The organism is Allorhizobium undicola ORS 992 = ATCC 700741, from assembly GCF_000621665.1.
In the GTDB taxonomy this organism is placed as follows: domain Bacteria; phylum Pseudomonadota; class Alphaproteobacteria; order Rhizobiales; family Rhizobiaceae; genus Allorhizobium; species Allorhizobium undicola.
Genome location: NZ_JHXQ01000002.1, coordinates 286,572 through 401,312 on the forward strand (window position 1 = coordinate 286,572; position 114,741 = coordinate 401,312).

Annotated in this window: 103 protein-coding genes, 1 tRNA gene and 1 pseudogene (1 of these 105 cut by a window edge); 39 read left to right on the forward strand and 66 right to left on the reverse strand. The window is 59.3% G+C overall.

What is annotated here, in order from left to right:
* Positions 1–117 precede the first annotated feature (117 nt).
* The gene (locus T424_RS0103440; RefSeq protein ID WP_027486481.1) at positions 118–1,038 is read left to right on the forward strand and encodes a LysR family transcriptional regulator; all 921 of its coding nucleotides are present in this window, start codon (positions 118–120) and stop codon (positions 1,036–1,038) included.
* Positions 1,039–1,124: 86 nt separating this feature from the next.
* Positions 1,125–2,525, forward strand: coding sequence for a cytochrome P450 (locus T424_RS0103445; protein WP_027486482.1), 1,401 nt, complete (start codon positions 1,125–1,127; stop codon positions 2,523–2,525).
* Between the two features lie 3 nt (positions 2,526–2,528).
* Here T424_RS0103445 and T424_RS0103450 read toward each other — a convergent pair whose 3' ends face one another.
* From T424_RS0103450 to T424_RS21680, 5 genes are all read right to left on the reverse strand, one after another.
* Complete coding sequence (locus T424_RS0103450) at positions 2,529–3,272, reverse strand: formyl transferase (RefSeq protein ID WP_037066569.1); 744 nt, start codon at positions 3,270–3,272, stop codon at positions 2,529–2,531.
* Between the two features lie 137 nt (positions 3,273–3,409).
* A complete protein-coding gene (locus tag T424_RS0103455; protein WP_027486484.1) occupies positions 3,410–3,841 on the reverse strand; it encodes an OsmC family protein in 432 nt (143 codons plus the stop codon).
* A gap of 94 nt (positions 3,842–3,935) precedes the next feature.
* The gene (gene mfd, locus T424_RS0103460) at positions 3,936–7,451 is read right to left on the reverse strand and encodes a transcription-repair coupling factor (RefSeq protein ID WP_027486485.1); all 3,516 of its coding nucleotides are present in this window, start codon (positions 7,449–7,451) and stop codon (positions 3,936–3,938) included.
* Between the two features lie 4 nt (positions 7,452–7,455).
* Entirely contained in the window at positions 7,456–7,749 is a 294-nt protein-coding gene (locus T424_RS0103465) for an FAD assembly factor SdhE (RefSeq protein ID WP_027486486.1), read from the reverse strand.
* A gap of 101 nt (positions 7,750–7,850) precedes the next feature.
* Complete coding sequence (locus T424_RS21680) at positions 7,851–8,324, reverse strand: ankyrin repeat domain-containing protein (RefSeq protein ID WP_027486487.1); 474 nt, start codon at positions 8,322–8,324, stop codon at positions 7,851–7,853.
* 109 nt (positions 8,325–8,433) lie between these two features.
* On the opposite strand from T424_RS21680, the gene recG reads away from it, so the two are divergent.
* Positions 8,434–10,539 (forward strand): ATP-dependent DNA helicase RecG, encoded by a 2,106-nt coding sequence (recG, locus tag T424_RS0103475; RefSeq protein ID WP_027486488.1) that lies wholly within the window; start codon positions 8,434–8,436, stop codon positions 10,537–10,539.
* 10 nt (positions 10,540–10,549) lie between these two features.
* On the opposite strand, the gene T424_RS20080 is transcribed toward recG, so the two are convergent.
* The 7 genes from T424_RS20080 to T424_RS0103510 all read right to left on the reverse strand — a co-directional run bounded on the left by T424_RS20080 (position 10,550) and on the right by T424_RS0103510 (position 19,700).
* Positions 10,550–12,058 (reverse strand): carboxylesterase/lipase family protein, encoded by a 1,509-nt coding sequence (locus T424_RS20080; protein ID WP_084268372.1) that lies wholly within the window; start codon positions 12,056–12,058, stop codon positions 10,550–10,552.
* A 103-nt stretch (positions 12,059–12,161) separates the two neighbouring features.
* Positions 12,162–13,592, reverse strand: coding sequence for an esterase-like activity of phytase family protein (locus tag T424_RS0103485; protein ID WP_245269405.1), 1,431 nt, complete (start codon positions 13,590–13,592; stop codon positions 12,162–12,164).
* A gap of 122 nt (positions 13,593–13,714) precedes the next feature.
* The gene (locus tag T424_RS0103490) at positions 13,715–14,395 is read right to left on the reverse strand and encodes a DUF502 domain-containing protein (protein ID WP_027486490.1); all 681 of its coding nucleotides are present in this window, start codon (positions 14,393–14,395) and stop codon (positions 13,715–13,717) included.
* Positions 14,396–14,529: 134 nt separating this feature from the next.
* Positions 14,530–16,356 carry a glutamine--fructose-6-phosphate transaminase (isomerizing) gene (gene glmS / locus T424_RS0103495; RefSeq protein WP_027486491.1) on the reverse strand — a complete coding sequence of 609 codons (1,827 nt, stop codon included), beginning with the start codon at positions 16,354–16,356 and terminating at the stop codon, positions 14,530–14,532.
* A 118-nt stretch (positions 16,357–16,474) separates the two neighbouring features.
* Positions 16,475–17,839, reverse strand: a complete 1,365-nt coding sequence (glmU, locus tag T424_RS0103500; RefSeq protein ID WP_027486492.1) for a bifunctional UDP-N-acetylglucosamine diphosphorylase/glucosamine-1-phosphate N-acetyltransferase GlmU — start codon at positions 17,837–17,839, stop codon at positions 16,475–16,477.
* A 67-nt stretch (positions 17,840–17,906) separates the two neighbouring features.
* Positions 17,907–18,833: a DMT family transporter gene (locus tag T424_RS0103505; RefSeq protein WP_027486493.1), complete on the reverse strand. Its 927-nt coding sequence runs from the start codon at positions 18,831–18,833 to the stop codon at positions 17,907–17,909.
* A 195-nt stretch (positions 18,834–19,028) separates the two neighbouring features.
* A complete protein-coding gene (locus tag T424_RS0103510) occupies positions 19,029–19,700 on the reverse strand; it encodes a DsbA family oxidoreductase (protein ID WP_027486494.1) in 672 nt (223 codons plus the stop codon).
* Positions 19,701–19,813: 113 nt separating this feature from the next.
* Here T424_RS0103510 and T424_RS20085 point away from each other — a divergent pair, with 113 nt between their 5' ends.
* On the forward strand, positions 19,814–21,556 hold the full coding sequence (locus T424_RS20085; RefSeq protein ID WP_051558758.1) for an O-linked N-acetylglucosamine transferase, SPINDLY family protein: 1,743 nt from the start codon (positions 19,814–19,816) through the stop codon (positions 21,554–21,556).
* A gap of 15 nt (positions 21,557–21,571) precedes the next feature.
* On the opposite strand, the gene T424_RS0103520 is transcribed toward T424_RS20085, so the two are convergent.
* Positions 21,572–23,380, reverse strand: a complete 1,809-nt coding sequence (locus T424_RS0103520; RefSeq protein WP_027486495.1) for an extracellular solute-binding protein — start codon at positions 23,378–23,380, stop codon at positions 21,572–21,574.
* A gap of 265 nt (positions 23,381–23,645) precedes the next feature.
* Here T424_RS0103520 and T424_RS0103525 point away from each other — a divergent pair, with 265 nt between their 5' ends.
* Positions 23,646–24,275 (forward strand): invasion associated locus B family protein, encoded by a 630-nt coding sequence (locus tag T424_RS0103525; RefSeq protein WP_027486496.1) that lies wholly within the window; start codon positions 23,646–23,648, stop codon positions 24,273–24,275.
* 108 nt (positions 24,276–24,383) lie between these two features.
* Here T424_RS0103525 and hspQ read toward each other — a convergent pair whose 3' ends face one another.
* Both hspQ and T424_RS0103535 read right to left on the reverse strand, forming a co-directional pair.
* Positions 24,384–24,713, reverse strand: coding sequence for a heat shock protein HspQ (gene hspQ / locus T424_RS0103530; RefSeq protein WP_027486497.1), 330 nt, complete (start codon positions 24,711–24,713; stop codon positions 24,384–24,386).
* Between the two features lie 61 nt (positions 24,714–24,774).
* A complete protein-coding gene (locus T424_RS0103535) occupies positions 24,775–25,548 on the reverse strand; it encodes a sulfite exporter TauE/SafE family protein (RefSeq protein WP_245269407.1) in 774 nt (257 codons plus the stop codon).
* A 448-nt stretch (positions 25,549–25,996) separates the two neighbouring features.
* Here T424_RS0103535 and metG point away from each other — a divergent pair, with 448 nt between their 5' ends.
* The 5 genes from metG to T424_RS20090 all read left to right on the forward strand — a co-directional run bounded on the left by metG (position 25,997) and on the right by T424_RS20090 (position 32,548).
* Complete coding sequence (gene metG / locus T424_RS0103540) at positions 25,997–27,550, forward strand: methionine--tRNA ligase (protein ID WP_027486499.1); 1,554 nt, start codon at positions 25,997–25,999, stop codon at positions 27,548–27,550.
* 4 nt (positions 27,551–27,554) lie between these two features.
* Positions 27,555–28,337 (forward strand): TatD family hydrolase, encoded by a 783-nt coding sequence (locus tag T424_RS0103545; protein ID WP_027486500.1) that lies wholly within the window; start codon positions 27,555–27,557, stop codon positions 28,335–28,337.
* Between the two features lie 3 nt (positions 28,338–28,340).
* Complete coding sequence (locus tag T424_RS0103550; protein WP_027486501.1) at positions 28,341–29,195, forward strand: MBL fold metallo-hydrolase; 855 nt, start codon at positions 28,341–28,343, stop codon at positions 29,193–29,195.
* A gap of 21 nt (positions 29,196–29,216) precedes the next feature.
* Positions 29,217–31,001: a chloride channel protein gene (locus tag T424_RS0103555; protein ID WP_027486502.1), complete on the forward strand. Its 1,785-nt coding sequence runs from the start codon at positions 29,217–29,219 to the stop codon at positions 30,999–31,001.
* Positions 31,002–31,189: 188 nt separating this feature from the next.
* Positions 31,190–32,548, forward strand: coding sequence for a tannase/feruloyl esterase family alpha/beta hydrolase (locus T424_RS20090; RefSeq protein ID WP_084268373.1), 1,359 nt, complete (start codon positions 31,190–31,192; stop codon positions 32,546–32,548).
* Between the two features lie 279 nt (positions 32,549–32,827).
* On the opposite strand, the gene hflX is transcribed toward T424_RS20090, so the two are convergent.
* From hflX to dusB, 7 genes and pseudogenes are all read right to left on the reverse strand, one after another.
* On the reverse strand, positions 32,828–34,168 hold the full coding sequence (gene hflX, locus T424_RS0103570) for a GTPase HflX (RefSeq protein WP_027486503.1): 1,341 nt from the start codon (positions 34,166–34,168) through the stop codon (positions 32,828–32,830).
* Between the two features lie 93 nt (positions 34,169–34,261).
* On the reverse strand, positions 34,262–34,504 hold the full coding sequence (hfq, locus tag T424_RS0103575) for an RNA chaperone Hfq (protein WP_018325164.1): 243 nt from the start codon (positions 34,502–34,504) through the stop codon (positions 34,262–34,264).
* A gap of 166 nt (positions 34,505–34,670) precedes the next feature.
* Entirely contained in the window at positions 34,671–36,035 is a 1,365-nt protein-coding gene (gene ntrX, locus T424_RS0103580; protein ID WP_027486504.1) for a nitrogen assimilation response regulator NtrX, read from the reverse strand.
* A complete protein-coding gene (locus tag T424_RS0103585) occupies positions 36,025–38,268 on the reverse strand; it encodes a sensor histidine kinase NtrY-like (protein WP_407921375.1) in 2,244 nt (747 codons plus the stop codon). Before T424_RS0103585 ends, ntrX begins: the two co-directional genes overlap by 11 nt.
* Before the next feature lie 256 nt (positions 38,269–38,524).
* Positions 38,525–39,976 carry a nitrogen regulation protein NR(I) gene (gene ntrC / locus T424_RS0103590; protein ID WP_027486506.1) on the reverse strand — a complete coding sequence of 484 codons (1,452 nt, stop codon included), beginning with the start codon at positions 39,974–39,976 and terminating at the stop codon, positions 38,525–38,527.
* Complete coding sequence (locus T424_RS0103595; RefSeq protein ID WP_027486507.1) at positions 39,973–41,121, reverse strand: two-component system sensor histidine kinase NtrB; 1,149 nt, start codon at positions 41,119–41,121, stop codon at positions 39,973–39,975. Before T424_RS0103595 ends, ntrC begins: the two co-directional genes overlap by 4 nt.
* A pseudogene (gene dusB / locus T424_RS0103600) lies at positions 41,118–42,105 on the reverse strand (tRNA dihydrouridine synthase DusB). Before dusB ends, T424_RS0103595 begins: the two are co-directional and overlap by 4 nt.
* Positions 42,106–42,284: 179 nt before the next feature.
* Between dusB and T424_RS0103605 the strand changes: the two are divergent.
* Both T424_RS0103605 and T424_RS0103610 read left to right on the forward strand, forming a co-directional pair.
* The gene (locus T424_RS0103605) at positions 42,285–43,502 is read left to right on the forward strand and encodes a bifunctional 2-C-methyl-D-erythritol 4-phosphate cytidylyltransferase/2-C-methyl-D-erythritol 2,4-cyclodiphosphate synthase (RefSeq protein ID WP_051558776.1); all 1,218 of its coding nucleotides are present in this window, start codon (positions 42,285–42,287) and stop codon (positions 43,500–43,502) included.
* Complete coding sequence (locus T424_RS0103610) at positions 43,499–43,996, forward strand: CinA family protein (protein ID WP_027486510.1); 498 nt, start codon at positions 43,499–43,501, stop codon at positions 43,994–43,996. Before T424_RS0103605 ends, T424_RS0103610 begins: the two co-directional genes overlap by 4 nt.
* A gap of 29 nt (positions 43,997–44,025) precedes the next feature.
* Here T424_RS0103610 and T424_RS0103615 read toward each other — a convergent pair whose 3' ends face one another.
* From T424_RS0103615 to T424_RS0103680, 14 genes are all read right to left on the reverse strand, one after another.
* Positions 44,026–44,481 carry a type II toxin-antitoxin system RatA family toxin gene (locus T424_RS0103615; protein ID WP_027486511.1) on the reverse strand — a complete coding sequence of 152 codons (456 nt, stop codon included), beginning with the start codon at positions 44,479–44,481 and terminating at the stop codon, positions 44,026–44,028.
* Positions 44,482–44,587: 106 nt separating this feature from the next.
* Positions 44,588–45,553: a lipoyl synthase gene (lipA, locus tag T424_RS0103620; protein WP_027486512.1), complete on the reverse strand. Its 966-nt coding sequence runs from the start codon at positions 45,551–45,553 to the stop codon at positions 44,588–44,590.
* Between the two features lie 38 nt (positions 45,554–45,591).
* A complete protein-coding gene (locus T424_RS0103625) occupies positions 45,592–45,840 on the reverse strand; it encodes a GlsB/YeaQ/YmgE family stress response membrane protein (protein WP_027486513.1) in 249 nt (82 codons plus the stop codon).
* 65 nt (positions 45,841–45,905) lie between these two features.
* Entirely contained in the window at positions 45,906–47,351 is a 1,446-nt protein-coding gene (gene lpdA / locus T424_RS0103630) for a dihydrolipoyl dehydrogenase (RefSeq protein ID WP_027486514.1), read from the reverse strand.
* A 76-nt stretch (positions 47,352–47,427) separates the two neighbouring features.
* Positions 47,428–47,694, reverse strand: a complete 267-nt coding sequence (locus T424_RS0103635) for a YdcH family protein (RefSeq protein WP_027486515.1) — start codon at positions 47,692–47,694, stop codon at positions 47,428–47,430.
* 88 nt (positions 47,695–47,782) lie between these two features.
* On the reverse strand, positions 47,783–48,421 hold the full coding sequence (locus T424_RS0103640; RefSeq protein ID WP_027486516.1) for an SGNH/GDSL hydrolase family protein: 639 nt from the start codon (positions 48,419–48,421) through the stop codon (positions 47,783–47,785).
* 60 nt (positions 48,422–48,481) lie between these two features.
* The gene (locus T424_RS0103645) at positions 48,482–49,810 is read right to left on the reverse strand and encodes a pyruvate dehydrogenase complex dihydrolipoamide acetyltransferase (protein ID WP_027486517.1); all 1,329 of its coding nucleotides are present in this window, start codon (positions 49,808–49,810) and stop codon (positions 48,482–48,484) included.
* A gap of 272 nt (positions 49,811–50,082) precedes the next feature.
* A complete protein-coding gene (locus T424_RS0103650) occupies positions 50,083–51,498 on the reverse strand; it encodes a pyruvate dehydrogenase complex E1 component subunit beta (RefSeq protein WP_027486518.1) in 1,416 nt (471 codons plus the stop codon).
* 21 nt (positions 51,499–51,519) lie between these two features.
* A complete protein-coding gene (gene pdhA / locus T424_RS0103655) occupies positions 51,520–52,560 on the reverse strand; it encodes a pyruvate dehydrogenase (acetyl-transferring) E1 component subunit alpha (RefSeq protein WP_027486519.1) in 1,041 nt (346 codons plus the stop codon).
* Positions 52,561–52,786: 226 nt separating this feature from the next.
* Entirely contained in the window at positions 52,787–53,098 is a 312-nt protein-coding gene (locus tag T424_RS0103660; RefSeq protein ID WP_027486520.1) for an FtsB family cell division protein, read from the reverse strand.
* A 308-nt stretch (positions 53,099–53,406) separates the two neighbouring features.
* Entirely contained in the window at positions 53,407–54,681 is a 1,275-nt protein-coding gene (gene eno / locus T424_RS0103665) for a phosphopyruvate hydratase (protein ID WP_027486521.1), read from the reverse strand.
* 181 nt (positions 54,682–54,862) lie between these two features.
* A complete protein-coding gene (kdsA, locus tag T424_RS0103670) occupies positions 54,863–55,708 on the reverse strand; it encodes a 3-deoxy-8-phosphooctulonate synthase (RefSeq protein ID WP_027486522.1) in 846 nt (281 codons plus the stop codon).
* Positions 55,705–56,553, reverse strand: a complete 849-nt coding sequence (locus T424_RS0103675; protein ID WP_027486523.1) for a VOC family protein — start codon at positions 56,551–56,553, stop codon at positions 55,705–55,707. Before T424_RS0103675 ends, kdsA begins: the two co-directional genes overlap by 4 nt.
* Positions 56,554–56,563: 10 nt before the next feature.
* Complete coding sequence (locus T424_RS0103680; protein ID WP_027486524.1) at positions 56,564–57,259, reverse strand: hypothetical protein; 696 nt, start codon at positions 57,257–57,259, stop codon at positions 56,564–56,566.
* Between the two features lie 383 nt (positions 57,260–57,642).
* Between T424_RS0103680 and T424_RS0103690 the strand changes: the two genes are divergently transcribed.
* Together T424_RS0103690 and T424_RS20095 are read left to right on the forward strand one after the other, a co-directional pair.
* On the forward strand, positions 57,643–58,890 hold the full coding sequence (locus T424_RS0103690; RefSeq protein ID WP_027486525.1) for a sugar MFS transporter: 1,248 nt from the start codon (positions 57,643–57,645) through the stop codon (positions 58,888–58,890).
* Between the two features lie 96 nt (positions 58,891–58,986).
* Positions 58,987–59,274 (forward strand): DUF2188 domain-containing protein, encoded by a 288-nt coding sequence (locus T424_RS20095; protein WP_051558760.1) that lies wholly within the window; start codon positions 58,987–58,989, stop codon positions 59,272–59,274.
* A 40-nt stretch (positions 59,275–59,314) separates the two neighbouring features.
* On the opposite strand, the gene T424_RS0103700 is transcribed toward T424_RS20095, so the two are convergent.
* A complete protein-coding gene (locus T424_RS0103700; RefSeq protein WP_027486526.1) occupies positions 59,315–59,578 on the reverse strand; it encodes a hypothetical protein in 264 nt (87 codons plus the stop codon).
* 254 nt (positions 59,579–59,832) lie between these two features.
* Between T424_RS0103700 and T424_RS0103705 the strand changes: the two genes are divergently transcribed.
* The 4 genes from T424_RS0103705 (at position 59,833) to T424_RS0103720 (ending at position 63,690) form a co-directional block, all read left to right on the forward strand.
* Positions 59,833–60,300 carry a MarR family winged helix-turn-helix transcriptional regulator gene (locus T424_RS0103705; protein WP_027486527.1) on the forward strand — a complete coding sequence of 156 codons (468 nt, stop codon included), beginning with the start codon at positions 59,833–59,835 and terminating at the stop codon, positions 60,298–60,300.
* Positions 60,300–62,489, forward strand: a complete 2,190-nt coding sequence (locus tag T424_RS0103710; RefSeq protein WP_084268374.1) for an FUSC family protein — start codon at positions 60,300–60,302, stop codon at positions 62,487–62,489. Before T424_RS0103705 ends, T424_RS0103710 begins: the two co-directional genes overlap by 1 nt.
* A gap of 4 nt (positions 62,490–62,493) precedes the next feature.
* Positions 62,494–62,697, forward strand: a complete 204-nt coding sequence (locus T424_RS0103715) for a DUF1656 domain-containing protein (protein ID WP_027486529.1) — start codon at positions 62,494–62,496, stop codon at positions 62,695–62,697.
* A gap of 105 nt (positions 62,698–62,802) precedes the next feature.
* On the forward strand, positions 62,803–63,690 hold the full coding sequence (locus T424_RS0103720; RefSeq protein ID WP_027486530.1) for an efflux RND transporter periplasmic adaptor subunit: 888 nt from the start codon (positions 62,803–62,805) through the stop codon (positions 63,688–63,690).
* A gap of 132 nt (positions 63,691–63,822) precedes the next feature.
* Here T424_RS0103720 and ccoP read toward each other — a convergent pair whose 3' ends face one another.
* The 4 genes from ccoP to ccoN are packed head-to-tail and all read right to left on the reverse strand — an operon-like array spanning position 63,823 to position 67,245.
* Positions 63,823–64,686: a cytochrome-c oxidase, cbb3-type subunit III gene (gene ccoP / locus T424_RS0103725; RefSeq protein WP_027486531.1), complete on the reverse strand. Its 864-nt coding sequence runs from the start codon at positions 64,684–64,686 to the stop codon at positions 63,823–63,825.
* A 2-nt stretch (positions 64,687–64,688) separates the two neighbouring features.
* Positions 64,689–64,850 carry a CcoQ/FixQ family Cbb3-type cytochrome c oxidase assembly chaperone gene (locus tag T424_RS20100; RefSeq protein WP_037066462.1) on the reverse strand — a complete coding sequence of 54 codons (162 nt, stop codon included), beginning with the start codon at positions 64,848–64,850 and terminating at the stop codon, positions 64,689–64,691.
* Between the two features lie 8 nt (positions 64,851–64,858).
* A complete protein-coding gene (gene ccoO, locus T424_RS0103735) occupies positions 64,859–65,590 on the reverse strand; it encodes a cytochrome-c oxidase, cbb3-type subunit II (protein WP_027486532.1) in 732 nt (243 codons plus the stop codon).
* Between the two features lie 11 nt (positions 65,591–65,601).
* On the reverse strand, positions 65,602–67,245 hold the full coding sequence (ccoN, locus tag T424_RS0103740) for a cytochrome-c oxidase, cbb3-type subunit I (protein WP_037066467.1): 1,644 nt from the start codon (positions 67,243–67,245) through the stop codon (positions 65,602–65,604).
* A 362-nt stretch (positions 67,246–67,607) separates the two neighbouring features.
* Here ccoN and T424_RS0103745 point away from each other — a divergent pair, with 362 nt between their 5' ends.
* Positions 67,608–68,087, forward strand: coding sequence for a hemerythrin domain-containing protein (locus tag T424_RS0103745; protein WP_027486534.1), 480 nt, complete (start codon positions 67,608–67,610; stop codon positions 68,085–68,087).
* 68 nt (positions 68,088–68,155) lie between these two features.
* Here the strand turns inward: T424_RS0103745 and T424_RS0103750 are convergent, their stop codons facing one another.
* The 4 genes from T424_RS0103750 to rpiA all read right to left on the reverse strand — a co-directional run bounded on the left by T424_RS0103750 (position 68,156) and on the right by rpiA (position 73,016).
* Positions 68,156–69,532, reverse strand: coding sequence for a class II 3-deoxy-7-phosphoheptulonate synthase (locus T424_RS0103750; protein ID WP_027486535.1), 1,377 nt, complete (start codon positions 69,530–69,532; stop codon positions 68,156–68,158).
* Positions 69,533–69,826: 294 nt separating this feature from the next.
* Positions 69,827–71,212 (reverse strand): glutathione-disulfide reductase, encoded by a 1,386-nt coding sequence (gor, locus tag T424_RS0103755; RefSeq protein ID WP_027486536.1) that lies wholly within the window; start codon positions 71,210–71,212, stop codon positions 69,827–69,829.
* Between the two features lie 178 nt (positions 71,213–71,390).
* Complete coding sequence (locus T424_RS0103760) at positions 71,391–72,026, reverse strand: DUF2059 domain-containing protein (RefSeq protein WP_027486537.1); 636 nt, start codon at positions 72,024–72,026, stop codon at positions 71,391–71,393.
* A gap of 282 nt (positions 72,027–72,308) precedes the next feature.
* Positions 72,309–73,016 carry a ribose-5-phosphate isomerase RpiA gene (gene rpiA, locus T424_RS0103765; RefSeq protein ID WP_027486538.1) on the reverse strand — a complete coding sequence of 236 codons (708 nt, stop codon included), beginning with the start codon at positions 73,014–73,016 and terminating at the stop codon, positions 72,309–72,311.
* 183 nt (positions 73,017–73,199) lie between these two features.
* Between rpiA and T424_RS0103770 the strand changes: the two genes are divergently transcribed.
* The 6 genes from T424_RS0103770 (at position 73,200) to T424_RS0103795 (ending at position 78,945) form a co-directional block, all read left to right on the forward strand.
* Entirely contained in the window at positions 73,200–73,904 is a 705-nt protein-coding gene (locus T424_RS0103770) for an HAD family hydrolase (protein ID WP_027486539.1), read from the forward strand.
* 435 nt (positions 73,905–74,339) lie between these two features.
* Positions 74,340–74,960, forward strand: a complete 621-nt coding sequence (locus tag T424_RS0103775) for a transglutaminase-like cysteine peptidase (RefSeq protein WP_027486540.1) — start codon at positions 74,340–74,342, stop codon at positions 74,958–74,960.
* Positions 74,961–75,359: 399 nt separating this feature from the next.
* The gene (locus T424_RS0103780) at positions 75,360–76,223 is read left to right on the forward strand and encodes a hypothetical protein (protein ID WP_154664788.1); all 864 of its coding nucleotides are present in this window, start codon (positions 75,360–75,362) and stop codon (positions 76,221–76,223) included.
* Between the two features lie 222 nt (positions 76,224–76,445).
* Positions 76,446–77,942: a D-alanyl-D-alanine carboxypeptidase gene (locus T424_RS0103785; RefSeq protein WP_456236334.1), complete on the forward strand. Its 1,497-nt coding sequence runs from the start codon at positions 76,446–76,448 to the stop codon at positions 77,940–77,942.
* A 65-nt stretch (positions 77,943–78,007) separates the two neighbouring features.
* Positions 78,008–78,277, forward strand: coding sequence for a hypothetical protein (locus T424_RS0103790; protein ID WP_027486543.1), 270 nt, complete (start codon positions 78,008–78,010; stop codon positions 78,275–78,277).
* Between the two features lie 131 nt (positions 78,278–78,408).
* Positions 78,409–78,945, forward strand: a complete 537-nt coding sequence (locus tag T424_RS0103795) for a gamma carbonic anhydrase family protein (protein ID WP_027486544.1) — start codon at positions 78,409–78,411, stop codon at positions 78,943–78,945.
* Between the two features lie 65 nt (positions 78,946–79,010).
* On the opposite strand, the gene T424_RS0103800 is transcribed toward T424_RS0103795, so the two are convergent.
* Positions 79,011–79,916 carry a LysR family transcriptional regulator gene (locus tag T424_RS0103800; protein WP_027486545.1) on the reverse strand — a complete coding sequence of 302 codons (906 nt, stop codon included), beginning with the start codon at positions 79,914–79,916 and terminating at the stop codon, positions 79,011–79,013.
* 107 nt (positions 79,917–80,023) lie between these two features.
* Here T424_RS0103800 and hglS point away from each other — a divergent pair, with 107 nt between their 5' ends.
* The 3 genes from hglS (at position 80,024) to T424_RS0103815 (ending at position 83,487) form a co-directional block, all read left to right on the forward strand.
* The gene (gene hglS / locus T424_RS0103805; RefSeq protein WP_037066588.1) at positions 80,024–81,415 is read left to right on the forward strand and encodes a 2-oxoadipate dioxygenase/decarboxylase HglS; all 1,392 of its coding nucleotides are present in this window, start codon (positions 80,024–80,026) and stop codon (positions 81,413–81,415) included.
* A gap of 27 nt (positions 81,416–81,442) precedes the next feature.
* Entirely contained in the window at positions 81,443–82,975 is a 1,533-nt protein-coding gene (gene amaB, locus T424_RS0103810) for an L-piperidine-6-carboxylate dehydrogenase (protein WP_027486547.1), read from the forward strand.
* A gap of 426 nt (positions 82,976–83,401) precedes the next feature.
* A tRNA-Leu gene (locus T424_RS0103815) sits at positions 83,402–83,487 on the forward strand.
* Between the two features lie 36 nt (positions 83,488–83,523).
* Here the strand turns inward: T424_RS0103815 and T424_RS21685 are convergent.
* The 3 genes from T424_RS21685 to T424_RS20110 form a co-directional block, all read right to left on the reverse strand.
* The gene (locus T424_RS21685; protein WP_161712518.1) at positions 83,524–84,426 is read right to left on the reverse strand and encodes a GTP pyrophosphokinase; all 903 of its coding nucleotides are present in this window, start codon (positions 84,424–84,426) and stop codon (positions 83,524–83,526) included.
* Positions 84,427–84,503: 77 nt separating this feature from the next.
* Positions 84,504–85,580, reverse strand: coding sequence for a nucleoid-associated protein (locus T424_RS0103825; RefSeq protein WP_037066474.1), 1,077 nt, complete (start codon positions 85,578–85,580; stop codon positions 84,504–84,506).
* A gap of 157 nt (positions 85,581–85,737) precedes the next feature.
* Complete coding sequence (locus T424_RS20110) at positions 85,738–86,181, reverse strand: very short patch repair endonuclease (RefSeq protein ID WP_051558762.1); 444 nt, start codon at positions 86,179–86,181, stop codon at positions 85,738–85,740.
* 56 nt (positions 86,182–86,237) lie between these two features.
* Between T424_RS20110 and T424_RS20115 the strand changes: the two genes are divergently transcribed.
* Positions 86,238–87,341: a DNA cytosine methyltransferase gene (locus tag T424_RS20115; RefSeq protein WP_037066480.1), complete on the forward strand. Its 1,104-nt coding sequence runs from the start codon at positions 86,238–86,240 to the stop codon at positions 87,339–87,341.
* On the opposite strand, the gene T424_RS20120 is transcribed toward T424_RS20115, so the two are convergent.
* Positions 87,338–88,102, reverse strand: coding sequence for a hypothetical protein (locus T424_RS20120; RefSeq protein WP_051558763.1), 765 nt, complete (start codon positions 88,100–88,102; stop codon positions 87,338–87,340). The genes T424_RS20115 and T424_RS20120 overlap by 4 nt on opposite strands.
* Positions 88,103–88,705: 603 nt before the next feature.
* Between T424_RS20120 and T424_RS0103855 the strand changes: the two genes are divergently transcribed.
* Positions 88,706–88,930 (forward strand): helix-turn-helix domain-containing protein, encoded by a 225-nt coding sequence (locus T424_RS0103855; RefSeq protein ID WP_330217723.1) that lies wholly within the window; start codon positions 88,706–88,708, stop codon positions 88,928–88,930.
* The gene (locus T424_RS0103860) at positions 88,920–89,411 is read left to right on the forward strand and encodes a hypothetical protein (protein WP_027486551.1); all 492 of its coding nucleotides are present in this window, start codon (positions 88,920–88,922) and stop codon (positions 89,409–89,411) included. Before T424_RS0103855 ends, T424_RS0103860 begins: the two co-directional genes overlap by 11 nt.
* 12 nt (positions 89,412–89,423) lie before the next feature.
* Here the strand turns inward: T424_RS0103860 and T424_RS0103865 are convergent, their stop codons facing one another.
* The 5 genes from T424_RS0103865 to T424_RS0103885 all read right to left on the reverse strand — a co-directional run bounded on the left by T424_RS0103865 (position 89,424) and on the right by T424_RS0103885 (position 91,870).
* Entirely contained in the window at positions 89,424–89,864 is a 441-nt protein-coding gene (locus T424_RS0103865) for an HK97 gp10 family phage protein (protein WP_027486552.1), read from the reverse strand.
* Between the two features lie 14 nt (positions 89,865–89,878).
* The gene (locus T424_RS0103870) at positions 89,879–90,259 is read right to left on the reverse strand and encodes a hypothetical protein (protein ID WP_027486553.1); all 381 of its coding nucleotides are present in this window, start codon (positions 90,257–90,259) and stop codon (positions 89,879–89,881) included.
* Between the two features lie 2 nt (positions 90,260–90,261).
* Positions 90,262–90,528: a hypothetical protein gene (locus tag T424_RS0103875; RefSeq protein ID WP_027486554.1), complete on the reverse strand. Its 267-nt coding sequence runs from the start codon at positions 90,526–90,528 to the stop codon at positions 90,262–90,264.
* Between the two features lie 4 nt (positions 90,529–90,532).
* The gene (locus T424_RS0103880) at positions 90,533–91,264 is read right to left on the reverse strand and encodes a hypothetical protein (protein ID WP_051558764.1); all 732 of its coding nucleotides are present in this window, start codon (positions 91,262–91,264) and stop codon (positions 90,533–90,535) included.
* 177 nt (positions 91,265–91,441) lie between these two features.
* Positions 91,442–91,870 (reverse strand): hypothetical protein, encoded by a 429-nt coding sequence (locus T424_RS0103885; RefSeq protein WP_027486556.1) that lies wholly within the window; start codon positions 91,868–91,870, stop codon positions 91,442–91,444.
* A 118-nt stretch (positions 91,871–91,988) separates the two neighbouring features.
* On the opposite strand from T424_RS0103885, the gene T424_RS0103890 reads away from it, so the two are divergent.
* Positions 91,989–92,378 (forward strand): hypothetical protein, encoded by a 390-nt coding sequence (locus T424_RS0103890; protein ID WP_027486557.1) that lies wholly within the window; start codon positions 91,989–91,991, stop codon positions 92,376–92,378.
* Here the strand turns inward: T424_RS0103890 and T424_RS0103895 are convergent.
* The 5 genes from T424_RS0103895 to T424_RS0103920 form a co-directional block, all read right to left on the reverse strand.
* Complete coding sequence (locus T424_RS0103895) at positions 92,375–92,620, reverse strand: hypothetical protein (protein WP_027486558.1); 246 nt, start codon at positions 92,618–92,620, stop codon at positions 92,375–92,377. The two genes, T424_RS0103890 and T424_RS0103895, sit on opposite strands and share 4 nt — an antisense overlap.
* Positions 92,598–93,119, reverse strand: a complete 522-nt coding sequence (locus T424_RS20125) for a hypothetical protein (protein ID WP_037066483.1) — start codon at positions 93,117–93,119, stop codon at positions 92,598–92,600. Before T424_RS20125 ends, T424_RS0103895 begins: the two co-directional genes overlap by 23 nt.
* Before the next feature lie 854 nt (positions 93,120–93,973).
* Positions 93,974–96,307 (reverse strand): bifunctional DNA primase/polymerase, encoded by a 2,334-nt coding sequence (locus T424_RS21690; protein ID WP_051558765.1) that lies wholly within the window; start codon positions 96,305–96,307, stop codon positions 93,974–93,976.
* Positions 96,304–96,552 carry a helix-turn-helix transcriptional regulator gene (locus tag T424_RS20135; protein ID WP_037066486.1) on the reverse strand — a complete coding sequence of 83 codons (249 nt, stop codon included), beginning with the start codon at positions 96,550–96,552 and terminating at the stop codon, positions 96,304–96,306. Before T424_RS20135 ends, T424_RS21690 begins: the two co-directional genes overlap by 4 nt.
* A 101-nt stretch (positions 96,553–96,653) precedes the next feature.
* Complete coding sequence (locus T424_RS0103920) at positions 96,654–97,796, reverse strand: tyrosine-type recombinase/integrase (protein ID WP_027486561.1); 1,143 nt, start codon at positions 97,794–97,796, stop codon at positions 96,654–96,656.
* Positions 97,797–98,114: 318 nt separating this feature from the next.
* Here T424_RS0103920 and lexA point away from each other — a divergent pair, with 318 nt between their 5' ends.
* On the forward strand, positions 98,115–98,825 hold the full coding sequence (gene lexA / locus T424_RS0103925; protein ID WP_027486562.1) for a transcriptional repressor LexA: 711 nt from the start codon (positions 98,115–98,117) through the stop codon (positions 98,823–98,825).
* A 720-nt stretch (positions 98,826–99,545) separates the two neighbouring features.
* Here the strand turns inward: lexA and T424_RS0103930 are convergent.
* Together T424_RS0103930 and T424_RS0103935 are read right to left on the reverse strand one after the other, a co-directional pair.
* Complete coding sequence (locus T424_RS0103930) at positions 99,546–101,000, reverse strand: cobyric acid synthase (RefSeq protein ID WP_027486563.1); 1,455 nt, start codon at positions 100,998–101,000, stop codon at positions 99,546–99,548.
* 88 nt (positions 101,001–101,088) lie between these two features.
* Positions 101,089–101,448 (reverse strand): hypothetical protein, encoded by a 360-nt coding sequence (locus T424_RS0103935; RefSeq protein WP_027486564.1) that lies wholly within the window; start codon positions 101,446–101,448, stop codon positions 101,089–101,091.
* Between the two features lie 162 nt (positions 101,449–101,610).
* Here T424_RS0103935 and T424_RS0103940 point away from each other — a divergent pair, with 162 nt between their 5' ends.
* The 5 genes from T424_RS0103940 (at position 101,611) to T424_RS20145 (ending at position 106,900) form a co-directional block, all read left to right on the forward strand.
* Positions 101,611–102,609 (forward strand): ABC transporter substrate-binding protein, encoded by a 999-nt coding sequence (locus T424_RS0103940; protein ID WP_027486565.1) that lies wholly within the window; start codon positions 101,611–101,613, stop codon positions 102,607–102,609.
* Positions 102,610–102,751: 142 nt separating this feature from the next.
* Entirely contained in the window at positions 102,752–103,666 is a 915-nt protein-coding gene (locus T424_RS0103950) for an ABC transporter permease (protein ID WP_037066489.1), read from the forward strand.
* Positions 103,659–104,717: a quaternary amine ABC transporter ATP-binding protein gene (locus tag T424_RS20140; protein ID WP_037066492.1), complete on the forward strand. Its 1,059-nt coding sequence runs from the start codon at positions 103,659–103,661 to the stop codon at positions 104,715–104,717. The genes T424_RS0103950 and T424_RS20140 overlap by 8 nt, the downstream gene beginning before the upstream one ends.
* Before the next feature lie 82 nt (positions 104,718–104,799).
* A complete protein-coding gene (locus T424_RS0103960; protein ID WP_027486567.1) occupies positions 104,800–105,141 on the forward strand; it encodes a hypothetical protein in 342 nt (113 codons plus the stop codon).
* A gap of 67 nt (positions 105,142–105,208) precedes the next feature.
* Positions 105,209–106,900: an O-linked N-acetylglucosamine transferase, SPINDLY family protein gene (locus tag T424_RS20145; RefSeq protein ID WP_051558766.1), complete on the forward strand. Its 1,692-nt coding sequence runs from the start codon at positions 105,209–105,211 to the stop codon at positions 106,898–106,900.
* Here T424_RS20145 and T424_RS20150 read toward each other — a convergent pair.
* The 4 genes from T424_RS20150 to T424_RS0103990 form a co-directional block, all read right to left on the reverse strand.
* Positions 106,881–107,654, reverse strand: a complete 774-nt coding sequence (locus T424_RS20150; protein ID WP_084268381.1) for a phosphodiester glycosidase family protein — start codon at positions 107,652–107,654, stop codon at positions 106,881–106,883. The two genes, T424_RS20145 and T424_RS20150, sit on opposite strands and share 20 nt — an antisense overlap.
* A gap of 57 nt (positions 107,655–107,711) precedes the next feature.
* Entirely contained in the window at positions 107,712–107,897 is a 186-nt protein-coding gene (locus tag T424_RS0103975; RefSeq protein ID WP_027486568.1) for a hypothetical protein, read from the reverse strand.
* Between the two features lie 204 nt (positions 107,898–108,101).
* On the reverse strand, positions 108,102–108,260 hold the full coding sequence (locus tag T424_RS0103980; RefSeq protein ID WP_027486569.1) for an entericidin domain-containing protein: 159 nt from the start codon (positions 108,258–108,260) through the stop codon (positions 108,102–108,104).
* A 201-nt stretch (positions 108,261–108,461) separates the two neighbouring features.
* Positions 108,462–112,229 carry a vitamin B12-dependent ribonucleotide reductase gene (locus T424_RS0103990; RefSeq protein ID WP_027486570.1) on the reverse strand — a complete coding sequence of 1,256 codons (3,768 nt, stop codon included), beginning with the start codon at positions 112,227–112,229 and terminating at the stop codon, positions 108,462–108,464.
* Positions 112,230–113,007: 778 nt separating this feature from the next.
* On the opposite strand from T424_RS0103990, the gene T424_RS0103995 reads away from it, so the two are divergent.
* A protein-coding gene (locus T424_RS0103995) for a methyl-accepting chemotaxis protein (protein WP_027486571.1) crosses the window boundary here: on the forward strand, positions 113,008–114,741 show its 5' portion. Its footprint extends 171 nt past the window's final position; the window shows 1,734 of its 1,905 coding nt (coding positions 1–1,734); the start codon lies at positions 113,008–113,010; the stop codon falls past the right edge of the window.

The window sequence follows — 114,741 nt, forward strand, 5'->3', positions numbered from 1 at the left end:
ATGTTTTCTGGTGAAAGCATTCCATACTCTGATGAATTTCATCATGGCAGCCACTTACAATTCAGACAAACAAAATGATATGATGCATCTGTTCAAATAAATTGAAGGTTAGACTCTATGACTGTCCGTTCTGCCGCGCCGGTCCATTCATCGCTTCCCCTGCTGGAAAACGACGTGTTGCGGACATTTGTCGCAATTGCGCAAACGCGCAGTTTCACGCAAGCCGCAGAACAAGTGTTCCGCACGCCCTCGGCGGTGTCCATGCAGGTGAAAAAACTGGAAGACATGCTGTCGGTGCCGCTCTTTCGCCGCGATGCCCGTTCCGTTTCGCTGACGCCGCACGGAGAGCTGCTGTTATCCTATGCGCAACGAATGCTGTCGCTGAATAATGAAGCGGTGTCGCGCTTTCTGGCTCCCGAGATGAATGGTGTCGTAAGGCTCGGCGCACCGGACGATGTCGGTGAATTGCTGCTTCCGGAAATTCTGACCCATCTTGCCGAAGCCTGGCCCCAGCTTGCCATCGACGTGACCATCGATAACTCGGCGCCGCTGCGAAAGGCGGTAGAGGAAGGACGGCTTGATTTGACGCTTTTCAACTTTCCGGGAGGGAGCATGACGGAATCGCCCTTGCGTATTCTGTCCGAAAAGCTGGTTTGGGCTGGCAAGAAGCACGGGCAGGCCCACCTCAAGTCCCCGCTGCCGGTCTCGGTGTGGAATGAGGGCTGCGTCTGGCGGGTGCGGGCATTGGAGGAGCTGGAAAAGCAAGGCCGCGACTATCGGATCGCCTATTTTTGCGGACATCGCATGGGGCAGATTGCCGCCATCCGCGCCGATATTGCCGTTGCACCGCTCGCGCGTTTTCTGCTTCAGGATGACATGGTGGAGTTGGGAGAGCATGACGGCCTGCCGGATCTGGGCAGTTACGATGTTGGTCTTGCGGTGCGGGAGGGGGCGTCTGCGCCGGTTCTGGCGGTTGCCGATTATGTGCGCTGTGCCCTGGGGGATCGCGGTGGAATGCGGCAACCGGCCGCGGCGTGAAAGGGCTGCGCATTGAAACGACATATTCGATGCTTACATGCAGGTCTCGCCCCGCCGAGATAGCCTCGGATGAAGAGGAATTCGCGATGACTGCAATGCCCGCCCCGGAAATTTCGCCTGCAAGCCCCGGTGTCGTCTTCAGCCGAAGATCACCGATTTCCACCATTGCCCGTCTTATCCGCAACCCTTTGGATGCGATACCGCCGGAAACCTTCATCCATCCCCTTGTCCATGTGGAGTTCAACGGCGTTCGAAGGCTTTACATCACCGATCCGGCGCTTATCCAGGAAGCATTGGTCAAGAACAGCGCCTCTCTCGGCAAGGGAGACGAGGTTCGCCGTGCGCTGGGACCGGCCCTTGGCGATGGCCTGCTGACGGCAGAAACGCCAAGCTGGAAATGGCAAAGACAGGCAGTCGCCCCGGCTTTTCAGTGGGAAAGGCTGAAAGGTTTTCTGCCCGCGATGATCGATGCCGCCGAGAAGCGCCGCGATCTCTGGGCGCTTTTGCCCCACAGGCAGTTGGATATTGGCCATGAGATGATGCAGACGACCTTTGACATCATCGTTGAAACCATGATGTCAGGGCGGGAAAATATCGATGTCGCTGCGGTAGAGCGCAGTGTGAGCGATTATCTTGGCCCTTCCGGCTGGATGTTTGCGCTTGGCGTGCTGAAAGCACCGGAGTGGGTGCCTTATCCGGGCAAATCCAGGGCCGGTGCTGCCGTTGCCTATCTGCGCGGCGTGATGCGTGACATGCTGGAAAGACGCCGCGCCAGCGGCGAGGATCGCAAGGATCTTGTCGGCATGATGCTGGCCGCGCATGATCCGGAAACAGGCCGGGGCATGGATGATGAAAACATCATCGACAACCTTATGACCTTCATCACGGCCGGACATGAAACGACGGCATTGGGGCTTGCCTGGACCTTCCACCTTCTTGCTGCCCATCCGGATGTCGAACAGAAGATCTGCGAAGAACTGCACCGTGTTGTCGGCAATGGCAATGTCCAGCCGGAACATATCGAAAAGCTGACCTTTCTGAAGCAGGTCTTCAACGAGACCATGCGGCTCTATCCTCCGGCACCGATCATCGTGCGCAATGTGGAGCAGCCTTTCGACCTCGGTGGCCATCATCTGCCGAAGGGCATGGTGCTGATGATCCCGATCTATGCCATTCACCGTCATAAATTGCTGTGGGAGGCGCCGGAGAGGTTCGATCCGTCACGCTTTGCCCCGGAAAAGGCAAAGGAGCGGCATCGTTATGCCTTCATGCCCTTTGGGGCAGGCCCGCGCATCTGCATTGGCAGCGCCTTTGCCACCATGGAGGCCGTGGCAATTCTCGCCGTACTGCTGCAACGCTTCAGGCTGGCAAATCCAGGCCGTCGCCCTGCGGAGCCGTTGATGCGCATCACGCTTCGCCCGCGCAACCCGATGATGATGGAGCTGGCCGATCGTCCGCCCTTCTGCTCGCCGCTGGAACCGGCTTGATTGCTACCAGATGCGCTTTGTCAAGCCATTCAGGATCCAGTTCCAGAGCGTCGGCGGAAAACGCAGGCTGGAAGGACCGTGCGGCGTCTGCGGTTTCATGTCGCCGCGCATCGCGTCTTCCACGGCCCGAACGGTCGCCGGCAAGGCGGCGGCGGTCAACAACATGGGATAGGTTGAGATGAAATCGCCCGGCTCCGGGCGGGTGCGGACCTGATAGAGCGTCGCGCCCGTATCCGTGCCTGCATCGACAAGATGCACGGTTGCGCCGAAATTCTCGCGGTCTTTTTCCACCAGAGACCAATAGCCGCCCATTTGGCCTCGATAGGCCGGATTGATTCCGGCGTGAAGGTTCAGCACCGGGCAGGGCAGGGAAGAAAGCATGGCGCGGCTCATCAGCCGCGTGCTGACGAGAAGAATGACGCCGGGGGCAATGCGCCGCACGGCTTCGAGTGCCTCCGGGGAATTGATGCTGGAAACCGCCGTGACGGGTACATCGGGATTGAAGCGCGGATCGGCATCGAAAGCCTTGCAAATTTCCTGCATTCGGCGGTTTGCGGCGCCGCGCATGAGCTTTGCGGCGGCCATTGTCGCCATCTGACCTGCCGCTGCCAGCCTGCCCAGTCTGCGCGCTCGCCTGCGGAATATTTCGCCTTTGGATTCCGGTTGCTCCAACAGCACTTCCACGGAGGGAAAGTGCCGGGCAAGCGCGTTGATGACCATCCACGGGTTTGGCCCGCCAGCGGTCATGACCAGCACGGGCAGATGATTGGAACGGAAATCCTCGGACACGGCAGCCTCTCTTGCAAAAGAAAGCAGGCAGAAATGATTGAGCCGTGCAGATAGAGGGTTTCGGGGCAGGTGGAAAGCCCCGAAACCACAGAGTGTCAGCCAATCGTAACGGTCAGAGAGATCGGCACTGCCTTCAAGGCCTTGGAAACGGGGCAGCCTGCCTTGGTCTGCTCCGCCATTTCCTTTACCTTTGCTTCATCGGCGCCGCTGACCTTGGCGGTCAGCGCAAGTTCGATGCCGGTGATGGCAAAGCCGCCATCTTGCTGCTCCAGGGAAACGATTGCCCTGGTGTCTAGGCTTTCGGCGGTAAAACCTGCATCCTGAATAGTCTTGGACAGCGCCATGGAATAGCAGGAGGCCAATGCTGCGCCGATAAGCTCTTCCGGATTGGTGCCGGGCTTGCCTTCGAAGCGAATATTGAAGCCGTAGGGCTGCTCTTTGAGCGAGCCGCTTTCGGTGGAGACGGTGCCCTTGCCATCCTTGATGCCGCCCGACCAATGCGCGGAGCCGTGCTTCCTGATTGCCATCGGAATGTCCTTTCCTGTTGAAATTCCCTGTTCAAATTCAATGAACAGAATTCATCAGCCGGAAAGGAGTTCCCTGCAACGCGAAGAGCGTCCACTATTTCTGACGGGCCAGTTCCGCCAATTGCGTCATGATGGTTGCAGCACCTGCCAGCCGCTTTTCCGGCGTCGGCAGATCGCGGGTCAGGAAAACACTGTGGTCGGGGCGAATTTTTGCCATGCTGCCCTGTTTGGCGATGAAGCCCACAAGCGCCGCCGGATTGGGGAATTCCTTGTTGCGGAATTGTACGACCACGCCCTTCGGCCCGGCCTCCAGTTTCTCGACATTGGCCTTGCGGCAAAGCGCCTTGATGTAGACGACCTTGAGCAGGTTCTGCACCTCCACAGGCAAGGGGCCGAAACGGTCGATCATCTCCGCGCCGAAACCGTCGATCTCGTTGAGATCGGTCAACTCGCCAAGGCGGCGGTATAGGCCAAGGCGCAAATGCAGGTCCGGCACGTAATTGTCGGGGATCATGACCGATGTGCCGACCTGGATCTGCGGCGACCAGCCGCTGTCCTGCACCTCGTCCACGCCCTTCACCTCGGCCACCGCCTCCTCAAGCATCTGCTGGTAAAGCTCGAAGCCAACTTCCTTGATATGGCCGGACTGTTCCTCGCCCAACAGATTGCCCGCACCGCGAATATCAAGATCGTGGCTGGCAAGCTGGAAGCCCGCACCAAGCGTATCGAGAGATTGCAGCACTTTCAGCCGTCGCTCCGCGCCTGCCGTCAGCACCTTGTTGACCGGCAGCGTCAAAAGCGCGAAGGCGCGCACCTTGGAACGGCCCACACGGCCCCGGATCTGGTAAAGCTGCGCAAGGCCGAACATATCGGCGCGATGCACGATCAGCGTATTGGCCGTCGGCACGTCCAGACCGGATTCGACGATGGTGGTGGAAAGCAGCACATCGTAACGGCCCTCATAGAAGGCGTTCATGATGTCTTCCAGCTCGCCCGCCGCCATCTGGCCATGGGCGACGGCGACTTTCAGTTCCGGCACGTTTTCATCGAGGAAGGATTTGATGTCGGCAAGGTCGGCCAGCCGAGGGCAGACATAAAAACTCTGTCCGCCGCGATAATGCTCGCGCATCAATGTTTCGCGGATCACCAGCGGATCGAAAGGCGAAACGAAGGTGCGCACCGCCATGCGGTCCACCGGCGGCGTGGTGATCAGCGAAAGCTCACGCACGCCGGTCATGGCCAATTGCAGCGTGCGTGGAATGGGCGTGGCAGAAAGCGTCAGCACATGCACATCGCTTTTCAGTTCCTTCAGCCGCTCCTTGTGCTTGACGCCGAAATGCTGCTCCTCGTCGATAATCAGCAGGCCGAGATTGGCGAATTTGATGCCGGAGCCGAGCAGCGCGTGGGTGCCGACGACAATATCGGTCTTGCCCTCGGAAATCTCTTTCTTGGTCAGGTTCAGCTCTTTGGTCCCGACGAGGCGGGAAGCCTGCTGAATGCGGATGGGCAGCCCACGAAAACGCTCGGAAAAGGTCTTGAAATGCTGGCGTGCGAGAAGGGTGGTCGGGACAACGACGGCCACCTGAATACCGTTCATGGCGGCAAGGAAGGCAGCGCGCAGCGCCACTTCCGTCTTGCCGAAGCCGACATCGCCGCAGACAAGCCGGTCCATCGGGCGACCGGCGGAGAGATCGCCCTTCACCGCCTCGATGGCGTTCATCTGATCTTCCGTCTCGTCATAGGGGAAGCGAGCGGCAAATTCGTCGTAAAGTCCCTCGGTGGTGGTCAGCACTGGGGCGGAACGGGTCATGCGTTCGGCGGCAATGCGGATCAGCCCGTCGGCCATGTCCAGCAGGCGCTTCTTGAGCTTGGCCTTGCGCATCTGCCAGGCGCCGCCGCCCAGCTTGTCCAACACTGCCTCGCTGCCTTCCGATCCGTAGCGGGACAGAAGCTCGATGTTTTCGACCGGCAGGAAAAGCTTTGCTTCGTCGGCATATTGCAGCTCAAGGCAGGCATGTTGGCCGCCTGCGGCATTGATGGTGCGAAGCCCGATAAACCGCCCGATGCCATGTTCGGCGTGAACGACGATGGAGCCCTCATCCAGCCCCGCCACTTCCGAGATGAAGTCAGCGGCCTTTTTGCGGCGCTTGGCGCGGCGCACCAGCCGGTCGCCCAGAATGTCCTGTTCGCCGACCACCACGAGATCGGCAGCCTCGAAGCCGCCTTCCAGCGAAAGAACGGCTGTGGCCGCTTCGCCCTTTTTCAGCCCATCAAGATCCTTCAGCGCCGAAACGGGTTTCAGCCGCTCCAGGCCATGCTCGTTCAACACCTGCAACAGCCGGTCCAGCGAACCTTCCGACCAGCCTGTGACAAGCACCTTGGAGCCGGAGGCGCGCTTGTCGGCAATGTATTTCACAGCCTGGGTGAAAACGTTGATGCGCTCGCTCTCGCCGCCCTCGTTGTTTTCAGCCGAAAGCTTGGCCCAGCGCGGCCCGGCATGTGCCCCGGTTTCGATGACCTTGCGGCTTCCCGCATCCGGCTCGGCGAAGGGCGTGATGCGGATGGGGTCGAGCGCATCGAGCCGTTTGCCGAACTCCGCGCCCATCAGATAGAGATGTTCCGGCGGCACGGGCTTGTAGGGCGTGCCCTGCGCCAAATGCCCCTTGCCGGGCGTGGCCGCGTTGAGGCGGGCTTCGTAATAGTCGCGGATCAGTTTGGTGCGTTCTTCCGCCGCCTCCCGCACCGTGTGATCGGTGACAACGAGATAATCGGCCAGATAATCGAACACCGTTTCCAGCTTTTCATGAAACATTGGCAGCCAGTGTTCCATGCCGGCATAACGGCGGCCTTCGGAGACGGCGGCATAAAGCGCATCGTCGCGCGTTGCCGCACCGAAGAGCGACAGGTAATTCTTGCGGAAACGGCTGATGCTTTCCGGTGTCAGCGTCACTTCGCTCATCGGGTTGAGATCGAGCGAGCGGACCTGGCCAATGGTGCGCTGGCTTGCAGGGTCGAAACTTCTGATGCTTTCCAGCGTATCGCCGAAGAAATCCAGCCGCACCGGATCTTCCGATCCCGGCACGAAAACATCGAGAATGCCGCCGCGCACGGCAAATTCACCCACTTCGCGCACGGTCGCCACGCGCTCGAAGCCGTTTCTGGCAAGACGGTCGGCAATATCGTCCATGCGGACCTGATTGCCGGGCCGGGCCGAAAAAGACAGGCTTTCGATCACATCGGCAGGTGCAAGCTTTTGCAGGAGCGCGTTGGCCGTGACGAGGATAATGGCCGGATGCGGCTTTTTGCGATGCGCAATCAACCCGGCAAGTGCGGAAAGACGACGGGCGGAAATATCGGCACTGGGCGAAACACGGTCATAGGGCAGGCAGTCCCACGCAGGCAGGGTGAGAACCGGAATATCGGGCGCGGCAAAGGACAGCATCTGTTCGATGTCGTTCATGCGGCTGGAATCGGAGGTCACATAGGCCACCGGCCGGCCCTGTCGGGCAAGCTCTGCCACCACGAAGGCATCCATGCCGTCCGGCACGGGCGAGAGCGTGACGGAAGCCTTGGCGGCTGCCACCTTTTTTGCATCGAACAGGGAAATCATCGGATTACTTCACAGGGGAAAAATCGGGACGGATCGCGGCAACACGGGTGAACATCGGCGTCTGGTGGCGCTCCGGCACGGGTTCGGCACCGTTGATCCACTTGATGAGGTCATTGTCTTCCTCGGCCATGATGAGTTCAAGCTCATCCAGCTCCACCTCTGAAAGAGTCGCGATTTCGGCTTCGGCGAACTGGCCGAGAATAAGGTCCATCTCGCGAATGCCGCGATGCCAGCAGCGATATAGAATACGCCTGCGGCGGGGATCGAGATCGGCGCTGCTCAAAACCAGACCAGTCATGACGTCATCCTTCTTCTTTCAATCTGCGCTCTATAACGGTTCCGCCGTGGAATGTCAGCCTTTTGAACACCGGCGCAAACGTCTCAACCTGCATCTGCCGCTCAGCCGCCGCTGGCTGCCGAAAGCAGTTTGACGATTTCCTCATTCTTCAGGTTCGTTGCAATATCCAGTGCGGAAATGCCGCTTTGCGTGCGTTCATCGGTGCGGGCGCCGCGCGCCAGAAGAAAACGAACCATGGGGATGTTCTGTTCGCTCACCGCCATCATCAGCGGTGTGCTGCCGCTTTCCGTAGCGCGGTTCACGTCAGCCCCGGCATAAACGAGCGCTTTTGCCCAGAGGTTTGGCAGGGGCTTGGGGCATCCGGTATTGTCGAGGGCAGAAAGCAGGGCAGGCGGGTTAAAGCTGGTGCCTGTTTCCTGCGCATTCACATCATCGCCACGCAGGAGATAAAAGCCTGCCCAGAACAGATTGGCGCTGCACACGGCCCGCTCCAGAGTGGCGGGCTTGACCCAGGGCTTCGTTTCCAGCGCCAGAAAGGCAAGAAGAAGCACGAAAAGGATTTGAAGTTTGCGCATGGCCTGCCAGTCTAGCTGTTGAACCCTGCCGTCTTATCCACCGCAGCACGTGCAGGCAACTGTCTTCAGCCTTGCAATCACCGGGCCAAGGCTGCATTTTGCCGCCATCATGCGTCCGTTTTTGCTCGATCCGCTGTTTTCATCCGTTTCGACGCTGCAAGGCGTGGGGCCAAAGCTGGCCACGCTTCTGGCAAGCCTATTGGGCCGTGAAAGCGCCGATGACACCAAGGTTGCCGACCTTCTCTTTCTGGCTCCACACCGGCTGATCGACCGGCGCAACCAGCCCGGCATCGCACGCGCGCCGCAGGGCGCGATCGTCACCGTTACCGGCCGGGTGGATCGGCATGTCGCGCCGCCCAAGGGCAATAACGCCCAGCCTTACCGCGTGTTCATCCATGACGAAACGGGCGAACTTGCGCTGACCTTTTTTCGCGCCAAGGGCAACTGGCTGGAAAAATCCCTGCCGGTGGATGAAATCGTCACCGTTTCCGGCAAGATCGACTGGTTCAATGGCCGTCCTTCGATGGTGCATCCCGATTTCATGGTCAAGGCCAGCGAGGCCGCCACCATGCCGCTGGTGGAGCCGGTTTATCCGCTGACGGCCGGTCTTTCCCCGAAGGTCTTGCGCAAGGCCATCGATGCCGCCCTGCCACGGCTTCCCGACTTCCCGGAATGGATCGATTCAAGCCTTCTGGCCAAACAGGGCTTTTCCGGCACAAAGGCGGCATTCGAACGCCTTCATGCGCCGCGCGATGAAAAGGATGTCGATCCGCAGGCGCCCTGCCGCAGAAGGCTGGCCTATGACGAGTTGCTGGCAGGCCAGATCTCGCTCGCGCTCGTGCGCCAGAGGCTGCGCAAGGTGGAAGGCACGCCCGTTCATGCCACGGGAGAGTTGAGCGCAAGGATTCTGGCGGCCCTGCCGTTCCGGCCCACGGCGAGCCAGTCGGCGGCGGTGGACGACATTCTCAAGGATATGGCCAGCGACAACCGGATGCTGCGGCTGGTGCAGGGCGATGTGGGAGCTGGAAAGACGCTTGTTGCGCTTCTTGCCATGGCAGCCGTGGTGGAAAGCGGCGGGCAGGCCGTGCTGATGGCGCCAACGGAAATCCTTGCGCGCCAGCACCATGCGACGATTTCGAAAATGGCCGCTGAAGCGGGGATTTGCACGGAAGTTCTTACAGGTCGCACGAAGGGAAAAGAGCGCGAAGCCGTGCTGGCCCGCATTGCTTCCGGCGAGGCGCAGATCATCATCGGCACGCACGCCCTGTTTCAGGATACGGTCAATTATCGCAATCTCATGCTGGCGGTGGTGGACGAGCAGCACCGTTTTGGCGTGCATCAGCGTTTGCGGCTGACGGCAAAGGGCATTTCGCCCCATATGCTGGTGATGACCGCAACACCCATTCCCCGCACGCTGGTTCTGGCCGCCTTTGGCGATATGGACGTGTCCAAGCTTACGGAGAAGCCTGCGGGCCGCAAGCCGATCCAGACCGTGACCGTGCCAACCGACCGCATTGGCGATATTGTCGGACGGTTGAAGGCCGCTCTGTCCGAAGGCAAGAAGGCCTACTGGATTTGCCCGCTGGTGGAGGAGAGCGAGGAATCCGAACTGACATCGGTGGAAGAGCGGTACGATACGCTGGTGCGCTCGCTGAATGCGCCGGTGGGGCTTGTGCATGGCCGCATGAAGGGCGACGAAAAGGACGCCGCCATGCTGGCCTTCAAGCGCGGCGACACGCGGCTTCTGGTGGCCACGACCGTGGTGGAAGTGGGTGTGGACGTACCCGATGCCACCATCATGGTGATCGAACATGCCGAGCGTTTCGGCCTTGCGCAATTGCACCAGCTGCGGGGCCGCGTCGGGCGCGGTTCGGAAGCCTCTTCCTGCATTCTGCTCTACAAGGGCCCGCTGAGCGAAAACGGCAAGGCGCGGCTTTCGATTTTGCGGGACAGTGAAGACGGCTTTCTGATTGCCGAGGAAGACCTGAAATTGCGCGGCGAGGGTGAATTGCTGGGCACGCGCCAATCCGGCACGCCGGGCTTTCGGATCGCAAGCCTTGAGGCCCATGCCGATCTTCTCGAAATTGCCCGCAAGGACGCCGCCTATCTGCTGGACCGTGACCCCGACCTTACCTCCGAGCGGGGTGAGGCGATCCGCACATTGCTCTACCTCTACCGCCGCGACGAAGCGGTGCGCTTCCTGCGGGCAGGGTGAAGCGACGTGATTATCTTGGCATCTGTTCCAGCCGGTCCAGCAGAGCGTTGGCCGGATTATCCGCCACGCGGCTGGCGGCTTTGCCAAACAGCATGAGCTTTCCGCCGGATTCGGACAATTGCGGCCAGTCGCCCGGCACCAGTTGCGGAAGCCCTGTCTTGGCAAAGGCAACCCAGCGATCAATCATGGCGGCGGACAGTCTGGCGCTTTCGGGATCGGCCTGCTTGTCTGCTGCAATATGGCCAAAAACAAAGGGAATTTCTGCGGTGTGGATCGCGCCGGGCTGATCTTTCCGCTCTGAAGGTTTCACGAATTCGAAGCGATAGGCATAGACCCGCATTTTCGGCGCGGCGGCTGCGGCAATGGCGCGGGTATTGATGCCCGCGAAACGTTCGGATGCCACCTGTTCGGCACAGCCATCTTCGCTTGTCGCGCCGTAATCGAAGCAATGGGCCTTGATCTCCGGCCAGGCGCCGCCGATTTTTGCCGGCATCCCGGCCCAGAAGTCCGGCCCGAAAAAGCCCGCCTCGGCATTGTTGTAGCCGATCAGCAGCGGCATCCGGTTGACGCGGACCGCGCTGAAGGCGGCGCGCATTCCAAGCGGCAGGATCTTGCCATCGATAAAGGGCTGCGTATCGTCAAGGCCGGTCGCCGCATCGCGAAGGGCTTCGGCGGGCAGGGCGCGGAGCGCCGCAAGGTCGGGGGCGTTCAACGCCTTCGAGACGCGCTCTGCGACCTCGCCAGCCTCTGCGGGTGAAAGCTCCGGCAGGGCAAGCGCCCCGGACTGGATGATCGCCTTCTGGAACAGGCCGCGGGCAAGCGGCGAGGCCATGAGATAGCCGACGCTTGCGCCACCTGCCGATTCACCCATCAGCGTTATATTTCCCGGATCGCCACCAAAGGCGCGGATATTGCCGCGCACCCATTTCAATGCGGCCATGACGTCGAGAAGTCCGAAATTGCCGGTGGGCGCGTTGCTTTTCAGCAGTTCTTTCTGGGCGAAAGTGCCGAAAATCCCCAGCCGGTAATTGAGCGTGACGAAAATGACGCCGCGGCGGGCAAATTCCGATCCGTCATAAAGATCAAGCGCGCCCGTTCCGAAGCGGAAGCTGCCGCCATGAACCCAGACCACCACGGGCAGGGGCATATCCTGTGGCTTCGGTTCGCGTGGAACCCACAGATTGAGGGTCAGGCAATCTTCGCTTTGCGGCTTGTCCTTGAGGCTTTTTTCAGGCTCGCGGGCCGCTTCCTTCTGAATACAGGCCGGGCCGAAAGCCTTGGCCTGCCGAATATCGCGCCAGATTGCCGGTGGCTGAGGCGGCTGCCAGCGCAGCGCGCCAATGGGCGGTTGGGCATAGGATACGCCCCGGAAAACAAGGAGATCATTCTCCACGCTTCCCTCCACCATGCCATTCGGCAGACGAAACATGGCCTCATTGCCCTTTTCCTCAGCCTTCAGCGACAGGGGAGCCGCGAACAGGAGACATAGCAGGAGAGGAAAGAGGCGTCTGGCAATCATGGTGCAATCCGGGCGGGAGCGGCGACTCAAAGGCTAACCACAAAGTTATAGAGCATAACAGTATGGCGCAATGAAAAGCTGCCGCCCGGCCCGGATTTGCCCGTCAGCGGTTCGCGACACCCGGAAGGGTTACGCGAAAGACCTGGAACATGGTGTCTACCTCGGCACCGCCTTCCGCCTTGTAGCTGGCGCCCACCTGATAGCCTTGCTGCGTCAGAAAGTCGTTGTCATTGGCGACGAAGAGGAAGAAGTCATCGGGCGCGGCGGGATCGAGCGCCGGGGCCAGCGACATGGCCTCCCACTTTTCCGAGAGGTTGTTGCGGTCGTTCGGAGCGCCGTTATGCAGGCCGAAGCGGCCAAGCTCGGCATTGTCGTTCAGGTCGATGAAGGGGGTGACGGTCGCGACCTTGACCGAGGCATCCACCACGCCCTTCGGCGCAACCGGCTTGTCCTTGTCGAAATCGGTATTGGCAATATCTGTCGCTGCCGTCAGATCGACGAGTGCGATCTTGCGGTAAACGGACGTATCGCCCTTCATGGCCTGCCCGTTATTGCTGTCGCGTGCCAGCATCAGGAAGGTCTTGTCCGAAAGTGCCAGAATTTCGCTCTGGGCGGCGACGCCGACCTTGCCTTTGTTATCGAAGGTCGGCAGCGGCACCACATATTCATGCACCAGCTTCAACTGATCCACATTGGCAGCGTCATAGATCATCACGCGGGTATTCATGCGTGTCGTGCCGGAATCGCCGCCATCCTGGCGGGTTGCCGATTGCAGCAAGGCAATGAGAAACTTGCCGTCCGGCGTCATAGACATGCCCTCCAGCCCCTGATTGTTCTGGCGGCCGGTATCGGGATCCTTCGGGTCCGGCTTCACCCCACCTTCTCCGACATTGTTGGAGGAAAAGTTGATCTCGCCCTTGCGCATCGGCAGCAGCGCCTTGGGCGGCTCGGTCGCCGAAATCAGCCTGCCGTCCTTGGAAAAATGATAGATATAGGGGCCGTATTCGTCGCTCACCATGAGGGAGCTGTCCTTCAGCCGCACGACAGCTTCAGCATCGAGAGAAATCTTGCCCGTGCGTGCCTGCGGCAGCACCGGCAGCGTGCCTGTTGCGGCACGGGTGCCGGATTCAGGATCAAGGCCCGTCATGGATTTTCCCTGGTCGTCGGTCAGCAGCATGGTATCGGTGAGCTTTGCCTGAAGGCCTGTCTGCTGCTTGTCGGGGCTGATGGCTTGACCAGCAGGCGCTGGTGTCAGCACAACGTCGATGCGGTTGATGCGGGCGTTGTAATCGGTGGTGCCTTCGACATTGTAGCCGCGATCCGGCAACAGCAGCAGCGAGCCCTTGTAGCCATCGCCCGCCTTGACCCAGCTGGTGGGATCGATTGCCATTCCCGAACCTGAGCCGAAGGTTTCACCGAATTTGTCCTTCTCATTGGCCGGAATGCGACCCACAGCCACCAGCCCTTTGTTGACGAGGGTGAGGCCCGATTGAGAAAGCGTGCTTTGCGCCTGCGCAAAGCAGAAAGACGCCATCAACGATGTTGCCGCGAGCAGTCCGATCCTGAAAGAAAAAGTCATGGCCTCATCCCAAACCTGTATTGACGAAAAACAGAGATTTATTAGGCAGGCTGGATGACAGGGGCGTGACGAACCCTTCAGGTTTTGGGGGGCAGGCTGATGCTTTGCGCCTGGGCCTTCCACTCCGGCATGACGAGGCCGCCGGACAAAAGCAGTTTTGCCGCCTCTTCCGGCGTCATGTCCAGCAGCTTGAGCTTGCTGCGCGGCACGAACATGAGAAAGCCTGCGGTGGGAACCGGCGTGGGCGGCATGAAGACGGCCACCATTTCATCGCCATCCTCGTTGAGGCGGGCGGCAATTTCCCCGGAGGCTTCCGTGGCGATAAACACCAGAACCCAACTGCCGGGATGGGGAAATTCGACGAGGCCGACCTTTTTGAAGGAGTTGGACTGCTCCTTCAGCACGGATTCAAAAATTTGCTTCACGCTTTTGTAGATGGAGCGTACCAGCGGCATCCGCTGCACGATGCGCTCGCCAAAATCCACGATGGAGCGGCCGATCAGGTTGGTGCCGAGAAAGCCGATCAGCGTGATGGTGAAGACGGCGATGAACAGCCCCACGCCCGGAACGTAATATTTCAGATAATTTTCAGGGTTGTAGCGCGCCGGAATATAGGGCGTGACCCAGCTATCGGCCCAGTTGATGAAGGTCCAGGTCAGCCAGAGCGTGATGGTGATCGGCGCGCAGATGACCAGACCAGTGAGAAAATTGTTCCTGAGCCGCATGGCAAAGGAGGGCTTGGTCACGGGCGGGGTCATGTCACTCCGTTTGTTAGGCTTTATCAAAGGGAATCAGAATCACGAAAACCCTGAGAAGAAATAGTGCGGCGGAAGCGGGACAATAACAAGCAAAGACCCGATCACGAAACCGAAACCGGGTCTCACCTTCAGGTTTATTCAACCGTCACCGATTTTGCCAGGTTGCGGGGCTGATCGACGTCGGTGCCCATGAACACGGCGGTATGATAGGCCAGAAGCTGAACGGGCAGCGAGAACACCATTGGCGCGATGATTTCGTCCACCGTGGGCAGGACGATGGTGGCCATGGTGTCGAGCTTCGAGGCCGCCGCCCCCTTTTCATCGGTGATGAAAATGATGCGACCGCCACGGGCCGCCACTTCCTGCATGTTGGACACGGTTTTTTCGAAGAAGCGATCATGCGGCGCAATGACGATCACCGGCATGTTCTCGTCGATCAGGGCGATCGGCCCATGCTTCAACTCTCCGGCGGCATAACCTTCGGCGTGGATATAGGAGATTTCCTTGAGCTTCAGCGCGCCTTCCAGCGCCAGCGGATAGCTGGTTCCGCGGCCGAGATAAAGAACGTCCTTGAACTTGGATAGCTCGCGGGAAAGGCCCTCGATCTGCGGCTGGATGCGGTTGAGAACGGCGCTCATGATGCGGGGCATCTCTGCCAGATGCCGCACCATCGTCTTTTCATTGGCCTCGTCGATCAAGCCCCGCGCCTTGCCTGCGGCTACGGCCAGCGAGGCCAGAACCGCAAGCTGGCAGGTAAAGGCCTTGGTGGAGGCCACGCCGATTTCCGGCCCGGCCATGATGGGGAAAATTGCATCGGCCTCGCGGGCGATGGAGGATTCGCGCACATTGACGATGGCGCCGATCTTCAGGCCCGCCTCGCGGCAATAGCGCAGCGATGCCAGCGTGTCGGCGGTTTCGCCCGATTGCGAAATGAAGAAGGCGGCCTGATCCGTTGAAAGCGGCATTTCCCGGTAGCGGAATTCCGACGCCACATCGATTTCCACCGGCAGGCGGGCATAGCGTTCGAACCAGTATTTGGCCGTGAGGCCTGCCAGATAGGCCGTGCCGCAAGCGGAAATGGCAAGCCCGCGCAAAGCCTTGAAATCAATGACGTTATCGGAAGTCTTCACGCGGTGGTCGGCCAGATCGACATAATGCGAGAGCGCGTGGGAAATCACCTCCGGCTGCTCGTAGATTTCCTTTTCCATGAAATGGCGATGGTTGCCCTTGTCCACCACGAAGGCGCTGGCCTGCGAAATCTGCCGCTGCCGCTTGACGGGCTTGCCGGCATAGTCGGTGACTTCGGCGCCCTGGCGATCGATCACCGCGAAATCCCCATCCATCAGATAGGAGATGTCGTTGGTGAAGGGCGAAAGCGCAATGGCATCGGAACCCAGGAACATTTCACCCCGGCCGTAACCGATGGCAAGCGGCGGCCCGAAGCGACCGGCATAAAGATGGTCGGCATCATCGGCAAACATCACCACCAGCGCATAGGCCCCGGTAATACGGTTCAGCATCGCAAGCATGGCGGCTTTGGCATCCATGCCCTCGCGGCGAAAGCGGGCCAGAAGCTGCGCCACGACTTCCGTATCGGTCTGCGTGGTGAAAACGGCGCCCTCGGCGGTCAACTCGTCCCGCAATTCGGAGAAATTCTCGATAATGCCGTTATGCACAACCGCAACGCCATCGACGAAATGCGGATGAGCATTGGTTTCGTTCGGTACGCCGTGGGTGGCCCAACGGGTATGGGCAATGCCAAGCGTGCCGGGCAGGGGCTCTTCGGAAAGCTTCTTTTCCAGGTTGAACAGCTTGCCCTCGGCGCGGCAGCGTTCGAGTTTTCCGTCCACCAGAGTCGCGACGCCTGCGGAATCATAGCCCCGGTATTCCAGCCGCTTCAGCGCATCCACCAGACGCTCCGCCACCGGCTGATTGCCAGCAATCCCAACGATTCCGCACATGCCATTCTCCTTCTGCACCGGATAAGGTCCTCCGGCGCGGATAGTCCTATCGTCTCCGCAGCATTTCGCAACTGCGGGAACAGTCAATTTCAATTTCGTATCGTTACGAAATGCAGCGTTACCTTTTATTACCCTTTTTCGCCGCCTTGAGCGCCAGATTGCGCTCGCGCATGACGGGTGCACGCTCAGGCTTGACCTCCTGCCGCGCCCTTCCAAGCGCCAGCGCATCGGCGGGAACGTCCTGCGTAATCACGCTGCCGGAGCCGACGATTGCGCCGTCGCCAACGCTGACGGGGGCGACCAGCGCCGTATTGGAGCCGATAAAGGCATGGGCGCCGATATGGGTTTCATGCTTGTTCACGCCGTCGTAATTGCAGGTGATCGTGCCTGCGCCAATATTGGTTTCCGCGCCGATGAAGGCATCGCCAATATAGGTGAGGTGGTTGATCTTGGCGCCCTTGCCAATTTCGGCCTTTTTCACCTCACAGAAATTGCCGACCTTGGAGCCTTCCGCCAGATTGGCGCCGGGGCGCAGGCGCGCAAACGGCCCGACCGTGGCGCCGGAGGCGACATACGCGCCTTCCAGATGCGAAAAGGCATGGATGATTGCGCCGCTTTCCACGGTGACGCCCGGACCGAAAACGACGTTCGGCTCGATCACAACGTCCTGGCCGATCACCGTGTCGTGGGCCAGAAACACGGTTTCCGGTGCGATCATGGTTACACCCGAAACCATGATGTCGTGGCGTCGTCTTTCCTGCCAGAGCCGTTCGATAATCGCCAGTTCCGCGCGGTTGTTGCAGCCGGCAAGCTCGGATTCCGGCGCATCGACGGCAACGGCGCGGCCACCCAGCGAGCGGGCGATTTCGACGAGATCGGTCAGGTAATATTCGCCCTTGGCATTGCTGTTGCCGATGCGCGACAGAAGATCCAGCGCCTTGCGGCCGTCTATTGCCATCAGGCCGCTATTGCACCGGGTAATGCGGCGCTCGTCCTCGCTTGCATCCTTTTCCTCGCGGATGGCGACGAGTTCGCCCCCTTCCACCAAAAGCCGTCCGTAGCCGGTGGGCGAGGCTGTGTGAAAGCCGATGACGGCGAGATCGTTGCCCTCGGCCAGCGCGGCGCGCGCGGCCTTGAGCGGTGCTTCGGTAATCAGCGGGGCGTCGCCATAGGCCACGAGAATATCGTCATAGCCGCGCTCGATCGCCTCGCGCGCGGTCAGAACCGCATGGCCGGTGCCAAGCCGTTCCTTTTGCAGGAAGGGGGTAACATTCAGTCCGCCCTGGCTTGCGGCCTTCGTCACCGCGTCGGCATCGCGTCCCACGACGATCGCGGTATCGGTCACGCCGCTGGCGGCGACGGCCTTCATCACATGTGCGATCATCGGCAGGCCTGCTACGGGATGCAGAACCTTCGACATGGAAGATTTCATGCGGGTGCTGTCACCGGCAGCGAGGATAATGGCAAGACAGGTGCGCGACATGGCAAGGCCTCCGTAAAATCAGCTTCCGCGCAGCTACCATGGGCCTTGCCCGATCCGCAAGGGCAGCTCAGCCCCCGTCCTGCCGAGGAAGGGCGGCGACGGGAGAGGAGGTTACGGAATGCGGCAGCGTTACCCCGCGCTTCTTCTCCCGCGTAATGGTAATCAATCCGGACCCGATGATGAGCAAAATACCGAACAGCATGGGCTTATCCACGCTGTCGCCGAAGATGGTGTAGCCGAAGAGAATCGCCCACAGCATCTGGCTGTACTGGATCGGCCCCAGCGATGCCGCCGGGGCATGGCGCGCGGCCAGCATCATCAGCACGGTTGCGAGCGCCGCAAACAGCCCGTAGGCGGCGATATAGGCCCAGTCGAATATTTCCGGCCAGCGGAAATTTGGCAACATGGCCAGGCCGCAAAGAGCAAGTGTGCCGAGTATTCCCGCGCCGTAAAGCGAAATGCCTTTTTCGTGCGGGCCAATGGCCCGGTAAGTCACGATGGAAATCGCCCCGCCCAGTCCGCCCATGACGGCGCCGAAATGCCCTATGGACAATTCGCGAAAGCCCGGCCGAAGCACGACAAGCACGCCGAGAAAGCCAAGGAGCACCGCACTCCAGCGACGAAAGCCGACCTGCTCTTTCAGAAACACAACGGACATGACTGTCACGAAGGAGGGCAGAAGAAAGATCAGGCAGAAGGCTTCCGCCATGGAAAGATGCGTAAAGGCCACAACAGCGCCAGCCGTGCCGCCGGCAGAGGCTGCGAAGCGCAACAGCCAGAGTGGTCGGCTGGTCGTTTTCACCATGTCGATAAGGCGATCACCACCCTTCATCAGGAAGGGCAGGGCGCAAAGCCCGAACAAGGCCCCCAGAAAGGCAGACTGGAAGGAGCCAACCCGCCCGTCCACGAGCTTTACGCTGGCATCGGAAACGGCATAGGCCGCAAAGGATGCGAAACCGAATGCAAGGCCGCGATAAGAGCGATCCTCCGTCATTGCGCTTTATCCCGGCACAAGCCGCGAGAGGGAAGGGAAGGCTTTTGCAATAACGACATGGATCAATCCGAAGATGTGGGGCCGCGCCCGCGACGAGCGGGCGAATCTGAAGATCGTTCCCCGATTAGGATGATTGTTGCCGTGTTGCAAAAGCATTTTTTGCAATGCGCAAATTTTGCCGCAGGTGCGAAGGTCTCAGTTCAGGCCGGAAAGATGTTTTGCCTTTTCGGCGGCAATTTCGCGGAAAGCTCCGGCCAGCACCTGCGGCGGTTGCGCGCCGCTGACGGCATATTGCTGGTCGATGATGAAAAAGGGAACGCCATTCACGCCCATTTGCTGCGCGGCGTCGATTTCGGAAAGGATGGTGTCCTTATCGGCATCGCTTTTCAGCAATTGCTCGATGACCTTGCGTTGCAGCCCGGCGGCGGCGGCAATATCCAGCAGCACGGCATGATCGCCGACATTGAGACCCTGCTCGAAATTTGCCTTGAACAGGCTGGAAACGACGGCATCCTGCGCCTCGCGGTTTTCGGTGCCCGCCCAGTGGATCAGACGGTGCGCATCCAGCGTGTTGGGTCCGACGCGGATGGCGGCAAAGTCAAAAGCAATGCCGACCTCCCTGCCAAGCTCCGTCAGGGACGCATGGGCCTGATCCATCTTTTCCTTGCCGCCCAGTTTTTTGGCCAGCTCAACCTGCTGGTCCACGCCCTCCGGCGGATAGTCCGGATTGAGCCGGTAGGGCCGCCAGTTGATGTCGATGCTGACCTCGTCCTGCACTTCGGCAATGGCCAGATCCAGCCGCGCCTTGCCCAGATAACACCAGGGACAAACGACGTCCGACACGAGATCGATGGTAATTCTTTGCATGACAATCTCCTGCCTGCCGTTTTCAGAGCTTTCGTTCGAGGGCTCTTTATTGGGGATTTGACCTCGGCGTGCAAGCCCCGCGCAGGGTGCGTCGTGGATGAACGGCGTTCGTAATGGCGAAGCTTGGTGAATTGCTGATGGACGCGCAAACGCTGTATCGTGACGGATGCTTTCAGGCAGCCGCTGATATTCTGGAAGCGGAAAGGGCGCAGGCGCCGCTCTCACTCCCGAATACGCTGATCCTCGCGCAATGCCGGGCAAAGCTTGGGCAGCCCGCTGACGCCGCCCGCCATTTCGGCGAGGCGGCCGATCTGCCGGGGGCGGAGCGGAAATTGCTGCTGACGCTGGCGATGACCATGATGCGGCAGGCGGGAAGGAATGCCGATGCCTTCCCTTACGCGGCAGGCCTTATCGAAATGGATCCGCTGGATGAGAAGGCGATTGCCCTTTACCGCCACATCCTGCACCGGCGGCTGGATATTGACGAAAAGCGCAAATCGAATGCAACGCTGCGTGCGGCACTGGCCAGTGGAAGCGAATTTGCCGCGCAGGTCGAAAATCCGCTGGAAAATCTCTACTGGTGCGGGGACGAAGCCCTCAATGCCGCCGTGCGCCGGTTTCAGGGAGGCGCCTCCTTCACCGAAGAGTCGCGGCAATCCCGTCGCAGCCGTCCGCACCGCTTCCACCACCCGCTACGCATCGGGTATCTCTCGGCGGATTTTTCCGATATTCACGCCACCATGATCCTTTTACAGGGCGTGATCGACTGCCACGATCCGCAACGGGTGGACGTCCGGCTGTTCTGCATCACCCCGGAGGCGCTTCGCAAGGCCGATCACGATTTTCGCAAGCGCCATGAGGACAAGATCATCGATCTTGCGGGCCTGTCGGATGAGGAGGCGCATCGGTGCATCCGCGCCGAAGAAATCGATATTCTCGTGGATCTGAAGGGGCATACGATGGATGCACGCCCCAATATCGTCAACAGCGGCCCCGCACCCATTCAGGTTGCCTATCTGGGGTTTCCGGGCTCATCGCACGGCATCGATTGCGATTACATCCTCACCGATGCCATTGTAACGCCAGAAACGAGCAAGCCCTTCTACCACGAGAAATTCTGCCTGCTGCCGGAAAGCTATCAATGCAATGATATGCTGCGCCGGCCACTTCCGATACCTTTGACCCGCGCCCAACTCGGCCTGCCGGAAGATCGTTTCGTTTTTCACTCGGCCAATGCAGTCCAGAAAATATCGCCCGAAACCTTCGATGCCTGGATGCGGATCCTTATGGCCAATCCAGACAGTGTGCTTCACCTGTTTTGCCCGGATGAAGATGCGGGAAGGCAATTTCTCGCCGCCGCCGAGGCATCGGGTGTGGCAGGGAACCGTGTCGTGTTTCGCAGACGGTCGAGTTATCAGGATCATCTCGCCTCGATGCCTGCGGCAGACCTTGCGCTGGACTGTTTTCCCTGGAACGGCCACACCACGACATCGGAACTGCTCTGGATGGGGGTGCCGGTAGTGACGCGGCGAGGGACAAATTTTGCCTCCCGCGTTTCAGAAAGTCTGCTTCGTGCCATCGGCCTGCCGGAACTGGTTGCCGGGAATGAAAACGACTTCGTCAATCTGGCCTGCGAGCTTGTGCGCAACCCGGAGAAACTGAATGAATACCGCCGCCGATTGCAGGAAAACCGGCGAATGCAGCCGCTTTTCGACACCCAGCGCTTTGCCCGGCATCTCGAAAAGGCTTACCGCATGATGGTGGAGCGGGCACAGGCCGGTTTGCCGCCCGATCATTTTGCCGTGCCGCCGGAGCCGCCGCGCACGCTGCCCTTCACCCTTGGCCGGATTGATTGATGGTCGCCACAGCTGTCATTGGGCTGCGGCATTCCACCATGTGGCAAGCTGGTAGCCCAGGAGTGGGGTGAGGTCAGGACGGCCAATGCGCTTCCACCGGGCCACCCATTGATCCGGGCTGTAGTAGAGCGGTACCAGATAATGACCGGCAACAAGCAGCCGGTCCAGCGCGCGGACGCTGGCCTGAAAATCCTCCTGCGCGCGGGCATTGACCATTGCGGTCAGAACACGGTCTATTTCCGGGCTTGCGGTGCCTGCGTAATTGAAGCTGCCCGGCTGGTCGCGTGAGGCGGAACTCCAGCGGTTGAACTGCTCCATGCCGGGCGACAGGGAGGCCGTGTAGGCCTTGACGATCATGTCATAATCGAAATTGTTGGATCGGGCCTGATATTGCGCGTCGTCCACCGTTCGAATGGCCATATTGATGCCGATCAGCCGAAGCGTGCGCTGATAGGCAACCGCCATTTTCTCTTGACCCTCGTTCTGGGTCATCACTTCGAAAGACAGGGCCTTGCCCTGAGCGTCCACCATGCGGCCGTCATTGATGGAATAGCCCGCCTGGCTGAGCAGGGCGACGGCCTGCCGCAACACGTTGCGGTCCGCGCCGGAGCCGTCAGAAATCGGCAGCGTATAGGTTCCAGCCAGAATTTCCGGCGCGATCTTCTCCTTCGCCCCACCCAGAATAGCAAGCTCGCGCTCGTCTGCCGCATGACCATAGGCGCCGAGTGCCGAGTTCTGCCAAAAGCTCTGGCTGCGCTTGAAAACATTACCGAACAGGTTCTTGTTGACCCATTCGAAATCGAAGGCCAGCGTCAAGGCCTCGCGCACCTTCGCATCGGCAAACACAGCACGGCGGGTGTTGAACACGAAACCCAGCATGACCGGCGGCTTTTCGGGCGTGAAGCTGTCTCGCACCACATCGCCATTGTTCACGGCGGGAAAATCATAGCCGCGCAGCCAATGGCTCGAATCACCCTCCACATAAACATCGACGTCGCCTTTCTTGAAGGCTTCGAACAGCGTGCTTTCCTGAAGGAAGTAATTGATGGTGATTTCATCATAGTTATCGAAACCGCGCTTGGCAGGCAGTTCCTTGCCCCAGTAATTTTTGTCCCGCTCATAGGTAATGGCTTCCCCCGGCCTGAAGCTCTTGATTTTGTAGGGGCCGGAGCCGACCGGGACAGAAAGTGACGTCTGCTCGAACCGGCCGACATCGGTGGCGTGGCGCGGCAATATGGGCGTGGCAAAGGCAATCAGCATGGGTGTTTCGCGATCCTGCTTGCCATCGAAGGTGAAACGAACGCTGCGCTCACCCGTTTTTTCCAGCCGCGCTACATTTTTCATGCGGGCGTTGAAGGGCGGGCGGCCCTTTTCCTTCAGAAGCTGGAAGGTGAAAATCACATCTTCCGGCGTTACGGCCTGTCCGTCGTGCCAGCGCGCTTTCGGGTTGAGGTTGAACTGCACGAAGCTGCGGGCATCGTCGGTCTCCACGGATTCGGCCAGCAGGCCGTAAAGCGTGTAAGGCTCCCCGGCCGAGCGGGTCATCAGCGTGTCATAGAAGAGATTGCCATAGTCCGGATCCCAGATGCCGCGTGCGGTGGTGCGCATACCTTTCAGCACGAAGGGATTGAACGAATCAAACGTGCCGACGACGCCATAGGAAATGCGCCCGCCCTTCTTCACGTCGGGGTTGACGTAGGGGAAGGCCTTGTAATCGGCGGGCAGGGCAGGTTGCCCATACATCGCCATGCCGTGCATGGCCTGCGCCAGCGCCGGTGAGGCCGACAGGATTGCAACAAGCAGGCCGCAAAGAAAACGCCGCACTAAAAGCCCTCTTCATAAAGCGAATTTCAGTTTTGCGGCAAATTATCATGGCCTGCCGGAAATCCAACAAGAATTGGTATAAAATGGCGCCATGGCGCTTCTTGCCGAAAGAAGCACTGGATATTCGAGGCCTCTCGCTGTAACAGGTGTCGCCATGCACGCCGGGTCATCTATTTGCCTCATTTGAAACCCAGGGGGAGCAAATGGCACGAACCGGCCCGGACTCTACCGGTTCACAAGCGAATTTCAGGAGACGGAACCCGTTATGACGTTCATCACCACCAAAGCCGCGCGCGTTGCACTTTCTGCTCTCGTGCTTTCTTCCAGCTTCGCCGGCGTATCTTTTGCGCAGCAGGCCGGTGGCGATCTGCCGCCGCAGGGTTGGTTCAAGACCTGCGCCAAGCAGGACGATAACGACATCTGCACCGTGCAGAACATCCAGGTGGCCCAGAACCGCCAGATGATCATTGCCGTTGCCATGATCTCCATCGACGGCAAGGGCGGCAGCCGCAAGATCATGCAGGTTTCCGTGCCCTCCGCACGGATGATCGCGCCCGGCGTAGTCATGCAGATCGATGGCGGCAAGGGCCAGAAGCTCGATTACGCCGTTTGCTTCCCGGATCGCTGCACCGCTGAAATTCCGATGACGGATGCTCTCATTGCCAGCCTGAAAAAGGGCCATGAGGTCGTCTTCACCTCCATGAACTTCCGCCGCGCGCCAAACCCGATCAAGATTTCGCTGGATGGCTTCACCGGTTCTTACGACGGTCCGGCCATCACGCAGTCGCAGGCGCAGGAGCGCCAGCGTCTGCTGGAAGAAGCGATGCAGAAGAAGAATGAAGAGTCTCAGAAGGCGCTTGAAGACGCACAGAAGGCTGCAAAGACCGGTCAGTAAGACGTGTTTGAATGGAAATGAAACAAGCCCGGCGAAAGCCGGGCTTTTGCTTTGAACCACATCATGAGTGGTGGAATGCCGCGTGTTTGCGCGATGGGAGCTTTCGCCTCAATGCGCGAAATTCATACGGGGCTTATAGTGGCCCTCGCCCTGCTTGACGAAGATCTGCTGCACCTGCGGATTGCGAAGCGGCTCTTCGCTGGTGTCGCGCTCCAGGTTTTGCTCCGAGACATAGGCGACATATTCCGAATCGTCATTTTCGGCCAGAAGATGATAGAAGGGTTGATCCTTGCTTGGCCGGATCTCGACCGGAATGGAGTTCCACCACTCTTCGGTGTTTGAAAACTCCGGATCGACATCAAAAACGACACCGCGGAATGGAAAGACCTTGTGGCGTACGATGTCACCGATTCCAAATTTTGCGATACGTTGTTTCATGGGCTCATCCTTTCCCTGTCTTATTTGGGGAGGCATTTGCCATTGATCAAGAGGTTGTCATTCAACTGTGAATGAGCCGGGCGGCAACGACCATAAGCACGATTGCCAGAATGATTCGCACCAGCCGCTCCGGCATACGCGGGGCAACATGGCTGCCGAGCAGAATGCCGGGGATGGAGCCGAGCAGAAGCGAGGCAAGCAGCAGCCAGTGGACATCACCGATCATCCAGTAACCGATGCCGCCGACAAGGGTGAGGGGAATGGCGTGGGCAATATCGGAGCCGACGATTTCATTTACGGCAGCTCGAGGATAAAGAAACAGCAGGATTGTGACGCCAATGGCGCCTGCACCGACCGAGGTGAGCGTGACAACCGTGCCGAGGACAAGCCCCAGAACAACGGTGGCCATGGTAATGAAACGGGGATTGGGTGCCCGGTGGCTTTTCAGCCAGTTCAACTCGTATCGCATCAAAAAATCGCGAAAAACCAGGATGGCTGCGGTGACAAGCAGCATCACGCCAAGTCCCGAAGTCAGCATGGATGCCGAGGCGGCGCTTTTCCGGTCCACACCGCTCATGAGCCACAGGGTAAGCGCGGTTGCGGGAATGCTGCCGAGACAGAGAAGCCCCACCAGACGCCAGCGAATATGACCGTGGCGGTGATGGACGCCAGCGCCTGCCATTTTCGTGATTGCCGCATAGAGCAGGTCCGTGCCAACCGCCGTTGCCGGATGAATGCCGAACAGCAAAACCATCAGCGGCGTCATCAGCGATGCCCCGCCGACGCCGGTAATTCCAACGAGGGCCCCGACCAGAAAGCCAGAGAGAGAAACCATGGGATCGAAAGAAAATTGGTCTGGCACGCGATCCTTGGCCCTCATTCCGCCTTACTTCACTTATGCAAGCTGTAAGGAGGGCTTGCGCCAGCGTCAAGCGCCGGACACGGGGTGTATGCTGACTGAAACTTGTTGTTTCGCATCCGCAAAACATGCGCTAAAGCATGTCGCGCAAAAGTGTGACGCGGTTTTGCGGTAACGACATGCTTGCCGGAAAACCATGTCGCGCAAAAGTGTGATGCGGATTTGCGGCAACGACATGCTTGCTGGAAAACCATGTCGCGCAAAAGTGTGACGCGGTTTTCAGGTGGTGTTTTGCCAGTGAAACCGCCCGTCATGCGAACATCTCGAGTCCTTGTTGCATTTGAGATATTCGAAATTCGTTGAAGGCGAGGGGCGGCAGCTTCCTTGCCCTGCTGTAAGACCTGCACGCCAAGGGCCAAACCCGATGAAAGACACCTACTACATCACGACCGCCATTTCCTATCCGAACGGCAAGCCGCATATCGGCCATGCCTATGAGCTGATCGCCACGGATGCCATGGCGCGTTTCCAGCGGCTGGATGGAAAGGACGTGTTTTTCCTCACGGGTACGGACGAGCATGGCCAGAAAATGCAACAGACGGCACGCAATGAAGGCATAACGCCGGAAGCGCTCGCCGAGCGGAACTCCAACGAATTCCGCGCCATGGGCAAGCTGCTGAATGCTTCTAACGACGATTTCATTCGTACCACCGAGCCGCGTCACCACGCCGCCAGCCAGGAAATCTGGAAGCGCATGGAAAAGAACGGCGACATTTACAAAGACAGCTATGCCGGCTGGTACTCCGTGCGCGACGAGGCTTATTACGCCGAAGACGAAACGGAGGTGCGCGCCGATGGGTTGCGCTACGGGCCGCAGGGAACACCGGTGGAATGGGTGGAGGAGGAAAGCTACTTCTTCAGGCTTTCCGCCTATGAGGACAAGCTGCTGAAACTTTATGAGGATCAGCCCGACTTTATTGGTCCGAACGAGCGGCGCAACGAGGTGATTTCCTTCGTCAAATCCGGCTTGAAGGATCTTTCGGTATCGCGCACGACCTTCGACTGGGGCATCAAGGTGCCTGGCGATGACAAGCATGTCATGTATGTCTGGGTGGATGCGCTGACCAATTACGTGACGGCAACCGGCTATCTCGCTGATGAGAGCGGCCCGCGCGCCAAATACTGGCCCGCAGACGCTCATATCATTGGCAAGGACATTATTCGCTTCCACGCCGTTTACTGGCCCGCCTTCCTGATGTCGGCAGGGCTTCCTCTGCCCAAGCGCGTTTACGCCCACGGCTTCCTGCTCAACAAGGGCGAGAAGATGTCGAAATCGTTGGGCAATGTCGTCGATCCGGTCAATCTGGTGAACCATTTCGGCCTCGATCAGGTGCGCTTCTTCTTCCTGCGCGAGGTCTCGTTCGGCCAGGATGGTTCCTATTCCGAAGAAGGGATTGCAACGCGCATCAACGCCGATCTTGCCAATGGCATCGGCAATCTTGCCAGCCGCTCCCTGTCGATGATCGGCAAGAATCTCGAGGGCAGGGTGCCGCAGCCGGGTCCGCTGACCGATGCGGATAAGGCCATTCTGGCAATTGCCGACGAAACGATCGCCACCTGCCGCGAGGAAATGTCCCGCCAGCAGATTCACAAGGCGGTCGGCGCCATCATGAACATCGTCAACGAGGCGGATCGCTATTTCGCCGCGCAGGAACCGTGGGTCTTGCGCAAGACCGACGTGGCCCGCATGGCGACGGTGCTTTACGTGACGGCAGAAGTGGTGCGCCAGATTGCAATTCTCTTCCAGCCGATCATGCCGGACAGTGCGGCGAAACTTCTCTACCTGGTGGCCGTTGGCCCGGAAGACCGCATTTTTGCAAAACTGGGAGAGGCCGGGCGCCTGAAGCCAGGCACGGAGCTTCCGGCGGTTTCGCCGGTCTTCCCGCGCTATGTCGCCCCGGAAGCAGACAAGGCCTGAGCCGATGCTGATCGACACCCATTGCCATCTGGACTTCGCCGATTTCGATGAGGAGCGCGACGAACTTGTCAAACGCGCCCACGACGCGGGCGTGCGGCAGATGGTGACAATCTCGACGCGCGTGGCAAAACTGCCGGTGCTTCTGGCGCTCACGGAACGCTACCCTTCGGTTTTCTGCTCGGTAGGTACGCATCCCAACAATGCGGGCGAGGAGCTGGATGTCAGCGCTGACGAGCTGGTGCGGCTGGCAGACGCCCATGAAAAAGTGGTGGCGATTGGCGAGTGCGGACTGGACTATTTTTACGACACCCAGACGCCCGAAGATCAGAAAACCGGTTTCTTGCGCCACATAGATGCCTCGCGGCGCACGCAATTGCCGCTGGTGATCCATAGTCGCAGCGCCGATGACGATATGGCCGATATTTTACGGCAGGAGACGGAGAAGGGGGCTTTCCCCTTCATTCTCCACTGTTTTTCGGCCGGGGAAGATCTTGCCAGAACGGGGGTGGAGCTGGGCGGCTTTATCTCCTTTTCCGGCATCCTGACCTTTCCCAAATCACAGGAACTGCGCGATATTGCCCGCGACGTGCCGCTGGACCGGCTGCTGGTGGAAACCGATGCGCCTTATCTGGCGCCGAAACGGTGGCGTGGAAAGCGCAACGAACCGTCCTATGTCATCAATACGGCGGAGGTTCTGGCGGAGGTCAAGGGCCTGAGTTACGCTGAGATGGCTGCGATTACCACGGATAATGCGTTGCGTTGTTTTTCAAAAATGCCGAGGCTGTGAGGAATGCAATACAGGCGCCGTTTCACCATTCTGGGCTGCTCGTCTTCTCCCGGCGTGCCGCGCATCAACGGCGATTGGGGCGCCTGCAATCCCGATAATCCGAAAAACCGCCGTAGCCGGGCAGCCTTTCTTATCGAGCAATTTGCTCAAAACGGCGGCGTGACAACGGTGGTGGTCGATACCGGACCGGATTTTCGCGAGCAGATGGTGCGGGCAGGGGTAAAGAAACTCGACGCGGTGATTTATACCCATGCCCATGCCGATCATCTGCACGGAATAGACGATTTGCGCGGCTATTTCGTCATGCAGCATCACCGCATCCCGATCCATGCCGAACCGGAAACACTGCGGCGCATCAAGGACGGATTCGGTTATTGCCTCGAAACACCACCGGGCAGCGGCTATCCGCCCATCGTGAAGGCCGAACCCATAGCCGATCTTGATCGGGCCTTCAGCATTGACGGGGAAGGGGGGCGCATAACCGTTTTGCCCCTGCCCCAGCAGCATGGCGATATTCTTTCGCTCGGCCTGCGCATCGGCAATGTCGCCTATTGCAGCGATGTGAGCGATTTTCCGGCGCAAACCGTCAGCCGTATGGGCGGGCTCGATGTCCTCATCATCGATGCCTTGCAATACAAGCCTCATCCAAGCCACCTGTCGCTTTCGCAATCGCTGGACTGGATCGAGCGCATCGCGCCGAAGCGCGCAATTCTTACCCATATGCACACGCCGCTGGATTACGATACGGTCATGGCCGAAACTCCGGACCATGTCGAGCCAGCCTACGACCAGATGACTTTTGAAGCGATGATCACACAGGAAGACGGCCTTTCCGGATCACTTTCCAATCTGTGCTGACAGGGAAAAATCAGGCAGCCAATGCTCAACAAGCCGTATCGATCACCCAGCACATCCAGCTTTCTGGATAATTTGCGCCTTTCACGGCTGCAATCGCTGCTGCGACGCGGTGAACTGGGGCTGGTTGTTCTTGCCGCCATCGTCGGGGTCATCGCCGGTCTTCTCGTGGCTCTTGTCAGCTTCCTCAGCAACGGCTTGCATTGGCTCGTCTTCGGCGTGGAGGGAACGCTCAGCGGCAGCAATATTACCGGCCATATCGTCCTGCTTGGCCCGATTATCGGCGGCGTGCTGCTTGGCGTAATTTTCTTCGTGCTGTCGAAAACGCGCAAGAAACCGATGATCGACCCGATCGAAGCCAATGCCCTGCATGGCGGGCGGCTGTCACTGACGGATAGCATCATTGTTTGCGTGCAGAACATCATTTCCAACGGCTTCGGCGCTTCGGTGGGACTGGAGGCGGGCTATACGCAGATCGCCTCTGGCGCAGCCTCCAAACTTGGATTGAAGCTCAAGCTGCGGCGAGGGGATCTCCGTTTGATGGTGGGCTGCGGTGCGGCCGGCGCCATAGCCGCCGCCTTCGATGCGCCGCTCACGGGAGCTTTTTATGCAATCGAGCTGATTATCGGCAGCTATACGGTCTTGTCGCTAACGCCGGTGATCGTGTCAGCGCTTGTGGCAAGTCTCGTGGCCAACCAGATTTCGGAACATGGGCTGGTGTTCGAAATTGCCACGGCCGACAACATCATGCCGGTGGATTACGTGCCCGCCATCGTTCTCGGCATCGTCTGTGCGGGGGTCGGCATTCTCCTCATGCAGGCAGTGTCCTTTATCGAGGAAACGGCGCGCAAAAGCGCCATTGCCCAGCCATTCCGTCCGTTTATCGGCGGTTTCATCGTTGGTCTTCTGGGGCTTGTCTCACCGCAGGTGCTTTCCGGCGGCCATGGCGCGCTTCATCTCAATATGAATGCCCAAAGCAGCATCTGGATGCTGCTCATGCTTTTTCTGCTGAAGTCTTTTGCCAGCGCCATTTCCATCGGTTCCGGTTTCCGTGGCGGGTTGTTCTTTGCCTCGCTTTTCATGGGCGCCCTGATCGGCAAGATTTTCGCTTTTGGCGTACCATTCTTCCACGGCGTCAGTGTCGATCCGGGCATTTATGCCGTGGTGGGCATGAGCGCCTTTGCCGCCGCCGTGATTGGCGGCCCAATGACCATGACCTTTCTGGCGCTTGAGCTGACCGGCGATTTTCCGATCACGGCGCTCGTGCTTGCAGCCGTCATCACCACGTCGCTGGTGGTCCGTGTTTCCTTTGGATATTCCTTCGCGACATGGCGTTTCCATTTGCGGGGCGAATCCATTCGCAGCGCCCATGATGTCGGCTGGGTACGCGACCTGACCGTTGGCAAGATGATGCGTGCCGATATGCGCACCGCCAAGGTTGGCATAGGCCTGGAGGCGTTCCGCAAGGAATTTCCGCTTGGCTCGACGCAGCGCGTTATCATGACCCATGATGATGGCCGTTACGCAGGCATTGTCCTGGTGCCGGAAATCTACGCTGATCCCATGGAACGAAGCGGCGAAAATCTGACACTGGAACGCTTTTTGCGATACCAGAAAGACGTTCTGCTGCCGACAATGAATGTAAAACAGGCCGCAGCACTTTTCGATTCCACCCAAAGCGATGCGCTCGTCGTCGTCAACGACCGCATCGAAAACCGGCCTGCGGGACTTTTGACAGAAAGCCACACCTTGCGTCGCTACAGCGAAGAACTCGACCAGCGCCGCCGAGAGGCGTCAGGGGAGTTCTGACGCCGGGGGGAATTGCTCGAACACACAGAATAGTTCCATAATCTATCTTATCTGATTTTTGAATGTCGCTCTTGATAATCTGAACCCGAATAGCATTTCGCTGTAAAATTGCGTTAAATCGATGCCTTTCCCTTCCTTCTCGCGCTACAAGCTTTTCGCGCTATGATGAACCTGAAGGATAAGACCTCATGCGAACGCGGATAATGATGAGTAGCATTGCGGTTTGGCTGGCTGCCTTATCGCACCCCGTTCAGGCCCAACCCCTGGATGAGCAAAGAAGAGTTGACTTTGCTTATCGCGCCCAGCATCTGACCGCCCTCGCCGCCAAGGCATTGATCGCTTCCTTCTATGGTCAGGCCGAAAAGTTTTCCTACTTCAACGGTTGCTCGGATGGTGGCCGTGAGGCGCTCGTGGAAGCGCAGCGCTATCCTGAGGATTTCGACGGCATCGTCGCAGGCGCGCCAGCCATGCTGTTTCAGGTGCAAAACACGCTTTACCATGGATGGCTTGCCGTTTCGAATACAGCAAAGGACGGCTCCACCATCCTCACCTCAGACCGTCTGCCGCTTGTTCACAAGGCTGTGGTCGAAGCCTGTGACGCTCTGGACGGCGTGAAGGACGGTCTTATCTCCGAACCTGCCAAATGCAATTTCGACATCGCCACCATCACCTGCAAGGAGGGACAGAAAGACACCTCCACCTGCCTCACGACGGCAGAGAGTGCGGTGGTGCGGAAAATCTATGAAGGCCCGAAGGATGAAAAAACTGGCTTGCCGCTGACGGCCGGGCAACCGCAGCCCGGATCCGAATTGAACTGGCAGGGTGTTTTCGTGGCTGATGAGCGCCGGGGGCACTTCATGAGCCAGATGATTGCAACCCCGGTTCTGCAAACGATCGCCTTTTCGAAGGCCGATCCCAGGTTCGAACTGAACGATTTGCAGTTCACCCGTGAGACGCTTGATGCGCTCAGAGCCCGCCATCCTCTGTTTGATGCAACGAGCACCGATCTGAAGGCTTTCGAAAAGGCCGGCGGCAAGCTTATTCTTTGGCACGGTCTGGCCGACCAGCATATTTCACCCGCCAACACCCTCTCCTACCACAAGGCGCTGATCGACTTCATGGGAGACCAATCCGTCAATGGTTTCGAACGCCTTTATCTTCTGCCCGGTACCGCTCATTGCGGCGGTGGCGAAGGCCCCAGCAATCTCGACCTCTTGACCCCGATGATGGCATGGGTCGAGAATGGTCACGCGCCCGATGGCATCATGACGACATCCACTGGCGCGCGAAGCGATTTCGGTCAGCCCGAAATGCCCGCGAAGGGAAAGGGCGACGCAGGCCCCCCTCCCCAGAAGAAGCTTGACTATCCGCCCCTGCCCGCCATGACCCGTCCGGTATACCCCTACCCTTATGTGGCCGCCTATAGCGGCAAGGGCGATGTAAACGACGGCGCAAACTGGCAAAAAGGGAATGCCGGGGAGATCGTAAAGCTGCGCGATTGGCCGGGCGCCGATCTTTTCAGTCCCTTCAAGCCAGCCGAGCGTTAAACAACATGTCTTTATACCAAGGCTCGAAGATGCTCACACATCCTCACCTTGAAAATTTCTCGAATATCTCAATTGCGTCAGTGGCTTGCGATATTTGAAAACCGAATACAAAGAGTCATTTTCAATGACCATTGGTATGGGAGCATTTCCAGCAAAAGTGTATTCGATTTTGTGTCCGGAAATGCGTCAAAACAAGGGGTTAGAGTATAATCCGATCGGAGTGAAACGAGGATCGGCCAAGATTATGCTCAAGGATAAGGCGTTAAATAGCAAAAGACTCTAATCCCGCTCCCAATCTTCCTTTTGCCGCTTTTGCTGAAGGCCAAGCTTTCGCTCAAGCTCGATTGCCTGTCTTTCGGTCAAGCGAAGATCGAGGCTGACCGAACCGTCTTCGTGATCCTCCCGGCCATCGACGACAGCATTTTCATAGGCCCAGTGCACAACCGCATGACGATCCGCCGGAATAGTGATGGTAGCCTCCGTCAACACCCCCGAAAGGCGCTGCGAAATCACGTCCATCAGCCGGTCTACGCCCTCGCCGGTCAGAGCCGAGGCGGGAATGACATCCTCACGCGCCGCCACCTTCTGGATCAGGGCATCGTGGCTTTCCGGCTCCAGCCGGTCGATCTTATTCCAGACTTCGATAATGCGTTCAGCGCGCTCTTTCTCATCGATGCCGAGATCACCGAGAATCCGCAACACATCCGCCGCCTGCGCGCCATTGTCGGGGTCGGACATATCGCGCACATGCAGGATGAGATCGGCTTCCAGCACCTCTTCCAGCGTTGCCCGGAAAGCGGCGACCAGATGGGTCGGCAGGTCCGAGATGAAGCCGACGGTGTCGGAAAGTATCACCGTGCGCCCTTGGGGAAGTTTCATGCGCCGGAGAGTCGGGTCCAGCGTGGCAAACAGCATGTCTTCCGCCAGCACGCCAGCGCCGGTGATACGGTTGAACATGGTGGATTTGCCGGCATTGGTATAGCCCACCAGCGCCACGATGGGATGCGGCACCTTGCGGCGCTTGGCGCGATGCAGTTGGCGGGTGCGCACCACCTGCTCAAGTTCCCGCTCCAGCCGCACGATGCGATCCTGAAGCATACGCCGGTCGGCTTCGATCTGCGTTTCACCGGGGCCGCCCATGAAACCCGCGCCGCCGCGCTGGCGTTCAAGGTGGGTCCAGCTTCGAACCAGGCGCCCTTTCTGATAATTCAGATGCGCAAGATCGACCTGGAGCGTACCCTCCTTTGTGGAGGCGCGCCGCCCGAAAATCTCGAGGATCAGGCCGGTCCTGTCGATGACCTTTGCGCCCCATTCCTTTTCGAGGTTGCGCTGCTGAACCGGCGTCAGCGGGTGATCGACGATCACCAGACCCGCATCATGGGCATCGAGCAGCGCCTTGATCTCGGCAATCTTGCCCGTGCCGATCAGGGTGGCCGGTCGCGGCTGATTGACCGGAACGATCAATCCCTCGGCAATGGTGAGATCAATGGCGCGCGCAAGACCTTCCGCCTCTTCAAGACGGCTTTCATTGCTGCGGGTTGCCGGTGGAATGCCATCACTACCCGCACGATCTGCGGTGCGGGCAGCTTTCAGAACAGGCACAAGCACCACGGCGCACATGTCGTCGCGGTGCTTTTCCTCTTCAGGAATGATGGAATCGGATGTTGTGTCCCGGTTGGCTATAGCCGTGTTCCTGCTTGCAGGCGCCCGAAATCAGGACGCGCTTTCTTCACTCTCGAACATCTGCATGGGCTGGCCCGGCATGATGGTCGAAATGGCATGTTTATAGACAAGCTGGGAATGACCATCGCGGCGCAGCAGCACGCAGAAGTTATCGAAGGACGTTACCACCCCGGTGAGCTTCACGCCATTGATAAGGAAAATCGTGAGAGAAATTTTCTGCTTGCGAACCGTATTGAGAAAGAGGTCCTGCAAATTTTGAGAACGTTCCGCCATGGCGCCGCTTCTTTCTATTTGTTTGCCGGCCGGGGTTGCCGGTTGAATTTTCTATCTGTTTTCTGGACAAGTTGCCCCAGTGCCCCTCAGTCAGATGTGGTATCAAATCAAATTGTGTTCCGCAATCTGGAAAACCTGCCCTTGTCAGCCAATTTCGGTCCCGAAATCAGACACCCAGGGATTTCAGTTTGCGGTGCAGGGCCGAGCGCTCCATCCCCACGAATTCCGCCGTTCGGGAGATATTGCCGCCAAAGCGGTTGATCTGGGCGATGAGATAATCGCGCTCGAACATTTCCCGCGCTTCCCGCAAGGGTAGCGTCATGATCTGGTAATCGCTCTTGCCGGATACCTTGGGCAGCATCTCGCCCAGGTCGTTCGGCAGCATATCGGCGGTAATCGGCTGATCCTGCCCGTCGTTTTGCGCAAGAATCAGCAGGCGCTCGATATTGTTGCGCAACTGGCGGATATTGCCCGGCCAGTCATGGGCCTGAAGCACGGCCATGGCGTCCTCGCCGATCTTGCGCGGGCGAATGCCCTGCTGATCGCAGATATGGCGGACGAACATGTCCACCAGAAAGGGAATGTCCTCCCGCCTTTCGGCAAGCGCCGGCACCCGCACCGGCACCACGGCCAGCCGGTGGAAAAGATCCTCCCGGAAGCGCCCCTCGGCAATCATGCTTTCAAGATTATAGGCGCTGGAGGAAATGATGCGCACATCCACCTTCACGCGCTTGGAACCGCCGACCCGCTCGAACTGCTGATCCACCAGCACGCGCAGGATCTTGTTCTGCGTTTCCCGCGGCATCTCGCCGACTTCATCGAGATAGAGTATGCCGCGATGGGCCTCCTCCAGCGCACCGATGCGGCGCGGCTGGCCGGGGCTGCCCTCGGTGCCGAACAGCGCCACCTCCATGCGGTCAGGGGTAATGGCGGCGGCGTTGAGGCTGACGAACGGCCCGCCAGCCCGGCTGGAACGCTTGTGGATCATTCGGGCCACAAGTTCCTTGCCTGAACCGGAGGGGCCGACAATCATGATGCGGCTATTGGTGGGCGATACCTTTTCGATGGTCTGGCGCAGTTGCGAGACGGCGACGGAGGTGCCGATCAGCTCGCTCGAATCACCCGTGCGGCGCTTGAGTTCGGAAACCTCGCGCTTCAGCTTGGAATTCTCGAGCGCCCGCTCCGCGATCAGAATCAGGCGATCGGCCTTGAACGGCTTTTCGATAAAGTCGAAAGCGCCGCGCTTGATGGCTGACACGGCGGTTTCGATATTACCATGGCCTGAAATCATTACCACCGGCAGTTCGGGATGACGTGTGCGGATTTCATCGAGCAGCGCAAGCCCGTCCAGACGGCTGCCCTGCATCCAGATGTCCAGGAAAATCAGCCGCGGCACACGATCGGAAATGGCCGCCAGCGCGCTGTCTGCGTCGTGGGCGGTACGGGTCTCGTGGCCCTCGTCGCTGAGAATGCCCGAGACGATATCGCGAATGTCTTCTTCGTCGTCAACAACCAGAATATCAGACGCCATGGGCTGCTTCCTTGTCATGTGCTTCAGCGGAAAGAACGGCGGCGGGGCTGCGGGGCAGAACAACGCGGATCATCGCGCCGCGCCCCCCATCGAACTCCGCTGGCGCGTCATGCAGCTCAAGCTGTCCGCCATGTTCTTCAATGATCTTCTTGACGATGGCGAGACCGAGGCCGGTGCCCTTTTCGCGCATCGTCATGTAAGGTTCGAGAATGCGGTGACGGTTCTCCACCGGCAGACCCTTGCCGTTATCGATGATATCGACCACGAACACATCGCGGCTTTCATCCTCGCGCGCCCTCACCCAGACCCTGCCCGGCAGGGCGGGCAGATCGGATGGGACCGCCTCGATCGCCTCCACGGCATTCTTGATGAGATTGCCGAAGGCCTGCGCCAGCATCCGGCTATCGAATGAACCTTCCAGCGGCTCTTCGCCCACATCGCGGATGAAGCTACATTCCGTATGCCCCATTTCCCGCAGGAAAACCGCATCCTTGAGAATATCGCGCAGGTCGCCGGGCTGCTTGGTGGGCTTTGGCATCCGCGCGAAAGACGAGAACTCATCCACCATGCGGCCAATATCTTCCACCTGCCGGACGATGGTGTCGGTGCATTTATCGAAAACCGCCCGGTCGTCTTCGGCGATCTGGCGGCCATAGCGGCGTTTGAGACGCTCGGCGGAAAGCTGGATCGGCGTGAGCGGGTTCTTGATTTCATGGGCAATACGGCGCGCCACGTCGGCCCAGGCGGTGGAGCGCTGCGCAATCACCAGATCGGTAATGTCATCCAGCGTGATAACGTAGGAATCCGTACCGCTGCGGGCTTCCTCCCGCGTGACCTGCACCGAAAGCGTGCGCTCCTTGCCGCCCCGGATCAGGTTGACCTGCTTGCGCAGATCGCCCCGATGACGAAGGGCGGCTTCGGCAAAAACCGCATTGATTTCCGGCGTTACCGTTTCGAGATGCTGGCCGATCAGCTCTTCTTCGCTGCGGGCCAGGAAAAGTGCGGCAGAGGAATTGACGATGGTAATGCTTCCATCGTCCTCCACGCCGATCACCGCCGCCGTCACCCCGGAAAGCACCGCCTCGATGAAGCGGCGCCGGTCATCGACTTCATCCTTGGCTTCGAGAATTTCATCACGCTGGGTTCTGATCTGCGAAATCATCTTGTTGAAGGTTCGCGACAGGCTGCCCACGTCGCCATCGGCGGTTCTCACCGGCACCACGACATTCATATTGCCGGAAGCGACATTGTCGGCGGCCGAAATCAGCAGGCGGATCGGCCGGACAATACGGTCGGCAACGGCAATTGCGGTCCAGATGGAGGCCAGAAGCACGATCAGCGCAAAGCCGAGATAAAGAATGGCAAAGGCAAATTGCAGCGAGGTTCGGCCCGCCTCCATCGATTTGTATTCGGCGGTATTGTCTTCCATCTCGCGCATCGCATCCATCACCTTCGGATCGACGGCGCGAACGGTGTAAAGAAAGGCGCCGCTGATGGAATCCAGCTTGACGATGGCGCCAACCAGATTGGTCACGCCCGGCGGGATAAGGGTCGGTTGGCCAGCGGCCGCCTTGTCCAGCGCATCTTTGGGAATGGCGGGAAGCGGCTTTTCGGTCGGGATATTGGCCTGCACCAGCGCCGTTCCATCCGCCCGCACGAGAAAAGCGCCGAGAAGGCCGCGCAACCGCGCCTGGCGCGTCATGAGATCCACGAAGCCGCCACGGTCGAGAAAATAAAGCGGGCGGTTGCGTTCAAGGTCGCTGGCCATGGAAATGGTCTGGCCCTGAAGATAGCTGGCATTTTCCAGCATATAGGCCTGCGCGACATTCATGGATGAACTGACGATGGATTGCGTGCGCAGCGAAAACCATCGATCCAGACCGACATTCAGCGTGATGCTGGCAAAGATCGCCACCAGAATGGCAGGCGTGATCGCCACGATGGAAAACAGCCCCACGATACGCACATGCAGCCGCGCCGCCGCCCGGCCCCGGTGACGCGCCTTGACCAGCCGGCTGACCTCACGCCCGATCAGGAACATCAGCCCGAGAACAAACAGCGAGTTCACCGCCGCAGAGGCGAAAAGAACGTTCGACGTGGGTGCAATGGGCGTCAGCCCCAGCAGAACCGGCAGAGTAAAGACGGCGCAGGCAAACGCGCCGCCCGCCAGAGCGAGCCCCTGCCAGGTAAAGGAAGAGCGCTTGTCCTGGATAAGCGCTGCTGCCTCATCCATGTAGATCGCCTTTCGGCTCATCATCTGCCGTTCACATGGCTGCGGCCATGCGCCTTCCCCCGTTTGCCGGCCAAACCATCTGCTCTATGGTCCGGCCTTCGTCCGGTATCGAATTGCTCCGAAATCCGGTTCCCACATTTCGGCCCTGTGTGCTGGCCTTCGCCATTACGCCTCTCAGGCAAGAGGCGCATTACGCGCATAACGTTGCTATTGAGCAACGCATTGTGGCGAAATTGCAACGGTTAACATCAACAAGTCAAGCGCCGCGGGAGCTGCGATAGACGGATACCCCCAGTTCCCTGATCTTCTTGCGCAGGGTATTGCGGTTAAGGCCAAGCAGATCCGCCGCCTTGATCTGGTTGCCGCGGGTGGCGGTGAGTGCGGCGAGAATCAGGGGATACTCCATTTCCGTCAGCACACGGTCGTAAAGACCGGGCGGCGGCAGATTATCGCCGAAGCTGGAGAAATAGGTCCGCATGTTTTCTTCCACCGCCTGGGCAATGGTCATGCTGCCTCCGGCCGTGCCCACCTTGGCAATCGGGCTGTCGGAAACATCGGAGCGCAATTCCTGCTCGATGATTTCGCGGCTGATGACATCCTGCGGATAAAGCGCCATCAGCCTTCGCACGAGATTTTCCAGTTCGCGCACGTTACCCGGCCAGGCATAGGCCTTCATCAATTCCAGCGCCTCCTGATCGAACCGCTTGGCGTCGAGCCCTTCCTTCTCCCCCTGCTGGATGAAATGGCGCACGAGGTCGGGAATATCCTCCGCTCGGTCGCGCAAAGGCGGCAGACGCAGCGGCACCACATTGAGGCGGTAGTAAAGATCCTCACGGAACAAGCCCTGATTGATAGATTGCTTGAGATCCTTGTTGGTGGCCGCCACGATGCGCACATCGGTGCGAATGGGCGTACGCCCGCCGACAGTGGTGTATTCACCCTGTTGCAGCACGCGCAGCAGGCGGGTTTGCGCGTCCATCGGCATGTCACCGATTTCATCGAGGAAGAGCGTGCCGCCCTCGGCCTGCTCGAAACGCCCCGTCGAGCGGGTTTGCGCACCCGTAAACGCCCCCTTTTCATGACCGAACAATTCCGATTCGATCAGGTCGCGCGGAATGGCAGCCATGTTGATGGCCACGAAGGGACCGTTGCGACGCTTGCCGTAATCATGCAGCGCCTTGGCTACCAGCTCCTTGCCGGTTCCAGATTCGCCGGTAATCATCAGCGTCAGGTCGGTCTGCATGAGGCGCGCAAGAACCCGGTAGATTTCCTGCATGGCAGCGGAGCGGCCCACCAGCGGCATACCGTCCTGCATGTCGTCATCGAGGCGGGCGGGCTTTTTCTTCGGCTCCGACAGCGCCCGGCCGATGATGGCGATGAGTTCGGTGAGGTCGAAAGGCTTGGGAAGGTAATCGTAAGCGCCCTTTTCCGAAGCGCGAATGGCCGTCATGAAGGTGTTCTGCGCGCTCATGACCAGCACCGGCAGATCGGGCCGGGCCTTCTTGATGCGCGGCAGAAGGTCGAAGGCGTTTTCATCCGGCATGACCACATCCGTGACCACCAGATCGCCCTCGCCTGCCGAAATCCAGCGCCAGAGGGTTGCGGCATTCGAGGTAATGCGGACATCATAGCCCGCACGGCTCAAGGCCTGGTTGAGAACGGTGCGGATTGCGGCATCGTCATCGGCAACAAGAATCGTGGCGCTCATCTGGAAAGTCCCGTGGATTTCGCTGTGGGCGCATCCTCAACCGGCATTTCCTTGGAAACGGGCATGAGAACGCGGAATGTGGTGCGGCTGCCCTGACTGTCGCATTCGACAATGCCGCCATGGCCACCGATAATCTTGGCCACCAGCGCAAGACCAAGGCCTGAGCCATTGGTCTTGGTGGTGATGAAGGGGTCGAAGAGATGGGGAAGCAGATCCTGCGGCACGCCCGGCCCATTGTCATGCACGCAGAATTCCAGCGGCAGGGAAATCTTTTCCCGCGCACCTGCCACCGAAAGCCGGATGCCCGGACGATAGGCCGTGGTCAACTGGATTTCGCCATCCGGCCTGTCGCCCACGGCTTCGGCGGCATTCTTCACGAGATTGAGAAAGACCTGTACAAGCTGGTCGCGATTGGCAAAGACCGGCGGCAGCGAGGGATCGTAGCTTTCGGTGATTTTCAGTCGCCGCGCAAAGCCCGCCTGCGCCACCGCTTTCACGTGGTCGAGAACCGAGTGAATATTGATGGAGGTCCGATCCACGGGGCGTTCATCCGAAAACACCTCCATGCGATCGACGAGCTGGACGATACGGTCCGTCTCATCGCAGATCAGCCGGGTGAGCGCCCGGTCCTCATCGGGAACCGAGCTTTCCAGCAATTGCGCCGCCCCGCGAATGCCTGAAAGCGGGTTCTTGATTTCATGCGCCAGCATGGAAGCAAGGCCGGTGACGGAGCGGGCGGCGGCCCGATGGGTGAGCTGACGGTCGATCTTGTCGGCCATGGAGCGTTCCTGGAACACAACCACCACTGCCCCCGGCTCGCTGACCACAGGCGCCACATAAAGATCCACCAGCTTCTCCTGCCCCAGACGCGGCGAACTGAGATCCACCCGATATTCATTGACCGGCGCCAGACGCTCGCGCACCTGATCGATCAGCGACAGCAGTGGACTGCCGAAAGGAATGAACGTGTTGATCTTGTAGCGCGACAAATGGCTGGCGCTTGCACCGAAAAAGGCTTCCGCCTCCCAATTGGCAAAAGCGACGAAACCGTTTGCATCCACCATGACCACGGGGTTCTGAATGGCGTTCAGCACCGCCATGGGCAGGGCATTGCCGCCGGTTCCGCCCGGCTCACTCTTGCTCATGCTGCCTCCTCGCACTGGCTTTCCAACGCTTGCGACAGCGCCTGACGAAGGCGGACCGCAACGAATTCAGGATCCTTGGATGTCATGATTGCCGCCCTTTGCGCGTCATCCAGTTTTGCGCCATGGCGCTCCAGATACCAGGCGACATGCTTGCGCGCATGACGCACCGCAACCTCGGCGCCATAATGCTCCAGCATCATCCGGTAATGTTCCTCGGCAATGACGGGGATTGACGCGGGCGCTGGCGCAGCATGACCAGCCACCACGCCCACATGCCACGGGCGGCCCTGGCAGGCTCGGCCAAGCATCACGGCATCGGCACCCGAACGGCGCAGGATCTCAAGGGCATCGTCGCGGCTTTCCACATCGCCATTGGCAATCAGCGGAATGCGAATGGCATCGCGCACGGCGGCAATCGCATCCCAATCGGCACGCCCTTCGTAAAACTGCATACGGGTGCGGCCATGCACGGTAATCGCTGCAACCCCAAGCCCCTCGGCGGCCTTCGCCAACTCCGGCGCGTTCTTCGACTGGTCATCCCAGCCGAGCCGCATCTTGACGGTGACTGGCACGTTCACCGCCTTTACCGTGGCATCGATAATGGCAAGCGCGGTTTCCGGTTCGCGCATCAGCGCCGAACCGGCATAGCCGCCAATCACCTTCTTGGCGGGACAGCCCATGTTGATGTCGATAATGTCGGCACCATTGGCCTCGGCAATGCGGGCAGCCTCGGCAATCCAGCGGGGTTCGCGACCGGCAAGCTGAACCATGTGCGGATCAAGACCAGCCCCCTTCAGGCGCGACCAGCTTTCGGCCGCGTTGAACACCAATTCCCGGCTGGCCACCATTTCCGTGACGACCAGCCCAGCGCCATAGCGAAACGCAAGTTGCCGAAAGGGAAGATCAGTGACCCCGGACATGGGCGCAAGCACCACCCGGTTGCGAATGGCAACCCCGCCAATGCTGAAGGCTTGATCCAGGCATGGAGATGACAAGATGTCTATCTTTCAGGCAAGTTGATATTTTGCCCGATTTTTAGACATGAAATCCCGTCTTGCCAAGGTGCCTTGCCACTCATATCGACAATTTTTCGGGCATATGCTGGAAAAACTTTGGGGGCCGGTCTAGAGCAGGACCGTGTTCATGAAAAATGGAATGAAAGCGTGCATAAAGGCAGGCATGGGGTCAGGTCAATCGCGGTTGTGATTGTCGCAGCCGGACGCGGCGAGCGGGCAGGCATTTCCGCCGAAGGGCCCAAGCAATACAGACGGATTGGCGGCAAGCCGGTCATTGCTCACACGCTTGAAAAATTTCGCCGCTTTCTGCCGCAGGCGCAACTCATTGCGGTGATTCATCCCGATGACCACGGCTATTTCCAAACCGCGCTGGCCGAAAGCGGTTTGCTTGCGCAGGACGTGGTCGTTGTTGAAGGCGGCCGCACGCGGCAGCAATCGGTTCTGCACGGTTTGCGGGCAGCCAGCGCAAACCAGCCTGATCTTGTCATGATCCATGATGCGGTGCGCCCGTTTTTCGACTTGAGCCTGCTGGAGCGCATCATCGCCGCCTTTCACGCCGGGGCGCGCGCCATTTTGCCCGCAATGCCGGTAACGGACACGCTGAAACGCGCCAATGGTGACGCCCGTGTGATCGACACGGTTTCAAGAGAACGGCTTTACGCGGCACAAACGCCGCAAAGCTTCGATTTTGCCGCAATCCTCTCAGCCCACGAGGCCGCCGCCGCTGCGGGCCGGGAGGACTTTACCGATGACGCCGCCATTGCCGAATTTGCAGGCCTTGCGGTCACTCTCGTCGAAGGCGCGCCGGATAACGTAAAACTGACGTTGAAAAGAGATATTGAAATGGCCGATGCCCGCATATCCACCCCCCTGCCGGATGTTCGCACCGGAAACGGTTACGACGTTCACCAGTTGGAGCCCGGCAATGGTGTCACGCTTTGCGGCATCTTCATCCCGCATGACCAATCTCTCAAGGGCCATTCCGATGCCGATGTGGCGCTTCATGCGCTGACCGATGCCTTGCTCGCCACCTGCGGCGCCGGTGACATTGGCGATCATTTTCCGCCTTCCGATCCGCAATGGCGCGGCGCAGCTTCGCGCATCTTCCTGGAACACGCGGCAGGCATCGTGCGCAAGGCGGGCGGCACCATCATGAATGCCGATATATCGCTGATTGCCGAAGCGCCGAAGATCGGGCCGCATCGGCAGGCCATGCGCGAAAAGCTCGCGGAAATTCTCGGCATTTCGCTCGACCGCTGCTCGGTAAAGGCAACGACCAATGAAAAGATAGGCTTTATCGGTCGTCGGGAAGGCATTGCAGCCATTGCGACAGCAACGGTGGTTTATCAGGCGAGGCAGGAATGAGCCTTTTTCCAGCTGACATAGAGGCTTCCGCAAAGGGACTTGTCACCCGTCTTGCGGCTGCGGGGCTGACGCTTGCCACGGCGGAATCCTGCACGGGCGGGCTGATTGCCGGGGCATTGACGGATATTGCCGGCTCTTCCGCCGTTGTCCTCTGCGGCTATATCACTTATGCCAATCAGGCGAAGACGGATATGCTCGGCGTGCCGGAACTGACGCTTTCCACCCATGGCGCCGTATCGCGGCAAACGGCCATGGCCATGGCACAGGGCGCGCTTTTGCGCTCTGGCGCCAATGTTTCGGTTGCTGTCACCGGCATTGCCGGTCCGGGCGGGGGAACACCGGAAAAGCCGGTGGGCCTTGTGCATCTTGCCGCCATCAACCGCAACGGCATGATGCTGCACAGACAAATGCATTATGGAGATTGCGGCCGGGAGGCCGTGCGCCTTTCCACCGTCAGAACGGCAATTGAAATGCTGTTAGAGGTGACGCCTTGAGCGTCATCCGAACAGCATCAAACGATGATCTAGCTCCGGGCGCTGAAAATCTTATCGGCCCGAGCTTCAAAGGCTTCCGCAAACATGCGGAAGGCACGATCAAACATTGACCCCATCAGCGCGCCGAGGATCATGTTCTTGAACTCGTAATCGATGAAGAACACCACGGCACACTTGCCCTCGCCCGCATCCTCGAACCGCCAGCGATTATCCAGATAGCGGAACGGCCCTTCGATATATTTCACATCGATGGCCTTTTCGCCAGGATTGAGCAAAACCTGCGTGGTGAAGGTTTCCCGGATCGCTTTGTAACCCACGGTCATATGCGCAATCAGCAGGGTCTTGCCGTCACGCTCCTTGCGGGACTGAATGGACAATTCCTCGCAAAGCGGCAGAAATTGCGGATAGCTCTCCACATCCGCAACAAGATCATACATGCGCTGCGGGGAGTGATTGACGATGCGGCGGGTTTCGAACTTGGGCATGATGGGGACTTAAGACGGGAAAGCCGGGATATCAAGGAGCCCGGCTTTTTCTCCCTGCGATTTCACAATTTCTATCGGTGGCGGAAGGCATGAAAGCGGCGGCGGGTCAGCCTGCCGCCAGCAATTTCTCCCGATTGGCCTTCAGCCGCGCAAAGTCCTCGCCCGCATGGTGCGAGGACCGCGTCAACGGGCTGGAGGAAACCATGAGGAAACCCTTGGTATAGGCAATATCCTCATAGGACTTGAACTCTTCCGGCGTGACGAATCGCTCGACCTTGTGATGCTTGCGGGTGGGCTGGAGGTATTGGCCGATGGTGAGAAAATCCACGTCTGCCGTGCGAAGATCATCCATCAATTGCAGCACTTCGTTTCGCTCCTCACCAAGGCCCACCATGATGCCGGACTTGGTGAACATGGTGGGATCCAGTTCCTTGACCCGCTGCAAAAGCCGGATGGAGTGGAAATAACGCGCCCCCGGACGAACCGTGAGGTAATTGCCGGGCACGGTTTCCATGTTGTGATTGAACACATCCGGCTTGGCCGCCACGACCCGTTCCAGCGCGCCGGGCTTTTTCAGGAAGTCCGGCGTCAGGATTTCGATGGTCGTTTGCGGCGAGGCGTCTCGGATGGCCCAGATGACCTTTTCGAAATGCTCCGCACCGCCATCGGCCAGATCGTCACGGTCCACCGAGGTAATGACGACATGGGAAAGACCCATCTGCTTGACGGCCTTGGCCACATTGGCAGGCTCATCCATATCCAGTGGGTTCGGCTTGCCGGTGGCGACATTGCAGAAAGCGCAGGCACGGGTGCAGATTTCACCCATGATCATGAATGTGGCGTGCTTCTTGTCCCAGCATTCGCCGATATTTGGACAGCCAGCCTCTTCGCACACTGTCACCAGCTTGTGCGAGCGCACGAGTTCGCGGGTTTCCTGATAGCCCTTGGATACCGGCGCCTTGACCCGGATCCATTCCGGCTTGCGCAGCACTTCCGTATCGGGCTTGTGAGCCTTTTCCGGGTGCCGGACGCGCTTTTCCGTTGGTTGGGTTCTATCCAGAATCGTGACCATCGCACTACCTCTGCCGCTTAGCGCGGCCTTCAAAAACTTTATTTCCGAACCAGTTTCGCAAAGAACAGCAGAATGCAGCCGCCGATGAAACTGGTGATCAGGTAGCCGAGCCAGTCACCCGCCACAAAGATGTCGAAACGCCGCAGGATGGCGTTGGCAATCACCGACCCGACAATGCCGATGACGATATTCATGAAGATGCCGAAGCGCATATCCATGAGCTTGCCGGCAAGCCATCCGGCAAACCCGCCAACGAAAATGGCCGTAAGCCAGCCGACATTTTCCATTCCGACACCCTCGTCTGAAGCCCTTACCCGGCCCTATATAATGGGCCGGGCCTGCCGGAGCAATGTCAGGCGTTCAGGACTTTGCCATAGGCATCGAGAACGGCTTCCTTCATCATTTCCGAAAGTGTCGGATGCGGGAAGATGGTGTGCATCAGTTCTTCCTCGGTGGTTTCGAGGTTCATGGCCACCACAAAGCCCTGAATGAGTTCGGTGACTTCCGCGCCGACCATATGCGCACCGATCAACTCACCGCTCTTCTTGTCGAAAATCACCTTGACCATGCCCTGATCTTCGCCCAACGCGATGGCCTTGCCATTCGCTCCGAAGGAGAAGCGGCCAACGCGAATATCGCGGCCCTCCGCCTTTGCCTTTGCTTCCGTCAAGCCCACCGAGGCGACCTGCGGGTTGCAATAGGTGCAGCCGGGAATCTTGCTTTTTTCCATCGGATGCACACCGGGAACGCCAGCGATTTTTTCGATGCAGATGACACCTTCATGTTCCGCCTTATGGGCCAGCATTGGCGGACCGGCGACGTCGCCGATGGCATAAAGACCCGGTACATTGGTCTTGCCATAGCCATCAATGACGATGCAGCCGCGATCGGTCTTCACGCCGAGCGCTTCCAGGCCGAGATTTTCGATATTACCCTGCACGCCAACAGCCGAAATCAGGCGGTCGGCGGTGATCTGGTTCACCTTGCCGTCCTTGGTTTCAACATGGGCGGTAATGGAATTGGCACCCTTTTCAACCTTGGCGACCTTGGCTTCGGTAATGATTTTCAAACCGCGCTTTTCAAGCTGCTTGCGGGCGAAGGCGGAGATTTCCGCATCCTCCACCGGCATGATCTGCGACATGACTTCAACCACTGTGACGTCAACACCCATCGACCGATAGAAGGAGGCAAATTCGATACCAATGGCACCGGACCCCATGACGACCAGCGATTTGGGCATGAAGTCCGGCTTCATCGCCTCGAAATAGGTCCAGATCAGCTTGCCATCCGGCTCGATACCGGGCAGCGCGCGCGGCCGCGCACCCGTGGCGACGATAATATGCTTTGCGCTATAGGTTCCCTCGCCCAGCACACCCTTCGGAACGGGGTTTTGCGGCTCGACAACGGGTTTTGACGATTTGCTGACGACGATTTCGTTCGCCTTGGTCAGCTTCGCCTCTCCCCAGATCACATCGACCTTGTTCTTCTTCATGAGGAAGGCAACGCCACCCGTGAGACGCGCAGAGACCCCGCGCGAGCGGGCCACGACCTCTTTGACATCCGCAGTCATCTTGCCTTCGAGCGTCAGGCCGAAGCTCTTGGCATGATTGGCGTGGTCGAGGATTTCCGCCGAGCGCAGCAGCGCCTTGGTGGGAATGCAGCCCCAGTTGAGGCAGATACCGCCAAGATGTTCGCGCTCGACAATGGCAGTCTTCAGGCCAAGCTGGGCAGACCGGATGGCCGTGACATAGCCCCCCGGACCGGAGCCGATGATGATGACGTCATAAGCATTCGACATGGGCGCTTCCACTCCTCGGTTTCCTTGAGGCAGTCCCTTCGGAACTGCCCGTAACGGGATTGGAAGCGCGTCCGGCTCAAACCGCCGGTGTCTCGGCTTCCGGCTCGTGACGAACCAGCATCCCGTAGATTTCGTCCTTGAGCCGCATCCGCTTCTTGCGCAGGTCTTCCATGTGGAAGTCGCTGAGCGGCTCGATATTGGCTTCAGCACGATGAACCTGCCGGTTCGTCTCATGATAGGCGTCGAACAAACGGGCAAAATGACCGTCCGTCTCCTTGAGATGCCGCATCAGAGGCGTGAATTCCGGAAATTCCTCTGCCAGTTCATGAGGTGTATGGGCCATGATCTTTCTCCCTCTCAGGTAACAAGATCAGCTTAGACACCCCGGCTCATTAATCTTTGATCCCGATCAACCCGGCGACGCCAGCCCCTCACAGACCAAGCATCATCCGGACCACCGGCTCCAGCCCACGCCCGATGGCGCGGGTATTGTCCGCATCGAGATGAATTCCATCGAGCGGCGTGGTTTTCGCCACGGAGCCCGCATCGAAGAAACTGCATCCCAGCTCATCCGCTGCATCCCGGTACAGGCTGGCCATCATGGCGCCTTCCTCAACGGAGCGGTTGAACATGGCGCCAAACATCGGGTGGGCCGTTTCGCAAATCGGCGGCGGTGAGACGATCAAGACATCCGGGCCGTCGAAATCGAAACCCCAGTCATGGGTCTGCACCTGACGCACCAACCGTTTCATGCCCTGCACCGCGCCATCCGCCGTGCCTTGAATGCCGCGTTTAAGGTCATTCGTGCCAAGCATGATGATGACGAGATCGATGGGCTTGTGTGTTGCCAGGATTGTCGGCAACACCTTCACGCCATTGCGCTCGCAATCGGCAAGGTAGTCGTCATAGGCGGTGGTGCGCCCGTTCAGGCCTTCGGCGATAACCCGGACACCGTGGCCAAGCGCCTTTTGCAGCACGCTGGTCCATCGATCCTCATGGGCATGGCGACCGAGATTGACCGGATCGTAACCCCAGGTCAGGCTGTCTCCATAGGCAAGAACGGTTTTCATGCGCGCCCCACATTCTGAAACGAGCGGAGAGGCAGCGACAGCCACCTCTCCTTCATCTCGTCAGACCAGCATACCCATCGGGTTTTCGATATAGCGCTTGAAGGCACCGATCAGTTCGGCTCCCAGAGCGCCATCGACGGAGCGATGGTCAGTGGAAAGCGTCACCGTCATGACATTGGCCACCTTCATCTCGCCTTGTCTCACCACGACCCGCTCTTCGCCCGCGCCAACGGCGAGAATGGTGGAGTGCGGCGGGTTGACGACGGCTGCAAAGTGCTTGACGCCCATCATGCCCATGTTGGAAACCGCCGTGGTGCCGCCCTGATATTCCTCGGGCTTCAGCTTGCGTTCCTTGGCGCGCTTGCCGAAATCCTTCATCTCGTTGGAGATGGCAGAAAGCGATTTCGTCTCGGCCTTGCGGATGATCGGGGTAATCAAGCCGCCCGGAATGGACACGGCAACGCCCACATCCACATGCTTGTGCTTGACCATATTCGTATCCGTCCAGGATACGTTGGCATCCGGCACATCGCGCAGCGCCAGCGCCATGGCCTTGATGACCATGTCGTTCACCGAGAGCTTATAGGCAGGCTTGCCATCCTTTTCAGGCGCTGCCGCATTCAGCTGGGCGCGAAGCGCAAGCAGCGCATCCAGTTCGCAATCCACGGTGACGTAGAAATGCGGAATGGTCTGCTTGGACTCCTGCAAGCGCTTGGCAATCGTCTTGCGCATACCGTCATGCGGCACAAGCTCGTAAGAGCCAGGCTCGAACAGCTTGAGAACGGATTCCTCCGACGGCCCCTTGGCAAGGGCAGCGGCAGGAGCGACAGCCGCAGCCGGTGCGGCAGCGGCTTTTGCACCACCACCGGCAACAGCCTTCTCGACGTCGCTTTTTACCACGCGGCCCTTGGGGCCGGTGCCGGAAATGGCCTTGAGATCAAGACCGGCATCCTTGGCAAGACGGCGCGCCAGCGGCGAGGAGAAAACACGCTCGCCCGAAGCGGACGGTGCCGCTTGCGAAGCAGGTGCCGCAGCCGGTGCTTCGGCCTTGGCGGCAGGGGCCTCGGCCTTTGGAGCTTCCTTGGGCGCGTCGGCCTTGGCAGGCGCGGCAGAAGCACCACCGGCAGCGGCGGCGGCAACGTCTTCGCCTTCAGCGGCCAGAATGGCGATGAGCGAATTGACTTTGACACTCGCCGTACCAGCAGGCACGACGAGCTTCGCCACGACGCCCTCATCCACGGCTTCCACTTCCATGGTCGCCTTGTCGGTTTCGATCTCGGCGATCACATCGCCGGACTTGACCGTATCGCCTTCCTTGACCAGCCACTTGGCCAGATTGCCTTCTTCCATGGTGGGAGAAAGGGCCGGCATTGTAATATTGATCGGCATTTTTCAATCCTCCCATACGTTTGCTATCACATGTGTATTGCTACCACATGTAAACGTTCTGCTTCCGTTTTGATTAGAAGACTTAGTTATAACTAATTCGCTACGCACGCCGTCAAAACACTCTTTAACTTCGTATGGCTTAAGAGCAGTTGATTGAAGGCACCGCATTACGGTCTCGATTTCAAAGTCAGCAGAACATGAACTTAAAATAACCATCTCGGATACTTTAAGACTATCGTAAAGAGTTATCTCAGCTTTCATACCAAGATCCCTTACTTGTAGCAGACGGCTTTGACGGCCTGGACCACTTCGCCGACATTCGGCAGAGCGAGCTTCTCGAGGTTGGCCGCATAAGGCATCGGCACGTCCTTGCCAGCGATGGTGATGACCGGCGCATCGAGATAATCGAAGGCTTCGCGCTGGATGGTGTTGGCGATGAAATCGCCGACGGAGGACTGCGGGAAGCCTTCCTCGACCGTCACCAGACGGCCCGTCTTCTTGACGGATTCAATCACGGTCGGCAGATCCATCGGGCGCAGCGTGCGCAGGTCGATCAGCTCCACATCGATACCGGCGGCGGTCAGCTCTTCCACAGCCTTGACGGCATAGGTCATGCCAATGCCCCAGGACACCATGGTGACGTCCTTGCCCGCCTTGTGGATGCGCGCCTTGCCAATCGGCAGAACGAAATCATCGAGCTTCGGCACTTCGAACGACTGACCGTAAAGGATTTCGTTTTCAAGGAAGATCACCGGGTTCGGATCGCGGATGGCGGCCTTCAGCAAGCCCTTGGCATCGGCAGCCGTATAAGGCTGGATGACCTTGAGGCCGGGAATGTGGCTGTACCATGCGCCGTAATCCTGGCTGTGCTGGGCGGCAACGCGGGCAGCCGCACCGTTCGGGCCGCGGAACACCATGGGCGCACCCATCTGACCACCGGACATATAGAGCGTCTTGGCGGCGGAGTTGATGATCTGGTCAATCGCCTGCATGGCAAAGTTGAAGGTCATGAACTCGACGATGGGACGCAGACCCGTCATGGCCGCACCAACGGCGATACCGGCAAAACCATGCTCGGTGATCGGCGTATCGATGACGCGCTGCGGGCCGAATTCCTGCAACAGGCCCTGCGTGATCTTGTAGGCGCCCTGATATTCGGCAACTTCCTCACCCATGATGAAAACATCGGGGCTGGCGCGCATTTCCTCGGCCATGGCTTCGCGCAGCGCTTCACGCACCGTCATCGTCACCATTTCAGTGCCTGCGGGAATGGCCGGATCAGCGGCAGCTTCCACCTTCGGAGCGGCAGGCACCTTGGTGTTGTCGGCAGCGGAAGATGGCTCGGCAGCGGATTCGCGCGCCTTTCCACCGGCTGCATCCGCGGTTGCGGCGGGCGTGTCGGCGTCCGCCGCCTTGGGGGCGGCTGCAACCGCATCAGCACTTTCGCCATCCTGCAACAGCACGGCAATGACCGTATTGACCTTGACGTTCGGCGTACCGGCTTCAACCAGCAGCTTGCCGATCACGCCTTCATCCACGGCTTCCACTTCCATGGTCGCCTTGTCGGTTTCGATTTCGGCAATCACGTCGCCGGACTTTACGCTGTCGCCTTCCTGCTTGAGCCACTTGGAAAGCGTGCCTTCCTCCATGGTCGGAGAAAGGGCGGGCATGAGAATATCGACTGGCATGGGCTAACCCTCCCTTTCGCCTTAGAGCAGAATATCGGTGTAGAGCTCGGATACATCCGGCTCCGGATCGGTCTGGGCGAAATCGGCACTGTCAGCTACGATGTCGCGCACATCCTTGTCGATCTGCTTCAGGTCGTCTTCGGTTGCCCAGTTGAGTTCGATCAGACGGTTTTTCACCTGTTCGATCGGGTCCTGCTCGGAGCGCATCTTCTGGACTTCATCCTTGGAGCGATACTTGGCCGGGTCGGACATGGAGTGACCGCGATAACGATAGGTCATCATTTCCAGAATGATCGGACCCATGCCGGAGCGGCAATGCTCCACCGCGTAATCGGCCGCAGCCTTCACGGCGCGAACATCCATGCCATCCACCTGGATGCCGGGGATATTGAAGGATACGCCGCGCTGGGAGAAATCGGTCTGCGCGGAAGCGCGCGAAACCGCCGTGCCCATGGCGTAACGGTTGTTTTCGATGATGTAGATCACCGGCAGGTTCCACAGGCGAGCCATGTTGAAGCTCTCGTAAACCTGACCCTGGTTGGCCGCGCCATCGCCGAAATAGGCGAGCGACACGTTGTCATTGCCGCGATACTTGTTGGCGAAGGCCAGACCTGTGCCAAGCGAAACCTGGGCGCCGACGATGCCGTGACCGCCATAGAAATGCTTCTCTTTCGAGAACATGTGCATGGAGCCGCCCTTGCCCTTGGACAAGCCGCCACGGCGGCCCGTCAACTCGGCCATGACGCCGCGCGCACTCATGCCGCAGGCCAGCATGTGACCGTGGTCACGATAGCCGGTAATGACCTGATCACCTTCCTTCAGCGCCATCTGCATACCGACAACGACAGCTTCCTGCCCGATGTAAAGGTGACAGAAGCCGCCGATGAAGCCCATGCCGTAGAGCTGGCCGGCCTTCTCTTCAAAGCGGCGGATCAGCAGCATTTCGCGATAGGCCTTGAGCTCTTCGTCGCGATCGAGTTCTGCGATAGCTCCCTGCGAAAAATTGCCCTTGGCTGGCTTTGCCTTGCGACCGGAAGCGGTCGCGGTGGTGCGCGGCGCCATTCATCCCTCCCTGACTTGCTAGGGTTCTTGATTGCGCAACACCATATGCAAGAACGCCGAAAGTCGCAATGCATTAAATGCATGACTTCTATTCGCCATAAACATAGAGAAATACAGGATTTTTTTAATATTAACCGGCTTTCGGTTAATTCAATCTACCCGTGATTTTGAGGGGGTGCAGTGCAGCATTTCAGGTGCAAGCGCAGCAATGAAAACACGCGAGTCATCACCGGTTGAAGATCACGATCTCATCCGGCCTCGACATATTAAGCTGATAACGCGCCTTTTCATCGATCATGTCGCGCTCAAGCGAACCGTCGCTCAACAATTCCACCTGCTTTTCGATGGCCTTGCGCTTCTTGACGAGATCGGCGAGCTCGGCGTTGCGGTCCTGTCGCAATTTATCGAAACGCTCGCCAGCGCGCAGGCCATAATCGCCATGCACGCAATGATAACCGAAATAGCCAATGAAGGCGACAGTGATGGCGGGCAGAATCAGACGGCCGAATTTTCTGTTCTTGTGATGGCGAGTCCACATGCCCGGGCAACCTTGTACGCTTGACTTCCGGCACGCCTGCATGGGCCGCCGCAACAGGGAAATGATTCCCCTTTTGGACAAGCTTAGGATGGAACTCTTAACCGTTCGTTGACCATGGGGCACAGTCATTAAAAAACCGCCGCGATGCAACAGCATGTTCAGGAAAAGTGGAAACCGGTTTTCTGGCCGAAAATGCGTTAAAACAAAAAGTTAGAGCGGCCCATCGTTTCCGGGAAACGATGGGCCGCTCTGAGGATCGCGGCAGTTTTGCATTCAGTTCGGTAGAAACGGGCCTGGCCCGCTCAGCCTCACCCCTTCAGGATGGAGCTGCCTGCATAGGCGGCCTGCATACCCAGCATTTCCTCGATACGGATAAGCTGGTTGTACTTGGCGAGCCGGTCGGAACGGGCAAGCGAACCGGTCTTGATCTGTCCGCAATTGGTGGCAACGGCGAGATCGGCAATGGTCGAATCTTCCGTCTCGCCGGAGCGGTGCGACATGACGGCAGTGTAGCGCGCCTTGTGGGCGGTTTCCACGGCGTCCAGCGTCTCGGACAGCGAACCGATCTGGTTGACCTTCACGAGAATGGAGTTGGCAACGCCCATGCGGATACCATCGCGCAGGCGGGCGGAATTGGTGACGAACAGGTCGTCGCCGACGAGCTGAACCTTGGAGCCGATCTTGTCGGTCAGCGACTTCCAGCCATCCCAATCGTCCTCGGCCATGCCGTCTTCGATGGAGATGATCGGATAGCGGCCAGCCAGTTCAGCCAGATATTCGGCCATGGCTTCCGGCTCCAGCGTGCGGCCTTCGCCTTCCAGCACGTATTTTCCGTCCTTGAAGAACTCGGTCGAGGCGCAGTCCAGCGCCAGATACATGTCCTCGCCCGGACGGTAGCCAGCCTTTTCGATGGACTTCATGATGAAGTCGAGAGCGGCAGGCGCGCTTTCCAGACCCGGAGCAAAACCGCCTTCGTCGCCGACATTGGTGTTGTGGCCCTGGGCAGCCAGTTCCTTCTTGAGGGTGTGGAAAACCTCCGATCCCATGCGCACGGCTTCGCGAATGTTTTCCGCGCCCACCGGCATGATCATGAATTCCTGGAAGTCGATCGGATTATCGGCGTGGGCGCCGCCATTGATGATGTTCATCATCGGCACCGGCAGGACGCGGGCGTTCGGGCCGCCGACATAGCGGTAAAGCGGCAGGCCGGAGGCTTCGGCCGCAGCCTTGGCAACGGCAAGCGAAACACCGAGAATGGCGTTTGCACCCAGACGCGACTTGTTGGGCGTGCCATCCAGCTCGCGCATGATGTTGTCGATCTGGATCTGGTTTTCAGCGTCATGACCGCCGATGGCATCGAAAATTTCGCCGTTTACGGCCTCTACGGCCTTTTCCACGCCCTTGCCGAGAAAGCGCTTGCCGCCATCGCGCAGTTCCACGGCTTCATGCGCGCCGGTGGATGCACCCGAGGGAACCGCCGCGCGGCCCATGCTGCCGTCTTCAAGGTAGACATCGACCTCGACGGTAGGATTGCCGCGGCTATCGATAATTTCACGGCCGATGATATCGGTAATGGCAGTCATGTTCGCTCCCTGCTGAATGAAAGGCCAAGGCCCGGTCAGGCGGCAACGCCGCCCTTCGGGTTCCTGTCTTATCCGATGAAACCAAAATTACAATGACGGTTTGCGCGGCGCCGGGGCGAAAGCTAATCGATTTAATCCGCTTTCTTCACCTGAGCGCCGGGATAAATCGGTTATAACGGCCTCAAGCCGCCTTGCTGATGGCGTCGAAGGCCATCAATTTCTCCAGAAGCGCCTCCAGCTTGTCCAGATAGACCATGTTCGGCCCATCGGAGGGAGCGGTATCGGGATCCTGATGCGATTCGATGAAGAGGCCCGCAACCCCCACCGCCACGGCGGCGCGCGCCAGCGTTTCCACGAATTCGCGCTGCCCGCCGGAAGAGCCACCCTGCCCGCCCGGCTGCTGCACGGAATGGGTGGCGTCGAAGATCACCGGCGCGCCCAAGCCCGCCATGATCGGCAGCGAGCGCATGTCGGAGACAAGCGTGTTGTATCCGAAGGATGCGCCCCGCTCGCACAGCATGACATTGGGATTGCCGGAAAGCGTGAGCTTCTCCATCACGTTCTTCATATCCCAAGGCGCGAGGAACTGGCCCTTCTTGACGTTGATGGCGCGGCCGGTTTTGGCGGCAGCCACGAGAAGGTCGGTCTGGCGGCAGAGGAAGGCTGGAATTTGCAGCACATCCACCACTTCCGCCACGATCGCGCATTGCTCTTCGGTGTGAATATCGGTGAGCACCGGAAAGCCGAATTCCTTTTTAAGATCGGCAAAAATTTCCAGCCCCTTGTCGATGCCGATGCCGCGTCCGCCTTTCAGCGAGGTGCGGTTTGCCTTGTCGAAGGAGGATTTATAGACGAGGCCGATTCCCAGCCGGTCGCAGATTTCCTTGATGGAACCGGCCATCATGAAGGCATGTTCCCGGCTTTCCATCTGGCAGGGGCCGCATATCAGCGAAAAGCGCTGGCTGTTGCTGAAGGAAACGGTCCGATCACCGGTGCCTACGGTTACGATGGCATTGGGTTCAGTCATCCATCATTCTCCTCGAATTCGAAGCTCAGGCCCTGTCCGGGCGCCGCCATAACAGAAAGCCCGCTCGGCCTTCTTTGATAGGCTACGCCATTAGCAGCCAGCACCTCTGCTGTCACCTCCAGATCGGCGACCGAAAAAGCGATGGACCTGGCGCATAGCAGTTCATTTGTCTTCCTTTCGATGCGAATGGGCCGATTTGCGGTCTGGATGACGATATTTTCGCCCTCATGGTGGCTCGTCGCGCCGAATACCAGCTCGAACCAGCCTGCGAAACGGGCCGGATCATCGGCTTGCAACGTCACTTGCTTCAATCCCGTCACGCTATTGGCATGGGCTTCCAGGCTGCCCCTGTCGGAAGGCAAGGGCTGAAGACGCTGGCAGCCAAACAGGAAAAGCCGCCCCACATCAGGATGGGTCGCAAAGGCCAGCCGGAAGCGTGCCTCCATTTCCGCGCCATCGGGAAGGCGCATGACGCGGCCAAACTCCAGTACCCTGCCGCCGGATATATCGGCGGCAAGAAAGGCCTGATGATCCATCTCGGCATCTGGCGTCAGCGCCACGATTGCCGAAAGCCCCTCCTCAGCGGTTTTGCGAAACAGCCGGTCGCGGGCCACGAATACATTTCCGTCTCCGATTGCCGCCTCGGCCATGGCAGGATCGGCCACCACCAAGGGTTCGAGATAGGTCTTGTCAGCCAGGAATATACAGGCATTGGCCGTTCCGAAAGGATGGGTGGCATCCGCGGCCACCGTAAAGCCAAGCTGGCTCATGCGGCGCCGGGCAACCGCCAGATCGGCCACCGGCATGACGAGATGATCGAGCGGACAGGGCTTTCCGTCTGACATGCTTTCTCCTTCACTGGCGCGGCTTTTGATCAGCGATTTTCGGCAGGGGAAAAGCAAGAACCTGCCTCGTATAGGTTTCCACCACAAGACTGATGGGCGTGGCATCCGGCAACGAAAGCAAGGCCCGATGTTGCAGAACCTCTTCCGGTATATGGAGCGGATCAGGGCCGGTTTCCACGGGCGCGCCCATTTCCCAGGCCTCCGGCATGGGCCACCACAACAATTCGGCGCTGATTGTGTGACGCTGGAAATGCAGGGGCTGCACCACCCGCCCGAAGGCGGCATCGGTGGTATCGAGCGCGGTGTTCATATCCGCCGTCAGACGTCCGGGAACATACCAGTTATCGGCCTCCGACAGCACATGTGCGCCGCATTTGAGGCGAACGCGGCGGTAATTCACCCTTTCCCCGTCCGAAACCTTCAAGGCAGCCCGGACATCCTCAGACGCCGGCTTGTCGATGTCTCTCATGCGTTCGGCCACCACCTTTTCGCCTCGCGCCAGATCATGGCGCTCACACCAGTGGTCAAGCGTCAGCGTGGCGCTGTCATGGCTCAAAAGCCGGGCGTTGAGGTCTTGCAACAGGGCTTGCGCCTGAAGGCGCACGATGGCCGTGTCCGGCCAGACGGGGATTTCTTCCGTATGCCCCGCGACAGGTAAAATCATCGAACTCACCAGTAAAGGCAGGGAAATCAGGATGGAACGCATGAATACTCCTTGAGGAATGAGGGAATCAACCTCCGCAGCCACCAATTCGAGATTGAGCGACATTCATGACCGTTCCACGGCAGGCCGAAATTTGGCTGAAGTGCCCCACCGGATCTCGGAGGCATCGTGCCTTGCAGGCGGCGAAAAAGGGAGACTGCTTGCCGCATAAAGCATAATCCGACCGGAGCGAAACGAGGATCGAAAGGCGCTCTATTCAAAAAAATAGTCCTTTTTGATCCAGGTTCTTGAGAAGGGCTGGCATGGGCGCTAATTGGCCCGATGGCTGAAGGCCCTCCGGCCATGCTGCTTCCATGCAGTATTTTCAGCCGCAACATCAACCTGTGGCCATGTTTCCATCGCCGCACAAGAAAAGAACCGAAAAAATGGCAGGACTTCAAACGGGCGCAGCATCACGCTCCAGCGCCGCAACCAAGGGCGGCCGCTCCTATACCGGCGCGCTGATGGCCCTCACTTCCTTGTTTTTCCTCTGGGGCCTCATCACCTGCCTCAACGACATTCTCATTCCCCATCTGAAGAATGTCTTTCATCTCAGCTACACACAGGCGATGCTGATCCAGTTCTGCTTTTTCGGCGCCTATTTCATCGTGTCGTTGCCTGCGGGTGCTTTGGTCAAGCGGATTTCCTACAAGTGGGGCATCGTGACGGGCCTGATGGTGGCCGCCATTGGCTGCGCGCTGTTCATTCCGGCAGCAAGCCTTCGCGTTTACGGCCTGTTTCTCGCGGCCCTGTTCGTGCTGGCATCGGGCATCACCATTCTTCAGGTTGCCGCCAATCCCTATGTCACGGTTCTCGGCCCCCCGGAAACATCCGCCAGCCGCCTGACGCTGACACAGGCCTTCAACTCGCTCGGCACCACGGTTGCGCCAAGCTTTGGCGCCCTGCTGATTTTCTCGGCCGCCACGCAGGCCGCCGAAGCGGAAGCCGATGCCGTCAAATTTCCCTATCTGCTGCTGGCGGCGGCCCTGCTCCTGCTTGCCGCCCTCTTTGCCGCTCTTCGTCTGCCTGCCGTAGAGGGCGAGGACGATGCGGCCCATGCGGGCGAAACGGGCGGCTCAGCCTGGCAATATCGCCACCTCGTGCTGGGCGCCATCGGCATTTTCGTCTATGTCGGCGGCGAAGTCAGCGTCGGCAGCTTTCTGGTGAACTTTCTGGCCGATCCATCCATTGCCGGGCTTTCGGAGCAGGATGCAGCCCATTACGTCTCCTATTTCTGGGGCGGCGCCATGATCGGGCGTTTCATCGGCTCATTCGCCATGCGCTATATCGATGACGGCAAGGCGCTGGCCATCAATGCCGTGGCAGCGGGCCTGCTGCTGCTGGCAACGGTGCTGTCCACCGGGCATGTGGCGATGTGGACCGTGCTTGCCGTGGGCTTCTTCAACTCCATCATGTTCCCGACGATTTTCAGCCTGGCGCTGAAGGGCTTGGGTAGGCACACCAGCCAGGGATCGGGCATTTTGTGCCTTGCCATCGTCGGAGGCGCCATTCTGCCTGTCATTCAGGGGGCTCTGGCGGATACCGTCGGCATTCACCTTGCCTTTCTCATGCCCATCCTGTGCTATGCCTATATCGCCTTTTACGGGCTGATCGGCTCGCGCGTCAGAACATAAGGTTTCGGGCGCCAACCGGTTTTAGCGGTAAACATCGCGGCGGAACCAAATGGCCGCCGCGACTGTTGCATGGTCTTGAATAACAGGAGACATGCCATGCAGATTACCTATCACGTCGGCGAACATGATGGCGGTTATGCCTACAGGCTCCGCGATGTCTGGTCCGAACCCTTTCCGGACCATGAAACTGCACTGAAGGCCGCACGTGACGCCGCCGAGCGGCAGCATCTGGAAGGCCGGGATGCGGAGATCACCTATCAGCTTGGCGATGGCACCTGGCGCACGGAACATGCCAGCGGCGGCGACAGGCCGGAAACCGAAGTGGTGGACGATGTTGCCGCGCAGGAACAGGCAATTCCGCCTGAAGACGTCGATAAACATTGAATGACAAGCTTTCCGTGCTTCCAGAAAGCACGGAAGGTTTTTACTGCCGATCGATGAATTTGTTGAAACGGCTGTCCTGACCGTCAGCAGTTTTTTCCTGAAACAGGAATGCCAGCTTGTTGTCATCGAAGATGGACAGGAATTCCTCCCAGCCGATCTGTTCCAGCCCTTCCTCGCCCTCACCGAAATCAATTCGCAGTATACCGCCCTTTCCCTCGCTGCGGACTACGGAAGGATGACCACCGCGTTCTTCGACCCACTGGCGGATCTGTTGATGATCGGTTGTGGTTTGCGATGTGGTCATGGCTTTCTCCTGCGCAGCTTGCCCGCATTGTTGCGACCGGCGCCGCAAGAAGCACGGCTAAGGCAAGCGGAGGTCGCCACCGGTCATGATGACCAACCCGCCTTTCGCCATGAAGTTCCCCCGCAGCGCCTGGCACACGGGTCAAATGCCGGAAACGTTACGCAAATTTTGTTGCCGGTAACGGAAGGCTGCCATGCGTTCCATGCAAAGAGAAATAGTTTGAAAGCTAATTATTTATATCCTACTTATTACCCATGACACAGGATGAACCATCGCACCGCTCCTTCACCACCCGGCTGTTTGCCGCTGCCAGATTATGGCGCCGCTGCATCGACGCCGCTTTGAGCGAACACGCCATTTCCGAAGCCACCGCCGCCCCGCTATTGTGGATCGGCCGGATGGGTGGGGGCGTGCGCCAGATCGCACTCGCCGAACAGATCGGGATCGAGGGCGCATCGCTAGTCCGGCTTCTGGATCAGCTGGAGGGCATGGGCTACATTCTGCGCAAGGACGATCCCACCGACCGGCGCGCCAAGGGCTTGTGGCTCACCTCTGCCGGCGAGGAAATGGCAGGAAAGCTTGAGGCGCTTCTGGATGAGGAACGAAGCCGCCTGCTGCATGACATTCCGCTGGCGGACCTTGAAACGGCCCTTCGCGTTATCACAGTTTTCAACGACCGTTGTGCGGCGGCACGCTCGGCACGCACCAGGGGAGAGGCTTGATGTTGCGCCATGGAGTGCCTTCGGCAAAGGCTGAAAACCCGGTTGCCTTGCTGGCCACGTTAACACAGCGCTTGAGAGCGCCAGTGCTTTTCACCGAAACACGCAGGCGCCATACATGGCGGGATTGGCTTTTTTCCTTCAAGGCCTTCATTGCCGCCATGCTTGCGCTTTATATCGCACTGGCATTCGACCTTTCCCGGCCCTACTGGGCGGTATCGGCTGTCTATATCGTATCCAGCCCCTTTTCCGGCGCCACGAAATCCAAGGCGCTCTATCGCTGTCTCGGCACCATTCTGGGCGCGGTCGCGGCGGTTGCCTTCGTGCCCGTCTTCGTCAACGCGCCGGAACTGCTGTCGCTGGTGGTGGCGCTGTGGACGGGCAGTTTGCTGTTCATCTCCATGCTGGACCGCAGCGCGCGCAGCTATGTGTTCATGCTGGCAGGCTATACGCTGCCGCTCATTGCCCTGCCTGCCGTCAGTTCGCCCGCCAGCGTCTTCGATCTGGCACTGGCCCGCACGGAGGAAATCACCCTTGGCATTCTTTGCGCCAGCTTCGTAAACACCATTTTTCTGCCCTCCAGTGTTGGCACGATCTTTCGCGATCAGGTGGATGGCTGGCTTGCCGATGCAGGCGCCTGGGCAGAGGATATTTTGCGCGGCGAAGGCGCCACCCCAACCACACCGCTCAATCGCCAGAAGCTTGCCACCGATGTTGCCGCACTGGATCAGGTCATCAGCCAGCTCGGCTACGACCCCGCAACCAGAGACGTTGTGCGCGAGGCCCGCGACCTGCGCAGCCGTCTGTTGATGCTTCTGCCGGTTTTCTCCGGTCTTGCCGATCGTCTCCATGCCCTTCGCCAGCCTTACGGCGAGGCAGGAGCCCAGGTTCCTCTGCCGGAAGACCTGCGCCTCCTCCTGAACCGCGCCGCTGACTGGATGAAACAGGGAGCCGCCAGCTCAAAGGATGAAGGCGCCCATGATCTTCTGATCGAGATCGAGCGTCTTGGCGCGCTTCACGGTCGCCAGACGTGGTATCCTCTGCTGCTCTCCGGCGTTCTGGCCCGCCTGAAGGAAGTGGTGCAGCTCTGGCAGGATTGCCTTACCCTGCGCGACACCATGGGCAATCCCGGTCAGGCCGGTCAATTTCAACCGGTCTTTCGCGAACGGAGAATTGCAGCGGGCGCCCGCCATTACGATCATGCCCTGCTTGCCATCAAGGCTGGCACGGTGGTGGCTGGCATTTTCGCCGCCTGCATGATCTGGATTTTTCTCGGCTGGGATCAGGGGGCAGGCTTTGTGGCCATGTGCGCCGTCGCGTCCTCGTTTTTTGCCGCGCAGGATCGGCCCGGTCCACAAATCATGTCCATGCTCATCTGGACAGGCGTGGCCATCCTCACCTCCTTTGTTTATATTTTCGGCATTCTGCCGATGGTCAACAGCTATGAAATGCTGGTGGTGGTCTTCGCGCCCATCTTTCTGCTTCTGGGCCTTCAGATGACCAATCCGGCGCTCACGACCATTGCCATGCTGATGGCGGTCAACAATGCCTCGTTCATTGCCATTCAGGATGCCTATAGCGCTGACATGCTGACCTTCGCCAACAGTTCGCTCTCCACCGTTCTGGGTGTTGGCTTCGCGCTGGTCTGGGTCATGGCAACGCGGCCCTTCGGCGTGGAGCTTGCCGCCAGACGCCTGCTCATGCAGGGCTGGCGCGATCTTGCCGCAACGGCGGCCGGCCGCAGCATGGTGGATCAGGACCGGCTGGCCGCCCGGCTTCTCGACCGTCTCGGCCAGCTTGTACCGCGGCTTTCCACCATAACAACGCAGGATATTCAGGCCGTGGACGGATTGGCCGATGTCCGGCTGGGCTTCAACGTGCTGACCTTGCAGGAAGAGCGCGGCGCTTTCACGCCTGCCGGCGCCGCAAGGGTGGATGAGGTGCTGAGCCAGATTGCCGGCCATTACCGCCAGCAGGTGCGCGCTGCCCGCCCTCTTCCATCGCCACCCTCGCTTCTGGCGGCAATCGACACGGCACTGGATGCCCTGCCGCTGGATGGCGCGCCCGCCCAAAGTCAGAAGGCGGTCAATTCGCTGGTTGGCCTGCGCCGGGTGCTGTTTCCCCATGCGGCACCACCGGACGCGCTGAATGCCGCCCTGCCTTCCTCCTCGCTCCAGCCTGCCGCAGAGTAATATCATGCAAATCGATTTCGACTTTTTCGGGCTCCTCGTGCCTCGCCTGCTGCTTCTGATGTTGCTGGCGCTCGTTCTCAACATGATCCTCCGGCGCATCCTGGGCTGGATCGGCTTTTATCGCATGGTCTGGCATCGTGGCCTGTTCGACATTGCCCTCTATGTCATTCTGCTGGGGGGCATCGCCGCCTTGACCCGCTCCCTGTAACGCTTGCTCCGCAGGCTTCTCCGCAATTCATGCCTTTGGGCATTCTCGCAAGGTGCACTTTGAAAACGCCTTGCCTCAACACGCTATCAACCGCTGGAACTGGTGATGAATACGCTGAAACTCCTTGGCCGGGTGGCCGTAACCCTGATCTTCGTGGCCGCGGCGCTGTTAGCCGCCCGCAATCTCTGGAATTTCTACATGGAAGAGCCCTGGACGCGCGATGGCAAGGTGCGGGCCGATGTGGTGAATATCGCACCCGACGTGTCAGGCCTCGTCAGCGACGTCATGGCCATCGACAACCAGCCGGTTCGCAAGGGCGATATTCTCTTTCGCGTCGATCGCAAGCGCTTCGAGCTTGCCTTGCAGCAGGCTGAAGCCTCCCTGCAACTTGCGCAATCCAGCCTTGCCGAAGCCACGCGCGAGCGCCAGCGTCAGGAGCGGCTGGGCGATTCCGCCACGGAGCAGGCAAGAGACAAGGCCATTTCTACCGAAGAACAGGCCGCCGCTACCTACCGGCAGGCAGTGGCCTCCCGCGATATTGCCAGCCTCAATCTCGAACGCACCGATGTGCGCTCCACCGTGAACGGCACCGTCACCAATCTTTCGCTGCAACCGGGGGATTATGTCTCTGCCGGAACCGCCAAAGTAGCGGTGGTCAATACGGATTCGCTGCGGGTGGAAGGCTATTTCGAGGAAAACAAGCTGCCGCGCATTCAGCCCGGTGCCCGCGCCCGCGTGCATCTTCTGGGGCGTGATGGTGTTCTGGAAGGAACGGTGGACAGTATCGCAACCGGCATCGAAGACCGCGAGCGCTCTTCCTCCACCGGGCTTCTGGTCAACATCACTCCCACCTTCAATTGGGTGCGCCTTGCCCAGCGCGTGCCGGTTCGCATTCGTCTGGATGGCGTGCCAAAGGACATGCCCTTGATTTCCGGTCAGACCGCAACCGTGGAAATTCTGGGCAGCGCCCCCACGGCGAATGCCGCAAAGTAAGCTGATGGATGAGAGATGCTGAAATGAATGTCACGCCGCAGCTTTTTGCTTGCGGCGTGACCAAAGCATTTTCAGAAAAGGCATAATCTGAAGCGCCCTGCCTGCTTCCATGAAACCGGCAAGGCGCTGCTTTTATTCGCCACCGCCCAGCGAGTGAACGTAAACGGCCAATTGCTTCACGGTTGTATCGCCAAGACGTGCCGTCCATGCCGGCATGACACCGTGCCTGGGATGGGCAACCTGCTGGGCAATCTCGGTCTCGCCCTTTACCTTCAGCCAGATGGCGTCAGACAGGTTGGGCGCGCCGACATCGCGGTTGCCCTCTGCCTTTTCGCCATGGCAGGCAACGCAATTGGCGTCGAAGACCGCCTTGCCCGGCGCAACCAGCGCCTCGTTCGAGGCCTTGCCGGAGAGGCTGACCACATAGGCTGCGACCTGCCGGATTTCATCCGGCTTCAGAATCTCTGCAAATGCGGGCATTTCAGAGATGCGGGTTTCAGGATCGCTGGTATAGCGAATGCCGTGCTGAAGGGTGGAGTAGATGGCGTTGATGTCGCCACCCCACAGCCAGTCGTCGTCATTGAGGTTGGGATAGCCCGGCCCGCCTGCCGCGCCGGAGCCGTGGCAGGGCGTGCAGTTGACCTTGAAGGCAGCAGCACCGCCAGCGACGGCAAACTGGGCAAGATCCTTGTCCACCAGAATATCACCCACCGGCAGAGAGGCGATCTTGTCGGTAAAGACGGCTTGGGCCTGTTTGGCCGCCGCCACTTCTTCCGTCACTGCCGCGCGGTTGGTGTAGCCGAACAAGCCCTTGGTGTTGCCGGTCAGGGTTGGCCAGGCCGGATAGACCACGGTATAGCCAATGGCCCAGACGATGGTGGCATAGAAGGTATAGACCCACCAGCGCGGCATGGGATTGTTCAGCTCGCGGATACCGTCCCACTCGTGGCCGGTGGTTTCGACGCCGCTGATTTCGTCAATGTGTTTTTCCGACATGATTAGTCCTCCCTCAGAGGGATGCTGGCGGCTTCATCGGCGTGCTTCTTGCCGCCGGGCCGCAAGGCGAAGATGACTGCGCCGACAAAGAAAAGGGCCATGGCCAAAAGGCCCCAGCTATCGGCAAAGTGACGCATGGCCGTGTAGAGTTCGGTTTCGTCCATGATCCACCTCACCGATAGCCGGTTGCGTCGTCATACTTGGTGAAGTCCACCAGCGTGCCGAGCATTTGCAGATAGGCAATCAGGGCATCCATTTCGGTGACGCGGGTGGGATCACCGTCGAAATCGCCGGTCTTGGCCTTGGGATAGCGGGCAAGCAGGCCCGCCGTATCGGCATTGGGATCGGCCTGGGCGGCAAGGTCGGCCTTGGCGTTGTCGATCATGTCCTGGCTGTAGGGCACGCCAACCTCGCTGTTCACCTTCAGGTCCATGGAGACATTGGTGATCTTCAGCGGCGTTTCCTTCAGGAAGGCATATTTCGGCATGATCGATTCCGGCACGACAGAGCGAGGATCGCTCAGATGCTGGACGTGCCATTCGTTGGAATAGCGGTCGCCGACGCGGGCAAGGTCAGGCCCTGTCCGCTTCGAGCCCCATTGGAACGGATGGTCGTACATGCTTTCGGCCGCCAGCGAATAGTGGCCGTAACGCTCCACTTCATCGCGGAAGGGGCGGATCATCTGGCTATGGCAGAGATAGCATCCTTCGCGGATGTAGATGTCGCGGCCCGCCAGTTCCAGCGGGCTGTAGGGGCGCATCCCTTCCACCTTTTCGATGGTGTTCTGAAGGTAGAAGAGCGGTGCGATTTCCACGATGCCGCCAATGGTGACGACAAGCAGCGAGCCGAGAAGCAGAAGGCTGGCGTTCTTTTCGAGAATCTGGTGTTTATCAAGAATGGACATGGCAGTCCTCCTTATTCGGCAGGCTGGGCATGAGCCGGCATGACGGCACCCGGAATGGGCGCTTCAACCCGCTGATGGCCACGAATGGTCATGAAAACGTTCCAGGCCATGATGATGCCACCGGCCAGATACATGGCCCCGCCAAGCGTGCGCAGCACGTAATAGGGGAACATGGCAGCAACGACTTCGGCGAAGGAATAGACCAGGAAGCCCTGATTATCGTATTCGCGCCACATCAGGCCCTGCTGAATACCGGCCACCCACATGACGGCGGCGTAGACGACGATGCCGAGCGTGGCGAGCCAGAAGTGCCAGTTGACGAGGCGCAGCGAATAGAGGCGCTCGCGGTGCCAGAGTTTCGGCGTGAGGTAATAGACCGCACCGAAGGTAATCATGCCGACCCAGCCAAGCGCGCCGGAGTGAACGTGGCCGATGGTCCATTCGGTATAGTGGCTGAGCGAGTTCACCGTCTTGATCGACATCATCGGGCCTTCGAAGGTGGACATGCCGTAGAAGGCAATGGCAATCACCATCATGCGGATAATCGGATCGGTGCGGATCTTGTCCCAGGCGCCCGAAAGCGTCATCAGGCCGTTGATCATGCCGCCCCAGGAGGGCATCCACAGCATGATGGAGAAGACCATGCCCAGCGTCTGCGCCCAATCCGGCAGGGCGGTGTAATGCAGATGGTGCGGACCGGCCCAGATATACATGAAGATCAGAGCCCAGAAGTGGATGATCGACAGCCGATAGGAATAGACCGGACGGCCTGCCTGCTTCGGCACGAAATAATACATCATGCCCAGGAAGCCAGCAGTCAGGAAGAAGCCCACGGCATTGTGGCCATACCACCATTGCGTCAGGGCATCCTGCACGCCGGAGAAGGCCGAATAGCTCTTCACGCCGAGGAAGGAAACCGGGATCGCCAGATTGTTGACGATATGCAGCATGGCAATGGTGACGATGAAGGCAAGATAGAACCAGTTGGCCACATAAATATGCGGCTCCTTGCGGGTCAGGATCGTGCCGAGGAAGGCAATGAGATAGCCGACCCAGACGATGGTGAGGAACAGGTCCACATACCATTCGGGTTCGGCATATTCACGGCCTTGCGTAATGCCCAGCAGATAGCCGGTGGCAGCCATGACGATGAAGAGATTATAGCCCCAGAACACGAACCAGCCGAGCGTGCCGCCAAACAGGCGCTGCCGACATGTGCGCTGGACAACATAGAAGGACGTGGCGATCAGCGCATTGCCGCCAAAGGCGAAGATCACGCCGGAGGTGTGCAGCGGACGCAGACGGCCGAAGTTGAACCACGGCGCCACATTGAGATCGGGAAAGGCAAGCTGGGCGGCAATCAGCACGCCCACCAGAAAACCGACAACGCCCCAGAACACCGTGGCGATGACGCCGAAACGGATCGGATCGTCGAAATATTCCGCTTTCGACGCGGCAACAGCGCGCTGCTGCCCGATAACGGCGGCGCGCGGCTGGAACTTGATGTGGCGCAGCATGAAGATCGTGCCGATCAGCAGCACGACGAAAGCCACCCACATATGGGCGGCAAAAAGGCTGTCATAGGCGAAACCCGCCCCGAGCAGCGCGGCGAAGGCCATTACGGCCAGCACCATGGTCTCGAAAGTGTAATTCATTGTTGGCATCCCCCAACGCTTGGTGTGCAAGAGCAGAGTCGCGCATGGGCTCCGCGTCATATGCAGGTTTGCCATTGGGTGCGGCCAGGAGCCTTGATTTGGATCAATGCATTTCAGGGGGCGGGGAAGGATACAGGAGCATGAGAGGAAGGGTTTGCGACGAACCGGTTCGCACCCCCTTCCATTACAGCGCCGTGCGTTTTATCAAACGCACGAAGGACGCTGTAACACTTTAAAACTGCTGCATAATTTTTACCTTAAATCGATTCCGATTTAAGGAATTATGCAGTAACAACCCTGGATTACACCTCCGGCAGCCGGGATCAGTCGATCTCCCCGCCGGCATCTGGCGGAGAAGCAGGATGCAGACCAAAACTGATGGCGTTAACGACAATGACCGCCACTGCGCCGGGCCACTCGCCGCAGGCTCCTCCGGGCTTGTGTGGCTGGAAAGCGCGCATTCGGAGCAATTGGCGCTTTGCCGGGAGCTGGAGGAAATTGCCGATTCCCTGCCCTCAAGCGTCAACCGCCAGAAATGCATCTATGCCGCCAAGGCGCTCGGGCCCCTCATCAGCGGCGCCCACCACTATGAGGAGCAGGTGCTGTTTCCATGGCTGGCGGAAAATCTGACCATTCCGCATCTTCAGGAAACGCTGCATCGGCTGAAATTCGAGCATTGCGAGGATGAATGCTTCGCCGAGGAACTGACTGACGCGCTGCTGCGGCTGGGCAGCGGCGATAACGTCAACATGGAGGCCGTGGGTTACATGTTGCGGGGCTTTTTCGAAGGCCTGCGCCGCCACATCGCCTTCGAAAGAGAGCATATTCTTTCAGGGCTCTGAAGAGCGGCCTGAAACAGAAACGCCGGTCTGGGCAAGCCCGACCGGCGTTTTTTTCTTTTACAGCAAGTTTACAGCCCTGCGACCTTCAGCCGCTTTTCGTCACGGCCGCCCTTCATGCGCTCTGCCAGAAGGAAGGCCAGTTCCAGCGCCTGATCCGCATTCAGACGCGGGTCGCAATGGGTGTGATACCGATCCTGAAGATCCTCGGCCGAAAGCGCACGCGCGCCGCCGGTGCATTCGGTCACATCCTTGCCGGTCATCTCGATATGGATGCCGCCTGGATGCGAACCCTCCGCGCGGTGGATCTGGAAGAAGCTCTCCACTTCCGACAGAACCCGTTCGAACGGGCGGGTCTTGTAGTTGTTGAGCGTAATCGTGTTGCCATGCATCGGATCGCAGGACCACACCACCTTGCGGCCTTCGCGCTCGACGGCGCGAATGAGGCGCGGCAGGTGTTCGGCAACCTTGTCATGGCCAAAGCGGCAAATCAGCGTCAGACGTCCCGCTTCATTGGCCGGGTTGAGGATGTCGATCAGGTTCAGCAGATCGTCCGCCTGGAGGGACGGGCCGCATTTCAGGCCGATCGGGTTCTTGATGCCGCGGCAATATTCGATATGCGCATGATCTGCCTGACGGGTGCGGTCGCCGATCCAGATCATGTGGCCGGAGGTGGCGTACCAGTCGCCGGAGGTGGAATCGACACGGGTCAGCGATTCTTCATAGCCCAGCAGCAGCGCTTCATGGCTGGTGAAGAAATCGGTTTCGCGCAGGCTCGGATTGTTGTCGGACGTGATACCAACGGCCTTCATGAAGTCCATGGTTTCCGAGATCCGGTCGGCCAGCTTGCGATAACGGTCGGCCTGCGGGCTATCCTTGACGAAGCCCAGCATCCACTGATGAACGTTTTCCAGATTGGCGTAACCACCCATGGCAAAGGCGCGCAGCAGGTTGAGCGTCGCGGCGGACTGGCGATAGGCCATCAGCTGGCGATGCGGATCCGGGATACGGTCTTCCGGGGTGAATTCGATGCCGTTGATGATGTCGCCACGGTAGCTCGGCAGCTCCACATCGCCCTGCTTTTCCATGTCGGAAGAGCGCGGCTTGGCAAACTGGCCGGCAATACGGCCAACCTTGACCACGGGCTGTTGCGCACCGAAGGTGAGAACCACGGCCATTTGCAGGAAGGCGCGGAAGAAATCGCGAATGGTATCGGCGCCATGTTCGGCAAAGCTTTCGGCGCAATCGCCGCCCTGCAACAGGAAGCCATTGCCCTCGGCAACATTGGCAAGAGCCTTCTTCAAGCGGCGCGCTTCACCGGCAAAGACCAGCGGCGGATAAGAGGCGAGCTTCTGCTCGGCCTTCTTCAACGCTTCGAGGTCGGGATAGGCCGGAACCTGCTTGATCGGCTTCTGCCTCCAGCTGCTCGGGGTCCAATTCTGCGCCATGGTCTTCACCTGCATCTAGAGCGCGCCGGGACTTTTTCCGGCACGCATGAAAGGGAACGATAGAAGCATCGGATCGCGCGGCCAAAACCGGCTTCCGGAACATCCGATGCACGAACGACAAACTCGCCATCGCACCATTTCCGACTGTTGGCGCGAGGTTTCGTACCGCAACCTCGTTTAAAGGCGGCGATGCCCGGCTGCGACCGTCTGCACGGGTGCCGCTGGATGGCGGGCTTATAAACTTTTAAGACCTGAATGAAAAGCGGAAGTTTCCGAGGCTTTCATCCCAGCTCTTCAGACGCGCGCACCGTTGGAAATGCGGTAGCTCGGCGTATACATCGTCACCAGTTCCTCCGCAGCGGTCGGGTGAACGGCCATGGTGCGATCGAAGTCATCCTTGGTGCAGCCAGCCTTCAGCGTAATGCCCAGAAGCTGCGCCATTTCCCCGGCATCATGGCCCAGAATATGCGCGCCGATAACCTTGCGGTCGGCTGCGTTGACAATGAGTTTCATGATGACCTTTTCCGCCCGGCCGGAAAGCGTGGCTTTCATCGGCCGGAATTCGGCGCGGTAGACCTCAAGCTCATCGAAGGCCTTGGCCGCCTCTTCCTCGCTGTAACCGACCGTGCCGATTTCCGGCTGCGAGAATACAGCCGTGGCGATCAGGTCGTGATCGGGAGAGGTCGGATTGTTCCGGTATTCCGTTTCGATGAAACACATGGCTTCGTGAATGGCCACTGGCGTCAGTTGCACGCGGTCCGTCACATCGCCAAGCGCAAAAATGCCGGGAACATTGGTGCGGGAATAGGCATCCACGATAATTGCGCCCTTGCCGTTGGTCGCAACGCCCGCGGCCTCAAGCCCCAGACCCTTCGTGTGAGGGTCACGGCCCAGCGCCAGCATGACCTGGCCTGCAACAATCTCGCCATTGTGCATCGTCGTTGCGACAAGGCCCTTTTCGGTCTTCTCGACCTTTTCGATGACGTCGCCGGTGATAATGCGAATGCCCTTGTCCACCATGGCCTTGTGGACACCCCGGCGCAAATCGCCATCGAACTTCGAGAGGATTTCAACGCCACGGTAAATCAATGTGGTTTTGACGCCAAGGCCATGGAAAATATTGGCAAATTCCACGGCGATGTAACCGCCGCCCGCAATCAGGATTTCGTTCGGCAACGCCGTCAGATGGAAGGCGTCGTTGGAGGAAATGCAAAGCTCGTGGCCCGGCAGCGAAGCATGGGGATTGGGGGCGCCGCCCACCGCAATCAAGATGCGTTCCGCCGTCACCTCGCGACCCGTCGCAAGGATGCGAATGCTGTTGGCGCCCGTCAATACCGCGCGGCTTTCAATGATTTCAGCCCCGGCATTTTCCAGGCCTTTGCGATAAAGTCCTTCAAGGCGAGCGATTTCCTGATCCTTGGCGGCCATCAGCTTTTGCCAGTCGAAGCGCGTCTCGCCCACTGTCCAGCCAAAACCTGCGGCATCTTCGAAATGCTCGTGATATTGCGAGGCATAGACGAACAGCTTCTTCGGAACGCAACCGCGAATGACGCAGGTTCCGCCAAGGCGATATTCCTCGGCAATCGCCACGCGCTTGCCCATGGATGCGGCAAGCCGCGCGCTGCGCACGCCACCCGAACCGCCGCCAATGACGAACAGATCATAATCATACTCAGCCATGGGAAAACTCCGAAAAAGAACGATACAGCCAGACGCGCAATGAGCGTGGACCGGAAATGGTAGGGGACAGGTCTTGGGCCGCCAAGCGCCCTGCCCCTATATGGGAGGTAAGCCTTAAAAAGAAAAGCCCGGAAGAACCGAGCTTTTCGATGTTGCAACGCTGAATACCGGCAAGCGATCAAGGCTTGGCAGCGGGCGCTGCCGGCATTTTCAGCGCTGGCGTTGCCGCAGCCGGAGCCGGAGCCTTGGCGGCAGGCGCCGCAGGGGCGGCAGGCGCTTCAGCCGCCGGCATCTTTGCATCCTTCAACTGGGCGCCAGCAACCTTGAGCAGCGCGTCATTGGTGTTCTTTTCCAGATCACGGGCAATTCCGGCAGCCCAGATGTCGGCGGCCTTGCCAAGCTCGCGATTGGCGACCGGCTGGTCGTTCAGCAGCTTCTTGCCGGCAGAACCGCCGAAGAAGGTGGCAATCTGCTTCAGTTCATCATCGGTAAAGGCCTTTGCGTAAACAATGGCAGCCTCCTTTTCCAGATCGCCACGACGGGCAGCGAGCGCGATGGCCTGCTGGTCAACCGTCTTGTTGATGAGGTCCTGAAGGTTCGGATAGCCCTGAATGAGCTGCGCCTTCAGGCGGGCAGCAAGATTGGGCAGGATATTGTCGAAGATATTGGTAACGCCAAGCGCGGTAATAGCGCTGCGCGCCATCTGGATACGCTCTTCAGGCACATCCTGCGCCCTGACGGCGGGAGCAGCCAAAAGCGACGCCGCAACGAGAAACCCGGCGGTGACGCGGCCGAAAGCTTGATATGTCTTCATAAACTCATGCTCCTTCTAAAACATCTCCGGAAGTCCGCGCCCGCGGTTTTCCATCCGGACATGCGTAAATCCCGGTGAAAGGCCACTTTCGCCCCCTTGAGAGCAATGCAAGCAACCCGCAACATCGTCTCGCCAGAGGATAGCGGCCCGATGCCGCATTAGAGCACTTTTCGACCTGACGACATCAGACCGGCGCTCTAACGCTTTATTTTAAAGGCATAATCTTGTCGATCCTCGTTTCACTCCGGTCGGATTATGCCATGTAAGCAAGAAAGGCCCGCCTTACGCCTGCCTGCCCCGCGGCGCAAGAACCCGCGCCCCCGAGGGTCCAGCAACGACAGCAAGCGATGCCATGCCAATGAAAAGACCGTGCTCGACCACGCCGGGAATCGCGTGCAGGGCTGCCGAAAGTGCCACTGCATCAGGAATGCGGCCAAAAGAAGCATCTATGATGTAATGGCCGCCATCGGTCGTCAGCGTTTCGTCGCCGGTCTTTCGCAGCGAAAGGGTGCCGGAAAGACCAAGCCGGGAGGCGGCCTTTTCAATGGCTATGCGCGTGGCAACGGCGCCAAAACTATTGATCTCGATGGGAAGCGGGAAAGCGCCCAGCATATCCACGACCTTGGTTTCATCGGCAATCACGATCATGCGGGCGGAAGCCGCTGCAACGATCTTTTCCCGGAGAAGGGCTGCTCCCCCGCCCTTTACCAGTGTCAGATCGCCATCCAGCTCGTCGGCGCCATCGATCGTCAGGTCAAGCTCCGGCAGTTCATCGAGAGATTTCAGCGGCACGCCCAGTTCAACGCAAAGCCTTGCGGTGCGCTCGGAGGTGGGAACCCCCTCCACCTTCATGCCGCCCGCCACCTTTTCGGCGAGAAGACGCACGAATTCCTCAGCCGTGGAGCCGGTGCCGATGCCGAGGCGCATTCCGTCCTCAACGTAAGACAAGGCGGCTTCCGCAGCCTTTATCTTCATTTGCCGAACATCCATGCGCCAGTCTCCCCTGCATCGGCCACCTCGATCACCGTGGCTGAGCCCTGCTATTACACGGCTCATCCGGCAAACGAAAGCCCTCTTATCGCCATGGCCTCACCGGGCAGGCACATTGCATTTTTCTCCCATCCACCCTACCCCTTTGCGGCGACGCATTTCACCGACCGGAGACAAAATCCCTTGAGCAAGCCAGTCATCATTTTCGACCTCGACGGCACCCTTGTCGATACCGCCCCCGACCTGATGGCAAGCCTCAACCACACCATCGAAGCCGAAGGATTGCAGCCGGCGGGCTATGACGACATGACCCATCTCGTCGGTCAGGGCGCGAAAATGATGATCCAGCGGGCCTTTACCCTGCGTGAACGTTCACTGGACGAAACCACCCTTGCTCGCCTGCTCGACCGCTTCATTGCCCATTATCGGGCGGGAATGCCCGGCAAGAGCAAGCCCTATCCCGGCCTTGTCGCGGCACTGGACCGCCTTCGCGGCGCAGGCTGCACGCTCGCCGTGTGCACCAACAAGCTGGAAGGGCTGGCGCGGCCGCTGCTGGAAGGCCTTGGGCTGAGCGGCTATTTCGCAGCTGTGACCGGCGGCGACAGCTTCTCCATGCGCAAGCCCGACGCCGGACATATTCTCGGCACACTTCAGCGCGCCGGAAAGCCCGGTGAACCGGCCCTGATGATCGGCGACAGCATCAATGACATATTGGCGGCGAAAAATGCCGGCATCGCCTCGATCGCCGTCCCGTTCGGCTATTCGGATGTGGATGTGCGCAGCCTGGGCGCCGATCGGATCATCGAGCATTTCGACGAGCTGACCCTGGAACTGGTGGAAGGTCTGATCGCCGAAAACCTTGCCCGACGGATTTTCCGCGCATTGTAGCGAATTTCCCGCAAAGCCTATTCGGTTTTACGTCCGGTGACGGCCACCCGCCTTTAACCACTCCCTTACCAAAAAAGATCTTCTTTCCCCTCACCTATGCATTTTTCCGGACGTTCAACTGCGGTTCTTTCTCTGGCTTTCGTGCCAAAGACATCCAATTGCGGCAGATTTGCCACAGTACACCCGGCGTATCTGAAACTCGCGCTCTTCGATCCTCACATTGAAAACCTCGCTTATGCAGCTGTTTTATATCGTTTTTTTAAATCACAGGATATATATCGTTAGAATTTTATTCAAATGCTGCGTAAGTATAATTTCCAAATTCCTACATCAAAACTCGGATTTTAGATAAACTTACATAGCCTTTGAGCGTTGTATTTTGCGAGACCTCAAAAGGTCGGGCGTCATTGTGCTTCCATGACAGGGAGTACCGCAATGGCCCGCAAAAACAGAAAAACCCATGCCATCGGCGCCGCATTTCTCATGCTTGCGGCGGCCGAGCCCGCCTTTGCCCTTTCCGGCTCGATGAAAGTCACCGGACGGGCAAGCCAACCCATAGGTCACTACGAATTTTGTCGTCAGTCCCCTTCAGAGTGCAAGCCGCTGGATGGCGATTCCGGCCCGCTACCTCTTTCACCCGCCCTCTGGCAGGACATCGTAAACGTCAACGTCTCGGTAAACAGCGCGATCAAGCCGGAAACAGACAAGGAGATTTACGGCGTGGAGGAAAAGTGGGCCTATCCCACGACAGCCGGAGACTGTGAAGACTACGCGCTGCTCAAGCGCAGGATGCTGATGCAAAAGGGCATATCCGCTTCCGACCTGCTGATGACCGTGGTGCTGCAACCGAATGGTGAGGGCCACGCCGTGCTGACGGTGCGCACCGACCGCGGGGACTTCGTGCTGGATAACATGCGCGATCAGGTCAAGCTCTGGTCGGAGACCGAATATACCTATCTCAAGCGGCAAGCGGCAGACGATCCGGGTCATTGGATGAAGATTCTCGACGGCCGCGCTCCCGCCTCTGCGACGGTTACTACGGTTGCAGGCAATTGATAGCGGAAAGGTTACGCAAAATCTGAAAGGTTCGGCCCGGTCGTTCCCCGCACAACTCGTCCAGTCCGGGCCACGAGCCGGCTCCGCTGCCACGGAGCCGGCTCACTTTTGTAAGCGCGAAGCCCATGCCTTCGCGGGCACCATCTCAAATCCCCGTCGATGCCGGAGCCTTGCAAGACGTTGTGGCGCGCTGCGCTCACATCATTGCACAGACAGGATGAAGTTCAGGACGCAAGCTGCTGTTTTCGAGGCATAGTCTCGTGATGACCGCCCCTTGCTGGGTAACAGACATTAAGGACGACAACACCCAACTTAAACATTCATTAACCATATGGGCGCAACCTGATCCCAACGACTCTCCCGGCCGATCTTGCGGCTGGCTCAAGGATGAGGTTGCACATGGCGCATCTGGAGCATTCGCAGGACCATTGGGAACCGGTTTTCCGCCAGCAATTCCGTGAAAACAGGGAAAGGCAATCGCCCGGCCTTGCCCGCCAGGACCGCATCGTCGCAGTGCCGGAACCGATGAGACCAGACCTCGAAGAGGGCGAGGAAGACCTTCTCTCCTCTCCGATGATTTGGCGGGCCGCCATGGCGGCTGCCTTTCTGGCGCTGGTTTCGATCACCATTACGCTGTCTGCCGATCGCATCGCTGCCTGGCTGGACGTGATGGATTTCAGCGCCTCCACGACACCACGGCTTGTGACTGTCGGGCTCGACACGCTCGCCATCGAGGAAAACGCCATACGATTCGAGCGCCAACGACAGGACGGCCCGGCCGCCCGCATTGATCTGGCCCTCACCTGGCCTGGCCTGCAAGGCTTTCGCGAGGCCGACAGGATGCGCTTTGCCGATCCCGCGCAGGCATCGGGCCTCATCTTCGTGCAGATCACCCAGAGCGTCATGTCGCGGGACATGTCAGGCAGGATGGAGCCTATCTATAGCCAACTCTTCGAGGGCGACGCGCAATCGGCGCCCTTCGGTCTGACGGCGCACCGGTTCCGCAAGGGCACAGGCTACGACGGCGAACTCATCTATTCCGCCCGCCGCCCCGCAGACGCAGATTACGCCGTGCGCTGCATCGATCCCGCCGCCGCCGCCACCCTTACCGCAGATTGCCAGCGCGACCTCCACATGGGCCGCGATCTCACCATTCTCTATCGGTTCTCCAGCAAGCATCTGGCGTCATGGAAGGCCATCGATACCGCCATCCGGGATTACATCACCCACCGTCTTGCCAGCGCTGGCCCGGCGAAAGCCTGAATGAAGCGCCTGCAATGTCGCAAACTGACAGTTGCGCCGCATTGAGACAGCATCATCGAAACCGCAGGAAAAGGTAAAGCAAAGATTCATCATAAACCACTTGGTAACGCTGACCTTCTAAAGTGCATTCCTAGTCGCTGGGGGGCGGCCAGGAATGAATTCAGGAAAAGAGAAGACGTGGTGAACAAGCCTTTTGCTACCCTCCTTGGCCGGAGCTTAAACATCCGGCGCATTTGCTGTTTTTCCGTTGCGTTGGCCATTGCGGGCGCGTCCGTTCTGGCGCCTCGGGCCGCAGAAGCCGCCGCAGGTCCCCGCTATTCGGACATCGTGATCGACGCAAATTCCGGTAAAGTGCTTCACGCGACCGATCCGGACGGGCTGCGCTATCCAGCCTCTCTCACCAAAATGATGACGCTTTACCTGACGTTCGAAGCGCTGGAAAAGGGGCGTATCCGTCTGGATAGCAGGGTTCCCGTGTCGGTTCACGCGGCCACGGAGCGTCCGACGAAGCTGGGGTTGAAGCCCGGCAGCAGCCTCACCGTGGAGCAGGCCATTCTTGGCCTTATCACCCGCTCGGCCAATGACGCCGCAACCGCGCTTGGCGAGTTGATCGGCGGTTCAGAGCCCCGTTTTGCGCAGATGATGACAGCCAAGGCCCGGTCGCTCGGCATGTCGCGGACCACCTATCGCAATGCCAACGGTCTTCCCGATCCCGGCCAGATGACCACCGCCCGCGATCAGGCGCGGCTGGGCCTGGCGCTCCGGCAGCACTTTCCAAAGTATTACCCATATTTTTCCACCCGCAGTTTCACCTTTAACCGGCAGGTCATCGGCAATCATAACCGGCTGCTCGGCAATGTTCGCGGGGTGGATGGCATAAAGACCGGCTTCACCAACGCTTCCGGCTTCAATCTGGTGACGTCGCTGCGCCTTGACGGGCGTTCGCTGGTTGGCGTTGTCATGGGCGGCGCGACCGGTGCGTCACGTGACAAGCGGATGCGCGATCTTGTGCTCGCCGCACTGCCGCAGGCCAGCACCCGTGGTGGCGGCGGCGCCATGGCGCGGGCCGAACCGGTGCCGGAACCCGTGGAGCCCGTTGCCGCCCGCACCGCCCAGATGCCGCGCCTGCCACAAGACGACGTACCTGTTCCCGGTTCGCGGTACGAGGACGTGGCGAATAATGACGAAACAGAGGAAGACGCCCCTGCGGCGATCGCCCCAGTGGCCAGCGCCCCAGTAGCCAGGGCTCAAATGGCCAGCGCAGCACCCGCCGTGCAGGCCTATGCCCGGCCTGTGGAAAATCCCGCCCATGCCGATGCCGCCACCAATGCGCTTGCGGCACAGGCCGCAGCCCTTGATGCCGCCTCCGGCGCGGCACCCCTGCCCGAGCAGCGCAAGACTGCCAGCCATAAGCGCGGCGGCAAGGCAAATGTCGATGAAACGGTGACGGCCTCCACGTCCCCGGCTTCGGCCACCGGCTGGACGGTACAGATCGGCGTTTCAGACAGCCGCGACGGCGCGATAGGTCTTCTCAAAACCGCGCAGACCAAGGCCGGAAAGCCGCTGCGCAGCGCAAAACCGCTGGCAGTGGCGGTGAGCGATGATGGATCACAGCTTTATCGCGCCCGCTTTGGCGGCTTCAAGAACCAGAAGGAGGCCGTAAACGCCTGTAACGCGCTGAAAAAGTCCGGCGTCAGTTGCTGGGCAGCCATGCAGTGACCTTGTTCAAGGGGCCATTGCCCCTCCAAGCCAAACCTCGAAAAGTAGTGAGTACGAGGCCGTAAATGTCAAACAGCGATTATCCCCGCAATGGCGGGCAGGATCTGCGCGAGGAGGCCTACAATCCGCGCAGCCACCTTTCCCCCCTGCATGACGCAGCCATGCGCCTTGCAGAATACGGCTTGCACAAGCCGCGCTCCAAGACCCGCGAACTCATGACCCTCCTCTTGTGCCATGGGGCGCGGGCGTGGCGCTATTCGCAGCCTGAAGCGCGTATTCACCTGCATATCTGCACCTATGGAAACCGTAAGCCCGTACGGCTGAGGCTGCGCTAAGTCTGGGCGTGCGCGCTCGCCTGCATGTTGCATTCTTCCCGCCGTGTGGCAAAACTTGTTCCGGCAGGCGAGGCGAAATTCGCCTTCGCTCTTCGGTCCCATGAACGGCGCTTATTCACGGAGACTTCCCCATGGCCCTTTATGCCCTCGGCAATCTCGTACCGCAGCTTCCTGCCGAAGGCCGTTACTGGATCGCGCCGAATGCGCAGGTCATGGGCAATGTGGTGATTTCCGAAAATGTCGGCATCTGGTTTGGCGCGGTGTTGCGGGGGGATAATGACCCCATTACCATCGGAGCTGGCACGAATATTCAGGATAATTGCACGATCCATACCGATATAGGCCTGCCCACGATCATCGGCGAAGGCTGCACCATCGGTCACAACGCAATTATCCATGGCTGCGTCATCGGCGACAATTCCCTTGTCGGCATGGGAGCAACCGTGCTGAACGGCGCGAGGATCGGCAGAAACTCTCTGGTCGGCGCCAATGCGCTGGTGACAGAAGGCAAGGAATTCCCGGAGAATTCCCTCATTGTCGGCTCGCCCGCCAAGGCAATCCGCACGCTGGATGAAAATGCCATCGAGGCGCTGCGCCAGTCCGCCCGCAACTATATCGCCAACTGGCAGCGCTTTGCCCGCGATCTGAGGCCCTTGGCCGAAAAGTGAAGGCCCGACTTGGGTCTTGAAGGATAATCTTGTCGATCCTCGTTTCACTCGGGTCGGATCATGCCCTAAGGACGTCTTGAGCCGACCTGCCCCAGCACCCAATTCTCGAAGGCGTCAGCCATGGCCTGTGTGCGCCGGCTTTCCGGCCGCACCACATAATAGGCGTTTTCCGTGGACATCGGCAGTGCGGCAATCGGCACCAGAAGTCCCGCCTCCATTTCTTCCTCGATAAGGTATGTTGGCAAAAGCGCCACGCCCAGCCCCGCCTGTGCCGCGGCGGAAACCATGGAAAACTGGTCGAACCGCAGACCGGAATAGGCGTTTTGCACCTCAACACCATGGATCTCGCACCAATCCGCCCACAGCTTGGGCCGCGTGGTCAGGTGAAGAAGCGATGCCTGTTCCGGCAGGACCGGCACCTGTCCCCGCAAACGCGCGGCAAGGGATGGGCTTGCCACGGGCAAGACCTGCTCACCGCACAGGAAGGTGACGAACCCACCGGCCCAGACCGGCTGGCCGAAATGAAAGGCAAGGTCGAAATTCTCCTCGTTCAGATCAAACGGGCTCGACCGGGACTCCATGGTAATGGCAACATCGGGAAAGCGCGCCAGAAAATCGCCAAGGCGGGGCACCAGCCATTTCGAGCCGAATGTCGGCAAGGCGGCGATTTTCAGCGCTGCACTGCGATGGCCACGCGCCACAGCGCCGATCATCAGGCGCTCGGAACGAATCAGGAGTTCCTTCACCTCTGGCAAAAGCCGCTGCCCGGCCTCGGAAAGCACCACGCGCTGACGAATACGCTGAAAAAGCTTCATGCCGATCTGCCGTTCAAGATCGGCAATCTGGCGGCTGACCGCGCTCTGCGTAAGGTTCAGCTCCTCGGCGGCGCGGGAGAAATTCTGATGCCGGGCGGCACATTCGAAAGCCTGTAAATTCACGATGTCCGGCACGAGGCTTCTGCGCATGGTCATTCTGCTTTTGCATGAAGTTAGGAGAAACAATCACTACTGCTTGCGGCAAACACCGCCTATGGTGCATTTTCAGAATGATGTTGCATATCCTGAAGGGAATAGCCACCATGACAGCCAAGGTCTCCGCAAGCGAGATTCGCGCCGCCTTTTCCGGCGCGATGTCGGCCATGTATCGCAATGAGGTTCCAGCTTACGGCACGCTGATGGACCTTGTGGCCGAGGTAAACGAGGAAACACTGGCCGCGCAGCCGGACCTCAAGGCCCGCCTTGATGCCACCGACACGCTGGAGCGCATTTCCGAAGAGCGCCACGGCGCAATCCGGCTAGGCACCGCGCAAGAGCTTGCCACGATGCGCCGGATTTTCGCGGTCATGGGCATGTACCCCGTGGGCTATTACGATCTTTCCACCGCAGGCGTGCCCGTGCATTCCACAGCCTTTCGGCCTGTGGGCGAAGAGGCGCTGAAGCGCAACCCTTTCCGCGTCTTCACCTCCCTGCTCCGGCTTGATCTTATTGCCGACGAGGCATTGCGGCAGGAAGCGGCGGCCGTCCTCGCCCAACGTCAGATCTTCACCCCCGCCGCGCTTGCCCTGACGGAAAAGGCTGAAAAAGAGGGCGGACTGGCTACGGAGGACGCCGCCCGCTTCGTGGCCGAGGTGCTGGAAACCTTTCGCTGGCATGACAAGGCCAATGTCGAGCTTTCAATGTATCATCGCCTGCATGACGCCCACCGGCTGATTGCCGATGTCGTCTCCTTCAAGGGGCCGCATATCAACCACCTGACGCCGCGCACGCTGGACATCGACAAGGTACAGGCTCGAATGCCCGATTACGGCATTGCTCCCAAAGCCGTTGTCGAAGGCCCGCCCACGCGCAAATGCCCCATTCTCCTGCGTCAGACCTCGTTCAAGGCGCTGGAAGAAGCGGTTTCCTTCCAGAACGGCCATGGCGGCTGGGAGGCAGGAACCCATACCGCCCGCTTTGGCGAAATCGAGCAGCGCGGCATCGCATTGACGCCGAAAGGCCGCGCCCTTTACGATGCATTGCTGGATGAAACACGCAAACACGTTCGCCCTGCCGCTGATGGCTCGAATGCGCAGGCCTATGAACAGGCGCTGGCCGAAGTGTTCAAGGCCTTTCCCGACGACTGGGCGCAAATCCGCGCCGAAGGCCTTGGCTATTTCAGCTATTCGCTGACGCAGAAGGGCGCAAATGCCCTGCCCGCCAACACAGAGACGGACACGCTGATTGCCGAAGGCTACATCTGCTTCGATCCGATTGTTTATGAGGATTTTCTCCCCGTCAGTGCAGCCGGAATTTTCCAGTCCAATCTGGGCGATGGCGCTCAGCAGGAATTCGTGGCCAGCCCCAACCAGAAACGCTTCGAAGCAGACCTCGGGGCGGCTGTATTGAATGAATTCGACCATTATGCCGGCATGGAAAAGGCCTCGCTTGCGGCCTGCCTCGCCAATTTTACCCAACAGACGGCTGCTGAATAAGCGCCCCCTTAACGGAGAATTTTCCCCATGAACATCGCTGCGAAGCCCGCTTCGATTGCCGCCGACGCCGCCGCCATCCTGGACCGGCTGGGCGTAGACAAGGCCGCTTACACCACAGGCGATCTCAAATCCTTCTCGCCCGTTACCGGTGAACAGACCGGCAGCCTGAAAACCGTATCCGCCAGCGAAGCAAGCGCCACGATCGAACGGGCAGACGAGGCTTTCCGGGCATGGCGTCTGGTGCCCGCGCCCAAGCGGGGCGAACTGGTTCGGCTTCTGGGCGAAGAACTTCGCGCCGCCAAGACCGATCTTGGCCGACTCGTTTCCATCGAAGCTGGCAAAATCCCTTCCGAAGGTCTGGGTGAAGTGCAGGAAATGATCGACATCTGCGATTTCGCCGTCGGGCTTTCCCGCCAGCTTTATGGCCTGACCATTGCCACGGAGCGCCCCGGCCACCGCATGATGGAAACCTGGCATCCGCTGGGTGTCGTCGGCATCATCTCCGCCTTCAACTTCCCTGTTGCCGTCTGGGCCTGGAATGCGGCGCTGGCGCTGGTCTGCGGCAATAGCGTGGTGTGGAAACCATCCGAGAAGACCCCGCTGACGGCACTGGCAACACATGCCATTCTTGAGCGGGCAATCAAGCGCTTCGGAGAAGCGCCCGAAGGCCTTTCGCAGCTATTGATCGGCGATCGTGCCATCGGCGAGGTTCTTGTTGACCACGCCAAGGTGCGGCTGGTGTCTGCCACCGGCTCCACCCGCATGGGCCGCGAGGTTGGCCCCAGACTTGCCCGGCGCTTTGCCCGCGCCATCCTCGAACTCGGCGGCAATAATGGCGGCATCGTCTGCCCCTCGGCCGATCTCGACATGGCCTTGCGCGCCATCGCCTTTGGCGCAATGGGCACGGCCGGGCAACGCTGCACCACCTTGCGTCGGCTTTTCGTTCATGAAAGCGTTTACGATCAGCTGCTTCCCCGGCTGAAAAAGGCATATGCCAGCGTTTCCGTCGGCAACCCGCTGGACGGCAACGCTCTGGTCGGCCCGTTGATCGACAAACTCGCCTTTGACGCCATGCAGAAGGCTCTCGATGAGGCACGCGCCCTTGGCGGCACAGTCCATGGCGGCGAGCGGGTAATTCTCGGCAACCACGACGCATTCTACGTCAAGCCAGCTCTCGTTGAAATGCCTGCCCATTCGGGTCCGGTGCTGGAAGAAACCTTCGCACCCATTCTTTACGTGCTGAAATATACCGATTTCGACGCCGCCCTTGCCGATCATAACGCCGTGGGCGCCGGCCTTTCCTCTTCCATATTCACGCTGGACATGCGCGAAGCCGAACGCTTCCTTTCGGTCGATGGTTCGGATTGCGGTATTGCCAATGTCAATATCGGCACGTCCGGTGCGGAAATCGGGGGGGCATTCGGCGGCGAAAAAGAAACCGGTGGCGGGCGCGAATCCGGCTCGGATGCGTGGAAGGCCTATATGCGACGCGCAACCAATACCATCAACTATTCCAAATCCCTGCCGCTGGCACAGGGCGTCTCATTCGACATTGAATAAGACGGCAAAAGGCGCTTCGGGAACCCATGCTGGCGCCACGCCAGCATGGGAGCCTTCCTGCCTGAAAACTTTCGCTCTGCCAGAAGGTGCCAAGACCACGCACCGGGAAAGCATCTCTCCCTTTTGCAGCCCCGGCACATCCATCCATGCGTGCAGAATTTTTTGAAATTCTCCATGATTTGGAAAGCCAATTCAGAAGCTCAACAGCCTATTGCGTGACGAGGGCTTGCATTTTCCTTCCACTGCGTTGAAAACACATGCCGCGCGGACGTGGCGAAACTGGTAGACGCAAGGGACTTAAAATCCCGACGTGTCCGCAGAAAAGCGCAACCGGATCATGCGCTTAGGCCTAGTCGAGCCGATAAGGGCCTGATATAGGCCCGATGCGCGTGTTTCGTCTATGAGTCTGGACGCGTTGGAATGGAAGGCCGCTTGCCGAAATTGGTAGACGGAAGGCACTTAAAATGCCTCGGGCTACGCCCGTGTGGGTTCGATTCCCACAGCGGCCACCAGCTCCAACCGCTATTGCGGTCGAGGCCAGCTTGACCTCAATAATCGTCTAAGCTTTTGCCCAGTTGGGTGAAAATCGGCCTAAGTTCCTCTCGTGTGAGGGGCCAATTCTCGACAGTCTCGGCAGGCTTGGAGGCCCCACCTAGATAAGCCAGCAGTATGGCGGGCTGACGAAACAGGTGGCTGTGCGTGGCCTGGCTTGCTACATGAGCCGGAATGTGGGGCTTGGAATTGAGGAATGTCCTGAGTGAGGCGGCGGCATCGGTTCCGAGAAGCGGGGCAAGGGCGTCGATGATAAGAACGTTTGACTTCGCTGCTTCCGGCGTGACGCCAGCCACAGCCTCTCGATAAATGCCGTCTACCTGCACAAGCAGTTCCCGCCCTGGTCGATCCAGTTCTTCAAGCGCGATGACTACCTGACCGAAGAAGTCATCTGTTGTTTCGATAAGCGCCATGCTTCTCGCGACCGTGCGCCGGACGCTGGTCGGTGCTTCTTTCTTCCCTTTGTATATCCGGTCGTGCGTAAGCTCACTGTGCGCATGCTGGAGGAGCGTGCGAACCTGCACCTCACATGGCATGCCTTTGGCCAGCGTTAGGCCATCGACCTGCATCTCAGTCGATGTGCGCACAACGAAATGGTCGGACTGACAGGCAAACTCTAAAGGCCTAGCCTCTCGCTCTTGCTCAAAGTCTCTATCCTTAGATACTTCGAAGCCGCATTCGCTGAGCGCCTGTCCTACAAGCTTCACATCTCCCGCAAGCAGCACAACGAAGCGGACGCCGACCTTATCCTCTACGCCCGCATAAGGATCCTGATAATTCTTGCGGTGAAATGCCTTGTCGATGAAGGAACTATCGGTCTTCGTCCGGGGCACTGGCGCAATCTTTATGACTTCGTCGAGCGTACGGGGAGCGACGATCATGGCGAGACGATTGGTCACGCAGGAAACAACGTGCCGCCCCCAAGCCTCATATAGCGGTTTCTCCTGCGCCCAACGCGCTAGTAGCTCCGACTCATTCATTGCTCATTGCGGATACGATCCCGCACGGTGATGCGCGTCCACTCGGGCCTCGTGCCATCTGCGGCAGGATCGCCGGCAATTGGCTCGACGGTGACGAGCTCAGCGAAGCGCTCAGCGGGACCCGAAAGCTGTAAGTCCGAATTGAAGACCACCTTCCGCCGCCGGAGTTGGTACTTGAGATCAGACAGATCCTTGCTGATAGCCGCGTCAGGGAAGTCGTTTCGCTCCATATAGGTCGCATACGCGTCTCGCATGTCCGCTCCCTTAAGATAGCGGGTTGCAAACGTTGCCGTGTCGACGGTCGGTGACTGGTCAACCTTCAGATAGGTATATAGACTAGTGTTAATATCCAGTTTCTCGTGCTCCGGTATGTCAAGCTTCCCGACAAATTCCTTCGTTAACTCAAAGAATTTTCTAGTTTGCCGGGCGCTATCCTGCGGTATGTTGCAACCAAGGAACGTCTCGTAAAAATACTGCGCTGCATTGTCTCGATTGGCCGCCGTCATGAGGTCGTCGTACACAAACGCTTTCCAGCCCTCGCTTTCTTCTGAATGCGTATCGACTTCCACGAATGCGCCGATCTTGTACAGTCTGGCTTCGGGAGTGAGGACAAGGTTCCTCAGGAATTCGAGAGTTAGCGAGCCGTCCTCACTGAATGCGAAACCGGAGTGGGGCTCGGCTTTAATTATGCCGATGAACCGTTTTGGTGGATAGCTGACTTGTCCGCTGATCACGACCACTATACCGCCGGGGATATTAAGGCGTGTCTGCGCCCGTGCCAACATGTCGGCAGCTTCACGTGATTGGCTGATGAAGAGCGGGTCGTCACTGTCTGCTAAACGTCTCGCTAGATCGAGGGCGCTACCGGCCGCATTGGCAGTGATGTGCATTTCCATGCAACGAGAAGCGCTTCCTAGAGCGGTGATGAACCGATCCTGCAAGGCGGCAGAATCTTCATTGCCGAGTACGGTCAACGATCCGGCATACCTAGGCTGGACGATCTGTCTGTCTTCTAACCTCTTGTAAATCTGATGAATTATAACGCGAGAAATGTTTAAATTCTCGAAGATCACGCGCAGCCCCCTCGCGATTGCTCGAAGATTCGTGAAACCGAATCTGTAAAACCTTAAAGCGAGTACAGGTATTGCTTAAAAACTATAAGGATGTCCATAGTTCTTATTATGTACTTAAAAAGTACGAGCTCTTGGTCATCGGTTGCTATCTCTTCGCTCATTCTCGGCCTGCTCCCAGGATCAATGTAGCCAGCTCGTCCAGCCGCTCTGGCGTCAGCTCACATTCCCAGGCTACCAGAGGTAGCCAACCCGCAGCCCGAAGTTCGTCCTGCACTCGACTATCTCGCAGTACATTAGCCTCCAACTTGCCCCGCCAAAAATCCGTCCTCGTCTTCGGCAGGGTCGCCGCCCGACACCCCGGATGCTGGTGCCAGAAGCAGCCGTGCACGAACACGGCGATACGCCGCGAAGGGAAGACGATGTCCGGTCGTCCGGGCAAGTCGTTGCGTCGAAGGGAGTAGCGTAGGCCCTTCGCGTGAAGATGGTGACGCACGATCATCTCTGGGCCTGTGTCTCTTGACCGGACGCGCGCCATGATCTCGCTGCGCTTCTCCTGTGTGAACACGTCAGCCAATGAACTTTCCCCGTTCCCGTTCTCCATCCGATGCGTTAACTATGTCTCGAATGACCAATCACACACAAGATGATATCCCTTAAATGAGCCTCAAGTTCGTCGATCTATTCTCCTGCGGCGGCGGGATGTCCACCGGCTTTGTGCGCCGCGGCTTCCGCACGATTGGCGCCGTGGACCTAGAGGTCGCCAAGCCGAGCCACGGCGTCGGTGCAACCTTCTGCAATGACACATATGAGCGGAATCTCGGCCTTCGGCCTATGTCGGCAGACCTTGCAGTAACGGGACCGGAGGAGGTTGCGTCCTACTTCGGATTTAAGCCGGGGGATATCGACGTCCTCATCTCATGTGCGCCGTGCACCGGCTTCAGCCAGAAGCAGAGCCGCAACCACGTGCATGATGACGGCCGTAACCAACTAGTCGAGCGAGCCGCGGTGTTCGCCGCAGCCTGGCGCCCCCGCTACGTCGTTATCGAGAACGTCAAGGAACTTCTTCGGGGCCGTCATAAGCATCACTTCCACGGGCTACACAGGGGGCTCACAAATCTCGGCTACGACGTTTTCGCTGAGATACACGACCTTAAGGACTTCGGACTTCCACAAAGCCGCATCCGGTCTTTGATCGTGGCCAAGCTCGGCGGGACGTTTCATCTGGACCTTCGGAGGGTCAATGCCCACCGCACCGTCCGTGACGCGATCGGGCATCTCCCGGCGATCGACGCTGGGGAGACCCACTCGGAAGACCCCATGCACACTTGCCCGCGACTCAGCGGCCACTCACTTGAGAGGATGCGCGCTATTCCTAAAGATGGCGGGAGTTGGACCGATCTGACCGACGAACAGGCTCATCTCCGCATTCCTAGCATGAACGTCGAGAAGCCGGGATCTTTTCCCGACGTCTATGGCCGTCTCGCCTGGGACCGACCGGCGCCGACGATAACCCGCGAATGCAGCCACCCCGGAAATGGGCGTTATAGCCACCCGGAGCAGGACCGTCTCCTGTCAGTCCGGGAAATGGCTTTGCTGCAGGGGTTTCCATCCGACTACCAGTTCGAGGGGTCGCTGTCCTTCAAGTATCGGCAGATCGGGGATGCAGTGCCGCCAATGATTGCCTCTATGATCGCGGACACGATTGCCGAGGACATCGCCGGACGCCGCGCAGAGCCGAGTCAACTGCGAATGGCCGTCTAGCCGGGACGGCCCAATTCCCACCAAGCGTGCAATGGACAGAAGTCGATGTTCAGGCCGGAGATAGTCACCTTCTCGACGCTTCCGTCCAACACTAGCCGGAAAGCCTTCCGGCCGTTAATCCGAACGTCAGCACCGGTACCGCCTGCCTTAGTGATTTTGCCGAAATCGTCGCCACCGAGGTCGGCGACTGCGGCCAGAACCTCTTTCGGTATTTCGCGCAGGTCGTATCTGACCCTCTCCTCGTCGCCGTAGCTGCGGAGTATGAAGATGCGCTCATACTCGTCGAGGTGCGAGAGGATCCGGCGCCGGACCTGCTCCGGCGCGTCTTCCGGTCCGCTCAGGTCCCTGATCCAGCGGGCCTCCATGAGCTTGGAGATGGTAATTGACTTAGGGTTCAGTCCCTTTGCAGCTTCTGTCTTTAGCGAATAGAAGCGACCGTCAACTTCCAGATCTGCGCCTCTGTGGACCATGCTATCGGTTCGTCTCGCTTTGTGGCCGGCCCGCTTGAATGATTGCTCGAGGATATGCTCAAAGTTTTCTTTCTTTAAGGGCACCCCGCTTGAGGCGTGGTGGGCAGCAAGACGAGTGGAGAAATATTCTAAGGCTGCATCATCGAGAAAATCTTTACGTAGGTGCTCACAAATCTGCTCCTCCGCGAATTTTGCAATTATGCCGGTCAGAACCTCGACTTGAATCGGAGTCAGCAGTTTTAGCGCTGCAACCGCCGCTTTTATATCTTCCCTCTTGTCTGCCTCGTCCACCTTCGGTCCCCATAGCTCACTTTTGGGGCACTATCAGGGACCGGAGGCCGGCGGTCAAGAAGACACTTTCAATAACGCCTCCAGTGTCTTGGCTTAATTTTCGTGGGGAGGGATGATCCGTTCGATTTGTCTCAAGGGCGGCGAAATAGCGAAAGGTTCCGACCGTCAGTAGTCGATTGCGTGAATTCGGTCTTCGTCCGTTACTATTTTCGTCTGCAACTCTGCCGACACCCGCTTGAGAAATGCCCTATGTCGGCTGTCCGGCGCGAAGGACGCAGCGAGCATATGGTCGCCGATAATCCTGTGCGCTTCGGCTCCGTAATATTCACGATATAGAGCCGCAGCGTGACGAACGTCGTCATCGGTCGGTTCGCGCCGCCTGTCTCGCCTCTCAGCAGCAAGTATCAGAACGCCACCGACGATTGCCGCCACATACCATGTAGCGAGCGCCTTATAGACCCAGGTAACGATCGTTCCAAAGCTATCCATGAATGTTGAGTATAATCGACAAATCAAAAAAGTAAGCAAAAATGTGACGATCAGTCCGTGGACGATTTGTCTACATGCCGGCGCTATGCCGATATGTTGGATTACAGAAGAATCTTGGCAGAGAACGTGAAGGCAGCGAGAAAGGCACTCGATCTGTCCCAAGAGGCTCTCGCGCTGGAGGCATCGATAGATCGCACCTATGTCAGTGGCATCGAGCGGGGTAGACGAAACCCATCGCTGACCATGATCGCGAAACTTGCCGAAAGGCTGAAGACCACGCCGGCGGCACTATTGACGCCCATTAACGAAGACCAGACGGGGAAAGTAGATGGGGGATAGGCTGTTCGTCGCGGTGCTGGGGAACCGCAACTCAGGAAAGTCCACGACTTGGAACAACCTGTTTGGCCGGACTGTAAAAACCGGCAAGCAGTCGCGATCTCTTGCGCTCAGGCCGGGGGAATGCGTCGAGGTGTTCCTTGTAAGCGGTTCGTTCGAGGAGCGTAATCTATACGCAGGCGATGTCCTGGAAGACCAAGCCAGCAAGATCGTCCTCTGCTCCATGCAGTATACCGACGAAGTAGCCAAGACGCTCAACTACGTGAAGGAAAAGGGGGTCGACCTATACGTCCAGTGGCTCAACCCCGGCTTCAGCGATCCGGGCGAAAACTGGGACCGATTGGGTCTCGTCAACCGTATACTCTATGGCTCCTCCGTCATCGCCGTACGCTCCGGGAAGCTGCCGCCCGCGGGCCGGGTGCAGGAGATCAGGGAGTTCATCTACGGGTGGGCGATCTACCGCGGGCTGGTCTTCGCCTGCTGAGCCGAGGCAGCCCTACTCGTCCACGATCCTCGTCCCACGGACGGTAGCGAGTCCGTCGAGCACCGCGAGCCTCACGAAGTCGGCCGGCACCTGCTTCGAGTGGCCGTCGTTGAGCGCTTGGATGTGCCCGGCGTTGTTGGTGATGTGGATTTCCCGGTTCGCGCCGATGTCGAACGCGTCGATGACCGGCGCGCCGGCCTCGATCGTCGCGACGGCATTTGCGTCGGCGGTCGATCCCTTCGTGCCCGGCACCCGCGCCGGGAAGAGGCCCTCGAAGGCCCGGTCCAGCTCGGGGGTCCAGTTCGAGCGGGCGGTGCCGGTGTCCACCGGCGTGGCCTCGACGACGGACCTCAGCACCGCCTGGGCGCAGTCCTTGACTGCCCGCTCGACGTTGCCCTCCACCCTCACGGCGATGCGGTCGAGCCGCTTCGCCAAGTCATCCAGTCCGGCCATGGCGGTATCTCCCTTCAGTGCTTCGCGCCGTCCGCGGATGCCCGCAGCGCCCGGCTCACCAGCAGCGCCATGAGAGGGTCGCCGTCGGCGAGGTAGGGGAGCATGGCCGCGGGCACGGCATCGGCGGCGGCGTCCACCGCCCACGGGCCGCGGACGAACACGACGACGCGCACCGCGCCGGACAGCGCCGGGAGCAGGACCGGCCTGTAGCCGGCCCCGATCAGCCGCTCCGCGTGGTGCAGCTCCATGTAGATGCGCCCCTCGTCGTAGTAGTCGCGGCCGAGCCCCGCCTCCTCGGCGAGGTCCCTGAGCTGGACGACCGGACGGCCTGCCAGAAGGCAGGCCATCAGGGCCCGGTTGGCGTCGCCTGGGGCGACGACAGGCTTTCCGGCCATGGTCAGGTTCCCCTCAGGTAGGAGCCGCCCCGGTCGAGGTTCGGCCAGACGGACTGCGCGCGGGCACCCACCGGCAGGCCGCTGACGAAGGCGGACGGGGCGCTCGTGAGGTCTACCGAGGTCCAGCCGACCAGGGCGTTCGGCTCGCCAAGCAGGGTCTCCGCGACGACGCGGGCTGCCGATGCCGAGGCTCCGACGGCTATCGCCGCGTTGAGCCCGTCGGCGCGGCGCTGCTCCTCGCGGGCGGGGTAGAATGCGTATGTGGGCATGTTGTCACTCCTCTTCGGTGTCTGGGATTTCGCCGGCGTCGAGCGCGGCCCTGTCGCGGGCGCGGAGCGCGAGGCCGACGCGGTCGGTGGGACGGCCGGTCTCGAACTCGCGATCGTCGAGGAGGGCGCGCTGCGCGAGCTCTCCCACCTCCATGATCGCGGCCTGTATCGCCCGGTGCTCCTCGCCCGCGAGGTGCTGTGCGAGCTCGTGGGGCGAGAACGGACGCTCGCCGTGCGGCATGCGGCCGACCTGGGACGCGAGGACCGCGCCGAGCTCCCGGTCCTTCGTGGAGACCGCGAGCGCGGCGAGGCTGGCGAGTTCGACCTTTCCTGCGTGCTCGAGCTGCCCGATCAGGCGGGAGCGGCGCTCGCTGCCGAGACTGTCCCGCATGAGCATCTGCATGGGGCTCTGGTAGTGCGCCGCCGCGTCCTCGACCTCGCGGCGCAGCGCGTCGAGCTCGCGGAGCCGCGCTGTGCGGGCATCGAGGCTGGAGCGCTTCAGCTCGGACCTGAGGCCGCCGAGGGCACGGCCAAGCACCTGCGAGCGCTGTGAGGGGCTGAGGTCGTAGAGGGTGGCGTCGAGCTCTTCGCGGCGCTTCGCCACCCTTGCGTTCATCTCGGCCAGCCTCTTGGAGGCCTCCGAGTGGAGTTCGCGGGCCCGCGAGAGCGAGGCCTTCAGGTCCGTCACGGACCGCCAGGGCTTCGTCAGGGTGGGCGGCGACTTCTTCTGTGCCATGGTCAATCTCCTTCGTGGTCGCGCGTCACGCTCGACCAGGCTCGGATGACCCCGGCGCGGGTCACAGCCCGCGTATGAGCGTCCAGGCCCATCGGCCTGACCGGGCCGACCCATCGGCCGGCCCGTAGACGCCTTCAGCATGTCCCGACGCCGTGCCGGATCGGACCAGCATTCAGATCAGTCTGCTTGGTCGATCGCCCGCTTCGGGAACGGGACGACCGAATAAGCCCTGGAAAACTCTGGATTTTGAGGCGTCTGCCCACGCTGGATTCGGCTGTGCCAAATCGATCGCGCCTCCTTCATCGCACGCTTTTCCAGATCAAGGGCGTACAGCCCACCATACTCAATGCCCCCAGACGTATCGTCGGCGTCGGCGCCGATCGCTACCGCGGTGAGCATCCAGTCTGTGGGAACGCCCGCCTTCGCAAGTTCGCCAGCCTCTATGGCAAACCTGGCCAGAGCTGCCACCTGCTTCGGTTCAAAGTCTACGGGCTCAATGAAGCCTCTGATCGTCTGTTGAATTCGCGCCATTGCCAATATGTCTGCCGCAAAGACACGCGTCCGATCCGAGGAAAGCGGGCGGCGGCCCTTAATAATCATGTTCATTTCTGCACCTCCTTTTTTTTGCCGGTTGTTGCTTGGCAGAAAGAGAATGGCTGAAGAGACGAAAGATTGAAATCAAGTTATTGATTTCATAGGACATCAATAGTACAAACTGCATCCCATGAGAGAAATTCGCTGGACGGATGACATCATCGAAAAGCAGCGCGCCCTCAAGCCGGGCGACCGAAACTACTCAAACGAGTGGGTGATGATGAGGGCCTACGCGCTGCACCTCAATGATCAGGGCATTAGACCCACCTACGCCCGCATTCGCGAAATGCTGGATAGTTTGGAGCGGGGCTACACAGGAAGGCCTTGCCAGATCTACGAGGCGCTTCGCCGACTTTATGCAACCGGCCAACTCGACCGTTACCCGAACGGGCGGCGTGTTCGGGTCTGGGAAAGAACCTATAGAAGCATAAGGGAGGCGGCGCGTGGCGAGCGCTGCCGGCAATCGACAGTGCGGCAGAATATTGCGCGGGCTGAGCTAGGTTGGGCCTTCCTTGACTAGTCGCTGCCCGCGTTCACGCGATGCCCCTCGTTGGCCTCTCTCGCCATCGCCTCCCAGAGCTCGGACGGGAAGGGCCGCAGGCCCCAGAACTGCGCGCCGGTCGGCCTGCCGAGCAGCCGCACGAGCGCGTCCCCGCCGCCCTCCAAGGCGACGGTGCCGGGGGCAGTCTCCTCCAGCCGACGCGACAGGTCTGAGGCCTCCCGGAGGTCCCGCAGCATGTCAGCCCAGGAGCGCGACGCCATCGGAGGCCTCCACGTCGAGTGCGACGTCTCCGGCCACCTCCTGGTACTTCTCCAGGAGCGCGATGAGCGCGGACCGGTCCTCGGCGGGCATGCGCGCTATGACCATGGGGTCGAGCCCGCCGGAGCCGGCATCACCGCCCGCCACCTGGAGGAAGGAGCCGAGCCGCTCGGGCCACCGGAGCCGCAGCAGGACCTCCGTCAGCCGGTCCGAGGGCCGCACCTCGTCGAAGGAGCGCGTGAATGCGTGGCCGAGGACGGCGGTGAAGGCGTCGTCCATCGCCACGGCGTAGCGCGCCCGGAACTCCGGGTCCCTGCGCCGGTGGTCGTGGATCGTCGAGACGCCGACGCCGACCTCCTCGGAGGCGCGCTTGGGACTGCCGGTGCGCGAGACGACCTCGAGGACGGCGTCCTCCACCTCCGGCGACCACCGGCGGTCCATCTCCGGCCTGCGCCGGCCCTCCTCGAACCGCTGCGCGGCCTCCTGCTTCCTGTCGGACATCTCTCGCTCCCGTGGCTCGTGTCCCGCGCACCGTGCGCCCCGTGTGGCGGGAAGCACGCCAGCACTTTCAAATTTCTGGGAATCGGCCCCCCGGCGCCCTCCCTGCGCAGGGGAGGCTACGGGGCACACGGACGCCCCAGGACGCCGGCCCTTTCCTGTAGGGAAGTGGGTTGTTCGCCCCCTCTGTGTCGGGCCTGGGGCCGGGCTTCGCCGGCGGCTGCCCCCAAGCGCTTGCGATGCTTGGCCTTTTCGGCCTCCCGCAGGGACGTGTGACAGATGATCCCCTGTGTCTGAAGTCGAGGCTGCCACTTCGCTGTGCTGGCGCTCACCCATGTCGGCGTGCCCGACCCGCAATCGCCCTCCGGGCCCGCACTGGCCGCGCTCGTGCCAGAAAGGGGCGTCACCTCGCCTCCTCGCGCAGGAGCCTCGCGGGCAGCTTCCTTCAGCCTCGCGCGCGAGGCCATACGGGACGCAGGTGGCGGGCTGCGCCATCTCCCAGAGTGGCGCCGCATCCTGTGCCTTCCCTTCAGGTCGGCGCATGACGCGACATGACGCTTGGGCTCGGCCAAGTGGCATGTTTAAGGCACTGAAATCGCTGCCTTATGACAGGTATGACGCGATGGCGCGTCCTTTCCGACGTCGACCCGGAAATCTCCGGCGCGCCGCTGCCTCGATCCTCCAGCGGCAGACGGTAGGGCCGATGCTGTATAATTTTCTGTTCTATTTCTGAAGTGTCATAAGTGTCATATCTGTCATAAGGCAAAGATTACATAGACTTATGCCATGACACTTTGAGGCGCGCATGACGCTTCTAAGCGTCGTGCGCGTTTCCCCGTCCCGTGCGTCCCGTGCTCTCACTCGAACAGCTTGCCGGCCCCTAGGCGCTCCTCGAATAAGCGCCGAGACTCATCCAGCGGTGGGAGGACCCACGCGCGGTCCTTGCCCCCTTTAGTCCTGACGGTTTCAAGACCAAGCGCCTTGCCGGTCGTGACCAAGGTCTTATGGCTGGCCTTTGCGCTGTACACGCGGTTCGCCTTGAGGAAGCGGTCGTAGTCCTCGACGAGTTCGGCCCTCGCAGCTTGGTCCAGCTTGACCGTCCCTTCCTCCCAACGGAATGCGGCCTTGTCGGCAAGCGGCAGCACGCCACGGTCCAGGACTTCCATCCACCACTTTGCCGCCGGGTCCAGGCTCAGCGCCTTCTGCTCCGCCAGGGCTTGTGTCTGCGGAATGCCGCGCGAGGGGTGCCAACCGGTAAGGTCGAGCGCTAGCAGGTCGTGCAGCATTGCGGCGTGCCCGCCGTTCGCCATCTGGTTGTTGAGTGCCGCGAAGAACGCCTTGTCGTTGCGTCGCTCGTCCGACACGTCGAAGACGGCAAAGCGCCGTGCGTCGAGGCCAGCCGGGACGATCCACTCGTTGTTCGAGGCCATCATGAGATGCACAAGGTTACGGCCCGAGACGATGTCCGCGCCCTTGCCCTCGTAGGCGATGACCGGCTCCGTCACTAGCTGCTTCAGGACCCCCTCGGCCTCCTTGTTACCCGGCCAGAATGCTTCGTCGGCGAACAGGAAAGCGACGTTACGCAGGTGTGAGTTGAAGCGGCCCGCAAACTGCGCAGGTGAAGAGACGGTGAGGCCGTGGGCGCCCGAAATCGCCATCAGTGCTCGGCCGAGAGTGCTCTTGCCGGTTCCTTCCTTGCCGCGAAATGCGATCGCGGCCTCGGGTGACGTTCCGGGATGCTGGAACATGAAGGCGATCCAGCGCAGCACGTATTCGAAGTAGGCCCTTTCGCCGCAGCAGAGCACGCGCTCGATCAGCTCGCGCATCAACGACCAGTCGCCCGCCTTCGGTGTAACCGACCAGCCGCGCCAGAGGTTGAGCTTATCGCCGCCGCGCCGCCGCTCCGGGTCCATGACAATGCCGCTATACTTCCGCCGCCTGGGACTCGCGAGCCAAACCTCCGCCACGCTGAGCGCACGCTTGCCGCCGTTGACCTGCACGCGTTCGTCCTCGTGGAAGTGGAGAAAGGACTCGCGAGACAGCTTCGTCCAGACGCGACGAGGCGGATCGAACACATCGTCCTCGTCCTCCATGTAGATCAGGAACCTTCCACCGTTCAGGACCGCGCAGAAGCGCTCGTTCATGCGCTCCACGAGATCGGCCTTGCCGACATTGGCGAGCAACTCGTCAATGTCATCAAGGGGGAAATCGTCCAGCGGGTCAGAACGCTCTGCCTCCTCGACCAGATCGCCTCGGCCTGCTTCGTGCAGCGCCTTGTAAAGGGTACGGCGCGTCACCGACGCGGGGCGATCCCTGCCGAAAGACTCCCACCTTGCACGCGCCGTGTTGAGCCTGTCGGAATAGTCCGGGTCTGTCGCGCACCAGTCGAGGAAGGCGTCGATACCATCCCCGCCGGTCGCATGGTGGCAGGCCATGGCGATTGGAAGCCAGAGGTCGTTGCTGCCGAAATCGCGCGCATCCAGTCCGTCCAGGAGCTTCGAAAGCTGCTCGGAGGTCATCGCGCCGTCTACGGCCACCGAAGCGGTCGGCGGCCTCCGCAGACGACTGAGGAGCGCATCCGGTACAATCGGCACGGTCATATCGGAACCGAACAGAGGATCCCACTCATAGCGCCGGCCGTTCGGATGCACCGAAGGTGGTACGACGACCTGACGACCTAGAGTCTTGAACTCGATGCCGGGGTACTCTTCTAGGGCGCCGCGCACCCGCAGGCCCTCGGGCTTGCGCATGTAGATATGGAAGCCCCCGCCACCGGTCTCGACTGTGGGAGCATCCGGCAATCCCATATCCGCGATCAGCCGCGCGAGCGGATTGTCGCCAGCCGGGTAGTTCCTCGGATCGGCGTCGATCACAAGCTGGTCGGCCTTAAGCCGGGCGCCAAGATTCTTCCCGCTGGCAAGGTGCGCCGCCGCCTCTGTTCCGGTCAGCGGCATTTCACGCCGCCAGCCAGAGTGCAAAGGAGCCTTTCCGACTGAACGGCCCTTGCCGTCCACGTCGTTCGGGGCGTGCAGCGGGATAAGGTCAAGGATCAATGGCGTCGTGGCGGCCAAGGGCACGGCATTCTTGGAATCGACGTTGCGCTTGAACTCCGCTCCGTCTCTCTCCAGATGCTCGCTCGCGGGCGCGTCGATGACAGCGGCGCGCCCGCTCTTCGTTTCGAGCGGGCTCATGACAGCGCCTCCCTGCCGAACGACTCGACAAACTCCCGCAGATCGCGGACCGCGTACAGGACCTTCCGGCCCATCTTGATGTATCGCGGGCCGCCGCCGCGCGAGCGCCACTCGGCAAGCTGTACCGCCGAGATGCTGGTGAAGACGGCCGCGTCCTCCGTGTCGAGGTACTCCTTCGACGGCGTCCTCAGACCCGCTTCGATACGATCGAGGCGCACCAGCGCCTCTCTGACAAGCTGTTCCATGTTTCGGTTCCTTTCCGATCTGTGTTCAGATCGGGAAAGGCTACCGAAGTGGCAGGTCGTGACATACCAACGTTTCATGCCGGACCGTGTGGAGGGCGTTTTCAGCCGCCCCGGTGCTTGACCAAGGCGGCGCAAACCTTCTCCTGCGCTTCCCGCATATGGCCGAGAAGATGAGCGCGAGTGACGTATCCCCATGTCACACCAGCAGGCCGATGGTTCATCAGCAGCGTGACCGTCTGCATATCCACGCCCGCCTCAAGCGACCACGTCCGATAAGTATGACGCATCTGATGTGGAGCATGAGGAAATTCATCGGTGCGCCGCATTTCCTCGATATGGCCGGACTTGCTGGTAACCGACGGGAAAACGAACGGGCTTTCCAGCGGAGCGGTCTCCTGCTTGACCCTTTCAAGGACCTGAAGCAGGTGGCGGGGCAGCGGCAGCCGGAACGCCCTGTCAGCTCCACCCTTGGGAGACGGGACCGTGAGCACGCCATCAGCGTCCAGATGCTCCCACCGCATCGACCGTGCATCGTGCGACCGCAGGCCGGTCAGCAGCATGACCGTCCAGCACGCCGCCCTGTTGTGATCTTCCATGGCGTCAAGGCAGCGCCATGCTTCGGTAAGGCCTGCGGCGTCCAACGCCCACTTGCGCGGAGCCTCCTTGTTCATCCTCACTGCACGGCTGACCGGATTTGGCGGCAGGTCCTGGGTGCGGGCTGCGTCATTGTAGACAGCCTTGAGGGCACGCATAGCCCCATTGGCGCCATAGGGTCCGTTCTTCTTCGTGATCTTCTCATGGAGAGAGCGGACCGTCTCGCGGTCGAGTTTATCCAAGGGAATATCGAGGACGGACTTCAGAACGCCGATGACCTTCTCCTCGTACCACGCCACGGTGCTTGGCTGGAGTTCGACGCCTCTGGTCTCCTTGTATCGTTCCCAAGCCGTGCGAAGGCTCGGGACCGTCCGCTTCGGCGCCCGCGGGTCCTCGCCACGCCGGAGCGCCAGCTTCAGCTCGGCCGCCTTCTCGCGGGCTGTCTTGAGGCTCACCTCGTCTGTGCGGCCGATGATGATGGAGACGTAGCGGTTGCTCCCGTCGTTAATCCGCCCAACCAGCTTGAAGCTGGACGACTTGCTGCCCACGACAATGCGCAGGCCGGACACGTCGGCATCGTAGACCTGCTGTCCCGCCTCGTGTTCCTCGGATATCTTGTTGACCGTTCCCTGTGTTAGCTTCGTACCCATGTTCCGTGATCCTCATCATCGAGCCCGGACCCGAAGTCAGGCCCGGTACGAGACCAGGTCCGACACGGCCCTACACGATGATGATGTCGCGAAAGTCAGGGGACGTAAGCCATGAAACGGCTCGGCATATCCCTGTATGTCATTGATTTTATTACTTAAAATCCCTCACCCTCGGGTATACGGGTTCGACCCCCGTCGTCCGCACCATAATAGAACATAACCATTGGTTGCTATCGAGCCAATTTAGGCCCTTGCGGAACACAACTGGAACATATAGGGTATGTTCTGGATTTGTTTCAAAGAATCGAGGCCCGGCACATGCTCACGAAAAAGCAACAGGAACTCTTGCTTTTCATTCATGAACGGATGAAGGAAACCGGTGTGCCGCCTTCATTCGATGAGATGAAGGATGCGCTCGAGCTGGCGTCGAAATCGGGCATTCATCGCCTTATTACCGCTCTTGAGGAACGTGGTTTCATTCGCCGTCTGCCAAATCGTGCCCGCGCGCTTGAGGTATTGAAGCTGCCCGAGGCGATGATTCCCGCCTCACCGCCGCGCCGCGGCACATTCTCGCCCTCCGTGATTGAGGGTAGCCTTGGCAAGCCGCAGCCTGCCCCACCCGCAAAGCCCGTCGAAGAGATACGATCCACCTCCATTCCCGTCATGGGTCGCATTGCCGCTGGCGTGCCGATTTCCGCAATTCAGAACAATACTCACGACATCTCCGTGCCTATGGAAATGATCGGCCACGGCGAACATTATGCCCTTGAGGTCAAGGGTGATTCAATGATCGATGCCGGCATTCTCGATGGCGATACGGTGATTATCCGCAATGCCACCACTGCAACGCCGGGAGACATCATCGTGGCGCTGGTGGACGATGAGGAAGCCACATTGAAACGCTTTCGCCGAAAAGGCGCATCCATTGCTCTTGAAGCGGCAAATCCGGCCTATGAGACCCGTATTTTCGGTCCCGACCGGGTCAAGATACAGGGAAAGCTCGTTGGCCTCATTCGGCGGTATCATTGATACCAACCCTCGCCCTCATGTTCCGGCTGGCCACATCAACCCGATCAAAATTCGATATGCTGACGGCCATCCTCACCCTTGCCATGACCTCGTCTTATTGATGCGCGACACAAAAAATGGGCATGAAAGCAATCAAACGGAAACCCAGGGCGACGTCAGAACCATGGTTACGCCTGGGCGTCGATACCCTCACCGCATGGATCGCATTATCACCTCAAACGCTATCAACGCATGTAAGAACAAGTACTCAAAACGAAGCATGATGGATTGAGTCGTGTACTATGAACCAGAATCACCACGACGCTCTGCTTTCTTGTTGCCGATTGGAATTTTCCGAAAAACGGTTCCCACTTTTCGGACCGATGTTCTACAGCGCCGGACGTTTTGTCAAACGGACAAATGGCGCTGTAATGTACTGAATCTGCTGCATAATTTTTACCTTGAACCAATTCCGGTTTAAAGAATTATGTAGTGGGTATTTCAGGTGAACACGGGTTCACCTGCACTGCTCTAAGCGTGTCGCGATCGTTCAGATTCGCTCCTGACGCTTTAGTCATTGTTTTGTCGCATGTCGTTATCGCAAAACCGCTGCACACTTTTCCTGGAAATGCTTTTGTTTTTGCGCATTTCCGGACGCAAAACCGAATACCAAGAGTCATTTTCAGTCACCGTTGGATAAGCCCGGAAACACTCTGCCGCCCCTGCTGCTGATATTACAGTTCAGCCGAACAAGTCTTCCAGCCAGCGCGGATCAAGCTTGGCCTCAAGCTCGCGGGCAACCTCGTCAAGCGCCTGCTCAACCTGCGTGCGATAGCTTTGCGAACTGACCGCCACGCCGAAACTGGCCAGCAGCGCGGCGCGATAGCCATCATTGGCGAAGAGCCCGTGAAGATAGGTACCAATCACCCGGCCATCCGCCGAACAGGCGCCATCTGCCCTGTCCTCAATGGTCAGGGCTGGACGGCTGCAATCCGGCCCTTCAGTCCGTCCAAGATGAATTTCGTAGCCCTCAAGGGCAGTGTGGTAGTGCGGTGAATAGGCCCGACTGTTGCGAAGTGTCTTTTCCGGCGCCATTTCCGTATGGACATCCAGCAGGGAAAGGCCATTGACCTCGCGCGGCGCGCCTTCCAGCCCCAGAGGGTCGGCAATTGTGCGCCCAAGCATCTGATAGCCACCGCAAATGCCAATGATGCGGCCGCCGCGCCGCACATGCAGCGCCAGATCCCGGTCCCAGCCCTGGGCGCGCAGGTCTTCCAGATCGGCAATGGTGGATTTAGAACCGGGCAGGATGACCAGCGCTGCATCCGCAGGCAAACGTTCCCCCGCAGGTATATAGCACAATTCCACCTGCGGTTCGGCGGCCAGCGGATCCAGATCATCGAAGTTGGCGATCCGGCTTAACACCGGAACCGCGATTTTCAGCGCTCCCCGGCCCTGCCGCGTCAGCCGCTCCAGCGCCACCGAATCCTCTGCGGGCAGACGCCCGGCCGCCTTGAGCCATGGAACAATGCCGAAGCATGGCCAGCCGGTATGATGCTCTATGGCAGAGAGACCATCGGCAAACAGGGTCTGGTCGCCGCGGAATTTGTTGATGAGATAGCCGCGAACCATGGCCCGGTCTTCCGGCGGCAGAATGGCATGGGTGCCGACCAGCGAGGCGATGACACCACCGCGATCAATATCGCCCACCAGCACGACGGGAACATCGGCGCGTGTCGCAAAGCCCATATTGGCAATATCGCCTGCGCGTAGATTGATCTCCGCAGCCGAGCCCGCGCCTTCCACGATGACAAGGTCTGCCCCGGCCCTCACCGCTTCGAAACTCTCCAGAACGGACGCCATGAGGCGGGGCTTAAGCCGTTGATAATCCCGCCCGGCCGCCTGTCCCACCACCTTTCCCTGCACCACGACCTGGCTGCCGGTTTCGCTTTGCGGCTTGAGCAGAACCGGGTTCATATGCACCGAAGGCGCGATGCCCGAAGCCAGCGCCTGCAACCACTGCGCGCGCCCAATCTCCCCGCCATCCTCCGTCACGGCCGCATTGTTGGACATGTTCTGCGGCTTGAACGGCCGCACCGTCAGGCCCTTCAGCCGCGCAAGACGGCAAAGCCCCGCCACAAGGACCGTTTTCCCGACATCAGAACCGGTTCCCTGCAACATGATCGTCCGCGTCATCTGGCTGCCTTTGTTATCAGAAAAATTTTCCCATGTTCCGGGGGAACCTTTGGTGCAGAAAAAGCTTTAAATGTTGCGTGGCGCTATATCAAATCCTCCGCCGGATGACCATACCGATACGGTTACAGATGACAGGGCAAGCCATTGATGGCTTTGATATATCTGCAATCTTCATCGTCGGTTTCGCATTGAAAATACCCTTACGCGGAAGCTGACGGCGTAAGACGGCCGGACCATCATCAAGGGGCCGATATTTCTTTTCGGGTTTGCAGGCAACCTCTTCGGCTGCCGGGTTCAGGGGCGCAAGAAAAATGGTTTTCAGACGGGCGAAAATCGGCTTTGAACAGCAAGCCGCGCCGCAGCTCAGCCCTACTTTTTTCAAGGTCATTTCAAGCCTTGCCTGCAATGTTTTGAAAAATAATTCGAAAAATGACTTGATATTCCGCATTTCTTGGGTATTTTTCGCCGAAACGGAAAAAGAAAAACCAATTTCTGCCGCTTATCGGCTTTCATCACGGCATCATCGACTGTGTCTGCCCCGTCGCTGCGCGGGTGCGAAGCCTGCTGCCTTTCGCACGCGGCGTCTCTCCAACAAGGAAGGTCAACGAACATGAAACGCCTGCTCCTTTCCACCATTCTGGCCACCGGTTTTATCGGGACCGCCCAGGCCGCCGAAACCACGAAATGCGGAAGCGTTTCCATTGCGGAGATGAATTGGGCATCGGCAGGCGTTGCCGCCTATGTCGATAAATTCATTCTTGAAGCCGGATATGGCTGCGATGTGGACGTTGTCACAGGCGACACCATGCCCACCTTTACCTCCATGAATGAAAAGGGCGAACCCGATCTGGCGCCGGAAATGTGGGTCAACACCGTGCAGAAGCCGCTGGCGGATGCCGTGCGCGAAGGCCGCCTCATCAAGGCCGCCGCTATTTTGAAGGATGGCGGCGTGGAAGGCTGGTGGATCCCGAAATTCGTCGCGGATGCCCATCCCGATATTAAAACCGTCGATGATGCGCTCAAGCATCCCGAACTTTTTCCCGCGCCGGAAGATCCCTCGAAAGCGGCGGTTTACAACTGCCCCGCCGGCTGGGCCTGTCAGATCACCACCGGCAATATTTTCAAAGCACTGAAGGCGGGTGAAAAAGGTTTTTCACTGGTGGATAGCGGATCGGCGGCCGCCCTTGACGGCTCTATCGCCAACGCCTTCGAAAAGAAGGCTGGATGGCTTGGTTATTACTGGGCGCCAACGCCTATTCTCGGCAAATACGACATGGTGAAGCTCAGTATGCCGGTGGCCTTCGACAGGGCGGAATGGGACCGCTGCACCTCTGTTGCCGACTGCGCCGACCCGAAGGTGAACGATTATCCTGTTACGGATGTCTCTACGGTCGTCACAAAGAAATTCGCCGAAAAGGCCGGTATTGCCATGGATTATGTCAAGCAGCGGCAGTGGGACAACGAGACAATCGGCAAGGTTCTGGGCTGGATGAGCGAAAACCAGGCCGACAATGAGGAAGCAGCCGAGTATTTTCTGAAAACCTATCCGGACATCTGGAGCAAATGGGTTGCCCCGGACGTCGCTGAAAAGATCAAGGCAGAGCTTTAAGTTAGCCGTCCTGCCGCGTTTCCGGCAGCCGCTCCCGGAGGCTGTATCTGGAAACGCCTTTACCGGAATGATCCGCGCCGCGCGCCGAAGGCGGGCCGCAATCATCCTCATTTCCTGATGCGCCTTGAAGAAAGGAACGCATATGGCTTCGTTTATTTGCGACGCATTGCCACGCGCCCTCTGCCGCTTCCCGGAAATCGATTCAGGGTTGATGCGCAGTTTTCGCCAGACTGTCGATAATGGCTTCAAAACCTTTGTCCGCAGCTATGGAGATGTGCTGGACACCCTGACCCGCCCCCTGCAATGGTTTCTCAACGGGTTGCAGGATCTTTTCACGGACAGTCCCTGGCTGCTGGTGGTGCTGGCGCTGGCTGCCATTGTGTTTGCGCTCGGCCGCAGCGTGAAAACCTCACTTGGCACAGCACTGGCACTCATGGCAATCGGCGCGGTGGGCCTTTGGGAAGACACGATGGTGACGCTGGCCATGGTCACGGTCTGCACCCTGTTTGCCATTGTCATCGGCATTCCGCTTGGCATCTGGATGGGGCGTTCGGAACGGGCGCAATCGGTTTTCAATCCCGTGCTGGATGTCATGCAGACCTTGCCCAGCTTCGTTTATCTCATTCCGGTGGTCATGATTTTCGGCATCGGCAAGGTTCCGGGCCTGATTGCAGTGGTGATTTATGCCGTTGCCCCCATCATCCGGCTGACCAATCTGGGCATCAGGCTTGTTAGCCGCGAGGCGCTGGAAGCTGCCGACGCTTTCGGCTCCTCACCGTGGCAGAAGCTTTTCCATGTGCAATTGCCGCTTGCCCTGCCCAACATCATGGCCGGGATCAACCAGACCATCATGATGTCGCTGGCCATGGTGGTGGTTGCCTCGATGATCGGCGTTGGCGGACTGGGCAAGAACGTGTTGCAGGCCATTACCAACCAGTTCTTCACCGTGGGTTTTCTCAACGGCTTTGCGCTTGTTGCGATTGCCATCATTTTCGACCGCGCCAGCCAGGCCTATGGCCGGCGCCTGCAAAAACACATGGAGGTGGTCCATGGCTAACCAATCCATTGAGATCCGCAGGCTTTTCAAAATCTTCGGACCACAAGCAGACAGCTATCTCGAAGCCGCGCGCAAGGGCGAAAGCAAAAGCGACCTGAACCGGCGCAGCCGACATGTCCTTGGCCTTCGCGACATCAACATCACCATGCCGGGCGGCGAGATCACCGTTGTCATGGGACTTTCGGGCTCAGGCAAGTCAACGCTGATCCGCCACATCAACCGGCTGATCGAACCGACTGCGGGTGAAATTCTCTATGACGGCGAAGACATCTGCCGCATGTCGGAGCGCGCGCTGAGGGCATTTCGCCGCCAGAAGACCGCCATGGTTTTTCAGAAATTCGGTCTGCTGCCCCATCGCACCGTGCTGGAAAACGCCGTTTACGGGCTGGATATTCAGGGTGTGGCGCGCAGCGTGAGCGAAAGGAAAGGCCGCTACTGGCTGGATCGTGTCGGGCTTGGCGGCTATGAAAACCATTATCCCAACCAGCTTTCGGGCGGAATGCAGCAGCGCGTTGGCCTTGCCCGCGCGCTTGTGAACGATGCGGATATTCTGTTGATGGACGAGGCCTATTCCGCGCTCGACCCGCTGATCCGCGTGGATATGCAAACCATGCTGCTTGAATTGCAGCAGGAACTGAAGAAAACCATTGTGTTCATCACCCATGACCTCGACGAGGCCCTGCGGCTGGGAGACAAGATCGTCATTTTACGCGATGGCGAGGTGGTGCAGCAGGGCAGCGGTCAGGACATCGTGCTTCGCCCCGCCGATGACTATATTGCCGCCTTCGCGCGGGAGGTCAATCGAGGCCGGGTCATCCGCGTTTCCACTGTCATGAGCCCACCGCTTGGCTTGAAAACCCCGCTGAAGCTTACAGGCGCAACCACGCTTGAGAATGCGGCCGAGGCCATGGTGGAAGCAGGCGTTCAGCAGGCCGCGATTACCGATCGCCACGGCGTGATCATCGGGCAGGTCGATCTCCCGGCTATTGTCGCAGGCATGGTCAACCGGCAGCCACCTCAGAGCAAGCCAGCGGCACTGGCCGCCGAATAGCCTGACAAGCCCGGCTCCAGCTTGGGTTGTTTAAGGAAAGGATAATGTCTGGCCAAAATGCAGAGTAGAAAGTGAGTCTGCCATGTCGTCTTTTCCGGATCGCGAAACCGTCGCTGACAAGCTCTCCGCGCTTGGGGAAGCGGAGCAGTCGTTCATGCAATTGCTGTTTGAAAATCCGCAGCAGGATGAGGCACTGGCGGAAGGCCTGTTTATCTATCTGGACAATGCTACGAAATCCCGCTTTCTCAACTCCCTGAAGCTCGAGCGCTGTGGGGAATGGCTTGGGCATAATGCTCCGGGCCGCATTCAGGTCCGGCTTATGGAAATTGCCAAATCCAGCCAGGAGCCCGCCTATCTTGCCTTCCGGCAGGGCCTCACCCGGTCTGGAGGGTTGGAACGGGCCTATCCCAAGGCGAAGGTTTGAGCCGGATTTTCCCGCAAGTCGGACAGGTCTTCAGGGAGCAAGCGGCGTGGATGCATTGCAAAAGATAGTGACCGCTTACCGTGCCGGGGCCTTGGAAGAGTGCCTCAGACTGGCAGCACCGCTTTTGAGGCAGCCCGGCATTGCTCCCGGAGTTATTCTGATTGCAGCTCAGGCAAGCGCCAAGCTGAAGCGCGACGCGGACGCGGCCCGTTTTTACGAGCAGGCCGCCGCGCTTCATCCCAGGGAGGCGCCACTATTGCTGGTGATGGCTGGCCGCCTACGTTTCAAATTGCATCAGAACGATGCCGCCCTTGACCTGCTGCGGCGAGCCGAAGCGCTTCGTGCTCTCGATGTCGAGGGATTGGCAACGATGCGGCGCGTGTTACGCGAACAGGTGGCCCTTGAAGAATGCGAGGCCAGGGATGCCGCGCTGCGAAAGGACATGCTGGCTGGCAAGCCAGACGCCTTTATCATCGACGATCCGCACGAACATCTGATGTGGTGCGACGACGAGCGGCTGAACGCAATGGTGAGACGCCTTCCCACAGGCAGAGCCTTTACGCCCGAAAGCCGCCGCAACCGCCGGGAAATGCCGCACGGCTTCGGCCCGCGCATTCGCATTGGCTATCTCAGCAACGATGTTTCGGACCAGCACCCCACAATGCTGCTGTTTCGCGGTGTGCTGGCCGCGCACGATGCCTCCCGCTTCGATGTCACGCTGTTTTGCCACACCGATCCGGATGTGGCCGCCACCGATCAGGGGTTTCGTCAGAATTATCCGCACCTTGTTCCAATTCATCACCTTTCGGATGAGGCAGCGGCGCATGAAATCCGCAACCGGAACATCGACATTCTCGTGGACCTGAAAGGTCACACCAAAGATGTGCGGGTTGACCTTATCAATAGCGGGCTTGCGCCGATCCAGGTGGCATGGCTTGGTTTTCCGGGCAGCAGCTATGGCATTGATTGCGATTACATGATCGGCGATCCGGTGGTGCTGCCGGATGGGGTGGCGCCGTTCTACCACGAAACCATTTGCCGTCTGCCTGAATGCTATCAATGCAATGATGCCTTCACCCGTCCGCTGCCGCCCGCCTTGAGCAGACCGGAACTGGGCCTGCCGGATGACGCTATCATCTTCGCATCCTTCAACGGCCTGCGAAAACTCAATGCCCCCACCTTGCGGGCATGGGCGCGCATCTTGCTGGCCGTGCCGGACGGCGTGCTTTGGATGATGTGCAAAGGCGATACCCCAAGACGCAACATCACGGATTTTCTGGCCCGGCATGGCGTCGATCCGGCGCGGATCATCTTTACCGGACGCGCCGGCTATGCAGAGCATATCGCCCGGCTTCAGGCGGCTGACATTGCCCTCGACAGCTATCCCTATAACGGCCACACCACCACCTCGGATGCGCTGTGGGCGGGACTCCCGGTTGTGGCGCGCAAGGGGCGCAATTTTGCCTCCCGTGTATCGGAAAGCCTGCTGAAAGCGCTGGATGTGCCGGAACTGGTTGCCGAAACGCCGGAGGCTTACGAAAGGCTTGCCATAGACCTTGCCCATGACAGGGCACGTCTTGCCGCGCTCAAAGCCACCATTCAATCAAACCGGCTGACAACGCCCCTGTTCGACACGGCAAGATTTACCCGCCATCTGGAAATGGCTTTTGAAATGATGGTCGAGCGGAAAAAATCAGGCCTTCCGCCTGCCCCTTTCGATGTTCCTGCCCTGCCGGTCATCAGGGACGCGGTGCGATGACCGCGATGATGGTTCCCAGCGGAAATGCCTTATCCATCCTGCCCGCAGCGGGATAGGCCATGCTGGATATGCTGCCATCGAGAAAAAGCGCATCCGGCGTATCGAGCCGATCGCGGTAAAGGCTGGCAAGATCGTAAAAACGGACCGGTTCCTCGCTGATGACGAAAACAACCTTGCCGTTACGATCCACGCCCACGCCATTGCGGATCTTCCGGCTGTCGCTATCAGGCAGAAAGCGAGGATGAATCTTGCCATTCGTGACAAGCATCGGGCCGGATTGCGTGGCAAAATCCACCTCCATCCCGGCCTTTGCGAAGGCTTCGCTTGCCATCACACCGGCCTTTGCGCCTGCAATGTAAAACACACCATTCGGTTTCATGTAAAAATTGCCCCAGCCATCAGCGAGATTGATCGGCTTTCGGGTCCTGCCATATTCGACATGCAGCCCCACGGGCGAAAGATCCTCTTCATACATGCCGCCGTTGAAGGCCAGACGTAAAATCGCGTGTTCATCCCACAGTGCTCGACGCAATGCATCGAAACTGCCAAACGGCTTGCCTTCCGGGCTGCGATTGTAGATGCGGATGGTTTCGTGGGCAGGATCGACCGTGCAAATCGTGTATCGGGCATTCTGCCACAGCTCGATACGGCAATCATCGGATGGGTAGGTAGCGACCGGTTGCGCGGGGGACGCGGCCCTTAAAACGTGAAGAAACACCGTGGACAGGAAGACACGCGAAAGAACAGATTTCATCGTGCCCTGCCACGATTTCTTTTGGGCCAACGCCATGCGGCAGGTTTATCCTGATGATTACTGGAGCGCCACTGTCTGCCTGCTTGCCATATGCATCTCGGCGAAAGAAGACGGAGCGGTTTGCCAGAGCGTATGGGCTGCGGCAGATGCGAGAATGACAAAAATATAGGCTGCACTGAGCTTCGCAACAATATCGAGCGACATTTCGGTCTCCTTCTCTCCCACAAAAGAGGATGTGCTCATCACGTCGTCCGGCTTCCACCACTTTTTACGATCGCATCCGACCGGACACCGGGGCGATTCTTGATGCAGACTTTAAAACGCCATGCTGACGAAATGAAATCATATTTCCTTGCAGAGGCATGGATCAATTTGATCCCAAGCCGAAGCACCGTGAGGTGCTTTCGGCAATTTCGGATGGACAATCCTTACGGATCTCCCTGCCTTTTACTTGGCAGCCTTTTCAACGCGATTGCCCGCATCCTGCGTTGCATTGACGGTGTTTGCGGCATCCTTGCCCATTCCACGAATGGTATTGCCACAGGATGACAGGGCCGTGACGGTCAGGAGAAGAGCGGCGGTGACTGCAATTGTTCTGGAGTTCATATTCCCAATCCTCTTTTCACGCACATTTTGTGCTTTGCTTTGCGGATGGAACAACGCTGTAGCCGCGAAAAAGTTCAATGCCGGATCCATCTTCTGTGAGATTGCTGGCCTTGATTTTGCAGCCCTTCGAAAAAACGGCCAAAACAAAAATGGACCCGAAGATGACCTTCGGATCCACTTTCTTCAGCTATTTTGCGAAGCTCAGGAGCACCCGCTCGTTGCGCCGCAGGTGTCGCATTTCTCGCAGGTGCCGTTGCGAACCATGGTGAAGTTCTGGCATTCCGAGCACATATTGCCGGTATAGCCCTGAGCGATGGAGCGCATACGGCGCTGGTTTTCCATTTTCTTGGCTTCTGCCTTGGCCGCTTCCGCCGCATCTGCGGCTTCGTCGGTGAAGAGGCCTTCATCGGCGATCTCTTCCGCAAGTTCTGTAGCCCGTTCCTCATAGTCGCGCTTGAACGACACGACTTCCGAGGTGGATATGGCCGTGGTTACGTCCAGCTTGCGGGCAGCGTTACCGGCAAAGGCGGTGACGCTGCTGGCCTTGGCCGGCACGGCCGTGGCCGCACCCCGAGGCTCTCCCGTGCCGGAAGCGGCGGAGGAAACCAGCGTCGGCTTATAGCCGCGCGTCAGGCCCTTGGACACGACATCGGCCTTGCCTTCCTTCATGCCACGGCCAAGGGCCGTGTTGGAGAAGTCCGACGTATCGACATGCGCCAGATCATGGCGGCCGAGATAGGAAATTGCCAGTTCGCGGAACACGTAGTCGAGGATCGACGTGGCGTTCTTGATGGCGTCATTGCCTGTCACCATGCCTGCCGGTTCGAACTTGGTGAAGGTGAAGGCATCCACATATTCTTCCAGCGGCACGCCATATTGCAGGCCGAGCGACACGGAAATCGCGAAGTTGTTGATGAAAGCACGCAGTGCCGAGCCTTCCTTGTTCATATCAAGGAAGATTTCACCAAGACGGCCATCGTCATATTCGCCGGTGCGCAGGAAGATGGTGTGACCACCGATCTTGGCCTTCTGGGTATAGCCCTTGCGGCGGGTCGGCAGCTTTTCCTGACTGCGGATAACGCGCTCCACCACGCGCTCGATGATCTTTTCCGTCACCGTCACGGCCTGGGCGGCTGCGGGCTGGGCCAGCAGTTCCTCGACCATGTCCTCCTCGTCCTCATCCTCGATGAGCGAGGCATTGAGCGGCTGGCTGAGCTTGGAGCCATCGCGGTAAAGGGCATTGGCCTTCAGCGCCAGCTTCCAGGACAGCATATAGGCTGCGCCGCAATCCTCGACGGTCGCCTCGTTCGGCATGTTGATCGTCTTGGAAATTGCACCCGAGATGAAGGGCTGGGCAGCCGCCATCATGCGGATATGGCTTTCCACGGAAAGGTAACGCTTGCCGATCTTGCCGCAAGGGTTGGCGCAATCGAAAACCGGCAGATGCTCCTTCTTGAGGAAGGGCGCGCCCTCCAGCGTCATCGCACCGCAAACATGGATATTGGCGGCTTCGATGTCCTTTTTGGCAAAGCCCATATGCTCCAGCAGATTGAAGCTCATGTCGGAGAGCTGTTCGTCGGAAACGCCAAGACTTTCCTTAAGAAAATCAGCGCCCAGCGTCCACTGGTTAAAGACGAACTTGATGTCGAAAGCGCTCTTCAGGGCGCCGTTGACGGCCTCGATCTTCTCATCGGTAAAGCCCTTGGCCTTCAGCGTGGACGGGTTGACGCCAGGCGCCTGATTGAGATTGCCATGGCCAACGGCATAGGCCTCGATCTCGGCAATCTGGCTTTCGCTGTAGCCCAGCGTGCGCAGGGCTTCCGGCACGGCGCCGTTGATGATCTTGAAGTAGCCGCCACCGGCCAGCTTCTTGAACTTCACCAGCGCGAAATCCGGCTCGATGCCCGTGGTGTCGCAATCCATGACAAGGCCGATCGTACCGGTCGGCGCGATGACCGAAACCTGCGCATTGCGGTAGCCATGCTTTTCGCCAAGCTCCAGCGCTTTGTCCCAGGCCGCCTTGGCATGGGAAATCAGCGCCGCATCGGTGCAATCGCCATGCACCAGCGGAACCGGATCGACAGACAGGCCTTCATAGCCCCGCGCTTCGCCATGGGCGGCGCGGCGATGGTTGCGGATGACGCGCAGCATGTTTTCGCGGTTCGGCGCATAGCCCGGGAACGGACCGAGTTCGGAGGCGATTTCCGCAGAGGTTGCATAGGAAACGCCCGTCATGATCGCCGTGAGCGCACCGCAGATGGCGCGGCCTTCCGACGAGTCGTAAGGAATGCCGGAGGACATCAGCAAGCCGCCGATATTGGCGTAGCCGAGGCCCAGCGTGCGGTATTCGTAGGAGAGTTCGGCAATCTGGCGCGAGGGGAACTGCGCCATCATCACCGAGATTTCCAGCACCACCGTCCACAGGCGCACGGCATGTTCGTAATCGGCAATGTTGATCTTCTTGGTGTCGGCATCCTTGAACTGCAACAGGTTGAGCGAGGCCAGATTGCAGGCCGTATCGTCCAGGAACATGTATTCCGAGCAGGGATTGGAGGCGCGGATCGGGCCTGCCGCCGGGCAGGTGTGCCAATCATTCATGGTGGTGTTGAAGTGCAGGCCCGGATCGGCAGAAGCCCAGGCGGCGTAGGAAATCTTTTCCCACAGTTCGCGCGCCTTCAGCGTCTTCATCACCTTGCCGTCGCGGCGTGCGGTCAGGTTCCAGTCACCGTCATTTTCAACGGCGCGCAGGAAATCGTCCTTCAGCGAAACCGAATTATTGGAGTTCTGGCCGGAGACGGTCAGATAGGCTTCCGAATCCCAGTCAGTGTCATAGGTCTTGAACTCAAGGTCCTTGTAACCCTGCTTGGCGAACTGGATGACGCGCTTCACGTAGTTTTCCGGAACCTGATCCTTCTTGGCAGCGCGGATTTCGCGCTTCAGGGCCGGGTTCTGGGCGGGGTCGAAGCAGGCATCGTTATCGGCCGAGCAATTGACGCAGGCCTTCATGATGGCCTTCAAGTGACGTGCAACGATCTTGGAGCCGGTAACGAGGGCGGCGACCTTCTGCTCTTCCTTCACCTTCCAGTCGATATAGGCCTCGATGTCCGGATGATCGATGTCAACCACCACCATCTTGGCGGCGCGGCGGGTGGTGCCGCCGGACTTGATGGCGCCAGCGGCGCGGTCGCCGATCTTCAGGAAGCTCATCAGGCCGGAGGAACGGCCACCGCCGGAGAGCTTCTCACCCTCGCCACGCAGATGCGAGAAGTTGGAGCCGGTACCGGAGCCGTATTTGAACAGGCGCGCCTCACGCACCCACAGGTCCATGATGCCGCCTTCATTGACCAGATCGTCCTCGACAGACTGGATGAAGCAGGCATGGGGCTGCGGATGTTCGTAAGCCGACTTCGACTTCACCAGCTTGCCGGTGAAGGGGTCGATGTAGAAATGCCCCTGCCCCGGACCATCGATGCCATAGGCCCAGTGCAGGCCGGTGTTGAACCATTGCGGGGAGTTGGGCGCAACGCGCTGGGTCGCCAGCATATAGGCCAGCTCATCCCGGAAGGCGAGCGCATCTTCCTCGGACGAAAAATACTTGCCCTTCCAGCCCCAATAGGCCCAGGTTCCGGCCAAACGGTCGAAAACCTGACGCGCATCGGTTTCCGAGCCGTAGCGTTCTTCCTCGGGCAGGTCCTTCATGGCCTTCTCATCGGCCACGGAACGCCACAGGAAAGACGGAACGTCGTTTTCCTCGACCTTTTTCAGAATTTTCGGGACACCCGCCTTGCGGAAATATTTCTGTGCCAGAACATCGGTGGCAACCTGACTGAACTGGGCCGGGACATCGATATCCGCCAGCCTGAAGACAATGGAACCATCCGGGTTCTTGATTTCGCTGACCGCCTTGCGGAATTCAATCTGCGCATAGGCGGATTGTCCCTGCTTGGTAAAACGACGTTCAATGCGCATCTTCATATCCTTCGTGTGCTGCGCCGGAAAAAGGCGCAAGAAAATCGTTCGGCCCGCCCGTCAGGGCAGTGCAGCCGGTGCTTCGCTCTCATGGAGCGAGGCCGTCATCATGATGGTCCGCTCTATATCTGGTGTTTGGCCGTACCGCGATACCCAATATGTGGAATTATTATAGTTTCCACAGTGGACATTTTCCAGCCTTGAGCGTTGTTGCGAGCATGGGAAAAAGACATGATAACCCCGTCGGCGAAGCGGGCCTGTCCAGCCAGCCTTTCCTTGAAAGGGCGCGAATGTCAGATTTAGAACCGCCTCGTTACTTTCGGTCCGGTTGCCGCCACAACGTGGAATTCATTAACCGTGATACACCCCCCGCCGTCAAGGGGTGGTTTGTGACGAAATTATTAACCCAATATCTTGTGGTTTGCATCTGTGGAAAACGGGGAAAGAGGCTTGGCGTGAGATTTCATGGACTTGGCGGAAAACCCTCATGGTTAATCTTTCATAGTCAAGCCACTTGTCCACTGTCCAGTTTGCAGACAGCAAAGCGCCGCCCTAGCTCGCGCCCGTCACAGCGCTACTAGATTTTGCGCTTCATAACCAGAATCACTGACTGAACCACAAGCTCTCGTTCCGCCTCCGGCACTCTTGCCAAATCATAAATGTGGTAAGGCTTATTAACTTCCCCCTGCAATAAATAGGGGTATGGACGGGAAATGACGTTCCCGTTGGGGAAAGCTGCGTGCGCCAAGACGGCCCACGACTTTCGTAGGGTTTCACCATGAACATCAGCAATCTTTCCATTTTGAAAAAGATCAGCCTCCTGGTCGTTCTCATGGGGGTCGCAGCGGCCGCCATTGCCACGGCAGGAACGGTCGGGCTGTCATCACTTGGCACATCACTCAGAAATACGGGCGCGCGTGAAGAAGTCGCCCGTGAGGCCATGGATCTTCGCGTCGATATCATCGCCATCAGCCGCATGACCTATCAATTGGCGCTGGCGCCGGAAAAGGCCGCCGATTTTGCCGCTGAAACGGAAAAGCGTTCCAAGGAAATGCTGGAGCGCCTGCCGAAGATCGCCGCAACGGCAGACCAGAACGAACAGAAATATCTGGGCGACATCCGCACCACCCTCAACGCCTATTTCGATCAGATCCGCCAGATGGTGAAGGTGGCCTCCACCGATGCCGGGCGCGACGTGGCCGTCATGAAGGCAGAGCTGGACAAGGCGCTGAAAAGCCAGCAGACGGTGACGGCAGCTGTGAAGGTCTACAGCAACTACTCCGCCGAAACCCTGGGCGCGGCGCGCCGCGATGCGCTTGATACCTCCAGTTCCACCATTCTCATCCTTGTTGTCACGGCTGCCATCTGCATCGTGGCGGGCGTATTGGCCAGTGTGGTCGTTGCCCGCCGTGGCATCGTCAATCCCATTCGTGGCCTGACCGAAAACATGACCGGCATTGCCAAGGGCCAGCTTGACCGGCCAATTCCCGGCACGGATCGCAAGGACGAAATCGGCGAAATGGCCCGCGCTCTCGAAATTTTCCGGGCAAACCGCGCGCAAATGCAGGAAATGGAAGCGCAGGAAGCCGCACTCAATCGCCAGAGCAAGGACCTGCAATCCTCCATCAGCGGCATTGTTGCAGCCGCCGCCGCGGGCGATTTTTCCCGCCGCATCACGCAGGCCTATGACGATGCCGACCTCCAGCGTTTTGCGACCTCCGTCAACGAACTGGTGGAAAGCGTCGATCTCGGCATTACCGAAGTCCGCCGCGTCATTGCCGCCCTGTCCGATGCCGACCTGACGCAGGATATGCGCGGCAATTTTCAGGGTGCGTTTGCCGAGTTGCAGGTAAACGTCAATCAGACCATGGCCACGCTGCGCGGCACGATGCAAAGCATCAGGGTTGCTTCCAGCACCATCACCGATAATTCCGGTGAACTCAGCTCAGCGGCAAATCAGCTGGCCCGCCGGACGGAACAGCAAGCAGCGGCACTCGAAGAAACCGCCGCCGCCCTTGAGGAAATCACCACCACCGTGCGCACCTCCACCGAACGCGCTCACGAAGCCAACCAGATGGTGGAGGAAACACGCCAGAGTGCGGGGCGATCCGGCAATATCGTTCGCAGCGCCATCGACGCCATGGGGCGCATCGAGCAATCCTCGCAGAAGATCAGCCAGATTATCGGCGTCATCGACGAGATTGCCTTCCAGACCAACCTTCTCGCGCTCAATGCGGGCGTGGAAGCAGCCCGCGCCGGTGAAGCGGGTCGCGGCTTTGCGGTCGTTGCGCAGGAAGTTCGCGAACTGGCGCAGCGTTCTGCCAACGCAGCCAAGGAAATCAAGGGCCTGATCAACACGTCTGCCGAGGAAGTTAAGGGCGGGGTATCGCTCGTTCTTTCCACCGGCGAGGCGCTGACGGAAATCGAGGAGCTTGTAAATCGCGTAAACGGCCATGTCAGCAGCATTGCGCGCGCCGCGCAGGAGCAATCTGCCGCGCTTGGCGAGATCAAC

What these genes read in the sequence shown, in the direction of transcription:
- T424_RS0103440 (WP_027486481.1), top strand. Translation starts at nt 118, where the DNA reads ATGACTGTCCGTTCTGCCGCGCCGGTCCATTCATCGCTTCCCCTGCTG.
- T424_RS0103445 (WP_027486482.1), top strand. Translation starts at nt 1,125, where the DNA reads ATGACTGCAATGCCCGCCCCGGAAATTTCGCCTGCAAGCCCCGGTGTC.
- T424_RS0103450 (WP_037066569.1), bottom strand. Translation starts at nt 3,272, where the DNA reads ATGACCGCTGGCGGGCCAAACCCGTGGATGGTCATCAACGCGCTTGCC.
- T424_RS0103455 (WP_027486484.1), bottom strand. Translation starts at nt 3,841, where the DNA reads ATGGCAATCAGGAAGCACGGCTCCGCGCATTGGTCGGGCGGCATCAAG.
- mfd (WP_027486485.1), bottom strand. Translation starts at nt 7,451, where the DNA reads ATGATTTCCCTGTTCGATGCAAAAAAGGTGGCAGCCGCCAAGGCTTCC.
- T424_RS0103465 (WP_027486486.1), bottom strand. Translation starts at nt 7,749, where the DNA reads ATGACTGGTCTGGTTTTGAGCAGCGCCGATCTCGATCCCCGCCGCAGG.
- T424_RS21680 (WP_027486487.1), bottom strand. Translation starts at nt 8,324, where the DNA reads ATGCGCAAACTTCAAATCCTTTTCGTGCTTCTTCTTGCCTTTCTGGCG.
- recG (WP_027486488.1), top strand. Translation starts at nt 8,434, where the DNA reads ATGCGTCCGTTTTTGCTCGATCCGCTGTTTTCATCCGTTTCGACGCTG.
- T424_RS20080 (WP_084268372.1), bottom strand. Translation starts at nt 12,058, where the DNA reads ATGATTGCCAGACGCCTCTTTCCTCTCCTGCTATGTCTCCTGTTCGCG.
- T424_RS0103485 (WP_245269405.1), bottom strand. Translation starts at nt 13,592, where the DNA reads ATGGCGTCTTTCTGCTTTGCGCAGGCGCAAAGCACGCTTTCTCAATCG.
- T424_RS0103490 (WP_027486490.1), bottom strand. Translation starts at nt 14,395, where the DNA reads ATGACCCCGCCCGTGACCAAGCCCTCCTTTGCCATGCGGCTCAGGAAC.
- glmS (WP_027486491.1), bottom strand. Translation starts at nt 16,356, where the DNA reads ATGTGCGGAATCGTTGGGATTGCTGGCAATCAGCCGGTGGCGGAGCGT.
- glmU (WP_027486492.1), bottom strand. Translation starts at nt 17,839, where the DNA reads ATGTCGCGCACCTGTCTTGCCATTATCCTCGCTGCCGGTGACAGCACC.
- T424_RS0103505 (WP_027486493.1), bottom strand. Translation starts at nt 18,833, where the DNA reads ATGACGGAGGATCGCTCTTATCGCGGCCTTGCATTCGGTTTCGCATCC.
- T424_RS0103510 (WP_027486494.1), bottom strand. Translation starts at nt 19,700, where the DNA reads ATGCAAAGAATTACCATCGATCTCGTGTCGGACGTCGTTTGTCCCTGG.
- T424_RS20085 (WP_051558758.1), top strand. Translation starts at nt 19,814, where the DNA reads ATGGCGAAGCTTGGTGAATTGCTGATGGACGCGCAAACGCTGTATCGT.
- T424_RS0103525 (WP_027486496.1), top strand. Translation starts at nt 23,646, where the DNA reads ATGACGTTCATCACCACCAAAGCCGCGCGCGTTGCACTTTCTGCTCTC.
- hspQ (WP_027486497.1), bottom strand. Translation starts at nt 24,713, where the DNA reads ATGAAACAACGTATCGCAAAATTTGGAATCGGTGACATCGTACGCCAC.
- T424_RS0103535 (WP_245269407.1), bottom strand. Translation starts at nt 25,548, where the DNA reads ATGGTTTCTCTCTCTGGCTTTCTGGTCGGGGCCCTCGTTGGAATTACC.
- metG (WP_027486499.1), top strand. Translation starts at nt 25,997, where the DNA reads ATGAAAGACACCTACTACATCACGACCGCCATTTCCTATCCGAACGGC.
- T424_RS0103545 (WP_027486500.1), top strand. Translation starts at nt 27,555, where the DNA reads ATGCTGATCGACACCCATTGCCATCTGGACTTCGCCGATTTCGATGAG.
- T424_RS0103550 (WP_027486501.1), top strand. Translation starts at nt 28,341, where the DNA reads ATGCAATACAGGCGCCGTTTCACCATTCTGGGCTGCTCGTCTTCTCCC.
- T424_RS0103555 (WP_027486502.1), top strand. Translation starts at nt 29,217, where the DNA reads ATGCTCAACAAGCCGTATCGATCACCCAGCACATCCAGCTTTCTGGAT.
- T424_RS20090 (WP_084268373.1), top strand. Translation starts at nt 31,190, where the DNA reads ATGCGAACGCGGATAATGATGAGTAGCATTGCGGTTTGGCTGGCTGCC.
- hflX (WP_027486503.1), bottom strand. Translation starts at nt 34,168, where the DNA reads ATGTGCGCCGTGGTGCTTGTGCCTGTTCTGAAAGCTGCCCGCACCGCA.
- hfq (WP_018325164.1), bottom strand. Translation starts at nt 34,504, where the DNA reads ATGGCGGAACGTTCTCAAAATTTGCAGGACCTCTTTCTCAATACGGTT.
- ntrX (WP_027486504.1), bottom strand. Translation starts at nt 36,035, where the DNA reads ATGGCGTCTGATATTCTGGTTGTTGACGACGAAGAAGACATTCGCGAT.
- T424_RS0103585 (WP_407921375.1), bottom strand. Translation starts at nt 38,268, where the DNA reads ATGGATGAGGCAGCAGCGCTTATCCAGGACAAGCGCTCTTCCTTTACC.
- ntrC (WP_027486506.1), bottom strand. Translation starts at nt 39,976, where the DNA reads ATGAGCGCCACGATTCTTGTTGCCGATGACGATGCCGCAATCCGCACC.
- T424_RS0103595 (WP_027486507.1), bottom strand. Translation starts at nt 41,121, where the DNA reads ATGAGCAAGAGTGAGCCGGGCGGAACCGGCGGCAATGCCCTGCCCATG.
- T424_RS0103610 (WP_027486510.1), top strand. Translation starts at nt 43,499, where the DNA reads ATGAGCCTTTTTCCAGCTGACATAGAGGCTTCCGCAAAGGGACTTGTC.
- T424_RS0103615 (WP_027486511.1), bottom strand. Translation starts at nt 44,481, where the DNA reads ATGCCCAAGTTCGAAACCCGCCGCATCGTCAATCACTCCCCGCAGCGC.
- lipA (WP_027486512.1), bottom strand. Translation starts at nt 45,553, where the DNA reads ATGGTCACGATTCTGGATAGAACCCAACCAACGGAAAAGCGCGTCCGG.
- T424_RS0103625 (WP_027486513.1), bottom strand. Translation starts at nt 45,840, where the DNA reads ATGGAAAATGTCGGCTGGCTTACGGCCATTTTCGTTGGCGGGTTTGCC.
- lpdA (WP_027486514.1), bottom strand. Translation starts at nt 47,351, where the DNA reads ATGTCGAATGCTTATGACGTCATCATCATCGGCTCCGGTCCGGGGGGC.
- T424_RS0103635 (WP_027486515.1), bottom strand. Translation starts at nt 47,694, where the DNA reads ATGGCCCATACACCTCATGAACTGGCAGAGGAATTTCCGGAATTCACG.
- T424_RS0103640 (WP_027486516.1), bottom strand. Translation starts at nt 48,421, where the DNA reads ATGAAAACCGTTCTTGCCTATGGAGACAGCCTGACCTGGGGTTACGAT.
- T424_RS0103645 (WP_027486517.1), bottom strand. Translation starts at nt 49,810, where the DNA reads ATGCCGATCAATATTACAATGCCGGCCCTTTCTCCCACCATGGAAGAA.
- T424_RS0103650 (WP_027486518.1), bottom strand. Translation starts at nt 51,498, where the DNA reads ATGCCAGTCGATATTCTCATGCCCGCCCTTTCTCCGACCATGGAGGAA.
- pdhA (WP_027486519.1), bottom strand. Translation starts at nt 52,560, where the DNA reads ATGGCGCCGCGCACCACCGCGACCGCTTCCGGTCGCAAGGCAAAGCCA.
- T424_RS0103660 (WP_027486520.1), bottom strand. Translation starts at nt 53,098, where the DNA reads ATGTGGACTCGCCATCACAAGAACAGAAAATTCGGCCGTCTGATTCTG.
- eno (WP_027486521.1), bottom strand. Translation starts at nt 54,681, where the DNA reads ATGACTGCCATTACCGATATCATCGGCCGTGAAATTATCGATAGCCGC.
- kdsA (WP_027486522.1), bottom strand. Translation starts at nt 55,708, where the DNA reads ATGACTGAACCCAATGCCATCGTAACCGTAGGCACCGGTGATCGGACC.
- T424_RS0103675 (WP_027486523.1), bottom strand. Translation starts at nt 56,553, where the DNA reads ATGTCAGACGGAAAGCCCTGTCCGCTCGATCATCTCGTCATGCCGGTG.
- T424_RS0103680 (WP_027486524.1), bottom strand. Translation starts at nt 57,259, where the DNA reads ATGCGTTCCATCCTGATTTCCCTGCCTTTACTGGTGAGTTCGATGATT.
- T424_RS0103690 (WP_027486525.1), top strand. Translation starts at nt 57,643, where the DNA reads ATGGCAGGACTTCAAACGGGCGCAGCATCACGCTCCAGCGCCGCAACC.
- T424_RS20095 (WP_051558760.1), top strand. Translation starts at nt 58,987, where the DNA reads ATGCAGATTACCTATCACGTCGGCGAACATGATGGCGGTTATGCCTAC.
- T424_RS0103700 (WP_027486526.1), bottom strand. Translation starts at nt 59,578, where the DNA reads ATGACCACATCGCAAACCACAACCGATCATCAACAGATCCGCCAGTGG.
- T424_RS0103705 (WP_027486527.1), top strand. Translation starts at nt 59,833, where the DNA reads ATGACACAGGATGAACCATCGCACCGCTCCTTCACCACCCGGCTGTTT.
- T424_RS0103710 (WP_084268374.1), top strand. Translation starts at nt 60,300, where the DNA reads ATGTTGCGCCATGGAGTGCCTTCGGCAAAGGCTGAAAACCCGGTTGCC.
- T424_RS0103715 (WP_027486529.1), top strand. Translation starts at nt 62,494, where the DNA reads ATGCAAATCGATTTCGACTTTTTCGGGCTCCTCGTGCCTCGCCTGCTG.
- T424_RS0103720 (WP_027486530.1), top strand. Translation starts at nt 62,803, where the DNA reads ATGAATACGCTGAAACTCCTTGGCCGGGTGGCCGTAACCCTGATCTTC.
- ccoP (WP_027486531.1), bottom strand. Translation starts at nt 64,686, where the DNA reads ATGTCGGAAAAACACATTGACGAAATCAGCGGCGTCGAAACCACCGGC.
- T424_RS20100 (WP_037066462.1), bottom strand. Translation starts at nt 64,850, where the DNA reads ATGGACGAAACCGAACTCTACACGGCCATGCGTCACTTTGCCGATAGC.
- ccoO (WP_027486532.1), bottom strand. Translation starts at nt 65,590, where the DNA reads ATGTCCATTCTTGATAAACACCAGATTCTCGAAAAGAACGCCAGCCTT.
- ccoN (WP_037066467.1), bottom strand. Translation starts at nt 67,245, where the DNA reads ATGAATTACACTTTCGAGACCATGGTGCTGGCCGTAATGGCCTTCGCC.
- T424_RS0103745 (WP_027486534.1), top strand. Translation starts at nt 67,608, where the DNA reads ATGCAGACCAAAACTGATGGCGTTAACGACAATGACCGCCACTGCGCC.
- T424_RS0103750 (WP_027486535.1), bottom strand. Translation starts at nt 69,532, where the DNA reads ATGGCGCAGAATTGGACCCCGAGCAGCTGGAGGCAGAAGCCGATCAAG.
- gor (WP_027486536.1), bottom strand. Translation starts at nt 71,212, where the DNA reads ATGGCTGAGTATGATTATGATCTGTTCGTCATTGGCGGCGGTTCGGGT.
- T424_RS0103760 (WP_027486537.1), bottom strand. Translation starts at nt 72,026, where the DNA reads ATGAAGACATATCAAGCTTTCGGCCGCGTCACCGCCGGGTTTCTCGTT.
- rpiA (WP_027486538.1), bottom strand. Translation starts at nt 73,016, where the DNA reads ATGGATGTTCGGCAAATGAAGATAAAGGCTGCGGAAGCCGCCTTGTCT.
- T424_RS0103775 (WP_027486540.1), top strand. Translation starts at nt 74,340, where the DNA reads ATGGCCCGCAAAAACAGAAAAACCCATGCCATCGGCGCCGCATTTCTC.
- T424_RS0103780 (WP_154664788.1), top strand. Translation starts at nt 75,360, where the DNA reads ATGGCGCATCTGGAGCATTCGCAGGACCATTGGGAACCGGTTTTCCGC.
- T424_RS0103790 (WP_027486543.1), top strand. Translation starts at nt 78,008, where the DNA reads ATGTCAAACAGCGATTATCCCCGCAATGGCGGGCAGGATCTGCGCGAG.
- T424_RS0103795 (WP_027486544.1), top strand. Translation starts at nt 78,409, where the DNA reads ATGGCCCTTTATGCCCTCGGCAATCTCGTACCGCAGCTTCCTGCCGAA.
- T424_RS0103800 (WP_027486545.1), bottom strand. Translation starts at nt 79,916, where the DNA reads ATGACCATGCGCAGAAGCCTCGTGCCGGACATCGTGAATTTACAGGCT.
- hglS (WP_037066588.1), top strand. Translation starts at nt 80,024, where the DNA reads ATGACAGCCAAGGTCTCCGCAAGCGAGATTCGCGCCGCCTTTTCCGGC.
- amaB (WP_027486547.1), top strand. Translation starts at nt 81,443, where the DNA reads ATGAACATCGCTGCGAAGCCCGCTTCGATTGCCGCCGACGCCGCCGCC.
- T424_RS20110 (WP_051558762.1), bottom strand. Translation starts at nt 86,181, where the DNA reads ATGGAGAACGGGAACGGGGAAAGTTCATTGGCTGACGTGTTCACACAG.
- T424_RS20115 (WP_037066480.1), top strand. Translation starts at nt 86,238, where the DNA reads ATGAGCCTCAAGTTCGTCGATCTATTCTCCTGCGGCGGCGGGATGTCC.
- T424_RS0103860 (WP_027486551.1), top strand. Translation starts at nt 88,920, where the DNA reads ATGGGGGATAGGCTGTTCGTCGCGGTGCTGGGGAACCGCAACTCAGGA.
- T424_RS0103865 (WP_027486552.1), bottom strand. Translation starts at nt 89,864, where the DNA reads ATGGCCGGACTGGATGACTTGGCGAAGCGGCTCGACCGCATCGCCGTG.
- T424_RS0103870 (WP_027486553.1), bottom strand. Translation starts at nt 90,259, where the DNA reads ATGGCCGGAAAGCCTGTCGTCGCCCCAGGCGACGCCAACCGGGCCCTG.
- T424_RS0103875 (WP_027486554.1), bottom strand. Translation starts at nt 90,528, where the DNA reads ATGCCCACATACGCATTCTACCCCGCCCGCGAGGAGCAGCGCCGCGCC.
- T424_RS0103880 (WP_051558764.1), bottom strand. Translation starts at nt 91,264, where the DNA reads ATGGCACAGAAGAAGTCGCCGCCCACCCTGACGAAGCCCTGGCGGTCC.
- T424_RS0103885 (WP_027486556.1), bottom strand. Translation starts at nt 91,870, where the DNA reads ATGAACATGATTATTAAGGGCCGCCGCCCGCTTTCCTCGGATCGGACG.
- T424_RS0103890 (WP_027486557.1), top strand. Translation starts at nt 91,989, where the DNA reads ATGAGAGAAATTCGCTGGACGGATGACATCATCGAAAAGCAGCGCGCC.
- T424_RS0103895 (WP_027486558.1), bottom strand. Translation starts at nt 92,620, where the DNA reads ATGGCGTCGCGCTCCTGGGCTGACATGCTGCGGGACCTCCGGGAGGCC.
- T424_RS20125 (WP_037066483.1), bottom strand. Translation starts at nt 93,119, where the DNA reads ATGTCCGACAGGAAGCAGGAGGCCGCGCAGCGGTTCGAGGAGGGCCGG.
- T424_RS21690 (WP_051558765.1), bottom strand. Translation starts at nt 96,307, where the DNA reads ATGAGCCCGCTCGAAACGAAGAGCGGGCGCGCCGCTGTCATCGACGCG.
- T424_RS20135 (WP_037066486.1), bottom strand. Translation starts at nt 96,552, where the DNA reads ATGGAACAGCTTGTCAGAGAGGCGCTGGTGCGCCTCGATCGTATCGAA.
- T424_RS0103920 (WP_027486561.1), bottom strand. Translation starts at nt 97,796, where the DNA reads ATGGGTACGAAGCTAACACAGGGAACGGTCAACAAGATATCCGAGGAA.
- lexA (WP_027486562.1), top strand. Translation starts at nt 98,115, where the DNA reads ATGCTCACGAAAAAGCAACAGGAACTCTTGCTTTTCATTCATGAACGG.
- T424_RS0103930 (WP_027486563.1), bottom strand. Translation starts at nt 101,000, where the DNA reads ATGACGCGGACGATCATGTTGCAGGGAACCGGTTCTGATGTCGGGAAA.
- T424_RS0103935 (WP_027486564.1), bottom strand. Translation starts at nt 101,448, where the DNA reads ATGCGGAATATCAAGTCATTTTTCGAATTATTTTTCAAAACATTGCAG.
- T424_RS0103940 (WP_027486565.1), top strand. Translation starts at nt 101,611, where the DNA reads ATGAAACGCCTGCTCCTTTCCACCATTCTGGCCACCGGTTTTATCGGG.
- T424_RS0103950 (WP_037066489.1), top strand. Translation starts at nt 102,752, where the DNA reads ATGGCTTCGTTTATTTGCGACGCATTGCCACGCGCCCTCTGCCGCTTC.
- T424_RS20140 (WP_037066492.1), top strand. Translation starts at nt 103,659, where the DNA reads ATGGCTAACCAATCCATTGAGATCCGCAGGCTTTTCAAAATCTTCGGA.
- T424_RS0103960 (WP_027486567.1), top strand. Translation starts at nt 104,800, where the DNA reads ATGTCGTCTTTTCCGGATCGCGAAACCGTCGCTGACAAGCTCTCCGCG.
- T424_RS20150 (WP_084268381.1), bottom strand. Translation starts at nt 107,654, where the DNA reads ATGAAATCTGTTCTTTCGCGTGTCTTCCTGTCCACGGTGTTTCTTCAC.
- T424_RS0103975 (WP_027486568.1), bottom strand. Translation starts at nt 107,897, where the DNA reads ATGAGCACATCCTCTTTTGTGGGAGAGAAGGAGACCGAAATGTCGCTC.
- T424_RS0103980 (WP_027486569.1), bottom strand. Translation starts at nt 108,260, where the DNA reads ATGAACTCCAGAACAATTGCAGTCACCGCCGCTCTTCTCCTGACCGTC.
- T424_RS0103990 (WP_027486570.1), bottom strand. Translation starts at nt 112,229, where the DNA reads ATGCGCATTGAACGTCGTTTTACCAAGCAGGGACAATCCGCCTATGCG.